Genomic DNA, 115,343 nt, shown 5'->3' on the forward strand with positions numbered 1-115,343 from the left:
GTCGCGCCTTCGTCGTCGATCCACATATCCAAATCAGGGCTCAGGCGCACCGCATCGAACCAGCGGCACCCGATCGCCGCCCGGACCGCCGCCCCGGTGCTCTCCCCCACCCCGAGGTCGATCACCTCCGGGCGTCCGTCCAACCCGACCCGCACCGCCTGCACAGTCATCGTGGTCTGAGTGAGTGCCGAAAGCGTCGTTCGGGGGGATTCGTTCGAGTTAGCGGCGCTCAGTCGCCTATCTGCTGTTCAGAAGATTGATCGTCTAGTTTTGGCGCCGGTGGGGCACAGGATCGACCTGTGCCCCTGCTCCGGCCGCGCCCCTACTTCTGGGTGATGACGGGGCGAACGCCAGCGGTGATCGCCTCGGCGAGGTCCTGCGCCGACGGCGGGGACACGAGCTTCTCGAGGCCTGCCCACAGTTCGTCGTAGAACGTGTTGGCGGGCTGCCCTTTGTGTTGCTCGAAGATCGCGTCAACGGCGGCGGCGACGCGGGCGATCTGGGTGCGGTCGTGGTGCTCTGCGAAACGGATCACACTCATTGTGCTGTAGTTCTTTCTCTTGAAGGATCAGGCGATCTTGCGGTAGCCGAGGTGGTCGACGGCGACGTAGGCGATGTGCGGGGCCATCATCCCGAGCGCCTGGTGATGCCCGGCGATCTTTCCGGCCAATTCCTGCGCCTCGGCACTCGGATCGGCCGAGGACCTCACGGTGCCGGGCTTCGCGGTTTCGGCCTGCCTGTAGCCGAAGTTGTCGACGATCAGGGTTCCGAGCTGCGGGCCGAACTGGCCGATGCCTGCCCACTGCGCCTTCAGGCCTTCGGCCAGTGCGAGCGCTTCCGGGGTGGCGTTGGAGCTGTCAATCACGATCACAGGAGTGACCTTTCATAAGGGGAACACTAGTAGTACTTTGTTAGGTCGGGAAGGTGTGGTGGCAGAGCGGGCAGGTACCGATCCAACGGGCAAGTGCGCGTTGGAGTTCGCGCACGATTCCGTACAGGGTCAGTCCTGCCCAGTCGCTTTTGGGTCGGCCAGCCGCAGGGTGGTGAGGAACAGATGCGCGGCGGTGACCAGGGTGGCGTGGTGATGCCAGCCCAGCCAGGAGCGGCCCTCGAAATGGTCGAGTCCGAGACCGGTTTTCAGCTCCCGGTAGTCGTGTTCGATGCGCCAGCGGATCTTGGCCAGACGCACCAGCTCGGCGATCGCCGTGTCCTCGGGCAGGGTGGCCAACCAGTAATCGGTGGGCTGGGCTGCGCCCGAGGGCCATTCGGCGAGCAGCCACGCTGGCGGCAGGGCACCGTTCTCGTCGCGGGCAATGGTGCGGTTCGCCGGACGCACCCGCAGCGCCACGAACCGCGAGCGCATGACCGCGGTCGGATTACCCGGACCGGTCTTGGTGCCGCGACGCCAGGTGATTTCGGTCAGCGCCTCGACTCCGGCCGCCAGCACGAGATCCCTGCAGGTCGCGGCAGCGGCGTAGCGGCGGGTCGGAGGCCGGCCGCGTCCGGAGTACGGGGCGGCGGCCGGGACCGCGTCGCCGGGGTGCGCGAGGGTAGCGCCCTTGACCGCCACGACATAGACCAGATCACGGTCGGTCAGGCCCTGGCGGAAGGTGGCCGAGTCGCCGTAGCCGGCGTCGGCGACGATCACCGGCGGGGTCCGGCCCCACGAGATCAACTCGTCGAGCATCTCGAGGGCCATCACCGATTTGGTGCGGTGACGCTCGTCGTCGGGAATCGCGCTGCGCCGCCGGCGGGCGGCGATCGAGGCGGCCGCCGCTGGATCGTCGGCGCACCGGTCGTCCCAGCTCTCGGGCAGGTACAGGCGCCAGTCCAGTGGCGCGGACGCCGCATCGGTGGCGGCGTGCACGCTGACCGCGACCTGACAGTTTCCGACCTTGCCGAGGGTGCCCGAGTACTGCCGGGCCACACCCGGCGAGGATCCACCGTCCTTGGCGAACCCGGTGTCGTCGATCACCCACGCGTCCGGTGTGATCAGATCACACGCCTTGCGGGACAGCATTTTCCGTACCGGTACCACGTCCCACGGCGAGGTCGTGACGAACTGTTGCAACCGTTGGTGATCGACCCCGAGTCGCTCGGCCATCGGCTGCATCGACTTGCGGCGACCGTCGAGCATCACCCCTCGTGCATACACCCCCGCAGTCGCCCGCTGATCCTTGCGTTTGAGCGATGAGAAGACCTCACCGACGAACGACTCCAATTGCTCGTCGAGGCGAGCAAGACCGACTGCATCCACACCTCCGATGCTCTCGAGAATGGAACCGGAACTCGAGCCGACACGCCGAGGTAACAAAGTCCTACTAGGCATGGTTCCCGTTATTGAAATGTTATCGGCGCGTACCGACAGCGTCACAGCCGTTTGGGCCGCACCATCCCCGACAGTGGGTCCCCGTGCTTGGCGATCGCGGCGGCCAGGAACTCATCCCCAGCGGTGTCGGTCGTCATCGAACCTCCCCAGGTCATCCATGTGGAATCAGGTGAGATTGACGCTAGAAGCAGGGATTGGAGGTGTTTCAGTCACGGCGAGGGCGGCGACCGTTGCCGATTGCACGTCGAACGAGAGTAGGTCCTCGGACACACCACTACTCGTTTCAGGGGCAGCGCGCCGACGATGGATCATGCGTTGTTACGCCTGCGACGCATTCGTCGCGGCCGAATCGACTTGTGAAACTGCTCGACAAGCTGATCGTGAGCGGTTTCGAGCGCGGGACGCTCGGCTAGCAGTTGTCCGGTATCGCTGTAGGGGTCTTCATTCGGGGAGTACTTGTGCTCCGCAGCCGAATGAAGTTCCCTGACGGCGTCAGCCTTGCGCGCCAAATACTCGTCCAGCAGGTGCAGTTGTTGCGCAACAATTGCCATCTGCCTCGTTAGCGCCCAAGGATCTGAGTCCTTAGGAGCCGCACGGCCCGTTCCTTCGAGGTGGCTTAGGTCCGCGCTCAGCTCGGACTGTCGTTGCCCGGACAATTCCAGCATCGAGCCGGTCAGACGAAGCATCTCGTCTCGACGCCACTTGTCCGTCTCTCGCTGATCTGTACGCCACTGAGTGAACAAGAAGTTGGCGACGGTAGCCGCAATTGCAACGATCGACAGTGCAGTAGCCCACATTCCGGACAGGCTACGACCACCAGTCGTGGACGACCACATCAAGTGTCGACTCGCGCGGCCGAACCCACGATCGCTAGGGAATGACGCACGATGTGGCGCCGATTCCGGCCCACTCCAATCCGATCATGCCCAGCTCCTCAAGGTCGGCCCAGGGCACCACGAGCCCGCCGTCGACGACGGATCGCACCGTCACGGCCATCACCGCATCGGGCGAGCAACGGCCCGCGCGCTCACGAGCCGTACCGACGATCGGCTCGAACACTGCCTGCACCACTCCTGCCGGCAGCAAGTCGTCCCGACGACGCGATGGCACCGTCACGCCGAATCTGACGACCGCCGCGAAGAATGCGTCGACATCGTCGGTGGCGGCGACCAGCAGGGCGCGGTGCGCAGTGATTCCCGCGGCACAGTGTGGTGAGCCGCCCTGTCGTGTCAGCCACGACAACCCACACCGGGAGTAGTTCTGATTGACGGACGGCATCGTTCATGGTGGGCACCGTACGAGGGTCCCAGCCCGACGAGACAGCCGGTCAGCACCGAGCCCCCCGGTATTCGTAACGGCGGCGAGCATGCGAATGACTTCCTCCCCACCTGCCGTTCTCCTATGGCACCACGTTCGCGGTCGCGGCGGATGCACTCGTCGACGGAGTCGGCACCTCGACCACGACGACGGGCACATCGCACGGGCGAGGAACTCCTTCCAGACAGCGAGGTTGCAGTGGGTCGAGCAGGGCGTCATCGCACACGACACGCCGGCCCTCCCGCAACGCTGCCGCGGCCCGGGCGCGCTGAGTGAGGGAGACGTCCTCGGTGAGGTCACATTTCTGCGGTGAACAGTCCGGCGCTGAGGTCGTCGCGGTTGATCCGAACCCGATGCTCCGGGTTTTGCTGTACCCACGGACGCGCGAGGGCCGCTTTTCGTGGCGACTGAGGCATCTGTGCTGGTGATAGGGGTGCAGTTCGGGAAAGTGGCACACTGAATCTGTGCAAGTCAGGTCGAACGCGGCAACCCCGCCGGCGCACCCCAACTGGCACCAGCCGTGGATCGGTCCGTACGCGCGCCGGCCGTCCACCATGCACGGTCACCGCCGACCGCGGCTATGGCGAGAAAGCCGTCGAAGACGACCTCCACGACCTCGGCGTGCGCCACGTCATCCTCCCCCGCAAGGGCACACCCTCAGCTGGCCAGCGAGCCGAGGAACACGGACCAGCATTCCGACGAACAATTAAGTGGCGCACCGGAGTCGAAGGCGGGATCAGCGCCCTCGAACGCGGATACGGCCGGGACCGCAACTGCATCGACAGTACCGAAGGCGCCAAGATCTGGGTCGGCCACGGGGTCCTGGCGCACAATCTGGTCACGCTCAGCAGCCTGGCAGCGTGAAAGACGCGATCGGAGAAGTCTGTGACCAACCCAACCCCGACCGGTCAAGAACGGCCGAATCATGCTCGCCGAGGCGCCTCGTTTTTCAGGTCGAAGTTACCAGCTGTAGTCGTTGTGTGCCACTTCTCTCCCGGCCTAGTGCGTTGACCATGAACGTTGGCCGGGGTGGGTGACACACCGCTGAGAATCCGGCGCTATGTCCGGGATGCTGCACTCTCAAGGGCGGTAGTAGCTGTCGAGAGCGTGGGGTGGTTTGTGGCGGAACCGGTTCGAGCGCGTCGGTTGACCGTGCGGAAGGCATGCGGCTGCAGCAGATTGTGCGCCGCGGCAAGGGGTCGGCGATCCGGGTGCGCCGGGCGATGATCATCATGGCATCGGCGTCCGGGACACCGGTGCCGGCAATCGCGCGGCTGGTGGCCGCCGACGAGGACACCGTTCGGGGTGTGATCCACGCGTTCAACGACAAAGGCTTGGCCGCGCTAGACCCTCGGTGGGCGGGAGGCCATCCCCGCCTGATCACCGATGACGACATCGCCTTCGTCGTCACGACGGCCACCACGCGCCCGGCCAAGCTCGGACAGCCGTTCACACACTGGAGCCTGCGCAAACTCGCCGCCTATCTGGCCGACAACCCCGTCCGGGCCGTTGGGGTCGGGCGCGAGCGGCTGCGACAGATCTTGTGTGAGCGTGGGATCACGTTCCAGCGCACCCGCACGTGGAAAGAGTCCACTGACCCGGACAAGGAGGCGAAACTGGACCGGATCGAGCAGGTCACCACCAAACACCTGGACTGGTGCTTCGCGTTCGACCAGTTCGGTCCGTTGTCGATCCGGCCCTGCCACGGATCGGCGTGAGCACCGCGGTCCGAGCCGCATCGGCTGCCCGCGACCTACCGCCGCACCCACGCCAGTCCGGTACTTCCACGGCTGCTACAGCCGCGTTGACGACCAGCTGTGGGGCGTGACCCGCCGCCGCAAGGGCGGCGATCACAGGCTGGCCGCGTTCAAGTCGATCAGGACCGCGCCCCGACGGCGAGCCGGTTTATGTGATCCTGGACAAACTTTCGGCGAACAAGCCACCCAAAATTCGTTCCTGGGTGGCGGAAAACAACGTAGAACTGTGTTTCACGCCGACCAACGCGTCCTGGGCGAACCCGATCGAGGCCCAGTTCGGGCCGTTGAGCACCTTCGTGATGGGCGATTCGAACCACGCCAACCACACCGTTCTGGCCCGGCGCCTGCAGGACTACCTGCGCTGGCGCAACGTCAACGCCCGCCACCCAGACGTCCTGGCAGCACAACGCCAAGAACCGCGCCCGCGTCCGCAGCGAACGCCAAAAACGCTGGGGCCGACTACGGGCCGGCGCAGCCGCGGCCTGACCGGTGAACGTTCATGGCCAACGCACTAACGCCTAGTTTTTCGTCTCTGGCCAGACGAGAAGTGGTGAGCTAACGGGATTGACCCTTCGCCCCATCGGCGGTCCTCCAACCTCAACCGTATAGCCACCCGGAGGGAGGCTTGGGACCTTGAGACACGCGAAACCACTCCTCGCTACTAGGTTGGCCTGTTCGACCTCGAAACCAAATTCATTCTTGACGGATACTACGAGTGGCTGAGGACCTTCTTCGCAGACCACCTCGACACGAAATGGATCACTGCTACCCACCAACTCGGGAACGTTCACTTGAACGTCGGAACTCGCTCTTGCTTTGAAGATCAATCGCGTCGCAGTAACGACGGATTCGATTTCATCCAACGCGGCGACGTTGCATTGGAGGCTGCCATGCTTGTCGGCGACTCGGCGAAGCGAGTTGTCACTTAGTCGAACGTTCTTCGGTAGCGACGGCGCAGGGACGGTGCCGTCGCCACCCAGATCTTCCCCCTTGTAGGTGGAGTGAATCTGCCAGGCCCCACTCGAAAGCGAGGCGGTTGTACCCGTGACCTGCTTCGTTCCCACGATTGCGTGACGTCTCGATGCGCTATCGGCATCTGACTCCTCAGCCGTCTCGATGTCTTTGTAGAACTGAAGAGCCTCGCGAACGCGGGCACCGGAAAGGTCCGGCATGCTCGTGTCAGTCAAGAAATCCACATCTCCCGATCTCTCCACGCATGCATACGTCGGAAGCAATTGATAGATCGAAGGTAAGGATCGCGCGAACTGATGAAAATCGATACCAATCCTCGCCAAGAGTTTCATGGGCCCATGCACCAACTTGTCGAGAGCGTCTATCGATCCGCGGTATGGTGTTCCCAAGGTGATGATCTTGTTGGTGATCTCAGCACCTCCCTCGAGGTACACGTATGAGCGCGCTATCAGTCCGCCCATCGAGTGGCACACAAACGTCACCTTTGCATCGCGGTTCTCAATGGCTGCGTCCCGCCACCGTTGCAACGCGACCTCGACCCGGCGTTTCAGCAATCTGGCAGTATAACGGTTGGATAGGCGCCAATCGTAAGGGAACAAAATGAGGTTCGGTGCACCGAGCCCCTCGCGAGAATCGGTGCTGAATCCCACACTATTCAACCGCTCTACGATTCTCTCGTATCCGTGCACAGGTGACCAAATTCCGGGTACATGGTGCAAGCATGGCATCAGTGCGCCTGCCGTAACTCCGTCGTCAGGCGACTCGTCGCCTATCCCATCGGGCAATTCGAGTGACTTAATCTCGCGGCCAAACGTTTTGATCGCCCCGAGCAGAGCGCCTGGACGGACCGACCACACTTCGGTCTCGTCGCGAATCAAGGTACTTCCCATTATCCCAGGGATAACCACGACAAGGTCATTGCTGTTCATTCTTCGCCTTCTACGCGGGAGGAATACAAGAGTGGAATTGCTTTGAGAAACTGAGCCTTTGAAGCGCCGAGCCGTGCCAGTATCTGGGTCCAGTCAGATACTCGATCAGGCGCGATCTCCGCTGCCATCGAGATCATCTGCCTCGCGGGTTCGGTGTCATCCGAGACTGTCATCGCAGCGGCGGCATAGAACGACGAAATGGCGACGAGATCGCCTGCTTGTGCAGCCGCCGCACGGTCGAACAGTAGAAGTGACGCATGCAGAAGGGGCTTTTCGTCGAAGTCCAACGCGATTTGCTCGAGTCGTGCTGATGCTACGTCGGCATCCTTGTCGGCAAGTGCGGTGATTTCGTGGTGAATATTGTACTTGGACAACGAGACTAGCCATGACGCCCGCAGCGCGTTGCTGTTCCCCGTATGTGCGAGCTGACGCAGGTGCTCCACCACTACATCGTCGCGTACCGCATCACCGCGTGTATCGACTAGTTCGAGCTGCTGCTCGAAGCTTGCGTCGACAAGCGCTTGCGCCAGCTCCTTCAGGATCAGTGCTCGATATGCCGCGTCGATTCCAATCTGCTGAACCGTTGACCGAATGTCTCGAAGCACTTGGACACGTTCGGGCGCCGCCACCAGGTATGCCTCTTCGAAGGCGACGTCGTACGTGTCCTCCAGCAGCTCCATGTTGTTGCGTAGGTAGTCGGCACCTTCGAGATGTGTCGGCTTCGTAACCCACTCCCCGGCGGCTTCCAGATCTTGAATGCTCAGTCGCAGCCACTCAGGCACCCCGGACCTGGAATTCTCTGCCCAGGCACGGTCGAACTCATAGGGATCGTGCGAGCGGCGTCGTCTCGCTAACTGATGGATGTTGAACGTCATCCGGGATGTTTCCGGGCCCTCCGCAAGTGCTTGGTGGAGCCATGCGGCGACCTGGGGATGTCCCAGATATGCCTCGCTCGCGCGCGCTGCCAGGAGAAATGCTCTCTGGCCTGCAGTGTCGACACCGTCAAGGGAGCGTTGCAGAGCCAGGTCAGCTGCCGGCAGGTCGCCTGTTTCGATTCCGCTGTATTCGATCGTTGCTAGTGCGCACGCGATGCCCTCGAGGTTGCGGTCCTCGATCGGTCGTGCTTCGAGATACTGGTCGAGCGCGGCGGTGGCTGCCTCCAGACTCAACTGGTACTCACCCTCCCCGTACGCGCTCCGGGCTTGGCAGTTGCGGGCCGCACCAAGTTCTGGTCGATACGATCCGTCACGCACGACGAGGGCTTCGAATACCGAAACTGCCAGGCTCGCCGACTCAACAGCCTGCCGAAACTCCTCTCGCTTGCCATGTACTGATCCAAGAACACGCAGCGCGTTTCCGTGGAGGTGTGTGCCCTCCCCGCCAGCCTCCACGTAGCCCGCAACGCCCTCCTGCGCATAGCGCAGTGCCATATCGGGGTCGATGTCGATAACTGTCTTCACCGATTCGATCTTGATATGAGCAAGAGCACTCGCACCTATCCGGCCCTCGGCAGCCAACGTGCGGCCGATTTCGACTGCGGCGACAGCAGCTGCTGCAGAGCCGATAGAGTTACCGAGCGAGTGAAGGTGCCTCGCGAGTTGCGACAGCGTTTGGGCAACATCCGGCAGGTAGCGGGGATTCTTCGCAGCGAGTAGCTGATAGCGACTGACAGCCTCTCGCGATGCGGCTACGGCTCGCTCCGCGTTGCCGACATTTGCCAATCTGTTTCCGTAGTTCGCGGTCACGCGGGCGACGTCCGCTTCGAGTCCTGGTTCGGACTCGAGCGCCGCCGTATAGATGCCAAGTGCTTCCTCGGTATGCTTCAGCGCGAGTGCATGATTTCCTAATTGCATGAGACAGTTCGCGTAGTTGTCGAGCTGCATGCCGAGGTCGGGCCGGCGAGCGGGCTCCCTGGAAGCCAGCTCTCGCGTGATCGCAACTGCCTCACGGGTGGCTGCTTCAGCCAGTTCGGGACGTCCCGAGGTGAGAAGTATCGCTCCGTGGTTCTGCAGCGAACCCGCGAGGTATTTACGTTCTGTGTCCGTTGGATTTTCTATTGCCCTGTATCCCTGCACGACCTCGGCGATACAGTCGAGTGCGGCAATTAGCTGATTGTTGTCGAGGTATCTGTTTGCTAGGTCGTTAAAGCACGCGATGCGTTGGGCCAGCCATAGGGAACCATCGTTAACCGTTTGGTCGAGAATCGACTTGGCCTCAAGTGCTGCTGCAAGCCCGTCCGAGAACTCGCCAACCGCCGCATAGTGACTGCCGAGGTTGCTCAGGGCTTGAACCAGGGTCAGTTTGTCCCGCGTTCGATCGCTCTCCTCCACAAGATCTTGTAGTACCGTTGCGGCGTCCTTGCTGGTTGCCAATGCTTCGTGGTGATCGCCGGAGGCGCTCTGCGCCAAAGCTAAGGTGTTCAGTGCTGTGCCGAGCCGGTGATGGTTCTCGCCGCCCCTCGCGAGGAATTCCCGTTCGAACGCAACCGCTTGCGCCGCGACTTCAACCGCTTTCTGGTTTGATCCGGATTCGATCAGCGCAATCGCGTAGTTGTGCGCGGCGGCGGCGAAATCGGGGATGTAGTCCGGCTGTTCGCCAGCCAGTCGGCGGTATTCCTTGAGCGCAGTCGCGTTCGTATCCAGGGCTGCACCGATTTGCCCGGCCTCCTGATAGCAATTCCCCAGATGCAGTAGGGATTGAGCACGTCCGTCTCGCGATGAGGTGCTCGCGATGTCGAGATCCGTCCAGCTAGCTACGGACTCCTGCGCGAGCGAGATTGCGAGGTCGGTGTTTCTAGCGCTCAGCGCCTCGATGGAAACTCCCATTAGGGCGTAGGCAAGGTGCTCGATCATCGTGCCGCCTGCATCTGCGTGCTGGCGCAAGAGCGCGAGGCCCTCGGCTCCGGCCCGCATCACGTATCGCCACAGATAGCGGTCGAGATGTCTATCTCCGCTGGTAACTCGGGTCGTTTGAGACAATCTGGCTGCTCGTTGAACTAGCGCCTGCGCCACGACAGCCTCGGGTTGTCCCCCGTCGAACTCTTCCGTCGCCTTTCTGCGGAAATGGTCCGTGATGAGTTCGTGCGCGAGCCGGTATACCGCTATTCCTTGCTCCGAGTCCTCAACTATGTAGCGCCCCAGCTGGCGCAGTACCCAGCTGATCTCCGCACTGGTGAACTCTGCAGGATTTCGGCGAACCTCGGAATTGGCGATCGCTAGCCAGTCCTCCTCCGGTAGCCCGGCCCCGAGCCCCCACTGAAGGGCTTCAAGTAGTTCCCCCGCAACAGCACCGCTGTGTTGGCCCGGTCGCGATGTTTCGGGTTGGTCGACGCGGTTCGTCGCCTGGTCGAGGGCGTCCCCGATCCCACTACTCACATGTTGTTCCCACCCTGCCTGCGTTGTGGAGACGGGTAGCTCTCGCAGTTGATCGGTGACGAGCCGCGCCAGGAGAAACGACGGAGTCGAATGGCTATCGAACAGACCCTTGAAATGCTCTAATACAGCATCAGGATCCATATCAACCGATACGCCCGTGAGCCGACTCCGCATGAACATCTCGATCGATTCCCAGCCGGACCTTCGATACTCGTCCTGATCTAGATCAAGGACGCGATCCGAGGCAATCGGTCGTTGTCCCTCTTCTGGGCCAGAGGTAAGCACGTCTTCGATGCGGACCTGGGCAGGCGGGGCTGTTTCGCTCATGAATGAAGCAACATTGTTGCGGCTGCTCGACGCGGGCTTCAGCGAGATTGGGCGGGTAGCTACCACAATCGTTGCAAAAGGCGCCAGAGGAAGAATCAAGCGCTCGACGATATCGAGCGCCTCATCGCGTGCCTCATCCAACCCGTCAACGACGATGACCGGGCGTCGACGACCACGCGGGGAATCTGCGCGGAAGTAGCGCTCCAATCCGCCGAGCAATTCGTTCGCGTTTCGCTGGAACTCAGCGGCCGGAAGATATCCACTCGCAACGAGCTCACGGTCGATAGCGGCGGCGGCGACGTTCCTATCAATACCGCGGGCACTGATCCGCACGACAGGGTGTTGTCGAGGTACGCAATTTTCCGAGGTGGCGTCCGACGTGATGACATGATCAATCAAAGCACTCTTCCCACAACCTGCGGCGCCAACCAGGACAAAAATCCCCGGCTCCGCAGCCTCGATCCAGGAGTTCAGTGTCGCCACTTCAGCGGTCCGGCCGCTGAACACGACCACACCGTTGGCACCGTCAAACAGATCTTGAACGATCACGGGTTGACTGTCTTCGGACCACAAAGGGTTCCGGATCATGGGACGAGAGTCGCCCACCTGTGAAAAGAGCGGCTTGGCGAGTTTAGTCGGATCCCATTCCTTCTGTACTGCGTCACCGAGGTCGTCACCACGGATCAAACGGTTGCGTGGCGACCAGCGGCGCCACAATTCGTCGGCATGCGCCGCATCAGGATCAGGCCCTGAGGTTAGCAGTTCCTTAAGGCGAGGTCCCAACGACTGTTGCCGAGCGCGCTCATTCGAAGCGCAGGATGTAAGTACGCCGATCCAATTCGCCTCTCCCATCGTGGGATAAGCCGCGAAGAGTTCGTGCACCAGGATCGATACATTTAGTGCCGCACCGGAATGGCACGTATCGATGATGAGAAGGATCTGGCTTGCCCCCGACAGCGAGCATGGCCCGGCGAGTTGCGCTGGACTGAAACCAGATATGGCATCAGCTTCGCTATCAGTTGCGAGCAGACGGACGCCGTCCGCCTTCGAGCCCTCAATACCGTGGCCCGACCACATCAGCACTAGACATCCAGCTGATGAGGAGAAATGGGATTTGATCTCCTTCAGTCGCGCGGTTACGTCCGCCTCGGTCGGATCCGCCAAGACCCTCCCCGTGAAGTGATCTCCGAGCAACGATGCGACCGCTGAGATTTCTGCGACAGAATGCTCAAGTTCAGGTAGTTCGTCAGCGCTGTAGGTATTGACGCCTACCCCAACGAACAGCCCGTCGACATCGGACGCCATGATTCGATCTCCTCATCTGCTGAAGTCAACCAGCTATTTGCACCACGCGATCGCACCCAGAAACGAGGATCCCTCCGCGCTTCGAACGAAATCATGCAGGCGCACGGTCTGCGGCTATGTGGCGGCGCTCCGCCGGACTCGCCGACATGTTGCGGATCGGAGCGATGCTGTATTTCGGCTGGCGACCGAGTAAGCGAAGAAGAGAGCTCCGGGCATCACTCATACCTCACCACCTCCGCGGCCAATGCGTCCCAGTCCTGAGCCACCGCGCGACCTCGTATCCGCCGATCGTGAGCAACCTCGACTGCCAGACATCCCATGCGGAGAAGCACCGGAACGTTCACGTGCCGCAACGCCATACCCTTCCGGTCATCGAGCACAATCATCCGCGCCAACGTCTTACCGGCGGACGCGAGCCCAACCAGTGAATGGGCCGCGAGGAGCAGCTCACCGCGGCGTGCCTGCTCCCGCTCGTCCAGGCGCGCACTGCCGGTGACCGCGTACGCACGGGAATGAACATGGGTGCGGAGAATGACCTCGGTGGTGATCACACTCAGCGAAGGGGTGAGGATCCCGGATCGCACGTTCAGCCCATTGCCCGCCGAGGAACCCAGGTACACCTCGTGCGCGAACTTACGGAGTGCCCGGTGGTCGAGCTCATTCAGCCAGGAGGCACCGGGCATCGGCAGGCTCATCGGGGTCACCAGGTCCGCCGCCAAGTGCTGGGCCCACAACACGAGTGCCTCCGGGAGGGAGTCGACCTCCCGAAACCGGCCCCCGACCGTGACGTCGTGCTTGTTGCCGTAATCCCAGCGGACGCCGCGGAACTCGCCCGCACGAATCTGCCGGAGCGCCTCGAACGGACGAGCCAGATCATGCCCAGGGGAGCGGACCCGATGGGCACGACCGCCGAACCCGGGACCGGTGTAGTCGATCGGCAACCTCTCGCCGGCCCGCTCCCGCGCCCGCATCCACCCGGTCTTCCTCGTCGCACCGAACCCCTGAGCAAAAGCCCCGTCGAGGGCGGAGTCGTACCAAACCGCCGCCACCCCCAGCACGGTCGCGAACCCGACCGCGAGCACGTCGTCGCGGTCCCACGGGATGCGCTGCCGGGCCCGCCACCGGTCAAAACCCACGCGCTGATCGGAGGTGAGTGCGGCATCGAGGTCAACGTCGGTCCAGCCGCGCTGGATATGGAGCCGGTCATTGGCGGCAGTCAGCTCCGCATACGAGGTGCGCTCGGCGGTGTCGTTCTCCGGCAGCCGGTCCGGGACCCCACCGGCCAGGGCGGTGTCGGTGGCCGATTCCAGCTCGGCGAGCCGTCGGCTGAGGGTGTCGAGGTTCCGGTCCACCGTATCGTCCATACTCATTGCGCGGCGGTTTCCGGGAGCCGGTCCAGGATGACCTCGAGTGCCCCCTCGGCACGCTTGGCGTCCGCGTGCTGCCTGCGCAGTTCCTCACGCAGTTCCTTGTTCTCCGCGGTCAGCCGTGCGTTCTCACGCGAGAGTTCCCGGATCCGGTCCAGGAGTCGTTCACCGTCGGCGACGACCTTCTCGAGCCGCTCCTGCAGGCTTTGGACGACGCGGCGTTGCTTCTCGTCCCGGTTCTCCGCCTCGATCAGCACACATCGTGCGATCAGATCCAGGCGCATCGCGTCCGCCACCACCTGACCGGTCGTCCACGGTGTCCAGCGGGCACCGGCCGCAGCTACGCTGGCTCCGGCGATGCCACCGATCCCGGTCACCAGGGCAGTGCCGCCAGCGATGCCGAAACCGCCGGCGGCGATCGCGCCGCCGCCGAGGGTGGCCAAACCGGCCGAGGTCGCTGCCGCCCCGGTCAATCCGGCGGCACTGCCGATCGCGGCGCCGATCACCGGTGCCGCCCAGCCGCCGGTGGCCACGCCTGCCGCCAGGCCGGCCGCACCGATGACGGCCACCTTCCCCCAGTGCACACTCTTACGCCTCAGCCGACGAAGCAGAAGGGTGTGCTCTTCCCGCATCCGGTCCAGATCCGCCCGGTCGAGGTGCGGGAACTCGTCCACCAACGCCTCGAGGGCGGTGCGGCGGGTGGCGGCGTGCCAGGAGGCTTTCGCCGGCCACGGATCGAACAAGATGAGGTCAACCAGCACCAGCAACGACCGCTCCCGCGAATCGAACAGCCGAGGAAGGCGCCGACCCTGGTCGGCAATGGCGCCCGCCGCAGCCGCCGTCTCCTGGGTGTCCATGTCCACCAGCAGTGGTGTCAGCCAGTCCGCGCGGTCCGGCCGATCCTCGGCCGCCACCCGGCGGAAGCCCGCGACGGCCTCGTCCAGCACCGCTTTTTTGGCGGCCACGGACTTATCGGAATTCGTGGCGTCGAGATCCGACTTCATCAACGACACCTGCATCGCCGCCAGCGCCACCGACTCCGACCACTCCAACGTCCCGATCGGACCAACATCATTCGTGGACATGACCGCCCCCCTTCGCACCGACACCGATGGCTTAGTATCACCGATCGATCCGACACCGCGGTTCAGACGCCCCGGAAACTACCGTGACGGGTTAGTCAGCCTGCACCTCAGTGTCATTCACGCGAACGACACTCGGCAGTGGACTGACACATGGCATCGACGGCCTCCGCCCGGTGCCGCATCCGGCAGAAGTCCGCGGCGCTGCCGCCTGGCCTGAACGCCGCAGCAGCCGTCGTCGTCGTCACGGATCCAACCTCTCCAGGCCTAATCACCCGCTGTTACCACCCGCATCGGCTACGCCCCCGCCGGACGAACCTCAGCCTGTTCGCGGTGCAGGCGGACACCTCATTTGCTAGTTGGGGCACCGATCGACGTCCCGGCCGTCGACATTCACCGTGGCCCGCCAATGCCACTCGCTACCGAGAGCGGCCACCACCGCGGAGGGAAGTACCGCCGTCACCTGACCGGGCACGCTGACATCCGGTGCACCCGAAAGATCTGCTGCTGCGCGCCCGCGAAGGTGAAGTAGGCGATCTGGACCCGGTCGACTATGCCCCTACCTCGAAGCGATGGGACACGGCATGCCCCCGCACGGCGGGTTCGCCATCGGCCTGCAGCGGTGGGTCTCGCGGCTCCTCGAAGCCGACAACATCCGATACGCCACCCTCTTCCCCCGGGACATCTATCGGATTCGCCCTGACAGGCTGTTGCACAAGAGAAATGGTGCGAGTCGATGCGCCCCACGTCGTCGACCCGCACCAAGCCAATTCTCGGTGCTCCTCGCTTGACAAGAGAGGTTTCCCACAATCGGATCCTTAGGCGGCGATCTGTCTGGGTGCGGACCTGCCTGAGCAACGATCCAGCTGACTCACCCCGAAATGGTCCGCCCTCGGATCTTTGCTCCGCAGACCTTGCGCAAAGAGGGCTACTGAGGGCTGATCGCGGCTCGTGCTCGAAGATAGGTGACCCAGCTGTAGCCGTCCCTCTGGATTCGCTCCGTCTCTACCCATCGCGTCGGATCGATGTCCGGAAACACCACGTCCCCGTCCAGATCGGCCTCGATCTCGGTGATCTCCAGGCAGTCCGCACTATCGAGCAGCTGAGCGTAGACCTCGCCCCCGCCGAAACCGATGACCTCTTCGTCCCCCGCGGCCGCGAGAGCCTCGGGAATCGAACCCACAACCGTCGCACCCGTCGGCGCCCAATCAGTGCGACGGGTCACCACGACCGTTCGCCGACCCGGGAGAGGCTTGCCAATGGAATCGAACGTGCGTCGCCCCATCACCAGCGTCCGCCCGAGCGTCAAACCCTTCACCCGTTGCAGATCATTCCGGTCCCGCCACGCCAGATCCCCATCCCGCCCGATGACGCCGTTCCGGGCAACCGAGGCAATCAATGTCACACGCACCCGACCATCATGCCCAACACCGAGTCACAACCTGGACACCTACCCCCGAACGGCCTCGTCGCCGACGGAAGAGTCGGAGCAACTGGCACCGAGGTACCTGGTCCTGACGCCGATCGTGTCGTTGTCGAGCTCAACGTACGCCAGCTGCGGAACGCTTGAACACAGTTCGCCATACGCCCACCGAGCCGCATTCTCGAACATCGGGCAAACGAGAAGGTCTTCGTCTACACCCCGCCCGTCAACTTCTGCACCCAACGATCCACAGCCTCGCCCAACGCATCCGTGTCCACGAACCACCCACGATCCCCGAGCTGGTCGTCGGCGAACGAAAGTCCCACCCGCATCGTCACCTCGAACCCCTCCGCCGGCAAGGCCCGGCTCCTCCTCACCGGGGACGGGAGTCCGTGCTTCGCAGTGAATGTCCGACGGCTCCCCACGCTGTACACGCCCGGACCGTATCAACCACACAGAACGACAGGGACAGCACCGCCGGCGCTTCATCGGCCCCGTTCCGAGGGTTCACCGAGTCCGATGGGGCCTTGCCATAATTCAAGGATGTCAGCGGGTTGATGTCCCCGTTGCCACCGCCACGACGTGGGTCTCAGCCGCGGGCCATAGCGTCCTCGTCGCCGAAAACCCTTCCCCACTTCGTGGTTCCGGTCAACTCGGCGGCCGCCGCGCGGTAGCGCTGCCGAAGCCCCGGGAACTCGTGGTCGAGTCGACGATGCAGAGCCAGGCAGTCACACAACAATGAGCGGGCGGTCGCGCTGGCGGTAAACAACGCCGCGGCCGTCTGCAGTGGTCACGGTGACACGATCGACACGACCAAGACGGAACCAGCACGCCTCGGTCGGTGCATAGTTCGCCTGCGGTACCTCATGGTGCCGGATCTTGGCTGGGCGGAGGTTGTTCGCCGCCGCGGCGGCCAGGGCGGCGATCTTCCCGAGCCTTGTCGGGGCCCGGTCTCCCGACCGGAGGTTGTCGCCGCTGGCACGGGGCAGTGCGGTCGCCGACTCGAGCACCGCCGCATCCGGATAGCCCTCCCACAGCGCGGCGACCTTCGGCAACGCCGACGGCAGCAGGGCGAACAGCTGCTCGGGCCCGGCCAGGAATCCCGAATCGCCTCGCACTGAGTCGCCATCGTGGAGCACTCCAGGCACAGCAGGTGTTTGACCACCGCCTTCAGACTCGACCGGATCATCGCCCGGTGCCCGTCCTTCTGGTGCAGGGCCGCAACGACCAGGCGATTGCGGAGATGAAAGTACGCCTGCCAATCGATCGCGTCGTCCTTATCGCTCCAGGCCATATGCCATACCGCCACCCCGGGCATGCTGACGGACGGGAAGCCGGCGGCTCGGGCATGGAGCCCGTATTCCACGTCGTCCCACTGGCACCAGCGATGACCCAACCGCAACTGGTCGACGGTCTCGACCGGGTCAGCCGCCAGCTCGGCGGTGTGACGAGGGCGTGGCGGTTCGATCGGATGGCCACCGTCTGCCACCCCGAGTCGGGCCGGGTGACCGCGAGCTTCGCCGGCAGCGCCGGGAACGCGTGAGTGTCGCGTTCAGTTACCGCGATGCAGACACTGCCGGTGAACCGGCCGCGGTAGACGATCCCGTCGAGATCGTCATGGGCTCGGTGAATGGTGCGGCCCCAGGCTGGGTTCGGCCGTGCGTCGTGGAGTCGAGGGCATGGTTGCCGCCCACCCGGGTCGCCCACGCCCCTCGCCGATGCCAGACACATCGAGCAGTTTCACCGGACGAGTAGATCGCAGGCCGGTCAGATACAGGTCGCCGCGGTGGCGGTCGATAGCATCCGTAGCGTCGCGCATCGGCGCGTCATGGATCACACGATTGCCGGGAACCTAGTTCCCAGGGCGGACCCTGGGAAGAGTCACGACTCCTCCCGAGCGTTGTGCAATGTGAACCAGCGGCGAAGGAAGGGTGGAGGCATGATGTAGTGCGACGCACAGGGGCGGCACGATGAGGCAACCCGGGCAGAAGAGATGCGACGGACGTGGTTGTTCCACCATCGTCATCGAGAATCTGCGCTGCGTCATTGCCGGCGGGGGGTTGTCGAATCGGCACGGCCGACGACGTCACAGAATGAGCGACACAGCTATACCGCCGTACAGGCGAAACTGAAATACCGTCGACGCTGCGGTGAACGGAAGTAGATTTTTGCACACTCAGAGGAGGATTGGGTGCAGGTATCGGATAGGGTAGGTGTCACCTCAGGTCGCGCGCTTGCGCTTCTCGTCACGGCAGCAGTGGCCCTGAGCGTCGGGTTTGTCGTTGCGCCGGCAGCATTGGCGGGAGGCGGGTACGGCACCTTCTACGACAACCGCCCCCTGGTGGACTCCCTCAAGGTGAACTTCGCCGAGTACTGGAGAGCAGGCACGGGCAATCAATCCCCAGGCTTGCAGGACATCGTCGACTACTGGGCGCGCTATCACGTCGCCAAAGCCCTACTAGCGGCCCTACTGCTGGGGGTCCTCATCGCACTGGGAATTCAACTGTGGCGAGGCTTCCTCAAAGCCCGCAATCCGACTCCGTTCGCCGCGGGCGGAGGCCTCGTCGCTGCGCTCTCGGCCTTCGCACTGATGCTGGTGATCGCGAACATTCAGGGTGCGCTTGCGCCTTTGTCATCGTTATTGCCGTTGTTGCCCACCGTCGAGTTCGAGCGGGTCGGACGCGCCCTCGCGAATCTGAATACGAGCAACCAGAACCTCGCCCTGGCAGCGATCGAAACAGAGTTCGTCCGCTACCACGCGATCCTGGCGGTGACCGCCACCCTCGTCGCGGTCTTGCTATCGACGGCAAGTGTGTTGTCCTGGCGGTCGTTTGCGAAAACTACCGACAGCCGAGTCAGGCGATCCGCAGCAGCAATCGGTATTTTCCTTACGGTTCTGGTCCTGGGTCTGCTCGTCGTAATTGCGGCGAACGTGAGCACAGCCGTGGCTCCAACGGAACCGCTACGAAACTTCTTCGGCGCCGGCTAGCAACCTAGCCGTCTGCTTCCTGGTCGGCGTCGAGGACCTGATGTCGGGTGGTGCGGGACCAGGTGTAGGCGCCGCGGTCACAGCCGACCAACGTTCCCGACAGGTTCAGCGATCGCAGATCACCGTCGAGCAGGGAGGCGACGGTGATGTCCCGGTTCAGGATCATCCGGGTGTGGGTTTTGCCGGCGAGCCGGCGAGCCGCCGTGCGGCGCACCATCCCCGACCATGGGATGGGAATGTTGCGGAGGATGCCTTCTGCTATCGCACCGACGAGGGACAACGCCACATACAGGTAGCCACCGCGAGAAGCGTCGATCGGCTCGAACCGGCGGCCCTGCAGTGGGTCACCGAGTACACGCATACCGCTGCTGTTGAATGAGCTCGGTGGATACGGGGATCCGGCACCCGCGATCCGCTGCGGCACCGATAGCGGACTTACCCGCAAAGAGTCGCCCAAAAACGATGTGGTCGCATCGATTCGACTTTTGGGCGGCAGTCGAGGGCAGCGAAACGCGGTGGCCGCCCCGGCTTGCCGATGACCGATACTGAACCCATGGTTTCGGCTCTCCTCACCGCTACAGCAGTACTCGCACTTCTCACCTTGGTCCCCGGGCCTGACATGGCCGTGGTGACTCAGGCCACCGTCTCCGGAACCCGCACCGCCGGCCTGAAAGTTGCGGTCGGCGTCGGTGCTGGACTCCTGGTATGGGGAGCGTTGACCGTTGCCGGGCTGTCCGCATTGCTCGCCGCATCAGCCGAGGCGTACACCGCCGTCAAACTCCTCGGCGCGGCATACCTGCTCTACCTGGGGCTCAGCGCGTTGCGGCGGAGCCGGAACCTCGTTCACTACGCCGCGGACGTGTCCACCGCCGCACACCGCGTACCGACCATGCGAACGGGAATAACCACCAACCTGCTCAACCCTAAGATCGCCGTCTTCTACACCGGCGTCCTCACACAACTCGTCCCTGCAGGCTGGCCTGTAGGCCCGGCGCTGGCGCTGCTCGTCGGCATCCACGCGGCCCTGACGATGGCGTGGCTGTCCACCTACGTCGCCCTCCTGGCCCGCCTGCGCACAACCTTCACTCGGCCCCGGGTACGGCGCGCACTGGACCGCGTCACCGGCACCGTACTCGTCGGTTTCGGCACCACCATCGCACTGCAGACCCGTCCCTAAACACTTCTAGGCCGATTACCGGCCGAGTCCGGCACACCGACGTTAGACAAGTTGGTTTCGTCGCTAGTCGAGTAATCCGAGAACCTCTGCCGAACCCTCCGGATCGACCGGCGGGCATCGCCCTGCATCGCGGCCACACACGCCGCCGCGGCTGCGTCGATGCGGTCGTTCTTGCGTCGGCCGCCGCGGGAGAGTTCCCACACCCGGGCGGTGGCGGTGGTCCGACGTCGAGGACGACCTCCCCGAGTGCCAGAAACCACTGCACGAGGCGATGTCCGAGACCGTAGGCGTTCTCGACCGCCAAGGTGCGCTGCGGCCAGGTCTTGGCCCAGGCGATCAGCGTCTTGTAGCCGGTGAGGATGGAATCGATGCGGATCGTGCCGAGATCAGTGTTGGTGGCCGGATCGACCGCGGGTGGCGGTGTGGGTGGACTTGTGCGGATCGATGACGATGACGATCGTGGAAGACGGTCCCCTTCCCTGCTCGGATTGGGTGGGAATCCGAGCAGGACAATCCGACTTCAAGTACCACTCACAGCAGATTGGGTTCACGACTCCTTTCAGTCACTCCGCGAACGCAGACCGGAGGGGTGGACACAGCCCACCAAGGTCAACCCAACGGGCGGAACAGGAATTGCGAGAGTCAGCCCTTCCGGCCTGCTACGGGATGTTACGGGCAGCTGACCCGATCAGAACCGCTGACACTCATACAAGGCGGAATCACGTCACCGTCGACAGCCGGTGCCCGGGAGATGCCAGAGCAGCCACAAGTCCTGGGTACAGACAGGTGGCTCCCCACTCCAACATTTCGAGATCCGTCGTCTCGACTGCCGCCCGCCTGAACAGGCGTCAATATTATCGGTGTGTGAGAAACGACCTCCGGCGCGCGCTGATTCTGATGGCTGAACACGACCAACAGGTCTTGACCGAACTGACCGCCGCCGGCGAACTCCCCTCACCCGACTACCACCCTCGGATGCGCTCGGTTCACGAAGCAAACGCTGCCGCACTCCGACAGATTATCGACGGCCACTGTTGGCGAGGAGAACACCTCGTCGGCGCACAGGCAGCCGAAGCCGCATGGTTGATAGCGCAACACACCGTTTCGGACTTGGCCTTCATGTCGTCGTGCGCGAAGAGACTCACAATCGCGGTGAACGCCGGGGATGCCCCCGGCTGGCAACTCGCCTTCCTCGAGGACCGAGTCCGGAGCTTCACCGGACTTAAGCAGCTCTACGGCACACAATTCGACGTCGGAGAAGACGGCACAGTAACCCCACTGCCGATCGAAAACCCAGACACTGTCGACGATCGGCGAGCCCAACTCGGCCTCAACACCGTGGCCGAACGAGCAGCAGAAATCCGCTCACGTCATTCCTGACTGGCCCCAGCCCTCCAAGACGTCAGAACACGCAACAGCCCCACGCTACAAGACAGCAGATTCCAGTTGTCATTCGTCGCCGAAACTGTGGCTATGCGGCATCAACCGAGGATGCTGCAGTTGATCCCAACCCATCCAGATCTGCAACGTTCCCGTTCGACCCACAATTGCTTCTCGCATAGAGATCCCAGGACGTGACACCATCGCGTGAATCATGAAGTGCTGTAGCTCCCCCGCTCGGGAGGCGGTTCCTTGGCTGTCCTCATTTCCGGCCTGTCGCCGGATGCGGTCACCCCTCACGGAGAGGTCTGAAGGTCGACGATCAGAGCGATCCTGCTACAGCACGTTGCGTCCCTCTGACGTGACACTCATGTTCAAGCGGGTTCAGCCACCCCGTTCCCGTCCGCCACGACAATGTCTCGAAGGTGCTGTTCCTCTCCCCTGCCGATGATGATGCTACCTAGATCGGTGCTGGCATCGATGACGATCACTCCACTGGTCGAGGCTGAGACCGCCGCGGCCATGCGGCCCACGTCGGCTCCGCAGGCGGTCAGCGCGGTGATGGCGCCGACGGCAAGAGCGGCAGCGGCAGCTGTCCGGCGGGGCAACCTGTAAGCCAGGGTCATCGGTTTTGTGGTTCCTTTCGGTCGACGGTTGCCATGCCGCCCGGTGGTCGAGTTACTTGAAGCGTCGACGAACCAGCGGCCGTCGATCCTCCGGGTGGTCACGATCTGAGTGCCGCGGTCCACCGGCTGTCCGGGCCTCATCAGGGAGAGGTCGACCAGGTAAACCTTTCGGACAGCTTGATCACTTTTCAGGGCGGACTTCACGCTGGATACACGATGGCCATGCCGCGACTCGCAGACAATTACCTGTTCAGGGGCCGCAAAGTACAGTTCTAGTACATGTCGAGTACGTATGTGCTACAGTTGAGGGGCGAAATACCTCGCAGACAGTAGAGGAGACATGGTTGCGGGGGTTGGCACCCTCGCCGTGACCGAAGGGTCCGCGGAACGCTTCCGAATCATTCCCGAAGGGGAAGTGCAACACATGACAAAGACACTGAAAGGTACGCAGTCCACCCATACGAGAACAGAAAGGATGAAGGCACGAAACCGCAGGCCGATGGGCCTTCGGACCCCGACCACAGCATCGGCGAAGGTCGATGTCCCAGTCGGCTCGGACATAACGGTGACTGTCACCGTCCGTGGTCCTGACTACAGGGCCGTCACCGAAGCAGTGAAGGAAACGGTCAAGTCTCTCGCGAGCCTGCGGACTCCTAAGGAGGGAGTGCACGAGTCGAGCGAACGCATTGACCGTAGGCCGAAGGCAAGCGACAAGGAGGTGGAATTTCGCAAGAAGATGATCAAGCGACTCGAGTGCCTCAAGTCGTCCGACGTGGGAAGAATCCTCTACCCCACGTCCAAAGAGGCGCGCAGCTCGGTCGCAAAGCGTAGGGAGAGCGGCGAGCTCATCGGACTGAAGACTAGCAGGGACTACAACTACCCGAAGTTTCAGTTCGATACGAGCATGAATCGGATCCACGATGTCGTGGCTTACGCCAACTCTGTGATGGGTGCCGATACGGACCCCTGGGGCGTAGCTGACTGGTGGGGAACTCCCAGTGCGGTTCTCGGAGAACAAACGCCACTCGAAGCGTTCGGCGCGGGTGCTCTGGACCGGGATGCCGTCGACAGGATTTGGAAGTACGAAATGGAGTGATTAGTGGAAGCATTTGCAAGCTACAACGGGGCCATCGCCCAGACCCAGCGCCTACAAGCCGGCGTCATCCTGTATCGGGTTGTCGATACGGAATCCCTCAACCACTGGCCGGCCCACTCGTTCAACAGCACGAACATCGCCGACCTCGAGGACACTCGGACGTTACCGCTGACTGGACCCGTGAAACCTGGTAGAGCACAAGGTCGTTTCGATCCGGTACACGACGAATGGATCTGCAAGAGCGGCTCGAGTCTAGGCGGGTACATCTACCTGGGCCTGACGCCAGGCGCCGCATTCGCCGAAGGAGTCTTCCGGAACAAGCGGATGCCCAAGAGCGGTCGCATCAGCAGGAACTGGCTTCGCGACAAGTCTGTCGCGAAGATCGAACTCAGGTCCGATACCGAGGTGATTCCTCTCGATGACACGGTCACATTACGCACACTGGGATTCGATTCCTCGTTCGTATCCGCTCCCTGGGAGCGGTACTACGAAACCCGGATCAGTGCTACGAACATGCTGGTAAAGAACGATTCAGCTTCCGGCGTCCGCTACCCCTGTCGACACGACGGCGATCACAAGGCGCTCATGCTGGTCGAGCGCGACATTCCGCCGATCCTGGAAACCCTCGATACGATTCCCCTCGACGAAGACGGATGGGGACTAGACCTGTTCGAACAGTATGTCTCCCGGTTCCCCTCCTGGTTCCTCGGACCCACATAGAATTGATTTGCTCGGATGCAACTCCGTCCGCGGTGCACGATGCTTCCAAATTTCTCGATATATAGAATCCCCAGGACTGAAGCGTCCTGGGGATTCTCTGCGTCAACGTCTCCTCGTAGGTGTCGTCACCTGGGTCCGCTCTGTCTCGTTGCGGGGGAAACCGGCGAAGCGGCTGCGAGGCTGGCGCGATCGCCGAACAGATCACCGGTGCTGTCGAGCTCCTCCGCGACCTAGCCGCAATCGACTCAAATCGACGCTGTGCCCAGGTCGCCGTGGACAAGGCACACGCTGATGCTGCCAGCAGGGTCGCGCAGCTTAGCGACCACTCGCGAAAGCGCTCGACGACCGCCGCACCAACGCCTACGCCCAGCACGCCGCCGAGGTCCTCGAGCGGTGGCGGCAACAGATGGAGACCGGCGACGCGGAACACCAGGATAAGGTGGCCGAACATCACCGAATCATCGAAGGGTTGCGCTACCGCGTCGCCGAACTCGGTTTCGGAAACAGCTCGGTTGGACGGGACGCCGAACGAGCAGGCGGCGCGGCCGTCGCGACGATCAGCCGACTCGAAGCAGCCGTGACCGATGCGCGAGCTGCGATCCAGGCCGAACGAACCCAGGCCGACAACTACCGGGACGAGTTTGCCAGCGCCCGAGCGGAACTCGCCGCCTCTCGAACTCAAACCGAAGCAGCCAGAGAACGCAGCGCCGAACTGCGTATCGACCTCGCCGCGACCCGGGAGAACGCCGCTAGAAAAACGAAATGTGGCACACAAGCCTGCGACCACGCTATCGGGGCAGAATCTAGCGAACGTCGCAACAGGCCTACACCGTCAGCAACAGGCGCAGCCAGCGCCGAATCGACGGTTCGGACGGCAGCAGAGACCACTTCCGGACCGATACCGTCCCCGTGCAGGACGCCGATACGGACGGGCGTGGCTTACCATGTGTGCCGCTTCCATCTCATGCTCGTGTGTTACGTACCAGCAGTCCGAGTTCGGCACTCGCGGTGCAGGCGCGAGATACGTCGACTACGCCGTCGCGGCGGAGCTTGGAGGTCATGCGCGTGAAGCGGCTGATCTCGGTCTCGGATCGTTCCTGCCACATGTGGACGGGATCGTCGTCCGGGCTGCAGTCCAGATCAAGGATGGCCCCGACGAGCGCGTGGTGCCGCGCGGAAAGGTCGTCACGTACCGTCACAGCAGCCATCGAGTCCCACCAGTTTGTCATCATGTGGTTCTCTAAATGCCCGCTCAACCACGTTATCCCCAGTATCGCATCTGTTCGCCGGTGGATCTCCGCGGCCATCTCTACCGGGCACCCACGGTTCTGCGCTGTTTCGATCAGTTCGAACGCCTCACCAAGGAAGCGCAAATGGTCAGCGGTGTCTGCGGACGTCGACGGTGTGGGGCGGCCGCGTAACAGAGCGTTGACACCGGGGCGGTAGCGGTCGATCTCGGCAAGAATGTTCACCGATGCCGGCCGCCGGCGCAGGATCCACGAAGCGGTGCGCTCGATGAAGTGCTGCACGGTGTGCAGCACTTCCCACCTTTCACTGATTCCCGCGTTGGCACGACGCCTGCCGTCATCCCATAGGTCATCGATGTTGAAAATGCCTCGTACGACTGCATACGCGGCTGCAACGGCCGGAGTCTTCACACCCAGCCGTTCTTCGAGCTGGTAAATCAATCCTGGACCGACGTGATTGATCAAGTCATCTGCAACCTTTGTGGCGATGATTTCACGTCTGAGGTAGTGCTCGGTGGTTTCTGCCGGAAGTTGATCACGGATCGGCTGGGGGAAGTATGCCGACAGCACGCCCGCGAAGGCGGCGTCTTCAGGAATTCGCGAGTCGAGGAGCTCATCTCTGACGATGTTCTTCGACTGTGCAAGGAGGACCGCGATCTCCGGACGGGTGAGCCCAAGACCTGCCCGAGTCCTGGTGACGAGTTCCTTTTCTGTCGGCAGGAACTCGGTTGCGCGCTTGATTCCACTGTGTTGTTCGAGATTGTCGATGAGCCGCTCATGCCGGTTCAACAGCAAGGGCGCCTGTGATGCGGCCAAGCTGATGGCCAGGACCTGACTTTCGCTGTTCCGAAGAACCGCATTTGCGACGTCGGCAGTCGCCTCGGCGAGCATCCTGTTGCGCCGCTGCTGATCGATGCTTCCGCGCTGTTCCGCCACGTCGAGTGCGATCTTGAGGTTGACCTCCAAGTCCGAGGTGGCCACCCCGGCGGCGTTGTCGATGAAATCCGCGTTGATACGGCCTCCGGCAGTCGCGTACTCGATTCGAGCACGCTGGGTCAGCCCCAAATTGCCGCCCTCTCCGACAACGGAGCACCGCAGTCGGTTTGCATCAACCCGAACCGAATCATTGACCGGATCAGCCGCATCCGCGTGGCTTTCCCCACTTGCCTTGACGTATGTGCCGATTCCGCCATTCCACATCAGATCCACACGCGCGGTGAGGATCGCTTTGATCAGGTCGTCGGGCGAGATCAGGCTGCGATCGATCCCCAGAGCGGACTGAGCTTGGGAAGACAGTGAGATCTTCTTAGCCGACCGCGCCCAAATTCCCGCGCCGTCGGACAGGATGTCCCGGTCGTAATCGTCCCAGCTCGATCCGGCCCGCTCGAACAGGCGTTTACGTTCAGCGTATGACCTCTCCGGGCAGGGATCCGGATCGATGAAGATGTGCCGGTGGTCAAAGGCGGCGACGATCTTGATCGAACGGGACAGCAACATTCCGTTCCCGAACACGTCACCGGACATATCGCCGATCCCCACCCCGGTGAATGTGTCGGTGTCGACATTGAGGCCGAGTTCGTCGAAATGTCGGCGCACCGATATCCACGCACCACGAGCGGTAATGCCCATCGCCTTGTGGTCGTACCCGCGCGAGCCGCCTGATGCGAACGCATCCCCGAGCCAATAGCCCACCTCTACGGCGATCGAGTTGGCGAGATCCGAGAAGGAGGCGGTGCCCTTGTCTGCGGCAACCACCAGATATGTGTCCGGACCGTCGTAGGTGAGGGTTCTGGCGGGGGGGACGGCTGCTCCAGCCACCAGATTGTCGGTCACATCGAGCAATCCCCTAATGAAGATCGCGTATGCCTCTGCCACAGTAATATCCGCGCTTTTACGCACGAACGCACCTTTCGCGCCGACCGGCACGATCGGCGAGTTCTTCACGGTCTGGGTCTTCATGAGACTGAGCACTTCGGTGCGGTAATCCTCGGGGCGGTCGGAGAACCTCAGCCCGCCCCGAGCAACCGCGCCGCTGCGGGCATGGATTCCCTCTATCGCGTTGGCATAGACGTAGATCTCGCGGTAGGGAACGACGGGCCCCGTCTGAACTAGTTTGCTCGAATCGAGCTTGAACGCGGCGTAGGGCTTCGTTTTACCGTGGTCGTCGAGTTGGTACCAGTTCGTTCGGATGCATGCAGTGACGAATGCTTCCAGCGATCGTAGGATCCGGTCCTCGTCCAAGGTTGAAGCGGCATCGAGGCGTTCTTTGACTGCCAGGAAGGCGCCGTCCACGTCGCGTCCCGGTAGATCTGGATCGAAGCGGCTCACGAAGTAGCGCACCAGAGCATCCGCGAATGCGGTATGGCGCAGCAGTGTATTGATGATGTAGCTCTCCGAGAGTCCCAGGCCCGCTTGTCGCACGAAGCGGCATACCGCGCGCACCAGGACTACCTCACGCCAGGACAATCCCGCCGCGACGATCAGCTTCGCGTAGTCGTCGATCTCGAATCCGTGCAGAGCGTGCGCTTCGAACCCCTCCGACACGAGCCCTAACGATTCGCTTTGCCAGACCCGTGGTGTTTGGAACGTGAACTTGTGGAGCGCGGCGCTGTCCGGAATATGCATCGGCAACGGCAGGTCTTCGCGATCGGCAACCCGCAATCCGAAATGTTCGAAAATGTTGGACACGTCCGCAAGGAGTGGCCGGCCTGACGGCCACAGCATGACGGCCTCCACCAGCTCGGGGGATCCATCACAGAGAAAGATCATTCGGGGGATCAGATCGCCCACGCGATCGGTGAGGAGCAGATGCGCGATAGCTTCGTCGGTATCCGCGGCCAACGGCGTGACCATATGGTCCAGTGGTGCCACCCGGGTGCTCATCCCTAGTCCTTCCAACAATTCGATGCCGTAAGTGTGCGCGATCACAGCATTGAATTGACCCATCCAGGACGGCGATGAGAAGGGGTTGGAATATACAACTGGGCGATATGGATTCGGTGATTGCCCTCATACAGTCTCGGTGAACCCGACTGGAGGACAGGACATGACTGCTGTGCACACACGCGTCGGCGGACCGCAGCTGGAGCAGGTTCGCCGCATCGTCACCGAGATACCCGGACCCCGATCCCAGGAACTCGCTGCCCGTCGATCCTCGGCTCTGCCAGCCGGGTTGACCAGCGGTGCGGACATCTACACCGCGGCCGCCGGCGGCGGAGTCCTCGTCGACGTCGACGGTAACTCGTTCATCGACTTCGGCAGTGGCATCGCCGTGACCACCGTCGGCAACGCCGCACCGCGGGTGGTCGAGCGCGCAACTCGGCAGCTGGCGAAGTACACGCACACCTGTTTCCTCGCCACCCCGTACGAGCCGTACATCGCGGTTGCCGAGGCGCTCAACCGGCTCACCCCCGGCGAGCACGAGAAGCGGACGGCGCTGTTCAACACCGGTAGCGAGGCAGTGGAGAACGCCGTCAAGTACGCGCGAGCGGCCACCGGCCGGCCCGCGGTAGTCACGTTCGATCACGCGTTCCACGGGCGCACCCTGATGACGATGACCATGACTGCGAAGAACCAGCCGTACAAGAGCACGTTCGGCCCGTTCGCCCCCGAGGTGTACCGCGCACCGATGGCCTACCCCTACCGGTGGCCGAGCGGCGCCGAGAACGCGGCCGACGAGGCGTTCACCCAGTTCGAGATGCTCGTCGATTCCCAGATCGGCGCCGACACCGTGGCCTGCGTCGTGGTCGAACCGATCCAGGGCGAGGGCGGATTCATCGTCCCCGCCGAGGGATTCCTGCGGCGGATCGCGGACTTCTGCCGGGACCGCGGGATCCTGTTCGTCGCGGACGAGGTGCAGGCCGGCATCGCCCGCACCGGGACGTGGTTCGCCTCCGAGCACGAGGGCATCGTGCCCGACCTGATCGTGACCGCGAAGGGCCTGGCCGGCGGAATGCCCCTTGCCGCGGTCACCGGTCGCGCCGACATCATGGACACCGCACACGCCGGCGGGATCGGCGGCACCTACAGCGGCAACCCCGCCGCCTGCGAAGCCGCCCTCGGCGTCTTCGAGACCATCGAGGAAGACCACCTGCTCGAACGGGCGCAGACCGTCGGCGACCTCATGTTCCGCGAACTGCGCGACATCGCCGCCACCACCGACATCATCGGAGACATCCGCGGCCGCGGCGGGATGGTGGCGATCGAACTGGTCCAGCCCGGCACCAAGACCCCCAATCGCGAGGCCGTCGCCGAGATCAACCGCTACTGCCTCGCCCACGGCCTGCTCACCCTGACCGCAGGCACCTTCGGCAATGTCCTGCGTTTCCTTCCCCCGCTGTCGATTTCGGACGAACTCCTCCTCGAAGGCTTTTCGGTTCTCCGCGATGCGTTCGCCGCTCTGTAGTACCCCGCACCCGAGGAAGGACGATTCCCTCATGACCACACCAGCGCAACTGCACCATCTCGTCGACGGACAGTGGCTCGCCGGCGAGGGCGACACCGTCGTCAGCACCAGTCCGGCCGATCCGGACGTCGTCGTCGCCGAGGGACGACTGGCAGACACTGCGGCACTCGACGGGGCCGTCGCGGCAGCCCAACGGGTCAAGCGAGCGTGGGCACGTACCCCCGCCCACGAGCGGGGCGCGATCCTCCTGCGCGCCGCAGGCATCGTCGAGAACGCAGCCCAGGAGTGGGGCACCGAACTCGCACGCGAAGAAGGCAAAACCAAACCCGAAGGCATCGGCGAGGTACTGCGCGCGGCCCAGATCCTGCGCTACTACGGCAACGACGCCGACCGCGACGCAGGCGAGGTGTTCTCCTCACCGCGCCGGGGTGAACGCATCCTGGTCACCCGCAAACCCGTCGGCGTGGTCGGTGTCATCACCCCCTTCAACTTCCCCATCGCCATCCCGACCTGGAAGATCGCCCCGGCACTGACCTACGGCAACACCGTGGTCTGGAAACCGGCCAGCACCGTGCCGCTCCTGGCGATGCGCCTGGCCCAAGCCCTCACCGACGCCGGCCTGCCCAGCGGTGTGCTGAACCTGGTGATCGGTGACCGGACCGTCGGCAACGCTCTCAACGCGCACCCCGGCATCGACGCGATCACCTTCACCGGCTCCACCGAAGTCGGCCGCAGGATCGCCGCGACCGGCGCCGCCCGCGGGGTTCCGGTGCAGGCAGAGATGGGCGGCAAGAACGCCGCCGTCGTCCTCGGTGACGCAGACCTCGAGCTGGCCGCCGAGCAGGTAATGTTCGGGGCCTTCCGCTCGACCGGGCAGAAATGCACCGCGACATCCCGGCTGATCGTCACCGACGACATCGCCGAAGACTTCCTCGCCGAACTCGGCAAACGCGCCGACGCCCTGAACGTCGGTAACCCTGTTCAGGACGGCACCGAGATGGGGCCAGTCGTCAGCGCCGCCGCCCGCACCTCGATCCAGGCCGGGATCGATCGTGCTATCTCACAGAAGGCGCTGCCGATCGCCGGCGGCCACGAATACTCCGAGGGCGCCTTGGTGACAGGCTATTTCGTCCCTCCGACGATACTCGAGCTGCCCTCGCAGACCCCCGATGTCTGGAGTGAGGAGCTGTTCGGCCCCGTCCTGGCAGTCCGGCGAGTACGCACCGCCGAGGACGCCTTCGCCCTGGCGAACGACAGCGAATTCGGGCTCTCTGCCGCCATCTTCACCCAGGACCTCACCCGCACCCTGGACGCCATCGACGACATCGACGTCGGCATTCTCCACATCAACTCCGAATCCGCCGGCGCCGACCCTCACGTCCCGTTCGGTGGCGCGAAGAAGAGCGGATACGGTCCGAAGGAACAGGGCCGCTCGGCCCGGGAGTTCTTCACCCACACCACCACGGTGTACCTGCGCGGCGGGCCGATTCGAGTCTGAGACGGTACCGCACCGCACCGCCGTCGACATTTCCCGGGCGTCAGGCTCACCGTTTCGGCGCGACAGACGTGCAGGGTGGGCCAAGCAATGCCTGTCTCCCATCGCTAGACGTGAGACCGAGGTATCGGTTAGTCGAGTTTTACATCTTCTAGTCGAGCACCCGAAGTAGTTCGAAGTAGTTCCCGTGCTTTCAGCGCGATCCAAAGCTCTGCTCGAACGTGTGCGGAATCCAGGTCGCGATCGGTGAGCTCGACAATCTTTCTAATTCGGTTACGCATAGTGTGCCGATGCACGCCGAGCGCCGCGGCTGCAACTTCCGTCTGCCCATTTTGCTCGAGAAAAGCCTCGAGGGTTCCTACCAATGTGCTGGCGGCAGAGGGATGCTGACAGTCGTAAGCATCGAGTGGCCCCAACATTGACTGCTCCAGCGCCTGAAGTTCGTCACTGCTGCGACTGCCCAACAGAAGTGAAAACGTCTCCAACTCACAGAAATCGATGAGTTGTTGCGACTGCAGTCGACTTACCCGGGCCGCGGTCCCTGCCTGCTTTACACTCCGTTCTGCACAGAAGATCGATGCGGGAGCTCCTCGGCCTGCCCCAATGACTCGTTGAAGCTGCGCGCCGAGTTGGTGGTGCAGTCGGACTGCGAACTCCGTCCGGTCAGCGGGCAGTATCACCACGATCGCGGTGTCCATCGATGCCATCAGGTAAGAAGCACCGTACGAGCCGAGCAAACTCGCTGCCTCTCGCTCGGCTGCAAGTAGCGGACCGACGTCAGAGAAAACGACTGCCACGATGGACGAGTCGGCGTCAAATCCAAAGTAGCGCAGCAAACCGACGTCGAGATCGGCGCTCAGACTCAGCAGCGCACGTGTGATTGCGGCCCGCAACCGGTGCTCAGTATCAACGATCTTCGCTGGCTTGCCAAGCTCGATCGAGATCAGTGAGACTGCGTGAGAAATCAAAACTCGACCAGACGGCGACAACGGTCCGGCCGAACGCACCGCCAAGAATCCACGTAATTCCTCCGCGGCCGAGATTCTCTGCAACGTGCAGTAGCCGTCACCGTCGGCCACGACCTTGCTGTTCTGCCTTCGCCGACCAGCTGCCGCGCGCGCTGACTCTGTTGTCGACCGGGCGAGGTCAGCTATCCGGGCGGAATCGACACCGTGTTCGGCGAGGACGCGGCCGTCGGTATCAATCACGGCGACCGTTGAGGACACCGCGCGGGCAAGAGCTGAGATCACGGCGGGTATGCCCCCGCTCAGGGTCTCCCTGGCAAGTTTCTCCTGCTGGTTGACGACGTCCTGGACCTCTCGAATTCGGTCCGCTGTCAACTCGTCGATCACCGCACGGGAGATTGCGATGAAGGGTGTGGAGGGCGGGACAGCCAGGATTGGAAGACCCAGGGCGTCGCCAGCCGCGCGTATGCCGTCGGGGACGCTGTCGAAGGTGGTGCCGGTATCGAAAGCGAGGGCGGCCGCGCAAGTTTGAACCAAGGCATGGACGTAGCCGAATTGCGACTCTGCGCTTCCGCCGATCTTCAGGCCCGTAGTCATGACTAGTTCACCACCGGATAGCCAGGGTGTTGGATCAGCGAGCTCGATGGGGTGTGCCCAATCGATGACCCTGTCTGCGCCCTCGATTCCGGCGACGAGTGAAAGGCCGAGCCCGTCATACGCTGCCAGCCGGCGTACTGTTATCGCCACATTCCTCCTCGTCGTACTTCTTGCTAACGGTCTTGTCTACGGTGCCACCCGGCCAGCTTGGCCATCGATCGCATACATAGGATCGATGGGCAGTGGGACGCGCTGTCCATGGGCGGCACTTACGCCCGAGTGAGTTCGACCCCTAGATACCCTATATGGTGCTTACTCACGGCTGTTCGAGTGAATTATCGCTTGTCTACCGGTTCTCGACGCCACAACATCGTATGGTCGCCTCTTCCCCTGCTCGCTCGCGCTCCGGCTAGGGAGCGTCCCTATGAGGCGCGACATGCTGAGGCCCATCCTTACCTTCCAGGGGCCTGCTCGCTGGTGTCAGGCGCTCAGGTCGGCGCCGCAGTAATCGCGTCGAAGGCGCGGATCGTGTTTCGCAGGAGGGCCGATTCTCCGCCCCCGGCCAGCTCGACAGATTGGCTGCCAAAATATCCGCGGGTTAATTCACAGAGACCGTCCGGCGGTCAATATCCAAGCACAACATCACGTTGGAACCCGGGACGGGGATCCGACATTGGGTGGGATACATCCGCCAGTCATGTCGGCGCTCGCCGGACTTGCCTGGAACTCCTCTCGTGAGTCGACCCCGCCGGCGAAAGTATCGTCAATCGATGCCGATGGCATCACCAAATACCCGTGCAGGCTCATTCGCTCGGACAGGTACCGGGTGCTGAATCTGGCAAGTTCGGATGAGCATGCATTAAAGGCGCCGCCGAACATGCCGGTGGCCGTCGAGGACGGCCACTACGACAATCGATTGATCAGTCAAACTGGCTGGAACGACGTGACTACCGCGTACCACCGCGAAGTAATCGCGGTGAACACTTCCACCGCAAACAGCTCGACGACCAAACCGACAAGCCCCGAGTATCCCGCGTTGTCTCCTCGCTGCGCATCGTGTTACCGAAAGACGCTCGCTACGGCGTCGACTCGGCGGGTGCGGGACGCAGGCGGTTCACCCTGCAGGTCTACAGGCAGGTTGACCAGTGGCGCCGTCAGGAGCCACCGATCACCAGGCCTTCAAGCCAGACCAACACAGTATGCCGCCCTCAATTGGCACCTCCCACGTCGTTCCTCCTCAGTGCGACGGTGCGGTACGAATCAACCTCGTTCCATCCTGGGTGACAGTCCAACCGGTGGAAGTCGTCGATCCTCACCGACACCGGACGACGCCTACTGGCTGCGCGACCGGCTTTTCGCCTGCCCCTGCCGACCTGCTACACATCGGGCTCGGGCGCCACGGCCTCGTCCGGGGCATTCTAATCGAGATAGAGCTGCAGAACTGCCGTGACACAACCGACTTCGGCCGCGACTACTACTCCGACGGGTCAGTTCTGCTCACCTGCATGCCTCGCCCCGATGTCGACTACACCGCGTACACCGACGCTCTGTGCGATGCGGGGGGTGAACCGTGCCGGAGCCCGGCCGACGATGTGGGTGTGGCGTGTTCGTCGTCATGCGGATCCCGTTCGGGAAACAATTCGAGGCTCCAAGTCGGTATGCACCTGATGATTGCACCTCGCCGATTCCCGTCACGACACGCCGCAGGCGCCGTCCTTCGGGCGCTCCGACCATCGCGGTTACCGTCTGGTACACCCCCGCACCATGGGCGAGAGCGAAGGAGCCCCACCAGCACGAAACACGACTGACGCTACTGGCGGGGCCCCGTTGCCAGCCCATAGTCAAGGGCAGCAAATATCAGGTTACCAAACAGGTGGGAGATCCGGTTACGTCCGGTTCTTCTAGTTTGATGGCGGCATGCCGCAAAAGATAATCGGCCGTACGCCATCGGTCATCGAAGCGGTACGCCTAGATGACGTCGAACTCGAGCCTAGCCCCACGCGCATTCCACCTCGAGAGAGATCTCCCGCATACTGCTTCCTTCCGCCAGTTTTCGAGTCACTGGTTCACTACTGGTTGTTGGAATCTGATGCCAGGGGCCGTTCCCCACCGACTGCTGCCCGACGACCAGATCGATACGACCAGCCTAGGCTGGAAACCAATGGAATTGCGTACAACGATCCTCAAAGGCTCTCATAACCAACCCAAATAACGATTCACCGCCGGTTGCTGCGCGGATGGACCAGTGTGTTTCTCAGCTGGGTGAACTCAGCAGGTCACGTGCCCGCAGGGCCAACCACAGCTCGGTGATATGCGCGGTCGCGGAGAGGTTGCGGCCGGTGATCTCCTCCACCCGGCGCATTCGGTAGACCACGGTTTGGCGGTGCACTCCCGTCGCGGCGGCGGCCTGCTGCCAGGAACGATCATGAGTGAGGAAGATGTCGAGAGTTCTCGTCAGATCACTTCCGTGTTCGGCATCGTAGCGCAACAGTGGGCCCAAGATGCGGTCCACCACCACCTGCGCTTCTTCAATATCTCGCAGGACCGACAACAAGGTGACGTCCGCATACCTGCTGAGCCGGTTGGGAACGTTCGCCGCATCGCGCACCGCCCAATTCGCTTCCCGAACCGCGGCCGCGGCCCGGGCCGGTGAACCGAGCGGGTCGCTGACGCCGACTGCCGTATCAGGGCCCAGGCGACGGTGCAGCACACTGATCGCGCCTCCGGAGGCGGGAACCAGAGCGTAGAGCAGGCTGGACCGTTTGAGCAGGAGGTGGGGGATCCTGCGTCGGTCGAGGCTGAGATGGACGTGCTGCTCCCCTGTCTCACTCCCGCCGCGGGCGGCGATGAGCACGCAATCGTCCGCGACGAGTGTGCGCTCGGAGAGCTGCCGGAGAGCGTCGTCGTCGTCGAGCCGGTTGTCGATCAGATGTGCCAATAGTTCCCCACCAATACGCCGCTCGTGTTCGCGGCGAATGCCTCGTTGGGCGAGCAGGACCGCCGCTGCTGTGGCGATGTGCTGGAGGAGCACAATATCGGGAGCGGTGGCGCGGTGCGCGTAGGTCAGTAAAATTGTGGGCTCTTCGTCGGGAACTTCCACCACCTGCGCTCTCGTTCCTGCGGCCTCAAGATGAACAACTCCGGGGAGGGCGCCGGCGCGTAGGCGGACTTCCGTCAACAGCGCCTCTCGGAGCCCGTCCGGTATCGCATCGGCGTCGTCTAGAACCGGGCGCCCGGTCTCTGCGTCGAGGACGGCGAGCTTGCACGCGAGATCGCGAGCGAGTTGCGTGAGTGCCCCATCCCGCGCCGGCTGGGTGACTGATCTGCGGATCATGGTGTATACCCGCTCGGTCACCGCCAATCGACGACCCTCGTCAGCGGTAGTGGCGTCGGCGACGGCCCGCCCGATCGCGGCAAATCCCACCGAATAAGGGGCGAAGATGACGGGGAGGGGCAGTGAGTCCGCTTCCGTGGCGGCCGTCGGGTCCAAGGGCGGTGTGGCGGGGTCGATTCCGAGTACGAGACCGCTGATTCCGTGTTCGACCAGACCATGGAGGAGGGCGATCTGGCCGACCGGGGTGGGTGGCAGGGTACGGCCATTCTTCATGAGCAATTCGCCGCCGGTCATCCATTCCCACGGCCTGTCCAGATCGGAAGTCTGCGCCCAAGTCACCCGGGTGCCGATACCCCCACGACCGGCCTGAAGCGCGAGGCGTAGGTGAGGCGTATCCAGCAGATCGCCGACGCTGAGGGCCATGAGGATTCTCCCACCAAGTTGGATCATCATCTAAATGAGATCATCAAATCTATACCTTGTGAGTATTCACCCCTGGATATTCCAGGACCATAGTTGGCCTCACCAGTTTTCTGCGGACTACCACCATGGATTTGGACGACCCGGAGGTCGACGTTGGGCACACCCGCTCCTCGCTACCAGAAAGGAACCGCGATGACCCGCATGGCAGTGGTCACCGGCTACCACGTCGTCGCCAAGGTCGCCGATTCCGAGATCGTCACGCAGGCGATCGGATCGGTCCAACGCGACGTCGGCTTGATCGACGCCGCCACCAACAGTGACTTCATCGTCCCCGTGTCGGACATCACCGGCGATGCCTGGAACAGGATGCTTCGGGTACACCTGGGCGGCCTGCGCAACACGGCCTATGCGACGTTGCCGCAGATGCTCGACCGCGGCCACGGACCGAACTTGGCGATCGGTGGTGGCGACGGCGATTCTCATTACGCCGAAGCCAGGGGCGCGGTCATCGGGTCCGCGCGGACCCTTGCCGCCGAAGTCGCACCGAACGGACTGCATATCAACTCGATAGCCTCCGGCCCCACCTCCACCCGGATGTGTAGCAGCCGATTTACCCTGGCGAGCACCGGAATATCTCGCCCTGCAGTCCCGGCGGTTGTGCAGGCCCGACGAAGTTGCCCGCAGCGTTCAGTTCCTCCTCGGCGAAATGGACTTCTGTACCGGAGAAGTGTTGTCCTCCCACAGCGGAGCGGTGATCTGATGGATACTCGGCAGCACCAAAAGGGGCGAATAGCGCTCGTCACCGGCGCCACCCCAGGGATCGGTCGCTCCATTACCCAACGCCTCGCTGCTGATGGAGCGCGAGTCGGTGTGAACGGCCGCAGCGGGAACGCGAGCCTGAAGGCCGTCGTCGAACGGATCAACGGATTGCCGGAGCCCGCCGATATTTTCCGACCCCGCCTCGATCCGGTCTGCGGTGGCCGCGTTAGAACGCAGCGAAGGGTCCGTCGACTTCCTGGTGTGCAAATGCCGCCTACATGTCCATGGGGTGCACTCGGCGAATACCCAAAAGAAGACTGGTGGAAGATCGTCGAAACGAATCTCACCGGTGAAACAGTTCGGGCAATATGGTCCGGCATGCGCCGGCGCGGCAGAGGCAACATCGTCATCGTCACCTTCGAATGGGATGTCACCGGATGGCCACGCGCCACCGCATACGCCGCGTCGATGTCCGGGCTGATCAACGTCACCAAATTCCTCGGATGGGAACTCGCCCCGAGAACATCACCGTCAACGCTGTCGCACCCGGTGTCATCGACACCCGTCAACTCGAAGTCAGCGCAGCCGACGCAAACTTGACCCTCACCGACATACACAACCAGTGCGCCCACGACATCCCCGTCGGCCGTATCGGCCGACCCGACAAAATCGCCTCTGCTGTCGCACTTCTGACACGCAAAGAGATCAGTGCCTACGTCGGCCAGTCAATTCAGATTAATGGAGGAACAACTCGATGCCGAGCGTGACCAATAACTCCGCCAACAGTCAGACCACGGCGCACGTCGGTCAGGTTGATGGACTCAGCGTCCCCCGCTACGCTGGCCATTCGACCTTCGCCCGGCTCCCCCGCATCGAGGACGTCGCCCGCTACGATGTCGCGGTCGTCGGTGTACCCTTCGACACCGGTGTGACATACCGGCCCGGTGCAAGGTTCGGCCCCGCACACATTCGCCAGTCCTCCCGACTGCTGCGCCCTTACAACCCTGCTCTGGACATCGAGCCGTTCGCACACCAGCAGGTCGTCGACGCCGGCGACATCGCGTTCAACCCCTTCGACATCGACACCGCCGTCGCCCAGATTGAAACCAGCGCCCACGAGCTCATTAAGGACGGTGCGACACTGGTGACCCTCGGCGGTGATCACACCATCGCGTATCCCCTGCTCAAGGCGATCAACCGGGTGCACGGCCCGGTCGCACTCGTCCACTTCGACGCGCACCTCGATACATGGGACACCTACTTCGAGACACCCCTGACCCATGGAACCCCGTTCCGTCGGGCAGCCGAGGACGGTTTGTTCGTCTACGGCCATAGCGCCCACGTCGGCATCCGCGGGTCCCTGTATTCACGGAACGATCTCGCTTCCGATGCAGAACTCGGCTTCCAGATCGTGCACTGCCGAGAATTCACTCGCCGGCCGATCGTCGATATCATCGACCAACTCCATCAGACCATCGGTGAGACGGCGCTGTACGTGTCGATCGACATCGACGTGCTCGACCCCGCGCACGCCCCAGCAACCGGAACCCCCGAGGCTGGCGGTATGACCAGCCGCGAACTGCTCGACATTGTCCGCGGCTTCGACGGACTCAACCTGGTCGGCGCCGACATCGTCGAGGTCTCCCCCGCCTACGACCACGCCGAGATCACCGGGGTTGTCGCAGCCAACCTTGCATACGAGTTCATCTCCCTTCGGGGGAAGAAGTCGTGAGCTCCAATGCGTCACCGGGAGCAAAGGATCGTTAAATCATGACGACACCCGCCGCACCAGTCCAGTGGCCTGACGGTAAGAAGGCCGCTGCCTGTTTTACCTTCGACGTGGACGCCGAATCAGCCCTGCTCGGCGTGTCCAGTCAGCACGCGGACCGCATGACCGCTATGTCACACCAGGCCTACGGACCCCTGGTTGGCGTACCCCGCATTCTCGACCTGCTCCACCGGAACGAGGTCACATCGACCTTCTTCGTCCCTGGGTACACAGCCCGCCGGTATCCGGATGTCATTCGTGCGATCATCGATGCCGGTCACGAGGTGGCCCACCACGGGTACCTGCACGAATCGATGGCCGGCCTCAATGAGATCGAGGAAGCGGCAATCCTCGATCGCGGGCTCGATGCCCTCGAGTCCGTCACAGGGCAACGCCCGGTCGGCTATCGGGCTCCCATGTGGGAGCTAAATTGGCATTCCCCCGGACTGCTCGCTGATCGTGGATTTCTCTACGACAGCAGCCTCATGGACGCCGAACACCCCTACGAGCTCGCGGTGGCCGGTAGCCGACGCCTCGTCGAGATTCCAGTCCAGTGGGCTCTCGACGACTGGGAACAGTACTGTTACATTCCGGGGTTCTCCGGTTCGGGCCTGATCGAAAGCCCCCGTAAGGCCGCCGAGATCTGGGGGCTCGAGTTCGAGGGAATCCGCGTCGCAGGAGGATGTTTCGTTCTCACCAGCCATCCGTTCTTGTCAGGTCGACCCTCGCGCGCAGCGGTGCTTGAGGAGCTTGTCCAATATGTAAAGTCCTGTGACGATGTCTGGACTACGACGCTGGGCGAGGTTGCAGACCACACGCGGAAACTGGAACTAGCGCCTCGATCGATCAGCCGACCCGATCCGGACGATCTCTAGATTCGCGCGCGACCGCCAGTACAGGGTTGGCCGGGCGGGCTTGATCGTTCAGGTCCCGCTCGGCTACCAGCAACATGGCTTCATTCCCACAGGGCATTCGGTCTCGTTGCCATTGTGGCCACGAGACCGTCCCGAAGTGCCCGGCCGGGTAAACCGCGACGGCGGTTCACCGACAACCTCGAACACGTCGACGCCCTCATCGTGCCCGGCAAAGGCATCGCACTCTTTCTCCTCACCCACCCACTCATCCGAGGCGAGAGTCGACAAACTCCATGAGCCGCCCGCATACGCACCGCAATTAGTGGTCAGACACGGAGGCACCCTCCGCGGAAGACTGCGACGGCAGCTCCCGCTCCGATCTACTCTAGGAGATGCACTCCATCATGGCGTCGTTCGTGCGGTTCAGGAGATCTTCGACCCCATCGACGTCATCAACCCCGGCGGCATCATCGGGGACCCACCGCCGGTCACCGACGACCTCGCGCTCGCCGGTGTCCCCGCCCCACCGTGGCGCACCGGCGAGCGCTCTATGAGGAATGACCCGCATCTCGAGGACGCAATGACCAGTGCCGGGTTCTACCGAACACCAATGGGCAACCTGGAGCATGGGTCCAATCGACACGGCATACCGACAGACTTGATGGTCCGTCCGCGCTGGCCAATCGGACCACCATATCCCAGGCCCCCGGCGCCTACCGTACGCCAAGAACGCAGATCGCAGCCAGCCTCAAGGGCTGCACAGACAACAAGGTCATGACCAACTCAGTTCTCGACAGCAGCCTTCACCGATTGCCTCCGATCTCTGTATCGCCGGGGCCGTCGGGCTCGTGGTCGCCACGATCTACGAGGTCCACGAATACCTCGGCACACCTGGACGTTCACATAACAAGGGCGTCGACTGCAGGATCGTAGCGTCATGCTCATCGCGTCCGAGCGGGCGACGTCGCCGACGGTTTCCGCCGCTTCTCACAGATCCGACTGGCACCAGTACCGAACACGCCCTCGCGTAGCTACCCGAGATGTTTGAAAAACGCACCTGCGACCACAGCCGACATTGCGGGAAAGTGGGGGTGCATCGGTAACCTCACTCAGGTTTCGATCTGCACCTCAATGCTGGCCACCGAGCTGATGGACACACTCCCCGTAGGGTGGGCCGACCCCTGGTCGTTGCGCAGCCACCGCGCAATCCGCGTGCGCCGATCGTGCCCCACGGCAGGCAGTACCGTACTCACCGTTCCGTCGGTGGTTCGATACTCAACTGAAGGCGGCCATTTGCACCAATGTACAGATTGACACTCATCTCTTAGACGAAGAGTCAATTCTCATTCTAGCTCCAGGGCGGCATTGTCTTTGACAAGAGGAAAGGATCACGCCTCGGCTTACGATGCAAGGAGTGGAGACAGCTGTGAACGAAGGCGACATGAGGCAAAGTCCCGAGCGATCCGGCGACTTTTCGATCGAGACAAGAGGGATCGATCCCGTTCCCGACGCAGAGCGCCACGGACCTGCGTGGCGGATCTTCACAGTGTGGTTCTCCGCGAATATGATTCCGCCGACCTTCTTCATCGGCACCCTTGCCGCAGCCGACTACATTCAGCTCGGCTTCATCTCAGGTCTCATGGCAGTCATTTTGGGCAACGTCATTGGCGCATCGTTTGTCGGGCTGACAGCCATGATGGGGCCGAAGACGGGTATGCCTCAACTGGCGTTAGGACGTCTCAGCTTCGGTAGATTGAACGTCGTGCCCGCAATCTTGAACTGGGCAGGTATGGTCGCGTGGACTGCTGTCGATACCGTTTTCGGCGCTGCAGCCCTCAGCATCTTGACCGGATTTCCGTTCTGGATCGGAGCCCTGGCCGTCATCGCAATCACGGCGCTCATAGTCATGATCGGTTACGAAGCCATCCTCACGTTCCAGAAGTACATGGCATTCATCCTGTCGATAGTTTTCGTGATCGTCGCATTCCGAATCGTGTCCGTCGGGCAGTTCGATCGGCCGGACGGTTTCAACGGAGCGGATCGAACGGGTTCCTTCATTCTCATGACGACCATTGTTGCGTCATTCGCCCTGTCCTGGTGCGTCTTTGGTTCCGACTACACAAGGTACCTCCCTCGCGAGACATCAGAAAGGAGAGTCTTTGCCTTGGCTAGTGGGGGTCTGTTGGTTGCCTGTGCTTGGCTCGAAATCTTGGGCCTTGCTGTTGCAGGCTTGGTCAGCGGGAGCGCTGTCGGCACTATCTACGCTGATGTTCTCGGGGGCGGCGTTCTGGGGACCGTGGCCATGGTCGCGATCTTCTTCGGGATTGTCTCTGTCAATGTCCTCAACACCTATACAGGGTCGCTGTCTCTATTGACGGTGGGATTCCGCATGCCACGTTCGGCATCGGCCCTCGTCGTAACGTCCTTCGCCTTCGTGCTCGCCGTATGGCTTAATTCGAGCAACTTCGCGGATACCTTTGCAAACTACCTCCTGCTGATCAGTTATTGGATTGCGCCTTTTGCCGCCGTGGTTCTGACCGACTGGTGGCTACGCGGACGGGTCGCGGACGTTTCGAAGCTGCTGGATATTCGTGAATTGCAGATTGGTTGGCCAGCCGTGGTGTCGTTCGCTCTCGGGATCTGTGCATCAATACCATTCATGAGCACCACCCTCTTCACCGGACCAGTGGCAGCCGGCGTGCTGCACTATGGCGATATTGCTTACTATGTAGGCTTCACAGTTGCTGCCGGGGTGTACGCGAGCTTTCGGGCGATGGGTTCCTTGAGTGGCCAACAGATGTCAGTTCGGCGGGCAAACACAAATGCGGAGGTCGATAAATGAGTACCAGCCCTTTGACACTCGTGCATGGCCGCTACGTCATCGCTTCAGCGAAGCCACCGTACGGCGAGGTTATTCGAGATGGCGCTGTAGCTGTGATTGGAGACCGAGTTGTGGAGGTGGGCGCCTACTGCGATCTCGATCGCCGCTATCCCGATGCACGCAGAATTGGCTCCGCCGGTCACATCGTCATGCCGGGCCTGATCAACAGCCATCACCACGGTTGGGGCTTGTCGGCCTTTGCGCTAGGGGCCTCGGATAACCGTCTTGAATCTTGGTTGATCGACCTTGCCGCACTGCCGCATGTCGATGTCTACTACGACACCCTCTTCGCGGCGACTAGGTTGGTTCGCTCAGGTGTTACGACGGTGCAGCACTCGGGGATATCTCGTGATTTCGGCCAGCTGAGGAATGAGACGGAATCCGCCTTACGCGCTTACGCGACAATCGGAATGCGGGTTGCCTACGCGCTACAGGCACGAGATCGCAACACGTTCGCGTACGAAGACGACGACACCTTCTTGTCTAGGCTTTCGCCCGGCCTCGCACAGGAGACCAAGTCGGCCCTCGCACAGATGGGGGAACCCTCTTTCGAAGAGTTCGAGTCACTGGCACGCGAGCTAGTGAGTCGCTATTCCGGGAGCGCCCTGATCAAAGTTCTGCTGAGTGCGGAAGGCCCTGAATGGTGTAGCGAGCCACTGCTAAACGGAATCCGTTCTCTCGCCGATGAACTGCACGTGGGGATTCACATGCACTGCCTGGAGACGCCCCACCAGCGCGAGTACTTTCGTAGTCGGTATGGCAAGTCCGTACTGTCCTACCTTGATGACCTGAACTTTCTCCGTTCGGACCTATCGCTGGCTCATGCAGTCTGGATGACGGAGGAAGACATTCGGCTGTGCGCCGAGCGTGGAGTTTCGGTATGCCACAACCCGAGCTCGAACTTGAGATTGCGTGTTGGAGTAGCGCCGCTTCCTGAAATGCTCGATCGTGGGATCAACGTGGCTCTAGGCCTGGACAGCAGCGGGATCAACGATGACGACGACATGCTCCAGGAGATGGGTCTGGCTGCGCGCCTTCATAGCATGCCACGTGGGCTCAACTCTAAATGGGCGCCCGGATCTGTTGACATCTTGAGGATGGCAACCATCGAAGGGGCCAAAGCCCTTGGAATGGGCGACGAGGCTGGCTCCCTCGAGGCAGGCATGCGGGCCGACCTCGTTCTGCTCGACTACGAGTCGATCTCGGGGCCGTATATGGCTGACTCCGTCAACCCGATCGACGCAGTCGTGTACCGAGCCAGAAACCGACACGTCGACATGGTCATGATCAACGGGGATCTCGTGCTCAAAGGCGGTGAATTCACTTCAATCGACGAGCCGAGTGTACGCGAACAGCTCGCGGCGTCCGCGCGTAACGCGCCGAGTCCACGTGTAACAGCATGGACCAACGCACTGAGAAAGATTCGTCCGGAGGTCGAAAAGTTCTACGCGGGATGGGCAGAGCCTTCGTATAAGCCTTCGTACTTCCCGAACTCGCTGCTCTAGCACGATATAGGGTAATCGTCGGCCTTGAGGGGTTACGGGCGGGCCCCTCTCACCGATGGCCGTGGGTTACCGATCCGGGATTTTCCTGCCCGGTCTTTCCGAAGTGGCGGGAGAGCCGGTGCTTACAGAGGTCAAGGTGGGGGCGGCGGAGGTCGAGGAGCTGACGTTGCGGGAGCAGTTGACAGGACCAGTCGAAGTCCTCCCATGCGGCGGCGAGATTGCATCCGCAGCGGTGGAAATGGCTAGTGGGGCCATCGCGACGTCGTTTGCTTCGCCAGCTAGCGCAAGAACCGCAGCAGCAGCGACCACGGTAAGCAGACCACACCTCCACCGGCGGCCGAACTCCATTCCGGGAGGAATCACCATACGTATCGCGGCACGTGCCGTGCCATCTCTCAGTTCAGAGCTGCTCTCCGAGGCCGCCGTTCTTGCCGGCATCTGCTGGCGACCGGACGTTCGGCTATTGCTGACACCCGGAGGACGACTGCGCTTGAATTGAACAAACCCTCTGACTCATTGACATGATCGACCAGCATGGGTACTTTCTCACATTATTGATCATGTGATCAACAGTCAGGAGTCGTTGGAAGTACGGCGAGGCTCAAATGAGCTCCTGAAAATTGCGACTCGTTGACCACACCTGTCAACACGGTCCAGCACACCCCCGGGCGTTGAAGCAGCATGCCTATTTGTAACGCGGCCTGGCGATCACAATGCTCACCGCCCGGTGAGGCTATATACGAGGAGTGGTCATGACGCTTTCCGCAGACCCGTCCAAAGACCGAGCCGGGCAAATCGAAGAAGCAGGGGTCGAGTTCATCCCCGAGGAGGCACGCGACTCGAGCCCGCTCAACGTCTTCGCCGTGTTCCTGGGTGCGAACCTAAGTTGGACAGTAGCGATTTACGGTTGGATAGCGGTCGGGCTCGGTCTCGACTTCTGGCCTGCCGTGTTGTCCAGCACGGTAGGCACCCTAATTGGCGCCCTCTTCATAATGCCCGTCACGCTCATGGGCCCGCGGACAGGGACGAACATGACCGTTTCGAGTGGCGCTCATTTCGGCATACGCGGGCGCATTGTGGGTTCGGGGCTGGCACTGGTGTTCGCGCTGATGTTCGCAGCGTTGACAGTCTGGACCAGTGGAGATGCGATCGTGGCGGCTTCACACCGCCTGTTCGGAACGCCGGAAGGCAATGGAGCACTGGCCGTGTCGTACGCGATCGTGACGATCCTCATGATCACCGCAGCGCTCTACGGACACGCCACGATCGTCGCTATGCAGAAGTTCTGCATCCCCATTGCCCTCGTCATCATCATCGCGGGATTCTTTGTCTACAAGGGGACCTTCCAGTTTCACCAGCCGCACGATGACGGCTTCGAGTACGCGCTCGGTAGCTTCTGGAAGACATGCATATTATCTGTGGTGATTTCCATTGCTGGACCGATCTCGTATGCACCTGCAGTCGGTGACTACACGCGGCGATTGTCGAGGCGCTACAGCGACGGTGCCGTGAGCGGGTCCGTGGGGCTGGGACTCTTTGTCGGCATCGTCTTGCCAGTGACATTCGGGTGCTTCACTGCGATGGCGTTCACCAATCCGACGAACTCATTTCTCGGTGACCTGGTAATGGAAGCACCGGGGTGGTATGTCCTACCGATCCTCGTCCTGGCTGTTCTCGGCGGTTTCGGACAGGGCGTCCTATGCATCTACAGCAGTGGGCTCGATCTCGAGAGCTTCTTCCCCCGCCTACGCCGCCTCCACACGACTGCTATTGCAGCGGCGTCCGCGGTCGTGCTCCTCTATCTAGGAGTGTTCGTGGTCGATGCCGTCCAGTCCATTACTGATGCGACGGTAATTCTCAATGCAGTTGCGACACCTTGGGTCGCCGTGCTCGTCATCGGCGTGCTCCGCCGCCGCCGCCATCTCCATAGCTACGACGCCAATGACCTTCAGGCCTTCGCCCAGGGACGTCGTGGTGGACGCTACTGGTTTGTCGGCGGATGGAACATTCCGGCCGTCGTGGCTTGGTGTGTGGGCTCGGTCTTCGGAGTCCTGTCGGTCCACACCTCGACCTTCCAGGGCCCGTTGTCCCATCTAGCCAATGGTGTCGATCTGAGCGTCGTGGGCTCCGGCGCTATCGCGGCGGCACTCTACCTCGGGGCCCTCGCCATCTGGCCGAAGTCCGTCGAGACACCGGAATTGGCCCACACCGGGCCATCCGATGCGGGGCTCTGCCCCGCGGCGCATATGTCGACAAGTGCCGAGTAGGCTCGCGCGGCCGCGGGGGCTGCTTACCGGTCGTACCTTTCGCCGAGGCGGCGGTTGCGTACGCCTTCCGATGCCGGAACACCGCTAAAGTGAGGGACCCATCGAAGGTGACTTGCTGCGTGGGCGCGACGTGTCATCGACGATCAGATCGCCGCGCGCTTGACCGCGAGTCACGCACCATCGTCAGCCTCTCCCGCCGAAATGCCATTTCCCGCTGTATCCCGGCTGAACTCCCCGCACTGGAGTGGGCGCCGGCAACCACCCGTGCTTCCACTCTGTCTTCTCAAGAACGGCCCCGCTCGGGCGGCGTACCAGCCAGCACCCAGTTGCCGTAGGCGGGTGGCATACCAGCCTGGGGGTGTTCGCTCTCTTCTAAAGAGTGTAGGTCAAGGACGGCCGGTGTCGAACGCGCCGGAATCCCGTCGCAATGACGATTCGCATCGCCGACGGCTACTATCCGCGCGACCAGTTGATCGTGGGCGGTAACGGACGATGAATCTCGGCTGGCGACGGCACTCACAGGGCGCAAGTTGACTCACTTGGGCCCCGATCTCGCTCCGGTCCGGCCGGCATCGGCTGTCCACCTGCCGGTTCATTTCGTATCCCACCGAGAGCACGGGTTTCCATCGGCCACCGTGCGAACCACGCTATCGAACTCATCGTCGTCGTCCGTAGCGGTGGCGGATCGAGGCATGAGTCCGGCTTGCGTCGGCCACCACCGGGCTGGACCTTATCGATATACCCCGCAGTTGACTGGTCGGCACGGAAACTGAAGCAATCGACGGCAATCCGGTGAAGCTGAAACACATGTGTCCAGATCCACCAAGGCTAGTGGTACATCCGGTCTCTGCGATACTGACACGCCAATCACCACATCCGGACCTGGCCACGATAGCGACGCTGCCGAGAGAACCGTGCCCACACCAAACCCGCGGGCACGGCCCGTACCCGCCGTTGCGTATTCAACTGCTAAGCCAATGTACCGGGTTCCAGCCCGAGTTCGTGTTCGGCCAGCGTCCGAACCATGTTGCCGAGGCTTACAGTTGCGCCGTAGTTCACCAGAGCGTGCGCATTGAGACCATCGATCATTCCCAGGAGCTGATAGGCGACGAGATCTGGATCTTCGGCCGTTAATTCTCCAGTTGCACAGCCTGTCCTGATGAGTTGGGCGAGGAGGTCGAACCACTCGTCCATCCGGGTTCGGACCTCGATTGCGAGCAGCTGGCTTCCGCGTCCGAGACTCCACGCGTCGGTCCAGATCACGGTCACGTCCTTGCGCTCGTCATCGAGCATCCAGTCCAGGAACACTGACAGCTTTTCGACCGCCGATTCACACACGCCGATCCGCTCGGATGCCTCGACTATCTCCGAGGCCACAATTTCACCGAACGTGCGTGCGACCAGAGACTCCATACTCGGTTCGTAGTGGCTTACCAACGCCGGAGTCACTCCGACGCGTTTGGCAATTGCCCGCAGACTTATCGCCCTCAATCCGTCCTCCAGGGCGATGTCGCGGGCAGCCGACTGGAGTTCCGCGGCGCGATCGATGGGCGACTTGCGCCGAATACGCGCCTGATCCATTGACATAGTCGACCAGTATAGGTAGCTTTTCACTACCCTTATTGATCGGGTGATCAACAGTGGAATTTGATGCACCACGGGCGCACGTCACTCCGCACCCCGTCACCCACGACTCATCGCACACCCCTGCCCACGGGGCACAGCAGGTGTTCGACACTCAGCACTAGGAAATGAAGACACCATGACATGGCATATGCCTTCGGAAACATCTGAGCACGAACGCATCTGGATGGCCTTTCCAGTAGCGGGTTACACCCTCGGCGACGATGCGACCTCGGCCGACGAGGCACGCAGCACCTGGGCCGCGGTTGCGCATGCCGTGGCCGAATTCGAACCGGTCACGATGGTCGTCGATCCGAACGAGCGTGATATCGCGGCACGCTACCTTTCATCCTCCATAGAGGTCGTCGACGCGCCCCTCGACGACTCCTGGATGCGCGACATGGGTCCAACGTACGTATACGGAAGCGACGGCGGGCTTGCTGCCGTCGATTGGACCTTTAACGCATGGGGTGCGCCCGAATGGGCGGTATGGGAGAAGGATCGCGAGATAGCGAAGTTCGTCGCCGGCCTGACCGATACGCCTCGCATCCTGTCGACACTCGTCAACGAGGGCGGCGGCATCCATGTCGACGGCGAAGGCACCGTCATCATCACCGAAACCGTGCAACTCGACCCCGGGCGTAACCCGTACACCGACAAGGAACGTGTCGAAGCGGAACTTGAACGAACCATCGGCGCCAGCAATGTGATTTGGCTGCCCAGAGGACTCACACGTGACTACGAAATCAAGGGAACCCGAGGTCACGTGGACATGATCGCATGTATCCCGTCACCAGGCACCATCCTGCTGCATGCCCAGAATGATCAGAGCCACCCCGATTACGATGTGAGCCGTCAACTCAAGACCTTCATCGAGGGCACACGCGACGCATCGGGCCGCGAGTGGAACATCATCGACCTTCCAGCACCGGATACGCTGAAGGACGACGAGGGCTTCGTGGACTACAACTACGTCAACCACCTCGTCGTCAACGGCGGAATTATCGCCTGTGGGTTCGGGGAGGCCGAGGCCGACGCCCGCGCGCGGAGCATCCTCGCCGACGCCTACCCCGGTCGGCGCGTTGTCACGGTCGACGCCCGCCCGCTGTTCGTTCGTGGCGGCGGCGTCCATTGCATCACGCAGCAACAGCCAGTCGCGGCAAAACCTTGAGCCTCAGCGCCCTCGTTGCAGCATCGATCTGCATCACGCAGCAACATCCGGTCACGGCAAGGCCTCAAGCTTCAACGCCCGCGTTGTTAGACGCGGGTCAGCGCCGCCCTCAGCGTGTACGGAGTCAGATATCGGCTGGATTGAACGCTTTCCTCCGGCATATGTCCCGTAGAGATCGGGACATCAACAGTTCGACTCGTTCGAATTATCGCTCAAGCACCCAATTACGACCCGCCCGACACCGAGTTCGGTGAGGTCGACAAGGCCATTCCAGCGGGTAACTCGGGTGACCACACAGATTGGCGAACAGACACCTCTCTGGCACAAGCGTAGGAGAAGCAACCACATGAACTCAATGAGAACCTTCAGGAACTTTATCGACGGCGCCCACGTCGACTCCGAATCAGGAGAATTCAGCGACCTCGTCGACCCTTCGACCGGGCACGTTTATGGGCGCGCCCCCATCTCGAACGGTACCGATGTGAACAGTGCGTATGCCTCCGCCGAGCGGGCGTATGCCGCGTGGCGCCTCACGACACCTGCTGATCGTCAGGACGCTCTGTTGAAGATCGCCGATGCGGTCGAGGCCCGAGCCGATGATCTCGTGGAGGCCGAGTCCCGGAACACCGGCAAGATCAAGGCCCTGCTCGTCAGCGAAGAGCTCCCGCCAATGATCGATCAGATTCGCTTCTTCGCCGGCGCTGCCCGGGTGCTGGAGGGCCGCGCCGCCTGTGAGTATTTGGCCGATCACACCTCCTGGATCCGCCGGGAGCCGCTGGGCGTCATCGGTCAGGTCGCACCGTGGAACTACCCCATGATGATGGCGGTGTGGAAGTTCGCCCCGGCCATCGCCGCCGGCAACACCGTTGTACTCAAGCCTAGTGACACCACCCCGGAATCGACCCTGCTCCTCGCGGAAATCGCCGCCGAGTTCCTTCCACCCGGCGTACTCAATGTCGTTTGCGGAGACCGCACCACCGGCAACCTCCTCGTCTCACACCCAACTCCCGCCATGGTGTCTATCACCGGATCCGTGCGTGCGGGCATCGACGTCGCCCGCACGGCAGCCGACGACGTGAAGAAAGTCCACCTCGAACTCGGAGGCAAGGCCCCCGTCATCGTCTTCGGCGATGCCGACATCGACGCCGCCGCCGAAGGCATCGCAATCGCCGGCTTCTTCAACGCTGGGCAGGACTGCACCGCGGCAACCCGCGTCCTGGTCGCCGCCGACATCCACGACGACTTCGTCGAAAGCCTCCGCAATCGGACCGCGGCAATCACCACCTCCTACGAGAAGGGACCCGATGACGAGGACGCGCTGGTGCCTCCGGTCAACAACGCCGCCCAGCTCGACCGAGTGCTCGGCTTCCTCGAACGAATCCCAGACCACGCAAACCTTGTCATCGGCGGTCACCGTCAGGGCGACCGAGGATTCTATGTGGAACCGACCGTAATTGACGGCCTACGCCAAGACGATGAACTCATCCAGACGGAGGTCTTCGGTCCGGTCATCACCGTTCAGACATTCGAGGAGGAAGATGAAGCGCTCGCCCACGCCAACGGTGTGGCCTATGCGCTTGCCTCATCGGTCTGGACCAAGGACTTCGGGCGAGCCATGCGGATGTCTCAGCGTCTGGACTTCGGCTGCGTCTGGATCAACACCCACATCCCGCTGGCCGCCGAGATGCCGCACGGCGGATTCAAACATTCCGGATACGGCAAGGACCTGTCGGTGTATGCGATCGAGGACTACACCCGCATCAAGCACGTCATGGCCAGTCTCTGCTCCTGACCCTCCGCACCCCGGCCCGGCCCGGCCCGGCGATCGGGACCTTATCGAAGAAACGGATTCTCACCATGCAAGAGATCGAAACGGACGTGGTTGTCATCGGCGCCGGCGCTTCCGGGCTCACCGCCGCCAATACCCTCATGGCCGAGGGACTGAGCGTGACGGTCCTTGAAGCCCGCGACCGCGTCGGAGGTAGGTTGTGGACCGACATCATCGACGGCGCAACCCTCGAACTCGGTGGTCAGTGGGTATCGCCGGATCAGACTGCGTTGCTCGCGATGATCGACGAACTCGGACTCGACACGTACTCCCGATACCGTGAGGGCGAGAGCATCTATGTGGCCGAGTCGGGCACCGTGAGCCGGTTCGACGGCGACTTCCCCGTCGAGGTCTCGACACAGAAAGAGGTGCAACGGCTCATCGACACCATGGACGAACTCGTCGCCGGGTTCGATGTGCAAGCGCCGTGGGCACACCCTAAGGCCAGCGAATTCGACTCCATCAGCTGGCGCGACTGGCTCGCCGAGCAGACCGACGACCGGGAAGCTCGAACACTGGTGTCGATCTTCATCGCCGACGGCATGCTCACCAAACCTGCCCATACGTTCTCTCTCCTGCAGGCATTGCTGATGGCGGCATCGGCGGGCAGTTTTAGTAATCTGGTCGACGAAGGCTTCCTACTCGACAAACGCGTGGTCGGGGGTTTGCAGCAGGTGCCGTTGCGCCTGGCAGCTCGACTCGGCGAACGCGTGCATCTGGGTCAGCCCGCGCAGAAGATCCGATGGGACGAAAACTCGGTCACAGTCGTCAGCGACGCACTCACGGTCCGCGCGCGTCACGCGATCGTCGCGGTCCCGCCGAACCTCTATGCGCGAATAAACTTCGAGCCCGCTCTCCCCGCCCTGCGGCAACAACTGCAACAGCATCTCTCGTTCGGTCTGGTCATCAAGGTGCACGCGGTTTACGAGACGCCATTCTGGCGAGAAACAGGTCTGAGCGGCACCGCCTTCGGCCCCCACATGACCCTTCACGAAGCCTACGACAACACCTCTCTCGGCAGCACGGGCGGAACACTCGTCGGGTTCGTTTCCGATGCCAAGGCCGACGCCATGCTCGCATTGAACCCGCAGGACCGGCGAGCCCATCTCTTGGAGTGTTTCGCCACCTATTTCGGGTCTCAGGCGCTCAACCCGATCGTGTACTTCGAGAGCGACTGGGCCAGCGAAGAATGGACGCGCGGCGCATACGCTGCGAGTTTCGATCTCGGTGGACTCAGCAGGTACGGTGCCGCTCTGCGAACACCGGTCGGGCCCATCCACTGGTCGACCAGCGATCTGGCAGCCGAAGGATTTCAACATGTCGATGGCGCCATCAGGGTCGGCAAGGAAACTGCGGCGGCAATCGCGGCACAGCAGAGAGGCGAGTGACCATGCGCACCGCCCTTGACTCATTTCAGCTTGTCGAGGCGAGCATCGCCGACTTCCGTCACGCCCTGGAAACGGGCACCGCTACGAGTGTCGACCTCGTCGCGGCCTGCCTGAACCGGATCGGTTTCTACGATCGTCACGGACTGTCGCTTAACTCCGTCCCGGTCCTGAACCCCAACGTCTTCGCCGAGGCCCGATCCGCCGACGAGCGTCGGCGAACCGGCACCACCCTGGGCCCACTCGACGGCATTCCCTACACAGCCAAGAACAGCTACAAGTTCGCGGGAATGACCGTAGCCAGCGGTTCACCCGCGTTCGAACACCTCGTCGCGAGCGACGACGCGTTCACCATCAGCCAGTTACGCAAGGCCGGTGCTGTCCTCATCGGCCTGACGAATATGCCTCCAATGGCCGCTGGCGGCATGCAGCGCGGAATCTACGGACGCGCCGAAAGCCCCTACAACCGGAATTTTCTGCCCTCGGCCTTCGGCTCCGGCTCGTCGAACGGCTCCGGCGTCTCCACAGCGGCGAGCTTCGCCGCGTTCGGGCTGGGTGAGGAAACCTGGTCGTCCGGCCGCGCACCGGCATCACACAACGGGCTTGTCGCGTACACACCCTCGCGCGGAGTCATTTCCATGCGCGGCAACTGGCCATTGTTCGCGACGATGGACGTCGTCGTCCCCCATACACGGTCCATGCAGGATATGGCGGCGCTTCTCAATATCATCGTCGCGGACGACGACGATTCACGCGGCGACTTCTGGCGAGCGCAGCCTCATATCACCCTTCCGAATTCCTCCGATATCCGTCCCGCCGACTACCTGAATCTCCTCGACTCCGGCGCGCTGCGAGGCAAACGGCTCGGTGTCCCGAGGATGTATATCAACAAGGACCCAAATGCCGCGGAACCGATCACGACTCGCGCCTCGATCATCGCGTTGTGGGAGAAGGCAGCCGAGGACCTGACCGCCCTGGGCGCGACCGTCACCGAAGTTGACTTCCCGGTCGTATCCAACTACGAACGAGACCGGCCCGGTGCACTCAGCATGGTCGACCGCGGCTTGGTGCCCGAAGAGTTCCTGCATTCGGAAATGTACGACCTGATCGTCCACACCTGGAACGATTTCCTCGCCGCCAACGCCGATCCACACCTTTCGTCCCTGGCAGATGTCGACGGTAACAAGATCTTTCCGCATCCGCCCGGCTCCGCTCCGGATCGATACGAGGACGACCCAGGGATGGCGGTCCTGGTCGAAATCGCACGGAAGGGCGCGATCACGCTCGAGGATATTCCGTGTTTGGCCGAGGGACTCAGGGGTCTGGAGCAGGCGCGGCGGCTCGATCTCGAAGTATGGCTCGACGAGCAGGGCCTCGACGCCGTCGTGTTCCCCACCAATGCGGATGTGGCACCGTACGACGCCGACTACAACCTCAGCTCCAACGACATCGCCTGGCGCAATGGCGTCCGGTACTCGAACGGCAACCTGGCGATTCGCCACCTCGGCATTCCGACCGTCACAGTCCCCATGGGGGTCATGAACGACACGGATATGCCCGTCGGGCTGACGTTCGCCGGAAAAGCCTACAGCGACAACGATCTATTGAGCTACGGCTACGCGTTCGAGTCCGCGCGTCAGAGACGCAAGAGACCGCCGTATACGCCGCCTCTGCCCACCGATCTGTTCCCTTACACACCATCACCCCTGCCGACTCGGCCGTCGTCGTCGATATCGGTGACCCTGAGTGCGCAGGTATCTCCCGTCGATCACGATGGTGACGTCCGGATCTCCATCACGGGTACCGCCCAGTCCGACCACACAGTCGTCCAGATTGATCTGTTCGTCGACGGACAACCGGTGGCCGTCCGCCGTGTTCGCGACGGATTCCACGGAACGTGCACGGTATCTTCACGGCTCCATTCCGAACCCCACAGCCCGTGGCGAGCGCCCTACGGTTCATTAGTGATGGCAGTCGCCCGCGACAGCGTCGGTGCGGTCTCGGGTTCATATACGATCGTCGCGGGATTGTGAACTAACTGGGGAATATCAGCATGGAAGGCGGGGCCGTCGAAGCCAGTCTCGCCCTGCTCGCACCAATCGTGGTCGTCGCCCGGTTGTCGGCTCCCCACGGAACACGCCTCTTCAGCGTCTGAAGCGGATCCCACGTCCCACTATTCGCTTGAACCGTTACATGACGCGGGCGCCGAACGCCTCGCGGCGGGGCTTTGTTTCCGACTCTGACTTGAGCCGGAACGGCCACGCTAGGGCCGTGTCACCGGCCCGGTGTCACCACCACCTACAACCATGGTCTCGGCCTGCATAGTCGACTGGCAGGAAGCATGCGCCATGGGTGCTTCATCCACGACAGCAGGTGCGTCACCGTCTGGTTCGGCATGCGAGTCCGTCGACCAGACCGCGACGAACTTATCCAGAGAGGCTGCGTGTGAGTGTGGGCACGATCAGTCGGAGCTGCTGGCGCGTGCAGGCATGTATCAGGCTGGTCGACTGTGCAATGAAACGTCAAACGAGCTCGATGATCAGACCACTCGCCCCGGCGATTGCCCGATCCGCGACGTACCCACGCAGTTCTTCTTCGGTGTCCGGAGGTCGATACCGGTGGTGAAAATCAGTTTCCCGCCCTGAGGCATCTACGCGATGCCGCCGAGCTGGATCACATGGACCCACCGCACCGTACGCGACGAATGTCGTCGTAGATGAACCTCGTCGAAGTATGGTTCGAGATCATCGAACCTTTGAAATCTACCGCGGAGTCCGCACTCACGATTAAGATCCGGTCCTTCGTCAATGAGCGGACTTCGTGAGCGCAGCCTTTCGTCTGGACGAAAACCGCTGGAGAACGCTGACAGTCGAAAACTTCCAGACAACACCGCACGAGTCAAAATTGTTTGATGAGACTCACGGAACGATCGACTATCGTAAACCCCAGAGATTCATACAATTTGAATGCACCAGTGGGGCTATCCGTGTCCACATCGAGAACCGCCCGCTCAAGTCCCGCCGTCCGATATGCATGAAGCGTGTGCGCGATGACGGCTGGAGCGAGGCCGCGACCACGCCAGTCCCGTACAACACCAACGGCGTTCAAGTATCCAAAGGAATAGCCGTGAGGTTTCCACTCCTCTTCGTTGACCGAACTGGTTACGAAAGCAACCACACGCTCATCGCCATCCTCGTTCGGAGCTAGAGCTACAAAAGAGAGATCTGCGCGGGAAGAACTCAACCGATCGTTGGACTCCCATTCCTTGCGATTGACCGGTTGAGTGCCCCAATGATCCTGAAAAGACTCGTTGAAAGCCATGCGAGTTGACTCTGACCACTCAACTCCGTACGGCACGATCCGAATCTTCGAATCTAGTGCCACAGGGGGCATCGGGTCAGCTAGATCGCGGTCAAGTTCTGCCCACCATCGCAGTGACTGGTATCCGCTCCGGTGAAACAAGTCAACGGTAGCGGTATCTTTCTCTTCCGCATCAGCACCCAACCAGCCGGGGAGCGCTTTGTCTGAACTGGCTAGATGCTGCAAACCTCGTTGTTCTTGCCAACGAAGTAGTTCAGTGCCGATCCCTTCCCTTCGACGGTCGGGATGAACTGCACAGTCCAGTGTGACCCATACGATTGATTCCTGGCCGTTCAGGAGCGTTGACGATGCGTAGGCGACAGCATCGCCCGCTTGGTCGATCGCGATAACCGAGTCCTTCGCGGGGTCAAAGTCGTCGCTGTCGAACTCTTCCTCTAGCTCATCGAGCATCACCACAGAGCGTGGACTGTCAATCACCGCAGATGCCCGCTTGAGCTGTAGTAAGGTTGGAACATCCGCTTTCGTCGACGGCCTCCAAATCAGATCGTCTCCGATAGTGGGGATTTCGACAATATCGGGCGCTTCGACCCGCACGTTCAGTGGAAGCTGGTCACGTCCGGGGGTGTTCGTTTCCATATAGCGACCCTATAGAATTCCACGTGCCGATTCCAACGATTTCGCAACAAAGTGATGTTGCTAACGTGACATTCCATTCTATTGCCAATGGGTCGGCAACTGTTCCTGCCCTTCGTATTTGACGACGGATTATGTTCGGCGTGGATGCGAGCGACGGGGTTGATCGAGTAGGCCACCGGGAACCGCGTCTCGCACCGTATGTCCTCAGCGCAACCCACGCGAGTCCGACGCGTGTGGCCCGAACATGTTCGTGAGTATGGCCAATTTGTTCTGCGGAATCCCGGCGCCCTTACGCGCTTTCTGCCACTGATGTGGCAGAGGTCGCGCGGCGCTCCGGCGGAGCTTGGACCCACGGAACACGTATTACATTCACAGGCAGCGTATCCGGTTGGTGATACACCATTCGAATGGCGGAAGACAGCACCGAACGCACAGATCGCCATAGAGTCCGCGACCGCCGACTACATCGACGACACTCCTTCATCTGCACCGTGGCGAGTCGTGACGGGAAAGCTCTGGTGGAAAACGTGACAGGCGAAGTCTTCGCTCGATACCGATCGACCGGACCGACGTTGGCTAGCACGCCGGTGGGGCCACCGACGCGTCGGTCCCTCCCCACAGAGGGCGTTGAAACCGGCTGCATTACTGCCTTTGCCATTGTGGGGCCACTCGCTGATCCAACGGGCTACAAAGCAGCACCGATACCCAACCAAGCATGCGGTCCCATCGCTGACAACGGTGACCTGCCGCGAGGCCCACGGTGGATGTCGTGGTCGGAGGAATCGACCTGTATGGCGCGACTGAACTTCGCGACGCAGGGGGCGTAGGCGACGGACAGGTCACGCCTGCTATCGGGCCACTCGATCGGCCACCTGCGTGGTGTCAGACGCCAGCGGGTGCGAGGGTGATATCGAAACGCACCCGCGCCCAGGTGCGGCCTCCGAGTTCGCGGCCGTCCGGGGTCGGTGTTCCGGGCGCCTGCTGTGCGAATTCCTTGATGAGGGAGTCCTTGACGCCGAAGACGGAGTCGCCGACCTCGATCTGCGGGTCACCGTCGACGAAGATGTGGGTGACGAGGGTGCGCAGGTTCTCAGCGGTGACCATGAAATGCAGGTGCGACGCACGGACCGGGGAACGCCCGGTAGCTTCGAGCATCTTCCCGACCGGTCCGTCGTGAGGGATCGGGTACGGCACCGGCGTCAGACCCCAGAACCGGTAGGCGCCGTCCTCGTCGCTGAACAGGTGCGCCCGGGCCGCCATCCGGTCGTCGTCGTACTGGACGTCGTAGAAGCCGTCCTCGTCGCACTCCCACACCTCGATGCGGGCGCCGGCCACCGGTTTGCCGTCGGTGTCGGTGACAATGCCCTCGACCCAGCACGGTTGACCGGATGCGCCGCCGGCGATGTCGCCGCCGAGCGGGATCTCAGGGGCGTTGTCGACGAAGAACGGGCCGAATACGGTGGCGTCGGTAGCGCCCTTGTGGGCTCGGTTGTTGACGGCGATGGTCTGCATCGAGGCGCCGAGCACGTCGGAAAGCAACACGAACTCCTGGCGGCGTTCGTCAGTGATGCGCCCGACTGCGGTCAGGAACTCGATGGCGGTGTTCCATTCCGCCTCCGTCAGCCGCACGTCGCGGATGAACGCGTGCAGGTGCCGGGTCAGCGACTGCATCACCTTCTTCAGTCGCGGATCGGTGGTGGCGTCGAACGACGCGACGACCGCGGCAACGAGGTCTTCCTCGAGCGCCTGCTGCTCCGGGCCGATCGGTTCGGCGGTGTGGGTAGTCATGGTTTGTGTTCCTTTCACAGGCTGGAGGTGTCGCCGGCGTGGGCGGCGCGCAGGAGTGTTTCCAGGTCGTTGGCGGTCACCGGGCGGGGATTCGAGTCGGGGACGATGGGCAGGATCAACTCCACGGCCTCGGGAATCTGCGTCTCGTCGAGGCCGTAATCCTTCAGGGCTCGCGGCGCGTCGAGGCTCGCCCGCAGCGCGTTCAGGCCGTCGACCGCGGTGCCGGCGCCGAAGGCCGCGGCGATGCGACGTTCCGCCTCCGGGGCAGCGGGCGCGTTAAAGGCAAGCACGTACGGCAGGACGGTGGCATGGGTGTGGGCGTGCGGCAGGTCGTAGGCGCCACCGAGGATGTGGCAAATCTTATGGTGCAGACCCGATCCGGCGGAGGCGAATGCGACCGCGGATAGGTACGCGCCGTACAGGGCCCGCTCCCTGCCGGCCAGCTCCTGCGGATCGTGCTGTACCGCGGGTAATCCGGTGGCGAGGGCCTGGATGCCCTCGGCGGCGAGGGCGCGGTTGATCGGGTCGGTGCGCGGCGCCCACATCGAGTCGATACAGTGCGCCATGCCGTTGAGACCGGATGCGACAGACAGCTCCACCGGCAACGACAGCGTCAGATGCGCGTCGTAGATCACGGTGACGGGCAGGACCCTGTCGTCCACGCCGGTTGTCTTGCGGGCGGCCTCGGTAAGCCCCCACACGTTGGTGGCCTCGGATCCGGCGTAGGTGGTGGGTACCGCGACGATCGGGAGTCCGGTAGTCAGGGCGACGGCTTTGGCCAGGCCGGTGGTCGATCCGCCACCGATGCACACGAGCAGGTCGATGGCGTTGTCCGTCGCGACCGCCCGGGCGGCGTCGGCGTTGGCGATCGGGACGTGCGGGGCGACGTCGTCGTGGAACAGCGTCACGTCGATGCGTTGTGTGACCTGCTCCGCGACCGCAGATTCGGATCGCGATGCGATGACCATGACCCGCCGCGCACCGTGCCGCACCACTTCCGCCGCGAGATGGTCGGCGGCACGGCCGGATTCGAACAGCACTCGCTGCCCGAGGGTGAGGTGATCGAAAGACAGATTCATGGGAATAGCTCTCTTCATCGGGTCGTGACCGGTGCACGATCGGACATGGTGAGGTGCAGACCGTCGAGAATCGTGTCAAGCGAGGCCCGCAATGCCGCCGGATTTGGGGCGGTGGCCGCGACGTAAAAGTCGGGGCGCAGGATCACGAAGTCGGCGCCGATCTCATCGAGCCACCTCGCGTAGGTGCCGTCCACATCGATCACGTCGCAGTCCTCACCTGCCGTCCCGATCCGGACACTGCGTCCGTCCAGGCCCTCCCACAGTCGGCTCTGCTCGTCGGTGAGCACGTCGGCTGGGGATGCACCGCGGCCGATCACGGTCCAGCCGCGGCCCGCGACGTCGTCGAATCGGCCCCGTCGACCATCCGCCTCCACGACGCCTTGGACGGACAGTTCCCCGGCATGCGCAGTGCCGGAATGCCACAGGCCCGGACCGAGCGAGGCGATGTCGGTGTCGACCGGGGTGCCGTCGGAGGCGGCGAGTTCGGCGATCATCTGCTCATCTCGGGCGGCCGCTTCGTCGGCGTCGGCTATACAAATGATCTTGCCCAGGCGCATCGAGAAGTCGATGTAGTGATGGACGTGCCCCTTGCGTTCGGTCCCGTACGATTCGAGTACGTCGTCGCCGGACTTGCCGGACAGCACGAGGTCCAAGCGCCATGCCAGAGCCACCGCATCCCGAAGGCCCGCGCACATGCCCTCTCCCGCGAACGGCGGCATCAGATGTGCGGCGTCGCCAGCGATCAGGCCGCGGCCGTTGCGCCAGTTCTCCGCCCACCGCGCCTGGAATCGGTAGACCGCCGAACGCTCGAGTTCGGCGTTTGCCGGGGTAACGCCCCACGGCTCGAGCAGGCGCCATGCGGACTGCTCGGAGGCGAGTTCCACGGGGTTCTCGCCGGGCAGCACCATGTACTCCCAGCGGCGACGGCCCGGGCCGCCCGGGACGATCGTGGTCGGCCGGGCCGGGTCGCACAGTTGCCAGTGCTTCGGCCCGAGGTCAAGGCGCGAAATGTCCGGCATGATCATGTCTAGGATCAGCCAGTCGAAGAAGAACCCGTGGTCGGCGAAGTCCAGGCCCAGCGCCGTCCGGACAAAGCTGTTGGCCCCGTCGGCGCCGACGACATACTTTGCACGGATCACCTCGGTGGCCGAGACGCCGTTCGCTCCGGTGACCTGCCCGGTCAGCACGATCTCGTCGTCGTTTTGCACGAGGTCGGTCGCCAGCCACCCGCGCCGGATCGTCACGCTCGGCAAGCTCGCGGCGACGGCGCGCAGCCGCTTTTCGAGTTCGGGTTGGGAGAACCAGTACCGCGTGCGCCACCCCGATGCCGCGATGGACTTCCAGTCGACCTCGAGGAGGTTTTCCCCTTTCGCGTTGCGCCAGTAGTAGAGATCGTCGTGGTACTCGATCGCCGGGTCGTTGTCCGAGTCGATGCCCAAAATCGCGAGGATTCGAGCGATTTCGTGATCGTAGGTGACTGCGCGGGGCTGTTCGTAGGGCGCCGGCCATTTGTCGACGACCGTGACACGGTGACCGCGCTGACCGAGCAGTACCGCCAGCAGCGTTCCGACGGGGCCGCATCCCACCACTGCCACATCGACGCTGTCCACGAGGTCGTACTGAGCCGCCTGAGTGTCCGTCATTGCACTTCCTCTTCACGAGTGAGCTGGGTCATAGAAATGGTCCAATAGTGACATAGCCTTCAATATTGAGCAATGCCTCATTATTGGCTGCACGCTCATCGATGAACCCGTCACGGTCCACGCTCGTGCGGCAATCGCGTAGCGTTTGCAACGTGCCTGCAACGACGAACAGCTCCGCAACGCCTGCTCAGGCGTCGCGCCACCAGCGCCGACGCGAGAAGACCCGCGCACGGCTCATCGACGCTGCCCGCAACCTGGTAGCCGAACGCGGCGTCGACGCGGTGGGCCTGTCGGACATCACCGAAGCCGCCGACCTGGGGGCCGGAACGTTCTACAACTACTTCCACTCCCGTGACGAGATCGTCGAGGCCGTGGCCGAGGAATCGATCGAATCACTGGGCGCCAGAATGGATTTAATGACCGCCGACATGCCCGACGCCGCGGAGGTATTTTCCTCGTCGCTGCGTCACCTCGTGCGCCACGCGATCAGCGATCCCCTGTGGGGATGGTTCGTGGTGCGACTCGGTGTTGCCCACCCCAAGCTCATCGACATTCTCGGCCCCCGAGCCGCCCGCGACCTACGCAAGGGTGTGGACAGCGGACGATTCACGATTCCCGACGTGGACATCGCCACGTCGTGTGTGTTCGGCGCCCTGCTGTCGACCCTTCATCACGTCGTATCAACGCGGACACAGGACGGTGCCGACGAAATCTTCGCCCAGGCAATGCTGTGCATGGTGGGCGTCATTCCCGACGAGTCCCGAGACGTTGCTTCCCGCCCACTACCAAGACTCCCCGACCTCTGACCGCTCCGTAACATTCCGTAGGATCTTCGTGCCCTGATAACCAGCAGACACCGACTGGGAAGCCTTGACCAGCGCGAACCGGATAGCACCGCCGCTAGGGCTCCCGTTGCCGTAGCGCCGTTTGGATCGGATCGACTGACAACAATCGACAGGTCTGACCCAGATTCATGGCCGGAAGCGCATTTGACTGTCGATTCGCCGGCAGCCTGCCATTCTCGGCGATCGAGGCATTCCGCTCCGCGAAGGGCGTGGTCAGCGGCGGATCCTAGAACCTCAGGCGGGTGGCCGAACTCTCCGCACTGTTAGGATGACCTTTCACGATTGCGCTGGTCGGCAATCCAGGCGGCGATCTGCGTTCGCGATGTGAATCCCAACTTGGACAGAATATGCTCCACATGACCTGATGCTGTTCGCTGAGATATGACAAGCCTCGCCGCAATGGCCCTGTTCGTAAGACCTTCCGCCACCAGCCCGGCGACCTGCAGCTCCCGTTTGGTCAGAGATGTGTCGTCACGCTTTGGCGCAGCCTTTGGGCGTACTCTGAGCGCATAGGCCACGGCACCCTCAATACCAAGACGCCGACCGTTCGAGTACGCCTCTTCAAAGGCCTTGTCACCGAGCACGCTGCGACATGATCTTTCGGATTCATGATGGTGGATAGTCAATTCCGGATATATGACCGATGAAGTGTCTACGGAGGATCCAAGGATATCGGCAGCACCCATGAGGACAGCGGACCTGGTGGCATCACCCTCGTGACTTGCAGTCCATGCCAGCGACTCTAGGGTCTCAGCGACAGCGACAAGATCATCAGCTCGACTGGCCAATACCAGAGCTTGTTCCAGTCTTTCACGTGCATCGCCATAGAGTCCTTGGCGAATTGCATCGATACCCGTCGCCCACAACGAGTAAGACCGATACACGGATTCACCTCGTGGTTCGGTTATCTCCAGAACACCTTTGTGGCAAGTAGCTGCCGCACCGTGGTCGCCCTCTATTGCGAGCGCCACCCCGAGCAGCATCAGCGCCGGGATACGTAGCATGAATTCTTCCCGAGTACCTAGTGTCGTCAGGGCATGCTCGAGTCTCGAGCGCGCCAGGTGATGGTCGCCTGACCACAGCGCTAGGCCCCCTTCTGCAACAGCGAGTCGCGCATCAACCACCTGATCGGACGAGCCCGCCACCAATGCAGCAGTTTCCTCGACCCGCGCGGCCCCGGCGACACTGTCGCCCTGGATACCAGCGAGGACTACGCTCGCGAAGAGCGCCTTCATCCGCTGCTCGGTTCCTTCGTTCGGTCGAAGTGACAGTGATCGGTCGAGCCAGCGACGACCTTCAGTGAGTTGGCCCTGCGCGAGCCAGAAAGGAAAGAGCGCGGCAGCCATCTCGAGTGCTGCATCTACATTCGCGACTCTGATGAAATAATTGATTGCTTCACGTAGATTCGACTGCTCGCATTTGAGGCGGGCTATCCACCGCAACTGTTCCGAGCTAATCCATTCCGCTTCCGCATCGAGCGCCAGGTTCTTGTACCAATGTCCGTGCTGGTCGGTGAGATTCTCGTACTCACCAGCATGCATTGCCCGCTCGCGCCCGTACTCACGAAGAGAATCGAGCATTCGGAACCGTACCTTCGAATCGACCTCTTCCCTGGTCAGAATCGACTTGTCGACTAGCGAAGTGAGCACGTCCGCCACGTACTCCGGTGCCGCGTCTCGTTCGCATAGACCTTCAGCAGCATCGATTTCGAAGCTTCCGGCAAAGACTGAGAGTTGCGCCCATGCCTTTCGCTCTTTTGGCGAGCAAAGATTGTAACTCCAATCGATGCACAGCCTAAGGGATTGCTGGCGTGTGGGCGCCGATCTATTCCCAAATCGGAGCAGCTTGTATCGGTTTCCCAGGTTCTGCCCAATTTGATCTGCGGACATCACACGCAGCCTCGACGCCGCCATCTCAATCGATAGCGGAAGTCCATCGAGATTCCGACAGATCCCAACGACTGCATGGATGTTTTCCTCGTCGATCTCAAAGTCCGAGACTATCGACCGCGCGCGCTCGATGAACAGTGTCACGGAATCATAGCTGCTAGCGCCCTCGACCGAGGGTGTAGGAGTCGCATCAGGAATCGCGAGCGGGTGAACGCGAACGGCCCTCTCCCCGCTTACTCCAAGAGACTCACGGCTGGTGGCTACGATCCGCACACCACCACATGATCGAAGAAGTACTTGAGCCAGATACGCGACAGCATCGACTACGTGCTCACAATTATCGAATACCAGCAGCATGTTTCGAGACCGCGCGAAATCAACGAGTGCCTCCTCCAGAGGGAGCTGAGACGATTCACGCAACCCTACCGCGTTCACCACGACGTTTACGAGAAGCGCCCCTTCCGCTAGCTCGGATAGGTCGACAAGCCACACACCGTCCGCAAATGAATTTCTCAGATCAGCAGCAAGCCGTAGGGCCAACCGCGTCTTACCCACACCTCCAACCCCCGTCAATGTCAGTAACCGAGCGGTCTTCAGCAGCTTCTTCGCTTCAGAAAGCTCAGTTCTACGATTCACGAGGCTCGTGAGTTCCAGCGGAAGCACCGGACGGTGCACTATGTACTCGGCGGGTCCGTTTGACGCGGACTCGTCACGAATATCTCTGGGGCGTACGCTGTTCCATGTGTCGCCGATACGAACGGCCCGCAGGGTTGAATCAATCGCAGCGGTATCAACTGAAGCGGTGGGGCGGGCTTCGAGCTGCTGCAAAGACCGACCCAGGTCTGCCGTGGTGGGTCGATCCCGCGGGTCGTAAGCCATCGCTCGCTCAATCACTAGCCGCAGCGGGATGGGTATGCCGACATCAGGTATTGGTTCCCTTGCAATCCGGATAAATTGCGCGACAACACCTTCATCGTTACGGCGCTCGAAAGCTGCATGTCCTGTGACCGCAGAGAACAACGTCGCACCGAGACCGTAAACGTCAGAGGCGATGCTTGGGGAATCACCGCGTAAGACTTCGGAGGCTGTGTAAACTGGCGAACCGGAAATAACGCCAGTTTCGGTCTCGAATCCTCCTGCAATATACGCAATCCCAAAATCTGCGAGTGCCGGCTCATCGCGGTCGGTGAACAAGATGTTAGAGGGCTTGACGTCGCGATGGAGAATGCGATTGCGATGGATCTCCCCCAGGGCGTCGGCAATTCGCACGCCAATCCGAATGGTCTCGCTGGCAGAAAGCGGTCCGTTTTGCCGAATTCGTGCATCGAGAGAACCCCTCGGGTAGTACTGCATCACGATGAAGGGACGGCCTCCGCTCGTGGTCCCAACATCGAATATGTTGACGATATTCGGTGCACCTGTTAGCGATCCCATTGCCTGCTGTTCGCGGAGGAATCGAGCCACATTCTCCTCGTCCATTCCGACCGTGAGTACTTTGACGGCCACCGCTCGCCCAAGGGATGGCTGGACACACCGGAAAACTGCCCCAAAACCGCCGGACCCGACAACCTGAGGATCATCGAATCCTGCCGCCGACAATTCCTGAGCGAGCCTCGCCGTCACGTCGGGCGCCGCTCGTCGGCCATCCTCCTCAGCCATCGGAGATCTCCCGTTTCGGACTCGTCACTCTCGAGCACAGACAGCTGGTGTGGGCAACACCGATGCGCGTACCCTATCGACCTGATGCCAGGCTACCGCTTGACGTAAATATGAGGGCACGATCGTGCTTCGTGATAGAGGTCGATCCGCGTGCGACAGGGGTGCGCTGTTATCGGGAATTCGGTAAATCCGGGCGCGGTGCGTGAATGCGGCACTGTTTGCCTGCGAAGCTGCGGATTCACTCGACGGCTGCGCCGGCGCGCCAGCATCTGATCGGCGTTATCGGTGCGGACCACTCTCCGTGGGCCGACGCTACAACAGCGATGTTCGGGCCGTATCGGCGCCGGAATTGCTACCCCCGGATTCTTCGGACAGGAAACTAACTGATCGATTCCTACGAGCCGGCGACGGCACTCGGTGAGCGTCGGCGGTCACGACGGCGGCGGATCGATCAAGGGATCTTGACTAATAGTCCGAAGATGATCACGATGCGAGTAGCGCGACTCTGCGCGGACGGACCACACCGAATTCCCGGATTGCGCGCTCCCTTCCTGAAACGGCATCGGTCAGCTCCCGAGGGCCGTCAAGACGAGAGGCAAAGATACAACCGCCACAAGCGTCTGCACGGCAGTAATCGAACTCATCAGTTGGGTATTTCCACCCATCCGTGCGGCGAGGATGTACGCCGACGGGGCGGTGGGTACCGCGCAGATGATGATCACGCTGTCGAGCGCGACGCCCCGGACGCCGAGCGCCGCCGCGATGCCGACCGCCGCGAGCGGGAGAACACCGAGCTTGAGGATTGACGCGAGTGCGATGTGAGGGACGTCTGTGCGTCGCAGACCAACCACCATGGATGCGCCGGCAACCAAGGTTCCACAGATCAATGCTGGTTCCGCCAGCATTGAGATCACCGACGCGGCGAAGACGGGAAGCCTTACATCCGACTGATTGACCAGCAAGCCGGCGATACATCCAAGAACCAGGGGGTTGGTGCACAACGCTCGTACGAGGTGGACGCCGGTCGTCTGGCCGCCCTGGGTGCCGAAAAACGATAGCGCGGTGATACTCACAATGTTGACCGCCGGCACCATCACCGCAGCGGCGAGCGCGAATGTCGCCACCCCGCCCTGGCCGTGAAGGGCGAAGGCCAGACTCAAACCGATATAGGTGTTGAGGCGCGTGCTTCCCTGGATCATCGACGTCAGCGCTGGGCCGTCGAGGCGTAGCAGGCGCCGACACGCAATAAGGATGCCGGCCATGACAACGACCGGAACGATCACCGCGGCTGCGGTCGGCAGAACCGGCATGTCGGCCAGGTCGACGTCAGCGAGAGAATGCACAAACAGTGCCGGCGTGAACACGAAGTAGGTCAGGGACTCGAGTCCGCGCCAGAACGTTGAGTCGGTCAACACATGACGCCGAAGGGCGAGACCGAGGACGAGAAGCAGGACAATCGGAACGATGGCGGTGCTGACTGCTGACACATCTGCACACCATGGTGCAATGGGTCAGTGCAGTTCAACCATGACAACATGACCGGGGTTCGGCTGGCCGCAGATCTGGTCAATCTTGACACCGGAGCGGGGTGGTCACGGGAAGAAGTCGAGGAGCTGCTGCATAAGCACGACATTCGGTGGCCCCAGGTGACCGATCGCGTGGTCGCCGAATTGCGTCGATGGGCGGAGCGGCTGGCCCCAGTGTTCATTGCAGACAGTGCGCAGGCACGATGTGATGCGATCAACGCGGTGCTCACGGAGGGAGCCGGACCGGCCTATCTGACGATGCACGACGGGCTCCGGCCCCACGTGCACTTCGCTGCCGATCAAGACACCGTCGCCAGCCGCGTCCGCGCGGTTACCGCGGGCAGTCTGGCCATCTTCACGATCGAATCCGAAGGCCGACGGCTAGGCCAATGCGCACTCGACAGATGCACGATGGTCTTCGTCGACACGAGCCGAAACGGCACACGGCGCTACTGCTCCACGAGATGCGGAAATCTCGACGCCGTTCGACGCCACCGCGCACAGTCGCGAACTTCGAAGCAGAAATCTTGACCGAAGTCGGCAACAACCTGACCGCCGCCATCAGAGCTGAGCTCTCAACCCGACACGTGACCGGTATCGCGATCAAAAGCGCCGACGCAGCAGACCACGGCCGCCGTCGGCTCCGAGCGGAGGCCGCGGTGAAGGAACGGTCCGGACTGCCGGCCCCAAATGCGCGTCGAGGTCGGCGGCGGGCGCTTTGCTCGTGTTGGTCAGTGCGAACGAGGACCATGCCGCAGCGCCGGACGAACAGGTCGGGTGCGTCATCAACCACCTCCGGGTGGGCATCACCAGAACAAAAGTCGCAATCGGAACTTGACTATGAATTCCTAGTAGAACTACGGTTTGCTTATGAGCATAGCCCCTCCTACTGACCGTCGACGGCGGCGCACTCATATGTCGGTTCTCAACTCCGCTGAGCGACTATTCACGCTTGATGGATACCGAGCCACTACAGTTGACGCGCTCGCCAAGGAGGCCGACGTCGCGCTCAGCTCGATCTATGCGAACTTTCCCGGCGGCAAGGCTGACGTATACGCAGCCCTTGCCTGCCGCACGGCGAACGACCATGTGTCAGTGATGCGCGCGGCCACCACAGCGCAATCTCCAAAATCGACGCTACTGAATGCGTTTGACGCCTACGTCGAATTCCACAGTGTCCGGCCATTGGCATTTCGACTGCTCGCGCTAACGGACGTCGACGACCAGGAAACTGAACTCATAATCCGGGCACGCGAACACATCGACTCTACGTTGCTCGAGCTTACCGACGAACTTGCCGCTGGAATCGAGGCACCTACTGAGGAAGCCAAGCTGCTGGTGCTATTAGCGTGGGCAACCATTAACGGCATCCTCAGTCTCCGCCACCGCGGTTCGATCACACAAGCGACCGCAGACACACTCATCGAACTCGCCCGCGCTGACAGCGCCCGCCGACTGGAGGATCTCGAAAATGCTTGAAGGCGAGCTTACTACTGCTGAGAGACGCCGGATCAGTCTTCACGCAGCCATCAATCAAGGTCGCCACTTTGCAACTCGGCGAAAGCCAGTACATAACCACAAGCCAGCGATGCCAATATTTAAGATCCCCGATACACCTCTAGCAGCCGCTGCCCTATCTGAAGCACGCGCCACGCTGAGCCCCACCATTCTCGCGCATAGCTTGCGCTGCTGGCAGTGGGCGAGCGCACTCTCGCACTATGACAAATTGACCCCCGACCCAGAAGCACTTTTCGCCGCTTGTGCACTGCATGACATTGCGCTCGGCGCGGCGCCCGATGATCACATTGGTTGCTTTGCACGATTGGGGGCCGTGACCGCAAGAAGCTTCTTACTCGATCACGCGATGGGATCAATCGCTGACATTGTGGCCGCAGCGATTGCACGCCATATGGATTCCCGAACCCCGAAGGCATTAGGGTCAGAGGCGACTGCACTCCACGCCGCAGCGCACTTGGATGTCGCTGGCTTGCGAATGAGCGACATTGATCCTTCATTCGTTCGCGATGTCCTTCAAGAATATCCCCGCGACCAATTCCCACGCGAGTTCGGCGCACTCATGAGGTATGAAAGTCGAGTGCGCCCCAGATCCGCCGCCGCAACGCTCTGGAAGATCGGCATGCGTATCCCGATCGCTCTCAACCCATTAGACCGACGAGAACCCCAATCTGAGCGGCCGAGGTGATGCCCGAGGTGGGCACCGTAACCGTTACGGCACCCACCGTGTCAACGGACACACCCGACGACTTCAAGTTGGGTCAACCGGGCACACTTACCCACTCAATCTTCTGACAGCGTCCGGTTGAACTGGCGAAAGCCGGTGACGAACACCGTCGGCAGCGGGATTTCACGATTTCCCCGAATCACCGACCGACACTTCCAACCTGTCCTCGCCCGCAGAGCCTGTCGACACCTCCAAGGTACTGGATACCCGTGTCCTCTTGAGGATTCCAACTCGCATTCACTGCGCTCTCAAGGGGCCGGTATGAAGTAACAATCTCCAATCGGTTGCAAGCGGCCCCTCTCCGAATGCGGTTAGTTGCCAGCATGAAACACGGGCGCATCGACTAACACGGCGAGAGAATCGACGCCCGCCGCTACTCGATCTCGGGATACGCACCCGCTCCCGAGCTGACTGCGTCACCGACGCCTTCAGAGCCATCGGCCCTCCGACCGCTCAACCAGGTGAAGAATCACGCTACAAGGTCGTGAACCGCCTCGTAAGTCTTGTCCGATCCATACGGAATCCGCACTGCGGACAGATGATTGCCAATACTCTAGATCAAGGCAACGGCGCAAGCGCCACGAGTACTTCTCTGGGTCGACGAGTGATTGTGCCACCGGTGTTGACCCACGTCGCTCGCGGGCTGAGCCGCATTCCAGGATATCGGTCCATCAGAGCCCCGATCGCGGCTATCGCCTCAATTCGTGCGAGGGGAGCGCCCAAACAGGCATGGACGCCGCGGCCGAACGCAACATGTCCCGGCGCATCCTCACGTTCGGGGTCGAATCGACCCGCGTTCGGGCCCCACGTAGCTTCGTCGAGGTTCGCAGACTGAAGACTAAGGTAGACTTTGTCTCCCTCGCTCACAGGACAGCCCTGAATGGTGCCATCAACTTTCCGAGTACGGACTAGGAACTGGGCTGGTGAGTCGACTCTCAGCGATTCCTCAATCGCATTCGGCAGCAACGTGCGGTCGGCGACGACCGTGTCCCATCGGGATGGGTCCTCCAGCAATCGCCATATACAATTGGCGATGAGACTCCGTGTGGTGTCTGTCCCCGCTACGACCAACTGGAATATATGGGTCACAATCTCGGCATCCGACATCGTCCGCTCCCCCGGTGCGGCGAAGCAGAGGTTATCGAGGACATCATCGGACCGTTCAGTCGGCCGCGCTCTCCGCTCGGCAACCAGGCCGCCGAGCAGACCGAGGAGCTGGCCAAATTCCGGCAACTCGCCTAACGGGGCGGGAACAGTCTCGACGACAATATCGCCCCAGTCCTGAGCTTTGGCCCAGGATTCTTCTGGGATGCCAATAAAAGTGTGCATCACCGAGGCAGGGATGACCCGCACGAACCGTTCGTACAATTCGATCTCGCCGTCGGCAGGCAGGCCGGCGATGGCCGATTCGACTATTCCTTCAACCCACGCACGAAGCGTCCGTAGATGCGCAGGTGCGAAGTTCTTTCGCAACCGATTGCGCAGCTCGGTGTGCACAGGTGCATCGGCGTTAGTGATCGTAGCGAAGGGCAAAGGGACATCTTCAGGCTCGATACTGAAATTGCCTTTGTTGGAATAGGTTACCGTGTCAGCGAGTACGCCTCGGATGTCCGAGTCGTGTGTCAAGACGTGCAGCCCCTCCCTCGGAGTGCTGACGGGGCAGCGTTCGCGCGCCGCGGCAAGGTGTGGGACAGGATCCGGGAAGTGATCGGGGTTGAGCGGATCGAAGATTTGCGGGCTTTCGATATGCGAAGACAACGTGTATTCCTTAGGTGGGTGGAAACTGTCACGATATTCTCGTCATCAAATCAACTCGTTCTTCATCGGCGACGCGGTTAAACTGCGATTTCATGTCCCGGCCAATGGTTCGGCGCCTTCCCTATTGGCACCGAGTCACTGGCATGGTCATCCTTTGGCTGGTCGACGAAGAAGTGGACCTTCAGGCGGCGACCACCTGGACGGGTAGTGATTCGAGCCCGCGAAGAACATTGTTGAAGTGACGCACTGGCTCACCCGATTCAATACTGCTTACCGTGTCGGCCAACGCGCCCAGAATCGCCGCTCCCTCCATACGTGCGAGCGCCTGCCCGGCGCAACCGTGCAATCCGTAGCCGAAGGCGAGATGTTCCATGTTGTCTCGTCCAATGTCGAAGCGATCGGGGTCGTTCCATCTGCGTTCGTCCCGGTTCGCTGATCCGTAAAGTACCGCAAGCCGCTCCCCTGCCGGCACTGTCACATCTCCGACCACCCAATCGGCGGTTACGGTTCGACCGAAAACTTGTATGGGAGACTCATAGCGCAAGACTTCTCGGAACGCCTGAGGTATGAGGGACCGGTTTTGCCTCAGCGACTCCCACTGTTCCGGGTGCTCGGACATCAGCCAAACGGCGTGCCCGAGGGCGTGCACTGTTGTGTCAATCCCTGCCGTCACATATGTCATCACCAGCCATGGTGCGGATTCCGTAGGAATCTGTCCCGCATCGGCAGCTTCGAAGACCGCACGACCCATGCTATTTTCCGTTAGTTTCTCGCGGGTGGCGGTAGTCATCACATACTCGATGAGTTCAGCCAGCTTCGGCGCCGACTCGCGGGTGCGTGCATTGTCGGGACCAAAACAGTTGAAGTTTGCGTCAAGCAGTTCCAGCAGCTGATCTCGCCCAGCTTCAGGCAGTCCGATCAGATCAGCGACGATCTCCAACGGGAATCGCCTTGCCAGCTCTGAGATCGCATCGAATGACTGCCGCGCGACGAGGGGCTCGACGATGTCTCGCGCGCGACGGTTGATATCGACCTCTAGTTTCCGCAAGGCGCGCGGGGCGAGCCGGGACGCTAGCACGTTGCGCAGTCGGTCATGGAGAGGTGGGGCCGCGCGCAGAATGCCATCGCCAACGTAGGCGTTGCACTGCTCGTTGAACGCGATGTCGGCTGATGAAAATTGCTCCCATGAGCCCAGCACATGACGGGCCTCTGCATAGCGCGGCACTGCCCAAACGTCGGAGGCATCCAGGAGAACTACGGCTCCGGCGTCTCTCAGTCCGCGGAAGGCCGGATAGGGGTCGGCCATGAACTCATCGGTGAAGATATCTAGATCGGATCGGGGAATGGTTTCGGTATCGGCCATTGCGGTTGTTCCTTCACTGCATCGGTGTCTGGTTGGCAATTCTGGCGAGCTTGGCGGCCGAGATCGGGAAATTTACTGCAACCGCAGTTCCGAGGTTTTCCGGACCTGTCGGCCACACCATTAGTCCACGGCGATCGGCGGCGGAGCCTTCCAGTACGGTTGGTGCACCGCTCGGCGGCAATTGTCCTGCGACTCTGATGCTTAGCCCGAAAACCTCGGTCCAGAAGAAGGGAACGTTGGAGTTCGGCGCGCTGGCAGCCTCTCGGCGCAAAAGTGTTGCAGACGCGATCTTTGCCTGCCGTAGGGCATTCCACCAATGCGGCCTGCGCGCCATTCGCCCCGCACTCGTAGGCATGGACACGACATCGCCTGCGGCGACAATGCCCGGAGCGACTTGACAACGATCGTCAACAACTACTCCGTTTTCGATTCGGACGCCACTTCCACTCAGCCACTCGGTATTCGGCACATCACCCGCCGCAGTAACTACCAAGTCGGCTTCGGCGATGACGGTGCGATCGAACGTAAGAACCTGGCGTGGCATCTCTTCGTCGAACCCTATCCGCACTCCCTCACTCACAACACGGACTTTCACACCATGGTCAACCGCTGCGGTGAGGCACATGTCTGCTAGCAAGGGGCCGAGGTGCGCAGACAGCGGTTTCGTCTGATCGACCACGGTGACGGCCTTACCCATCTTGACCGCAGAAGACGCGATCTCCATGCCCAAGAAGCCACCACCGACGACCGCGACGTCGCCGGCGCGAGCGAGTCCATCGCGGAGCGCCAGAGCATCGTCGAAGGTTCGCAATGTGACTTCACGTCGAGTGGGATCCGCCTCGATCCGTCGCGCTCGCGCACCGGTGGCGATGACAAGCCCGTCGTAGGGGAGCTGTTCTCCATCATCGAGGGTCACCAGGCGGTTCACACGGTCAAGACCGGCTGCGGACGCGCACGTGCGCAGGGTGATGTCGTTCTCAGAGCCGCCAAGAAAGACACTGTCATCCGACTCTGAGCCGACGAGTATGCCCTTCGACAACGGCGGTCTTGTGTATGGATGATGCCGCTCATCACCGAGCATGGTGATCTCGCCCTCGAAGCCATAACCACGAAGCGCAGTTGCGCAGGCCAAACCCGCTTGGGAGGCCCCCACCACGACGATACGACGGACGGAACTCATGTCGACGTGGGCGTGTTCGTCTGGATTCGCAGGGCGGCTACGGGGCAGGCGCGCACCGCCGCATCGGCGAGAGGGCGCGAATCTGGATCGATCTCGCCAATGTCAACCACGAGCTCATCCTCGTCATTCAGGTGGACGAGGTCCGGTGCAGCCTGTTCGCACAATCCATATCCTTCACATCGACCGCTGTCGACTATCAACCGGTCAACGTCTGGGCTACTCATCTGACTCCTATGCTTTTCGGCCGACTTGCGCGGGCCTGTGGAATCGTCGGGGATGAAGGTGTGATTCCCGCGACAACCGTATGTTCGCGGCATCTTGCAAGTCAAGATTCATGTCCCGAATTTCAGGACATTCCACACACCGTAATCCACACTACGGTTTGGAGTCCGGCGGTGCCAAATGCGTTGTAGTTAGCCCTTATCCACGAAGTCTGCCAAGGTTGTTTGTGCACATTCGTCGCCAGACCGCCACCTTTTTGTGCCCTCCCTCGGCAGGTGCGCTCCGATGCGCAAGTCGTTCGCCGAACGCCATGCGAGGTGGCGGTGCTGACCGTTCGCCCTGAGTTGTCACCACTGCTCGCTACAGCACCATCGATCGATGGCCTGCCATGCTAGGAACGACATTGCTTTGTCGCAACGATCTCGCCACCGTCTCGTCCAAAGGCGATACGACGGGTCGGCAACGTTGGCAACGCATCAAGCGTAGGGGCATCCGACCCGTAGCTACAGCATGCCGCCCAACAGATACCGGCCACGCCGACCAGGAAGATGGAAAAGGAGGCGCGGGTAGGCTTTGCGTTGTTGTAGGAAATTATGACGCGGCAATGAGGCATCAGTATCATGTCCTGCATGTCAGGACAACGCGCTCTCTCGGGTTATCGTGATCGCAACTCCACTGCCGATCGAGCGCTCGACGTACTCCTGCTGTTCAGAGACGACAAACTGGTTTGGACGGCCACGGAGATTGCCGACGGTATAGGTGTTGCTCGATCGACGGGTTACCGCTATCTCCAGAGCCTCGTCAACTCTGGCTTCATCGAAGAATCTGCCAATGGGTTTCGTTTAGGGCCCAGAATTTTCATGTTGGCGCAACTTGCACGAGCTAGTTCGAGCCTGTCAGATATCGCCCTCCCTGCCATGAAATCACTGGCAGAGAAGTTCGGTGAGACTGTCCTCTTGACGCGCCGCTCGGGTCGGTCCGTGGTGTGCATAGATCTTGTTGAATCGGCGCATGCGGTTCGACTGTCGTACGAACGCGGGCATGTGCTTCCTATTAATGCCGGCGCAGCAGCGGAAGCCCTCCTTGCCTGGGCTCCGCAGGGCGAGGTAACTGAGTTACTCGCGGCAGCACCTCTCGAGCGCTTCACTGCAAAAACGATCACCGACCCGACAGAGTTGCAGAAGCGCCTAGCGCAGATCCGCAAAGAAGGGGTCGCTGTCTCTCACGGCGAACTCGACGACGAGATCTTAGGAGTTGCAGCGCCTATATACGACGCAAAAGGGGCTGTCATCGCGGCATTGAGCATCGCTGCGGTCGCTTCGCGAATCCCCAGCCGAGAACTGAAGTCCGTCAAGACTGCCGTGAGGAGTGCTGCTGCAGGTGTGTCCGAGCAGCTGGCTGCCGTTGATTATTGACCCACAGGTGATCCTGTTCGGCCGTATCGAACAGTTCCACGGAAGCACTCTCGCAATCACCCCGGTCGAAACTGGAAAAGTGGCTGACCCATCAATCCACAAGTGTCGGGGGTTTCATGCAGTGACACTATTCCTTCGCCATATCAGCGTCTGATCTCGAACGCCTCCACCACCGGCATCAGACCGACTGACTAGGATCTAGACGCTTGGTAGTTGCCAGGCGTACGTCTCTCGGTTCGTGACGCGATCTGACAGCCGCTCGTAATGTATGCGAGGGTGCTTCTCCGAACTTTCGCTCGTAGTGACTGGCAAATCGACCGAGGTGGTTGAATCCCCAGTTGAGCGCCACTGAAGCGACTTGAGTGGTGTCATCACCTCGTTCGAGTTCGGCGCGCACACCGTCGAGGCGTATCTGCCGGATGTAGGTGGTCGGGGACATCCCGAACTGCTCCTGGAAGAGATTCTGCAATTGGCGTGCTCCGACGCCGGCGATGACTGCGAGATCACCGATCGTGTATTGAGAACCGGGGAAGCCCTCGATGTGGTCGATAACCTTCTGTACCGCTCGCGGATTACTTACCTCCGTCGGCGCGTAGAGCTGTGAGGTCATCGAATGTGGCTGCTGCACGAGCAGGCCCGAGATCAGTGCCCTCTCGAGATACGCAATCTGCGAAATCAACCCCGGGTTGGGGATGCCGGCCGGGTCGTCGAGCGTATCGAGGAGAATCCTCAGCGTCGAGAGCCACCGCGCTCCCGCCGGGCTGGTCAAATCCATCTCGAGCTCGAAGCGGATGTGCTTGTCGACCGGGCGGCCGAGCATGTGCGCCAATTCGCCCTCGAGGCCGGCTCGATCGATCTTGATGCAGATCTGGGTGGCGTCGGCCCGCCACAGCGGAAGGATGGTGTGTTCGTTCGGGGTGAAGACCGCCGCGCGCCGGGGTGTTGCGACCGTGTGTTGATCGCCGCACCAAGAGACCACCTCACCGGTAACCGGGACGTTGACGTGATAAGTGCCCAGATCACCGGGATCAACACTCGCCTCGTTGCCGAATCTGGCACGTCCGATGGTCAGGTGGTTCAGCCGCACCGCCGATAGTTCTGCGGTAGCTGTCTGCACGCGATTGCCGACCAGGTTGACCTCTGCCGGGTAGAAGACACTGTTCAGGTTGTCCCGGAACTCGTCGATGTCATCGGTGACACAGCGCAGGGCAGGGTTCGTGCGGGGTGGCATAGCGAACAGAGCGCTCGGTTTCTCCCCGCCACGGTCTGGCGCACTGTCTGTCATTGTCGGCCTCTTAGGTCAGTGTGCAGATTCTCGTCCGGCGTCCCGTTACCGGTAGCGGACATTCGATCGCGTAAACCGGATTTCACGGCTGGTCTGTCATTACTACCGTCTATTCCACAGTGGCACCGGTCACATATCAAGCAGTGTAGAGGAGACCCGATCATGACTCAGACGCTCGAACCCACCCCCCAGATCACCGACGCCGATGCGTCGCGGCCGAACTGGGACGTCGTCGCCAAGGCGACCGCGCTCATTCCGCTGATCCGCGAGTACGCCGAGCAGGGGTCCGTCGAGCGCCGCGCCGCCCCTGAGGTGATTACCGCACTCGAGGCCGAGGGCCTTTTCAAGCTGTTCGTCCCGCGCCGCTACGGCGGTTACGAGGTGAACCTGAGGACAGCAATGGAGACCGTCGCCGAGGTTGCGAAGGGTGATGGGTCCACTGCGTGGGCCGTCACCCTGCTGAATGTGTGCACCTGGTTCGGCACCACATTTTCCCAGCAGGCGCAGGACGAGGTGTTCGGGACCAATTCGGATGCCAAGTGCTGTGGCATTTTCACTCCTGGCAGCAAGGCCCAGCGCGTCGAGGGTGGCTACATTGTCAGCGGTCAGTGGCCGTATTCCTCTGGATCGTTTGCCGCGGACTGGGCCACCCTGGGTATTGCACTCGATGTCGAGGAGGGGGAAGATCCGCGCGCCCTGGCGCTCATCCCGAAAGATGCGTGGACGATCAAGCCGACCTGGTTCGTGGCCGGGATGAAGGGCTCGGGCAGCGACACCATCGTCGTGGAGGACCACTTCGTCCCGGACCACCGGATTCAGCGGTTTGCCGCGATGCGGGAGGCGGAGTTCGCCACCCCCCACAAGAGCACCGAGCGCAACTCGAACATGGCGTTCATCCCCGTCGCCGCGCTGATTCTGGTGGGCGCCCAGCTCGGATTGGCCCGGCACGCAATGGAGCTGACCTTGGAGAAGCTGCCGAACAAGATGGTCGCGTACACCAAATACAAGGCGGCGAAGAACTCACCGACGCATCAGCTGGGGGTGGCCGCGGCCGCGACGAAGTTCAACCTCGCCGAATTGCTGATGCAGCAGGCCACCGCCGATATCGACAGCGCCGCCGCTCGCGGCGAACTCCCCGACCTGATCACCCGCGGGAGGATTCGGAACAACACCGGAATCATCGCGGAACTGGTCAAAGAGGGAATCGACATTCTGATGACCACCAACGGGGCCGGTTCGTTCGCCGACGCCAATGTCCTCAACCGGATCTGGCGCGACGCCGAAATCGCCGGACGGCACGCCTACGTCACGCCCGAGGTCGGCAAAGAGGTCTACGGGCGCTTGCTCATCGGCGCCGACGACGCACTCACGATGGACGTGTAACCATGAATCAGCACGTCGCTCGAACCGACGCAACGGTTGATCCGACGACGTTTCGGCGCTCCATGCGACACGTACCCACCCCGGTCGCCATCGTGGCCACCACCGCCGAGGGCAAGCCAGTCGGTTTGACCGTCGGGTCGTTCACCTCGGTATCACTCGAGCCGGCGCTGGTCACCTTCTTCGTCGACAAGCAGTCGACCACATGGCCGCGGATGGAACACTCGGACACCTTCACCATCAACATTCTCGGTCACGACAAGGGCGAACGATGCCGATCCTTCTCGGGCAAGGGCGTCGACCGCTTCGCCGGTGTCGAATGGACTCCCTCCGACAAGGGCGACCCCGTTCTCGCCGAAGCATCGGTGGTCTTCGAATGCGCCAAACACTCCACCCGTGTGCTCGGTGACCATGTTCAGGTCGTCGGCGAGGTACGCAAGCTGCACGTCCTGCGCGAGGAACTACCGTTGGTCTACCACGGGGGCACCTTCCTCAACCTCGACCACCTCATCAGCGTCTGAGTGCCCCGCAGTTGTCAACCATGATCAATACGGAGCAGCCATGATCTACGAACACGCATACATCACCACCGATCCCGACAGGCGAGCCGAGTTCGAGGATGCCTTCGCCCGGGCCGAAAAGTACCTTCTCGAAGCCAATGGGGGTAAGACCGTCGAGCTCGTGCGCAGTGTGGACCACCCCGGCCTCTACCTGCTGCGTGTCGCCTGGGACTCCGTCGCCGACCACACCGAGGTGTTCGCATCGTCCACTAACGGAAAGCTCCTCGCGGAGGCGATCGGCCACTTCTTCACCGACACACCCCAAGTCATCCACTTCGAGGACACCGCAGTATGACATCGACCCAACCGACGACGTCGACATCCAATCAGGGAGTCGTTCCCCGGGCGGCCGGCTACGACCCGGTCCTGACCATCGACCTGCCGGCCTTGGTCTCGGTCACCAGAGGGATGAATGCGATCGCCCACGCCGTAGAAGGCCTGTACGCCGCCGACCGGTCGCCCATCGGGTCGATGATGGCATGCGAAGGAGCCCGGGGACTGCTCACCGCACTGCCACGCCTGGTCGACCGCCCCGACGGCCTCGAGGCCAGGGGGACACGGAGCCTGGCTCTGCGGAGCGGTACTGGGCGCTACCACCATGACATTGCACCACAAGCTCTGTCACGTGTTCGGCGGCAGCTTCGATCTCCCGCACTGCGATACCCACGCGATCGTGCTCCCCCACGTATTAGCCTTCAAAGGCCCCTGTCGCCCCGACATGGCCACCGCCCTGACCGATATCTTCGGTGACGGCGATCCCTGGACAGCCTTGTGGCACCTTCAGCAGTACTTGCCGATGCCTCTCTCCCTTGCCGATCTCGGATACGAGAAGAGTGACATCGCCGAAGTGACCGGCCAGGTGACTGCCAACCCGTACCACAACCGTCGCCCCATCGACGAAACCGACATCGACACCCTCCTCAAGCGGGCATGGATAGGCCGGGCGCCACATCCGTCGACGACTGCCACCACACCCGACCGGGACCTGAGTATGGAGCCCTCGTGACCGACTTCCCTCCCCCCACTGCCTCCACCGAGACGGTCCTCCACAGCGTGCACATCACCTGGAACGACGACGTGGACGGCGATCACGGCACCCACGTCGCCCAAGCGCTGAACAAGTACGCCACCACCGTTCCCGGACTGTTGTTCTACCGCGCCGGACCCGATCTCGCCCTGCAGGACCACACTGCCGACTTCGGGATCGTCGCACTCTTCGACACCAGCGCAAGCTACAAGGCCTACGCCATCGACGAGGGACACCACGCCATCATCTCCGAACTCATTGCACCTGTCGCACGTACCCGGACCTCCACCCAAATCGCATTCACATGCTGATCCTGCGCGGTGCCTGACCGCCCTTGTCTGCCTGTGTTGCCGACAGGCCCGGTTAGATGAATCCGTACCTCAGCGACCATTTGGATTCGGAAGCTAGCCACGACCTCATCCGAATGGGATGCAAGGAAGTGACAGCAGACGTCAGATCCAGACTACCGCCTGCTCGTTTTTATCGGTGCCTTATAACTGGTCGAAGGGAGCGGTCTGTCGCATAAATCACTGCTGCTCGGAAACTACTGGACGCCTCCAGCATTTGGCAGTACATGCGCGCGTGTCAGCGTTGCAGGGCGAACCCTTACCTCACATTCTACGTCGCCAAAAAACCTGTGTCGGCGTAGCTCCCAAGCAACCATGAGGCAGAGCATTGTTTGGCGATCCGCTCAAATCCTATGACCGCTCCTGAACCGCAGGACACACCCCTTGACTGATCGTCTTCACCGGATTATGTTGCGCTACAACAGTATATCCGAACCGCACCAAGTCCCGAAGATCGATGAGGTATCATGACCACTGGTAGTCGTACTATGCGTGCTGTTCGCCTCTTCGAGCACGGTGGCCCATCCGTGCTCCAGAATGTTGAGGTTCCAATCCCCACCGTCGGCCCTGGTGACGTGCTTATCAGAGTTCGTGCCACAGCACTTAATCGCTGGGATCTCAATTATCGAGCCGGAATACTCCCGAAGACGCTGCCAGGTCGGCCTTCCTGGCCCTTACCTTTCCAGCTTGGCCGGGACGCAGCTGGCGACATCGTTGAAGTCGGATCAGATGTCCAGAGTTGGGAAGCCGGCGATCGTGTCGTTCAGCTGACTCATCCAGCTTGCGGCCTCTGCCACATGTGTGTCCGTGGGAAAGACAATCTCTGCATCAACACCGCTTACCCAGGGCATCAGATTTTCGGTGGTTATGCTGAGTACATTGTTCGATCGCAACATGAGATTCTCCGAATCCCTGAGGGAGTCGATTACGCCGCCGCCGCAGCGACACTGTGGTCCTACACAACACCGCTGAACTGTGCTGCAAACCGCGCTCCGATCGGATTCGGGGAGACAGTGCTGATCACCGGCGCGAGTGGCGGACTCGCCATCGCTGCCGCGCAGGTCGCGCGCCTACACGGCGCAACTGTGATCGGTACAACGACGAAGCCTGACCGGTCGGACGAGCTGGAGGCGGCTGGATATGACCACATTCTCAATTCGCTGAATCCGTTTCTGCCTGAACAGGTTAAAGAACTCACGAACGGGCTGGGGGTTGACGCAGTGTGGGATTGTGTCGGCGGCAATGAATTCATGAGACTCGCCATCGAATCAGTACGGCTCGGGGGAACCATTGCGGTCATGGCAATAAACAGTCCGAAAGTCGACATCCCTTCGGAGTCCTTCATCGCCGGAGAAATCACCATCACCGGTGTTCGAGCAGCCAGCCGAAGGGACCAGGAGCTCTGCATGACAATGCTTGGGCAAGGAAGAATTCGCCCCGTCATCGACAAAGTATACCCATTGAAGGATGCAGTTCTTGCACATGAATATTTGGAGGGGCGGCATCAGATTGGCAAGGTACTCCTAGCTCCATGATGGGCACGACCACAACTGTGCACCATCCGGACAGGTCGCCGCCGCCGAATCCTCTCTAAGCTAACTGAGGAGTCGGCGAGATGCCCTCGACAGCTATATGATTGACGGCGCGGCTGCAACGCAAGCTTGACGCCGATCGCTAATAATGTTCAGCTCTACCGTCCACAGCTGGGCATGACGCGACTGGAATCAGTCAAATCGGTGATGAGTGCCGCACTCTTGGCGATCTTCCACGAACCGGCTAAGGAATGAGACCGACCTACACTCGCTCTGGCGCAGATCATTCCAAAAAGTCACGTAGAGATTGAGAGCGGGCGGGGTGGCGCAACTTCGACATTGTTTTGGACTCAATTTGCCGTATGCGCTCACGGGTGACCCCGAAGGCCTGCCCGATCTCGTCCAGGGTTCTTTGTTGGCCGTCGTTGAGGCCAAAACGCATTCGGATTTCCCCCGCTTCACGCTCGGTTAGCGTCTCAAGGATCACTCGCAGCTGATCGCGCAACATGGTGAATGACACAGCTTCAACGGCTATCACGGCCTCCGTGTCCTCAACGAAGTCGCCGAAATTGCTGACCCCCTCGTCGCCAATCATCTGGTCAAGAGACATGGGTTCACGCGCGTACTGCTGGACCTCAGATACCTTTTCCGATGTGATGTCGAGTTCCTTGGCGATCTCAACAGGCGTGGGATCACGGCCGAGTTCCTGCATCAAGTCACGCTGTATACGGCGGAGCTTGTTGATGACCTCCACCATGTGAACCGGGATACGGATAGTGCGGGCCTGGTCGGCCATTGCACGGCTGATGGCTTGCCGGATCCACCAGGTAGCATATGTCGAGAACTTGAATCCCTTGCTGTAGTCAAACTTCTCAACTGCTCGGACGAGTCCGAGGTTACCTTCCTGAATTATGTCGAGGAAGGACATTCCGCGACCGGTGTACCGCTTCGCCAGCGATACGACCAGACGGAGATTTGCTTCAAGCAAGTGGTCTCGGGCTCGTCTTCCGTCCTGAACGAGCCACGACAGATCCCGGCGCAGGGATCGGTGTAGTTTGACCTCATTGTTGGCAGCACCACGCAGCTTCTCAGAGGCATAGAGCCCCACATCGATCCGTATGGCGAGATCTACTTCCTGTTCCGCAGTAAGGAGGGGCACCCTCCCGATCTGCTTCAAATATGCACGGGTCGAGTCCGCGGAGATTGTATGCTCGGCGTCTTTGCGGGCCGGTTGCAACGTCTGGGACTCACCTTCGTCCCCGTCAGAGCTCGCAGTGGCTCTATGTTCGTCCGGGTCTTCTGCGTCTTCATCAGCATCTTCTGCCGCGTGAGCTGTCTGAACTACTGCCACCGGTTTTCCTTCGCCGGCTGTGCCTGCCCGCATCAGATTGTCCACTGCTCTTGCGGCTTCCCGCCCGACTTGGAGCTTCCCTTCGGAAATCCCAACTGCTGTGGATGTTAGTGCGTCGGGCGCTTGAAACCCGGCATCAAACTCAGCAACGATAGAAGCTTCTTTTGCGGTCATTATGTCCTTCGCGATGCTGTCAGGGCATCGCGAAGTGCACACGGTCTTCGCGGAGAGGCCTTCAGGTGTCGTTGGGCGCGGCATAGACGCAGTGATATTTTATCATTCACCCGCAGATGCAAGTGTCTCGATCCGAGCGTGGGGACTCACTCGATACCGTCAAATAGTCGCGTGCAACAGCGCCACCATGCCGATTAGCAGGGTGGATAGTGGGATTCTCAACCATGGACAGACTGCTGTTGACGAATGTCCGCGGGGATCCACGAGACCCTCTCCCCGATCGAGCTGCTCGGAGTGATCGGCAGACAGTATGGCGAAGCCGTTCGTAGCGCGGCGGGCTCCGCTTAGTAACCAGATTTCCGGATGAGGTACTGCCAGCCCGCATCGAGTTGCGCGGGGTTCCAAACTTGGTCGCGTTTGGACTGGGTCTCTGACTCGTCTGACCAGTGGTGTGGACCGCCTGCGGCCGCTGCCATAAGTTGTGTTCGACATGCTCTCTCGAGCAGTACCGCATGCATGACGGCGGAGGCGGCGTCAGGACCGACGGTGACCGCCCCGTGGTTGGGTATGAGCACCGCGTTGGCCTCGCCCAGCTGCCGTGCGAGGGATCGGCCTAGTTCGCGCGTGGCGATCAGGGCACCCGTTTCTGTGAATCGGGGTAGCTGGGGATGGGTGAAGGGAACCGCGTCATGGGAAATGGGGAGAAGTTCACAATTGAGCGAGGCGAAGGCCGCTAGCGCGGGTGCATGTGTGTGCACCACGCTCCCGACATCTTGACGATTGGCAATGATCTCAGTGTGAATCGGGTACTCAAGATGCCGCTTCCCACCTCCGGCCAATACCACGCCCGCAGCTGACACTTTTACGATCCTGGTCTCGTCGATCTCCTCGAATCCCCATCCGGATGCCTTCATCCAGACGCCGTCCCCTTCCACGTCACGGACGGAGGCGTGGCCCCACACCATGTCACCGAGTCCGGCCGCGGCCAGTGCGCGGCTCGCCTGAACCACTTCAAGCCTGGGATTATCCATGAACTTCCTGCCTAGGCCCAAGTGTATGGCTCGTCGCGTGGTCCAGCACGATGACCTCGGTCTTCTTCGGCGCAAGTTTCGTCAGCAATTGGTGGTGCATATTCTGATGGGCCGGTGCAAGGCCTGCCTGGTGGATTGGGATGGCGATGCGCGGGCTGACGGCGCGGAGGAAGTCGATTCCCTCACTCAGCTTCATCCACGGGCCGCCGGCTGGGAGCAACAGGGTGTCGACATCGAATGGTGGCGGTTCAAGGGAATCACCCGGGTGGAAGAGCGATCCGCCGACGAGGTAGCCATTGTTGTCACAGCCGGGCAGGTCTGGGTGAATACATGCGTGATCGCCACCGGTCACGGTGATCTCGACACCTCGCAATCTGAGGATGTCTCCCGGTTTGGCCACGCACCTCGACGGTGTCATGCTGGCAAGTGTGGCTTCGGCGCCCGCGCTGTGCACCAAATCCGTGTCCGGGTTGCGTTCGAGAAGCGCCCGGAGGCGATCGTTGTCGAGATGGTCGGGGTGGGAGTGGGTGATCAGTACGAGATCGATGTTGAGCAGATCCTCGAAGTCACGCGAATAAGTACCGGGATCGATCAAGACCTGCACGGTCTTGTCCCGAAGCGGAACTTTGACAAGTACACAAGCGTGCCCGAAGTGGGTGATCTTCATTCGGTGTTCCTAATCACTGGATAGGGATACTTACCGCGAACTCTTCGTCGCGATTGTCCGTCCTTGCGGGCAGCTGTCGGTGACGCCCGTTTTGTTGTCTGCATTGTGTCCTGCATTGGCAACTCAGGGACAGGCGCCGGCCGTCCGATCTGAGCGCACGTGCGCGGGCACCGTCGGTAGTTGGCGCCCCCGCTGGATCGCCGGGCACTTGAAACGCCATGCCCAACAGCGCCGTTCGAGTTACTCGGTCAACTCCACCGTTTCCTGTGAGCCCGCAAACGGCTACGTGAATCACATGTTCCCGCCTCCACTCACTCGGGCGGTTCGACCTCCAACTTCAGGGGACATCCATGACTGCGGGCGGTTAGGGGTTTACAACGGTCATCCACATGGGGTCACTACGGCGTTGCATTGCATCCACAGCTTTGACCGCGTCACCGAGCGCGAACCGCTGGGTGATGAGCTCATCAGCGATGAGCGCACCGGTACCGAGGAGTTTCAGTACTTCACTCGCATCCGTGCGCGTGCATGAGCGAGTACCGACGAACCGCCAGCAATTGGACATGATGGCGATCGCAGGCAGAGGCACCGAAGCGGTGTTACCACCCATGTGCACCAATGTCGCACCGGTTGCCAAGGCCGCCATGGCCTGGCCCGTCACCGGGCCGTCCGGGATGAAGTCAATCACCGCATCCGCTCCGTTGGGGACGAGTTCACGCAGGCGTCGAGTCAATCCTCCAGAAGATTGCCAGTCGTCGGCGAGATCGTCGAGGGCGACCAACTCGGTTGCCACAGGGCCGGCAAGGGCGCCGACGGCGTGCAGGCGTTCCGCTGTGCGGCTCACGAGGATGAGCCGGGAGACCCCGAAGTGCTCAGCGAGCTTCACCGTGGAGGTCCCCATGGTGCCCGTTGCCGCGGTTACCACGATGGTCGACCCGACCGGTAGGTCTGCGCATTTCAGCGCGCGAACCGCGTTCGCGAGATCATGAACCTTCGCGGCAACGTCGAAGCCAACGCTGTCGGGAAGCTGGTCGATGAGCCAGTACGGGACGCGAATGTATTCGGCCAGGCCCCCGTCATGGTATTCGTCGTAGAGTGGCATCGGGCCTTCCCCAAACGCCGCGAATCCGATCATCGCCTGCTGTGGGCACATCATGTCGCGGTCCGTGCGACAGTACGTACAATCGCGACAGTTGAGATTCGGGTGCACACGGACCCGATCTCCTACTGCGATCCGGTCAACCTCCGCACCAATCGCCGTGACTATTCCTGCGGCCTCGTGTCCGAGAGTGGTCGGAAGGTGTTTGAAGAGCCCGTTCTTCAAAAGGCGCATCAGTCCCGGCGCTAACCCCGCGGCGGCAACCTTGACTACAACGTCGCGCGGACCTGGCTCGGGAATCGGGATCTGTTCCAGAACAATAGAATCTGCTCCGCGGTGGGCACGGGCAGCAAGCATTGTGGTCATAGGGCTACCTTCGAGTGCGCGGCTTTGAGCCGCTCGGGTGAATACGGGTCCGCAGTCCGAGACGTTTCGGCGACCTGGGGCAGTTCCCGGTGAGACAGTAGCCTGACGTGCTCACTCGGATCGACGCTGACGCTTGCGTGGGCGATGCCTAGAGGAATTCTGACGAAATCGCCGGGATGTAGATCGACGATGCCGCGTTGCGTCAGTAGCGTGCGCCGGCCCCGTATTTGATACTGGATCTCATCCCCATCGAGGGTGCGGCGGTAGCGGCGCTCGCCACTCCCGTCTGCGACCGTAACTCCGAGTCGAAACTGCGGTGCCGCGTAGAGCCAGCTGGTGGCGGGTTCTGCGTCGGCGCGCAATACGTGCATTCGATCCGGCGTGGTGTAGACGTGATCGAGAATCTGACGCTCATCGACGGGAAAAACAACGATGTCGTGACCGGCGGCACCCATGCACTGGGTGATGGCTTCGTTAACGTTGCCAGCCTCCCAACCAGGAAAGGGCGGAGAAACGGGTTGTGACCTACTTACACTCGGGATGAGCTCCTTCACCGGCGCCGGTATATAGAACAGCAGGTGGCTTTCGCAGCGCCCATAATTGTCGTGAGCGACCCCTCGTGGGATACGGGAGAAGTCACCGGGCCGGTGTTCGATGACGCCGAGCTCCGTCATCAGCGTACGTTCACCATCGATCTGGTACGAGATCTCGTCAACATCGCAATTGCGGTGGTAGAACGGTTGACGGTTGTCCATAGTCTGCCACTCGATGCGAATCTGGTCGTTCTCATAGATGCCGCGGGGCGGAGCGAAGGGTTGGGCACGGTACTGCTGTGGATAGTGCACCACCGTCAGCAGTGGATGGTCCCGCCATAGCTTGATAGGGGTCTTGCCAGGGTGTGGCGCCGCGAGGAGGAGATGTTCGTCGCGTTCGACGCTGCGCAGCGGTTGTTCGGATGCCATCACCATGACGTCCTCGACGACGTTCATGGAGACCTCCTTGATTCGTGTGACGGCCTCGCGAGGCAGATGCAACGGTCAGCTTGTGGGAAGTGCGTGATAGTAGCGAGCCGCGCCGGGATGCAGCGGTATCGGGGCGCGGCCTATCGCGGACGGGTCCAATGGGTAGGTGATCGGGCTACCTTCCGGCGGCAAGTGGCGGTACTGCTCCTCGATTATGTGACGGGTCTCGCCGAGGATCCAGGCCACTGCGTACGCAACATCGTCTGCCAAGTCCGTCGTGGTGAGCATGAGAAAGTCTGAGAAGTCCAACGTGCGAAACGAACTTTGTCCGGGGAAGTAGCCGTCGCCAACCGTCGCAGCCGGCCAGCCGAAGTTCGTTTCGAGGGCGGACAGCACGTCCGGCTCCACCTCTAAGAAATTGAAGTCGGCACCGAACTGCTGCCACTGCGGCAGCATTACCGCCTCCTGTACGATCGCGTTTGCTTCGCCCGATAACACGTGCGCGAAGGCGTCCTGAGGCCTCTCGTCCTCGAGAAATTCTCCGCCCCAGCCGGGAATGTCTACGCCCGCTTCCCGGAGGAGAGCGCGGGCGGCCAGACCGACATGATTCACGTTGTCATCGAGAGCGGTTGCAGCCTTCAGCCGTGGAGACTGTTCACGCAGTTCCGCGAAAGTCGTGACACCCACGGAGCGGTGAATTGCCACGACCAGGCGATCGCGCTGCGGAACAACGCCCAGCGCCCTCAGCTGAGGGAAGTATTCGTCTCGATAGATTCCACGTCCGTCGAGCGCTGCTGAGGCGAATGCAGCGGGGGTGGTCATTGCAATGTCGACCTCGCCGCGACCTACCGCGCGTACCCCGTCGGCGAATCCTCGACCGTTCCAGATCGCAACTCGCGTTCCGTGGCCGCTCCGGTCGGTGAGCTCCTGGGAAATCCAGCCGCAGACCCGGTGCAGATTGGCCGCTCCCCAGTCGCCCTGCATATGCAAGGTCAGGGACCGCTGGATCTTCGGTTCCTCTGGTCGGTAGGTGATCAAAGTATCTCGTCTCCTTACTGCCACGTTTGGGTTTTCGGCTCTGCACGAACGAGGTTATTGACAGCACCCACGCCGTCGATCTCCACACTGATCTTGTCACCGTCGTTGAGGAAGACCTGCGGGTCGCGCCGGTAACCGACTCCTCCGGGTGTACCCGTGAAAATTAAATCGCCGGGTTTCAGCACGGTGAACGCCGAGATAGTGGCGATGAGCTTCGGGATCGAGAAGATCAGCATGGACAGGTCCGACTCCTGTACCGTCTCACCGTTAAGGGTTGTCCTGATACCGGCATTGTTTAGGTCGATCTCGTCCGGGGTGACGACATAAGGGCCGACTGGAGTGCTGGCATCCCAGGCTTTCCCCTGCATCCACTGGTGGGTCTTGTACTGGAAATCTCGCATGGTGGTGTCGTTGGCAACGGTGTACCCAAGAACATGGTCGAGGGCGTCGGATTCGACAATTCGGCGGCCTTGACGGCCGATCACCACAACCAACTCCCCCTCATAGTCGACCTGGGAAGATTCCGGCGGCAGCATGATGTCGTCGTGGGGACCGATGAGATTCGAGGCAAACTTCGGGAAGAGCACGGGGTAGGTCGGGAGGTCGCGCTTGGTCTCTTTGACATGCGCGCGGTAGTTGAGTCCGACGCAGAATATCTTTGAGGGGTTTGGTACTACGGGGAGTAACTGCGCCTCCTCGACGGGGATCTGATCGCGATCGTTGCGGGTGGCGTCGCCCAGCAGCGTCAGGGGGGTGCCGAGGCCGATTTCGGTGATTCCTTCTAGCGGAACCAGTGCAGCACCACGCACTTCGCCGACCCGGCGGACCCCGTTGTGCTCGAAGGTAGTGTAAGCCATGATGATTAATTCCCTTCACTGGTTCTGCGCCACGAAGCCAGCTGACCGCCCCACAGGTTCACGGTATTGGGTATGGGCCTCCACCGCCTTGGCACGTAAGTGACGCGGTCGTCGTGGAACTTCTCCATTTCGGCCGAGAGCTCGATGTGATTTCCGTCAATGTCATCGAAGAAGACAAAGAGATTATTGCCGGGACCATGCCTTCCCGGCCCCCAGGTGACATTGACATCCTCATCGGTGAGTCGGTCACACCAGGCCTTGAAATCTGCCCAGTCCGCAAGATCAAAGGAGAAGTGGTCGATGTCCCCACCCTGCCCGACATCGACCACCGCCAAGGTGTGATGGTCTCGGTCACTGCGCAACCACGCGAATCGTCCGTCGTCGAGCTGGTCGGAGATGCGGAAGCCGATCACATTGACGAAAAAGTCTGTAAGGGACTCGACGTTGTCGGTGGCTAGGGTGATGTGTTGGTACTTAATCGGCCTGCGACTCGTGTCCGCGGTGGACTCGCCGTGTCGCTGTACGGGGCTGTGAAAATGCACTGGGGTGCCGTGGGGGTCAGAGACGACAACGCCGACCCCTGTTCCGACCGCGGCGTCGATGTACTCGGCATCGAGGGAATTGATGTTGTGACCCGAATCTGCCAATCGCTTCGCAATGCCATCAATACCGTCGACATCGCGTACCTCGAATCCATAGTGTCGAAGACCTTTTTCCCCTTCGATCAGTTCGATGACGTGATGGCCGCCTCCCCACCCCAGCCGCAACCTGCCATCGGGCGACTCCTCGTGCACGACCAATCCGAGCACCCGCTCGTAGAAATACGCGGTGCGGAACGGATCTGGGACCGAGAATCCGATGTGGGAGACCGCGGTTCGGGTCAGTGTTCCGGCCGCATCGCCTTCCTGCAGCACCACACGCTGTGCCTTAGCCATTACTTAAAGTCCTCTCTCGTGGCGAGTTTATCTCGCCAGATACGGGTGTCCATGACAGAACGTGCGATGCGATGTCGGTGGTTTCGTTCGGGTACCATACCGCCGCGATCACACGGTCTGGACGGACCAGGACGAACCGCCCAGTGTAGGTCGCGAATTCGCGGACCAGGCTGCCGTCGACGTCGATGAGAACGCGACGTCCGGAGCGGGGCATCTGCTCCTGAACGGCGACCTGTACTTCACACGCGTCCACACTGTGCACGATCTGTCTGGTTGCCAACCAGTCAGTTTCGGCGGTCTCAACACCGAGTAGCACCCATCCATTGCCAATAGCGTTATCGAGTAGTTGTATTCGGTGGGTGTACGTGTCGAATACCAGGGGTTGCCCAATCTGCGCACCAACAGATCCAAGGGAGTCCGCGGCGATGATCATGCCCGCGCTATATCGCTGAGTCGGCCGGTAGCGCATCTCCTCCAGGTAGGCGCGGCCCTGCTCTGTCGAGAGCGCCTGCTTGACGGCGGTGTCGCGACGTTTCGCGATCCGCGAGGAGGTGGTCATCACTACCCGTCCCAGCCGCTCCGACAGTCGTACAGTTTCGAGTGCGTGCGGATACCTCTCGCTTTGATAGGTTGCCAGGATGGCGGGATCCAGCTTTCCGGCAAGCACGTCGGCCACCTTCCAAGTCAGGTTTGCTGCGTCCCGAATTCCGGAGTTCAGCCCCTGCCCGGCGAAGGGCGGCATCATATGTGCAGCGTCGCCCAAAAGGAATGAGCGTCCGATCATCCACTTGTCAGCGATAACCGCATTGAAGCGATAGTTGACTGCGCGCTCGACCTGGTCGCGGGTAATTCGGCGGTACTTTGAGACCAACCCTTCGATCAGTTCGAATGAGGGCTCCTTGTCAGGGGTTCCTTCACCGTCGAACAGTCGAAACTCGTACCTACAGCGCCCGTCGAGCCCCGGCACGATTACATGAGGGCGATGCGGGTCGCCGTGGTGCATCGCGAATCGTTCGGTGTGTGGATCGTCGAGGGTATCGACAACTAGCCACACGTCGTTGTAGCTGCGCCCCGTCATTTCGATTCCTTGCAGGAGCCGCGTCGCCGAGCGTCCACCATCGCAACCGAGTACATAGGCAGCACCGAGCGTCAATTCCCCCGTCTCGGTGGCTGCTCGTACTGCCACCCCGTCGGTGTGCTGTTCGAACCCGGTGACGCGAGCTCCGAAGACAAGTTCTACGTTCGGCGACGCAGTGAGCTCATTCGCCAAGACGCGTTCAAGATCGGGCTGCGCGAATGGGTTCTTGAATGGGTATCCGAGCCGGAAAGGCCTTGGCCCACGCGCATCGAAAAGCGCTGCACCATCGCTGCTGTAGTAGCGAGTGCCGGTACCAGGAACCACCACCTGCAACACGCGGTCAACTATGCCGGCCTGCTGAAATATGCGCAGTGCCTCGTCGTCGATGCTGATCGCCTTTGGCTCATCGCTCGTGGCATGGTGTTGCTCGAGAACGACCACTCGGACACCGCGCGCGGCGAGTAGTGCAGCCGCCGTCAGGCCCACTGGCCCCGCGCCACAGACAACTACGTCAACGTCGCGGTTCGGCGCGGTCAGCGCCATTGCGTCACCCACTTTCACCTGTACTAGTTGAATCACCTTAGAATCACGGTCCCGTTTTATGGAAGACCCGTCCTGCAAAGCAGGACAGATCAACGGGTAGTGGACTAGAGTGCCCACCATGGTCGAACGTGTCGAGACCGGCGGTGGCTACCGCGAACGCAACTCCACAGCTGATCGAGCACTGGGCATCCTTATGCTGTTCGACGCTGACAAACCAGTGTGGGGAAGCAATGAGATCGCAGCCCGTTTAGGGGTGTCTCGCTCGACCAGCTACCGGTATCTGCAAAGCCTGATCAGTACCGGTTTCATTGAGGAAGCGCCCGGAGGCTTCCGGCTGGGACCGAAGATTTTCGAGCTGGCGCGGATGGCGCGGATAGGTCTTGGGCTTTCGGAGATCGCTCTGCCCATCATGCGGAAGTTGGCCGCGCAAGCCAATGAAGCGGTTTTACTTACCCGTCGATCAGGACGTTCGGTTGTCTGTCTGGACCTCGTCGAAGCACACCACATTGTGCGCCTGTCCTATGAGCGGGGCCACGTACTTCCGATCAATGCCGGCGCCTCCGCAGAAGTTCTCCTAGCATGGGCGGATCCCGCTGAGGTCTCCGCAGTTCTGGCGCAGGCGCCGCTGGAACGATTCACCGCGAGGACACTCACTGATCCTCAAGCGCTCATCACGCGGCTCGCCTACATTCGCAAGCGAGGTATAGCGCTGTCGCAGGGCGAACTCGACGAGCACATTCTCGGCATCGCTGCACCAATACGCGACGCAACGGGTTCAGTCTGCGCCGCTATCAGCATCGCGGCGCTTGCCCGGCGTATGCCGCGCAGTGAACTGACGAGTGCAGAGGTCGCGGTCCGCACCGCCGCGGCCTCAATATCGCGGCAACTCGAGATTCGCGACGCGTGACGGAGCGTCCCGTCCTCATGTTCAGGCGAAAGCGGCTGGAGCGCGGTGCGAAGTTCATCGAGTCGAGCTGGCGCGAAGATGAATCTCGCTGCGTACTGTCACCGGCGCGACAACAGGATTCCCATCGATTCTGTCCATTAGCATGCGCACAGCAGCCTCGGCAAGCTCCCGCGGACGTGGATCAACGGCCGTGACGGGGGGATAGCTGAGCCGCGCCGTACTACCGTCCACTCCGCCGACGATCAGGACATCTTCGGGAACCCGAAGCCGCCGTTCGTGGCACGCTTGCAGCGCACCGGTGGAGTACCTTTCCGCGGAAGCAAATATCGCGTCCGGTGGTGAAGAACCGTCCAGAAGCTCGCCCGCGGCACGGTACGCCTCAGAACCTAACGCTTGGAGGGGAACCGGCGCGACTATAGCTTCCTGGTCATTACGGTCACACCATGTTTCGTATGCACGTCGGGTCTCGATGGCCCACGACCAAGTTGAGTCGGCCCATAACAGTGCAACTTTCGTAGCTCCGACGCCCTTGAGGTGGTCCAGCAGCGCGGTAGTGCTGTTAATCGTATCCGCGGTCACGAAATACGGGCGGTCCAACCGTCCGGTGTCGGGCTCAATTGTCACTACCGGAATCCCCATAGATTCGAGGATGTCGATGCGTTGATCCATTTTCGACGGGTCGCAGATCAGCACTCCGTCCGGGTTGATCACCGCCCACTGATCCGACGTTCCGAGAGGTGGAGGAAGTACGAGCGAATTTCCACGAGCGAACGCTTCGCTAGCCGAGGCAGATGCAATTGCGAGGTAATAGTCCAGGCCGATGAGTTCCGACTCCTCGGATGAGCCGCTCGTTCGTGGAAGCGCCAGCGCTATGGACCTAGGCGCCCCGCCGCGCATGGCTTGCGCGGCACGATGAGGCCGGTATCCCAGATCGGAGGCTATGGCACGGACTCGTTGACGGGTTTGTGCGTTGACTTCGCCCTTGTCGTTGAGGGCGTGGGAAACAGTCGAGATAGACACTCCCGCTGATGCAGCGACATCTTTGATGGTTACGCGCCTGGCTCGTCGAGATTCCACCGCCTCACCGTAATCCATCGGGTAACTGCGTCTGCCTCTTCCCAACCTAAAACGTTTTCGGTAGTGTCCTGGAGCGTGAACCCAACTTCCCTTCCCGATGGCGCGATCGTCAATGCCAACGTTCGAACGATGGACCCCGATCGTCCGACGGCCGAAGCGGTCGCGTGGCGCCAGGGGCGCATCGTGGCGGTCGGCACTGCAACGGATGTCCTCAGCCACGACATTGATGGTGAGATTCTCGACGCAGAGGGCGGGACGGTCACTCCGGGTTTGATCGATTCCCACACACACCCCACCTGGGGAGCAGAGCTTTCGCGAGGAGCCGATCTACAAGGAGTTCACAGCTTCGATCAGGTGCTGGAGGTGCTTCGACGCCAGGCCGATGTTGTTCGAACCCGTGGCGAACAGTGGGTTTTTGCCTGGAACCTAGACTATGCAGCGCTCGGGGACCGTCAAATTCGGGGCGAAGACCTGGCCGATTCGGTCTACGGGATGCCAGCGGTCGTCATGTTTCACGATGTACACACTGCCGTGGCGACGCCGGCGGCACTAGCACACGCGCGGATCAACGGCAGCGAGCAGTTCGTTGACAACTCCGCAGTTGTATGTGACGCGGCCGGCCGCCCAACCGGAGAATTGCGAGAGGCTAGCGCTTATAACCTCTTGTACGACGCCGCTCCCCCATTAACCCGAAATGACCATATCGCGCACGTCGATCGGGTCCTCAAGGAGTTTGCTTCTACAGGCATCACCGGCGGTGTCATTATGGATGGCACGCTCGCAACACTTGAGCTTCTGAACGAAATGGAGGCTGTCGGAACTCTGCCGGTTCGGCTTGATGTGGCTCTCTGGCATGCCCCTGACCGTGACGATGCAGGGGTTTCCTCGCTCATCGAGCAATTGGCCGCCGGCGGCCGTCGATGGAAAACAGGGTTAATCAAGCTATTTCTCGATGGAGTTATCGAAACAGGAACAGCATGGCTGTACGAGCCCGACACATGTGGTGATAGCGACCGATCCTATTGGCCTGACAGACAGCGCTTTGCCGAAGTCGTCGAAAGGTACGCGTCCGCAGGATTTCAGATTGCAACCCATGCTATAGGCGACCGAGCCGTCGGCGAAGTGCTGGACGTGTACGAATCCGTTGGTGTTTTGGCAAAGAACGGCGCACCGCATCGGATCGAACACATCGAAACTCTGACTGACGGAGATCTATCGCGATTTCAACAACTGGGAATCATCGCCTCCATGCAGCCGTTACAAATGCAGTGGCGCCATGAGGACTTGTCAGACCGTTGGTCTGCCCGTTTGGGGCCGACGCGAGCCTCCCGCGCGTATCGAACACGCGATCTGATCGACTCGGGCGTGCCGCTGGCGCTCGGCTCCGATTGGCCCGTAGTTCCTTTCGATCCGAGAATCGGCATGGCATGGGCCCGTCTGAGGAGACGTCCGGGGGACCTGAGCGCGCAACCGTTTGAACCCGCACAAGCCATCGACGCCCACGAAGCCCTACACGGCTACACAGCGGGCGCTGCACAAGCACTGGGGGATCACTCCCGCGGGATCATCTCCGAAGGCCGAAGAGCGGACTTAACCTGTTTCAGAGGCGATCCGATCACTGCGTCGGCGGACGAACTAGTTGAACTGCCCATCCTGGCGACCTACCTCGATGGAGAGTGCTCATATCGAGAGGAAGCGCGATGATAAATTCGCAGGACGACCACGACACAGGGCTTCGAAAAGACGCATTGGGGATGTGGGATCTTGTGTTCTTCGTCGTCGCCGCCGCCGCGCCGTTGGCAATCATGTCGGGCGTTGCGCCCCTGGCGATCCAGTTCGGAGGGATCGGCGCTCCAGGCGGGTATCTACTCGGCGGCGTGGTAATGCTCGTATTCGCCATCGGCTTCACCGCGATGACCAAGCACGTCCCCAACCCTGGGGCGTTCTACGCCTACATCTCAGAGGGCGTAGGTCGGAATGCGGGGGTCGGTGCGGCGTTCGTCGCGCTCGCTTCCTACATTCCCATCGCAGTCGGTTTCGTACCTGCAGTGGGAGTATTCGCACACGAAGCCGCGAAATCAGTTTTTGGAATCGATCTTTCGTGGGGATTCTGGGCCGCGATCGCAGCCATCGTGGTAGCAGTACTCGGCTATCTGAACGTCACGGTCAGCGCGAAGGTGCTCGGAACCATCCTAATTTTGGAGGTGCTGATCCTTCTCGTATTCGCAGCGCCCGTAATCGTGCAGGGCGGTGCAGACGGATTGAGCCTAGCAGGGTTCACACCTGGCGCGGTTTTCGCGCCTGGGGTGGGTGGGTTGCTAGTTCTTTCATTCGGTGCGTTCCTTGGTTTCGAGTCGACTGCTCTTTATCGGGGCGAAACCCGAGACGGCCAACGTGCTGTGCCGAGGGCGACATACATCGCCGTGGGATTTCTCGCCTTATTCTACTCCCTCATCGTTTGGGCAGTAATCATGGCGTTCGGCCCCTCAAAGGCGATAGACGTCGCCAATACGGACCCCGTCGAAATGTTCTTCATCGCAACCACCCAGTGGGTCGGTAAGCCCGCAAGTGAGGCCATGCATCTTCTCTTGGTTACGAGTGCACTCGCATCGGTACTCGCTGTGCACAACTCGTCGGCCCGATACCTCCAGACGCTCGCGCGTGATGGCGCTCTTCCGCGCGCCTTGGCGCGCATCAATCCGGCAACGAGATCCCCATCGAACGCGAGCCTATTCGTGACGTTTCTTACCGTGGTGCTTGTTGTGGGATTCGAGATCTTTGGCGCAGACCCATACCTACAAACTTTTCTCTGGCTTAATGGAATCGGTATTGTAGGAATCATCGGCTTGCAAGTGTTGTGCTCGATTTCGGTAGTAGTCTTCTTCGCTCGCGATCCCCGCGGTGTTGGCGTATTTCAACGCGCGGTCGCACCCTCACTCGCCACCCTGGCACTATCAGTCGCGCTCTATTTGATAGTTACAAACTTTTCGATCCTTACTGCAGCAGGAGCAGCGACCAACCTTATCCTCCTCCTAGTCATACCCCTTGCATTCGCAACAGGTGTCGTCGTGTCACTGGTGAAGTCGAGAAGAGACGCCAAGGTTGATTCGGCGACAGCCATATCTACAGCGGGTCACACAAGCTGAAGTCGCACGACGCCCGTCGTCGAGGCCCGCTCCGCCCTACGGCGTCGTTAGGGCTATGCGAATCGCAGCACGAAACCCCGGAAAGTCTGCGGGCCAGAGATGGTACAGGTTCGGTGGGCCGCAATGAAGAATGGGAACAAGCCATAGACGATGTCGGCGCTCTCGGCTAGGAGTATCGACTTAAAGCGCCTTGGCGTGCGAATCTCTCCGTCGACATCTCCGCGCTCTGCTATTGACACATCGGGGGCACCAATTCACCACGAGCGGCTCGGAGGAACTCTTAGCGCCAGTCATGAGCCAATACACGAGTACAGCGTTGGCGAACAGAATCACTGCGGTGACGAATGAAGCAACGTGCGCGCCGGCGATAACGCAACTCTCGCGGACTTTAGGAACATCGCCCCTGTCGTATCTGGCATGGATCTAGTGGGGCAACCGTGCCTCCGCAGACGTCGATCACCCACAGAAGTTGTGTACCGGTTGGTCCGAGGTCGGCACTGATCGCAGGGACCGCGAGGCCGAGGACCGTGGCGTCGACCGGTATCAAGAGCATAGCGAAGGCCAACACGGTCAGGCCGGCCCAATCGCGAGCGCTCGCCCGTTGCTCATTCGGCTGTAGAGATTCCCCCACGAGTTGATCGAAAGACTCAAAACCGAGCTGCACCGTCCAGCCGATTCAGTCGTTGGTCAGCGTGTCAACCGCCCGCCCAGCTGATCCAGGGTGCGACCCGCCCGAACGCAAGCAAGTCTTCCGGCGAAAGCGACTGGCTTGCGTGCTAGGAGGTACAGCTCACCAATGACTTTCAGCAGGATACCGGCCGATACGGATCTGTGAACGCGGTTGGCCGCCAAATGCGTCTCCGTGCGATAGAGGTGATCGTCGCGGAGTTTCCGCGGGCTGCGCCGGATGTCATCAGCGATACCCAGGAGCGCGCTTAGTACGGAGTTCATTCGTCGGAAGCCGCAGGCGTCGATCGCCCCCACCCTGTTTCACGTGTTATGTGTTCGATAAACGGCATCGCCCGATAGGGCAAGGGAGTCGTCAGGGCCAGGGTGGTTGTCGAATGGACCACTCCCCGCGTCGCAAGAATTTGCTGGATCAGGTCCTGTAACCCCGCCTGACTTGGTGCCGCGACTCGCACGAGTAGGTCCTCTCGCCCTGTGGTGGCGTGCACCTCAAGGACCTGAGGGTTCGCTGTCAAATGAGCAATAACGTCGCTGAGCATCGCCTGCTGAATCTCGAGGGCAAGGAAAGCCTGCACGGGTGCACCGACCTGCGCGAGATCGATCTCCACTCGATAGCCGGTTAAAATGCCGGCTTCCTCCAGCCTCCTCAGCCGGGACTGAACAGTATTACGTGAGACTCCCAACGTGACGGACAGATCGACTACACCTCTGCGCGCATCCTGCACAAGCATCCGGAGCAACGCAGTGTCTAGCCGGTCAATGCTGAGCAATCTTCCCACCTCATTCCATGACGCCGAACGCAAACTGAACGATCCGGTCAGTTGTTAGCCCGTCTCTTGACCCATCGGCGATCCTTGACCACTCTTGTATACACATCAAGAGCACATCGCCGCGAGCCCGCGGATTCCTGAACGGTGTTTATCCTTATGACTCAATTGACCGGCATTGCAGCGACAACCACCGACTTTGATCTCGGTAGCCGCTACCGTGTCTCGTCCGGTCCTGTGCTCATGACCGGCGTGCAGGCAATCGCTCGGATGTTAGTCGAGCAGCATGAACGCGATCACCGATCCGGAAATCGCGTGGCAACCTTCGTCTCTGGGTACCAAGGAAGCCCCCTGGCTGGACTCGACAGACTGTTGGCGAGCATCCCGGAACTGAGCACCGAGCACGAAGTGCATCTAGTTCCGGGGGTGAACGAAGAGTTAGCTGCGACCGCGGTGTGGGGCAGCCAGCTGGAATTACCCACGGGTCAGCGAACACACGATGGGGTCGTCGGTGTCTGGTATGGCAAGGGCCCAGGCTTGGACCGCGCCAGCGATGCGCTGCGACATGCAGCGATGTATGGCGCACATCCAGGAGGCGGCGTACTGGCGCTGGTCGGTGACGATCCCGCTGCTAAGTCGTCGTCCGTACCGGCTGCCAGTGAGCGGTCATTGGCCGCGTTGTCAATGCCAGTATTCTTCCCCCGGAACGCAGAAGAGATCGTCGAATACGGCCTTTATGCCATCGCCTTGTCTCGGGCATCCGGATGCTGGCCGGCGATGAAGCTCGTGGCGGACGTTGCAGACGGTCTATGGACCCTCGACCGCGATTTCACCAACTTTGACATTGCCATCCCGCAGATCGAATGGGAAGGGAAGACTTGGTCGTATCGGCAGCGGATTCTCGCTGCGCCGCCGGACAGTCTGTTGGCCGAGGCAGACCTCTACGGTCCGCGGTGGAAGATGGTTCAGGCATTCTCCGCAGTCAATGAGATTGATCGTCTTGAGGTCGATACGGCAGATGCCTGGCTCGGTATCGTCGCCGTTGGTACCGCCTACGATTCAGTCCGACAAGCGTTACAAGACCTTGGCCTGGGCGAGGAGGACTTAACTCGGAGCGGTATCCGGATACTTCGGGTCGGTATGCCATATCCTCTCAGCGCCGGGACAGTCCGGCGACTGTCTGACGGCGTAGAACGGGTCCTGGTCGTCGAGGAGAAGACCGCGTTTGTCGAGTCTCAAGTCAAGGAAATTCTCTACGGTCAGGAATCCGCTCCAGGAGTACTGGGAAAACGCGGCGACACCGGGGCCCCCCTCGTTCCCGCGGATGGCGAACTTACAGCTGCCCGTCTGATCGGCCCGTTACGCTACGTGCTTAAGGACCGGGTCGCCGTCGCAAGTCCGCTGCCCCAGCCATTGCAACTGACTGTTCTAGACACCAAACGAACTGCGTACTTCTGCTCCGGATGTCCACACAACCGCTCAACCGCGGTGCCCGACGGTTCTCTCGCGGGCGGCGGGATCGGTTGCCATTCGTTGGTCACGATGTCCTCGCGCACCGATTCCCAAGTTACCGGTCTGACCCAAATGGGTGGGGAGGGCGCTCAGTGGATAGGTCAGGCGATGTTCACCACGGTCGATCACATCTTCCAGAACGTCGGAGACGGCACCTACTTCCACTCTGGTCAGCTCGCGGTGCAAGCCAGCATTGCCGCAGGTGTGAACATCACCTATAAACTCCTCTACAACTCAGCGGTCGCGATGACCGGCGCCCAGGATGCCGAAGCTGCACTACCGATTCCAGAGCTCACCCATAAGCTCGCGGCCGAGGGCGTCACCAGGATCATCGTCTGCGCTGAAGACCCTGCACGTCACAAGGGTGCGTCTTTCGCCAAGATTGCCCAGGTGTGGGACCGTAGCCGCCTCGACGAAGCCCAACGACTCCTCCGGGACACGAAGGGCGTCACCGTGCTGATCTACGATCAGCAATGTGCTGCCGATGCACGACGCAAACGCAAACGCGGTTCCTTGCCGATGCGCAGAACTAGAGTCGTGATCAATGAAGCTGTCTGCGAGGGCTGTGGCGACTGCGGTATCAAGAGCAATTGCCTTTCAGTGCAGCCAGTCGATACCGAGTTTGGTCGTAAGACAAAGATTGATCAGACCAGTTGCAATACCGACTACACCTGCCTCGACGGTGAGTGCCCGTCATTCGTCACCGTCGAACTCCCTGAAACCGCCACCGTACCGCGCACACCGACGCCAACTCCACCGTCAGTTCCCGAACCGACAGCAAAGCAGACTCTCCATACTCATAACGTCTTCCTCGCGGGAATTGGCGGCACCGGCATTGTCACCGTCAACCAAGTTCTCGCAATGGCTGCCTTGCGAGCTGGCCTACATGTCGAAGGACTCGACCAGACTGGTCTAAGCCAAAAGGCTGGGCCAGTAACGTCCCACCTACGCATCAGTACGGAGTCAGGTGGTTCGTCCAATCGCATCAGTCCGGCAGCCGCTGACTGCATCCTGGCTTTCGACCTACTGACCGCAACAGATTCCAAGAACCTCACGTACGGTAATCCGCAGCGTACCATCACAATTGCCTCGACCAGCCAGACCCCGACCGGGGAAATGGTCTACGATGCATCGGTTGCCTACCCAGACAACGAAGTACTCATCGAACGCATCAACCGCGCATCCAAACATCTGGTCTCATTCGATGCGATTGAAGCGGCGAATATTCTGTTTGGCAACTCTGCCGCGGCGAACTTCCTTCTAGTTGGCGCCGCCTACCAGGCTGGAGGAATTCCCGTCCCGGCATCCTTCATCGAAGAGGCCATTGCCCTAAACGGCGTCGCGGTGAAAGCGAACCAGGCAGCGTTTCGCTGGGGTCGAGTTGCGACGCACGTACCCGAGGCCTTCGCGAAGGCGACAGCACCGATTTCTCGTGCTCACCGTAGTGACGATGCCGTACCAACGGACTTGATGCGCACTCTGTCTGTGACTGGCGAGACCCGTGAACTAATCGAACGACGGGCGGCGCAGCTCGTGTCCTATCAGAGCAAAGCACTCGCACGCCGATACCTAGACGTGGTCCAAATGGCGTGGGAGGCGGAACGCAAACTCGGTCCTCACGACGAGTTCACCACCGCGGTTGCGCGCGGACTGCACAAACTTATGGCATACAAGGACGAGTACGAGGTCGCCCGGATGCTTACAGATGCACAATTTGTTGCGGCGGTACAAGCGGAAGTGCCCGGTGCCGAGAACATGACATACAAGCTGCATCCTCCCACTCTGAAGGCCCTCGGTCGGAAGACAAAGATCGGCATTGGCCCTCGTGCACACATTTCACTCCGACTGCTTGCGAAGGGTAAGGGTTTGCGGAACACTCCGTTTGATCCTTTTGGATACTCCCATGTCCGGAGACTTGAGCGTCGCCTCGTCGCCCACTACGAGGCGATGGTGACCAACCTGGCCGGCAACCTCGACCTCAGCACCCACAGCAAAGCGGTAGCTGCTGCGGAGGCCGCCGAGATGGTCCGAGGATATGAGGACGTCAAACTTCGCAACGTCGAACTCTATGTATCTCAACTCAAGAATCTTGGCATAGACACCACGAGACTGTCTGGATGACGCGATCGCCAGGGCCAATGAGGCATCTTGGCCCTGGCCAACCAGCAAAGGGTGATATGTGAGTGACCGAACGTGCCCTGTTTTCCGGAAGACCGATTCCAACGTCCAGTCGCTGAGAGCAACGGGTTCGTCTGGCTCGATTCGAGCGCTGGCGTGCACCGCCCGATCCCCATGCATGCTGATGCACAAACCAACTCTTGTGAAGACTGCTGTCCACGTACAGGCGCTACTGGTTTTCAATGTCGAGTTCATCTCGGGACAGACGAGTTGACCTTCCCAGGACGATCATCATCTGCCCCGTCAATCAGTGCGCATGCTTCAGCTGCTCACGTCTTTTCGATCGAGTAGACCAGCGCAAGTTGATCGCGAACTGCCGGGCCACACCTCAGTTTCTCTACACTTTCCCAAAGCCTTTGAGTGAATCGATCCTTCTTCATGCCGAACCTTTGAAATATCTCGTCCGGCGGAGGGCCTCCGAAGGGAGCCCAGATCTCGGCAAAGCGCAGAATCTCTAATTCCTCGCTCGGTTGACTACGAACCCCTACTCGGCGCTCTTTGAGCCTGCGGTGGCGGGCCGCTCGATAGGAACGCACTGCATCGGCAATGTCCGGAAGGTGCTCCGTGGTGTCGTCACCAAAAACCATTCTCGTATTCACATTCTCGTGTGCAGTCTCACTTGTTGGAGGAAATATCCCGAGTACGTTCAGCACGCGACACGCCCCAGTAGAGGATTGCCATACATAGAAGCATGATCGAGAGAACTAGATCTACTCGAAATCCCCACAAAGATCCGTGCTGCTCAGCTAAGGTCCCCGCCGTTGGAGCCCCCAAGGCGTTGCCAGCGATCATCGCGCTGGAAAGAACTGTCATGTAGAGCGTTTCGCGACCCGCCGGTGTGCGTGTGGCTGCAATCTCATAGATCGTGACAATGATTGGACCGACACCGAGGCCCAATAGGGCCAGTGCGCAGCCGAGATGCAAACTATTATCCATCATCGGTATCGCAAAGCACACCAAAACGCTCCAAATCGCTGAGATGAGCCAGCTTTGGTAGACGTTCAGACGCATCCGCAGCGCGCTTATTCCAATCGAGGCAACGCCCGACCCGATGCCGAAACCTGCATAGATCAGGCCCGCATCGGCAACTGCCCCGCGTTCGCCGGCGAAAGCAACAACAGAGTTCATCAATGCCCCGAGCAAGGCACCTACAATAATCATGCTCACTACCAGCGCTGCTCGATCTGGACGGAAGAATCCTTTGAGTGATTCAGCGGCATGCGTGCGATCGACCGCAGCCGGCAGCTCTGTCACGGTGTGGTGACGGCCGAACATGAAGCCGAACACGAGTACGATTCCAACACAGGCAATCAGCGGGGTCTCGATGAAGACGCGCGCGAGCAGTCCGACGATGACCGGACCAAACACGAATGTCAGCTCGTCGGCGAGTGTTTCGTAGCCAAATGCTGCACTCTGCGCCTTAGAGCGTTCGGTCTGCGAAACACGATTGTTGACAATGGCCGTCCATCGAACTCTTGCGAATGGTCCGATAGGAACAATAGTGAGTCCACACATACCACTAGCTGCTAGAAGCACTGGGAGACTTCCTCCGGCCGCGGCAAGAGTCGCTGCGATCGATAAGGAGTTCGCGACAACCAACACTTTGATTACCCGACTTTGCCCAAAGCGGTCTGCACAGCTGCCCGCGATTGCACCGCCTACCGATGCTCCAAGCGCGTAGCTTCCCGCCGCTAGTCCTCCCTGTGAGTACGAGTCACGGACGACAGCAACGTAACTGCTGATGCCGAGTGTAAGCATCGCAAAGGGAAGGCGCGCCAGGATGCCGATCGGCAAGAACAACAATCCCGACTGACGGCAGAGCCAAAAAAAGGGGCTCCTGGTGGAGGGTTCAGCATTTCGAAGCGACACTGGCAACCTTTGCATGGATACGCCGAAGCGGTGTGCCGACGTCCCTCCACACCGTCGACACCCAGACCCAATGACTAGGGCTGGAGCCCCGACATAACTGCGTGCAGTGATCAAGGTAGGACAGCACGCAGCTACCGTCAAGCGGTGTTTGCATGGGCGGGAAATGCCGCAACGCCCGTTCAGGCCGTTCGAAAACTCCCTTGTAGCAACGCAACGCGCAACCGCCAACGAATCTGCCGGAACTTAGAACGACTGAGAAGTCGTTGTTCGTTGTTCACCTCAAGCGACACATGCCCCGAAATATCGGTCCTCCGCTGCCCATTGGTCTAGCGCCGTTGTATCGCGGCACGCTCGATTGACACCCTGTAACGAATGGGAGAGTGTTCTTTACACACTGACCTTCGACTGGAAGCTGTGCATGGTCCACCATCAAGTGTGTGTTCGTGCCGGAATGAGGGACCGACACGTACTACGACGAAGCGCGGGACGTCTGTCCACGAACCGATCCCACACCCGAGACCGTGGCAGCCAGGGTCTTCTTCAAGTCTTAATTGCTACTACTGCACGAGTTCGGTCGATGTCGCTCCCACTAGAAAGTTCGAAAAATGACGGCTTCTATCCCGCGAAACGACGGGCCCGGCGCTACCTCGCAGCAGAGTCAGCCACGCCCCGCTCTTAACGGTCGGCTCGGCGTGGCCGGCATTATGTTCATGGTTATAGCGGCAGCGGCACCGCTGACTGTCATCGGGGGTGATGGGCTGCTTGCCATCGCTGATGGACCTGGACCCGGTGCCCCCGTGGGCTTTCTAATCGCAGGGTTCCTTCTTCTTCTGTTCGCTGTCGGGTTCGTGACGATGACACCGTTCGTCCCCGAAGCAGGCGCCTTCTTCTCCTACATCAACGTCGGCTTGGGCCCGCGGTGGGGGCTCGGCGCCGCGTTCACCGCTCTAGTGACATACACGGCTATTCAGGTAGGTATGTACGGGTACATGGGCTGGGCGCTAAATGATCTCATAGTTTTCTACGGTGGACCCAGCCTCCCGTGGTGGTTTTGGGCGTTCTCGATCCTTCTACTTGTGGGCGTACTCGGTTATCGAAATATCGAGCTTAGCTCCAAAGTCTTGGGTTTAGCACTTATCCTGGAGATCGCTGTAGTTGTCATTCTGGACGCGGTCGTCTTCATCCAAGGAGGCGAAGAGGGAATATCCGGGACGTCATTCAGTCTTGACGCCGTCAGCTCTGGTCCGCTAGGGATTGCTGTTCTCTTCGCCTTCGCTGGGTTTATGGGATTCGAAGCTACAGCGGTGTTTCGAGACGAGGCCCGGACACCGGACCGTACTATTCCTCGAGCCACTTATCTTTCGGTGGCTGTCGTAGGCGTGTTCTACACAGTCTCTTGTTGGGCAATCGTAGAGGCCTGGGGCCCGTCGAACGTCAAGGAAGTCGTTTCTCAGTCGCTGGCCTCCGACGGAAACGCACTACTCGACACCGCAGAACTATATGTGGGATCCACATTTCGAGATTTCATGCAGATTCTTCTCGTTACCAGCCTTTTTGCGTGCATTCTTTCATTTCACAATGTGATTTCTCGCTATCAATTCAACCTTGCCGGGAACGGATTGCTTCCTAAGACTCTTGCGAGCGTCCACCAGACCGAGAATTCACCCCACATATCCTCGCTCGTGCAGTCCGCCACTGCTCTCATTCTTATTGTTGTATTGGCCGGCGCAGGCCTGGATCCGCTCGTTGGCGTATTCGCGTCGATGGCTGGGATCTCCACGGTAGGCATGATTCTGCTACTGATACTGACATCGATATCTGTTCTCAACTTCTTCCGACGTAACACGACTGCACGCGATGGAAGGGTAGTCACAACATATTTGGTTCCGGCTCTGTCCACTGCCGGGATGTGTGTGGCACTGTACTTGGTGCTGTCGAACTTCACTATGGTTACCGATAAGTCTCTGCTGGTAAGTGCGATGCTTGCGTCCGTGCCGGTCATTGCGTTGGTGGTCGGGCTATGTAGTCGAATGTCGTCGCGGTTGGTGGCAGCATCGAGCGCCGAGGATGGATCCCGGAATGGCTGACAGCTCGTGAAGAAGGAGAACCTGACGATGACAAAGCGGCTTGTCGAGGTGGCTGGCGGCGAAGGTGCAGCGATTCAAGTCAACGACGGTGAGTACATCAGGATCGTCAATACACACGGCACGCAAGTCGTAGATTTCTGGGCCCATCGTCAAAACGACCCCAAGGAGCATCTCGGATTGAGTCAGTGCCGTGAAGTACTACAAAAGATATACTTCACTGAGGGTGACACCCTGTTAACCAACAGGTACAAGCCATGCCTGACCATCGTGCGCGACGATTCAGGGATAAGTCACGATACGCTGATCGCTCCATGCAGTGACTCCATGTACAGGTTTGCTGGTGCGGCCGATGGACATCGGAGTTGTGCTGACAATTACAGGGCAGCGTATCCATCATTCCCAGCCGAAGACCCACCCCAACCCTGGAATTTATTCATGACTGCGTCGATTGGTCCAAAAGGCGAAATTTCGTATTCCCGGCCGCCATTGCGTCCCGGAATGACGATTGAACTACGCGCCGACATGGCCATGACGATTGTGGTCTCCTCCTGCCCTGACGACTTTTACCCGACGAACGGTGGAGACGGCAGTCCACAGCCAGTACATCTTGAGATCGACTCAAATCTCCAGATAATCCACTAGAAAACTATCGGGAGATTGAGCGGATCATGATTATCAAGATTTCTGGGCTCCGAACAGAAGGTGAAGCAGGAAACCCTCAAGAGAACTTAGCCGAACTCAATCGAGCGGCGGAAACTGCCGCCAGCCACGGGTCGAATCTACTTATCACCCCGGAGCTGTTCGTCACAGGCTACGACATCGGAACGATGCTACTGACACTAGCCGAGCGCGATTGGCTAACTCCGGTCAGAGACATCGCTGTCGCTCACGATATCGCGTTGCTGGTCGGTCTTCCTGAGAAGATCCCTGGGGTCGGCGTGTTCAATAGCGCGGTCTTCGTCGACTCTAACGGTGACGTACTAGGTGTTCATAGGAAGACACATCTGTTTGGCGACATCGACAAGACTTACTTCGAGGCTGGAAATGAACCTGTGACGGTTGTTGATTTTCGCGGCGTTCGAGTCGGAGTCATGATTTGCTATGACGTGGAGTTCCCGGAGAATACGCGCATGGCTGCGCTCGCCGGAGCCGAACTCCTAGCTGTGCCCACCGCGCAAATGGAACCGTTCGAATTTGTAGCGGAGAATGTCATTCGGACACGTGCGTGGGAAAATCAAGTCTATGTGGCCTACGTAAACCATACTGGAAGGGAGGGTGACACCTCGTACGTAGGACGCAGCAGCATCGTCGGTCCGGACGCCTCCGTGCTCGATCAGCTGCAGATGGAAACCGGGCTAATCCATGCCACCGTCGACACAACACGTGTGCAGCGAGCACAGAGGCAGAATCCATACCTATCTGACATTCGCCCTGGCCTCTACCACTCGCTCGTGCGAGGCAAGTTGGCTGAGTAGCAACCGCAATAGCCAGCGCCGTGATGCCAAACGTCCTGGACTGCAACGCAAACAGCGGAGGGTCTTCTGCTGCGCTCTTCGAACCGAAGTGTCGCGCGGCAGCGCGAGCGAAGACGGGGCACGCTCGGCGCTGCATCAACCAATTGGAAGGTACCACCCTACCGAAGTTTCCACGACGGCGATGTCGAGAGTGCCGACGCGCGTGTCGAGGCCCTGTGGCGGCGGGTGTCTGTTTCGGGAGCTGGTGCGGTCCGCGCAGCGTTCGACGCAACTGGTGCAACTGGCACTGTCGACCTCGGCCCCGTCAGCTCCGCGCTAAGGTGGCTAGCAGGCACGGCGAACACGCTGGCGTGGGTGAGCCGACAGGTCAGGACGTTCCGCAGGCCGCTGTGGGCAGTAGTCATCGAGTGCTCTTTCGTCGAGTCGAGTTGGTAGTTTTCTTGCAGAATCACGTGATCACTGCCCAACTTCCGCTCCGACAGCCGATGCAGTCCTCATCCGGCTCGCACACCAACTTGCTAGTACCCCCGATCGCAGTCAACGAGTTCCTCGCTCCGCATCGTCGGCGCTGCAGCGACTTCGCGCGTGACGCCGACTACGTGCGCGGTGTGCTGCGTGATGGGAACCGCCGTACTAACGAGGAGGCAACGCACACCCTCGACGATGTGCACGCTGCAATGGGAACGGTGTAGGGACGATGCCTGACCTGAGGTGCCCACACACCAATCCACGCTCACGCTGATGCCAGGTTGATGGACCGCCACAAATGCCCCGCTCACCCCGGCCGGAAGGCTACGGCTCGTTCAGCGGTGCGAGCATCACCGATCGGGCACGTCGCCGCAGAGGCCGGTATCTCTCGCCGGTGTCTGTCGAAGTGGGTGAACCGGTACCGCTCCGGCGGTGAAGCCGGGCTGCAAGACCGCGCCAGCGTCCTGCGCCACCAGCCGGCCACCGTCGACCCGGGACTTGGTCGCCAAGATCGAGATAATTCGTCGGCAGCGGAAATGGTCGGCCCGCCGCATCGCCGGCGAGCTTCAGGACGCGGGCCACACCGTCTCCCGTCGCCACGGTCGGCAGATGGCTTGTGCGCCAGGGCATCAACCGGCGCCGTTTCATCGACCCGAATGGAGCCTGTGAGCGCCACGCCGCCCGATATCCGGACCATTGGTGCACGACGAGGTGAAGAAGGTCGGCCGCATCCCCGACACGGGCGGATGGCGCATGCACGGGCGCGGCAGCACTCACGCCAAATCCGTCAACCGGACGTACAGGCGTGGCACCCCCACCGGATATGTGTGCCCGCACTCGGTCGTCGACGGGTTCTCTCACCTCTCCCACACCGAGGCGCTGCCAGACGAGGGCGCGTCACCGTAGTTGGTCTCATCAACAGGGCGGAACTGTTCTTCGCTGCCCACGGCATCGCCCTGTTTACCAGGGTTGTCACGGACAGCGGTGCCTGCTAGCGCTCGACGATGCTCGCGCACCATCCGCCCCTACACCCCACGTCACAAACGGCTAGGTCGAGCGCTACAACCGCCTTGCCGAGGCGTTCCTCCACGCCGGCGATTTGGACCAGCGACGACTAACGCGCTCGGTCGCTGAACGCCTTAAACATCCACTACCACTACCACTACCACTACCACTACCACTACCACTACCACTACCACTACCACTAGCATCGACCCACACTCCACCGGGAACCGCCACCAGCGACCCGGCTCCACACCGGTCACCAATGTCATGAGCACTAACAACGGGTGAGGGACGCGAGCCGCAGGCAAGGAAGCGTTGCGCTGCCTGAAGAGAAGCCTCTCGGACGATGCTCAACCTGCAGCTCTCTACGATTCATCACCAGAACCAGCGGCAGGCCCGGTGGGCACGTCTCACGTCCGGTGCGGCTGGCTACACCCCACACCGGCACCGCGGAGCAGTCACTCGACCCATCAAATCTCACACAACAACGAAGCCAAACATTGCGGCTTGACACGGAGAGGCGCCACCCTCATGGACATGACTGTGGCAACCACTCACATCTTTTGCGCTCCCTGTCAGGCGACGGGAATTCCCGAGATCAAACCCCCGTCAACGGCGAGCTCTGCTCCCGTAATGTAGCTCGACTCATCGGAGGCCAGGAAAAGAACAGCGTTCGAGACCTCGATGGGCGCCGCACTGCGGCCAAGGGGGATTCGGAGCGAGCTCGCAGAGAAGCCCTTCGTCATTGGTGTGTCGATATGGCCGGGGTGAACTGAGTTCACGCGAACGCCGCCCGCCGCTAACTGAAGCGCCCCTGATTGTGTGAGACCTCGTACTCCGAATTTGGTCGCGGAGTAGCCGATGGCCTGGTGACTTCCGCGGAGCCCTTCAACTGACGAAATGTTGACGATTGAGCCACTGCCGTGCTCAATCATCACGCTGGCGACTGCCCGCATTCCGTAGAATGTTCCTGAGAGGTTCACATCGATGATCGTCTTCCACTCGTCAATGGGATAATCAACGAGTGGGTGCCCCGATGCGACTCCTGCGTTGTTTACAAGAACATCCACTCTGCCGAACTCTTCGATAACGTACTCGACTGAGCGCTGCCAACATTCAGGGTCTCTGACGTCCAGATTCAGGTAGAGAGCGGCTGGTCCGATCGCGTCAGCAAGCGCCTCCCCCGGTCCGTCCAGGACGTCGGCTATGACAACTCTTGCCCCCTCAGCCGCGAGTGTGCGCGAGTGGCTTTCGCCCATCCCGCGGGCGCCTCCGGTCACAATCGCAACCTTGTCGGCGACGCGTCCGTTCGTGGTCTTCATACCGTTGCTGTCCTTAATCGGGCGCGCCGCCATCGACGCTATGCGAACGTGGATGATTTGTGAAAGTGTGATCTTTAAGGATTTGGCGAGGATGGTGTTCGATGCCATGGTTTATCAGCCATGTCGACTTGGTTCGGTGCGATTCTCCGGTTGCTTCGGCGACGCACTGTATCTTCACCTAGTCCCTAGCTGTGGTACGCGGGCACAAGGATTGCCGCCTTTCCAGCTGGTTGAGGTGAGCACCCGGCCGGTCTGGGCGTGGACGGAGCAGAATTTCAGCTACAGTCAGCGAGCAACGTCGATCCGTGTGAGCTGATTGTCCACTCGCCCTCATGGCAGATGAACTCGTCGTGAATCTCGGCAATTCGGCTCGGCACCATCGGGTTCGGACCACTAAGCACAAACAGAACTAGCGTTCCGGTCGATCGAACGGAACCGTCCCGTTCCGACCAAAGCCGTAGATTCGTTACAACATGGCGTGTTCGACGGTCGCGTTGCGCTTGTCGCTTCGCCAGCGCAGCTTGGATCTCTTCGGTTCCGCGATTAGTCCGCGTCGGCGTCTGGAAAACCGCATCGGCACTGAAGAGTCCAATTGCTTCCTCCGCGCGACCGCCGTCGACAAACTCATACATCCGGTGCAATAGTGCACGACATCGTGACTCAACTTCGCCTGGCAGCCGGAATGGCAACTCACCTGCGGTGTCCGCATCTATTTCTAATGACATGTGGTGTAACCCTCTCGCGAATCGCTTAGCAAATCGTCGTGCTCAATCACAAATCAGACCACCTGGTTCTCAATGGTCCCTACCCCTTCAACATCTACTCGCACGACAGATCCGCTCCGAAGGAATTTGCCCTGCTTGTGGCCGACTCCACCGGGAGTGCCCGTACTAATGACATCGCCGGGGAGCAAAGTGGTTCGATGCGAGAGGAAGCTGATCAAGTGAGGAATCGACCAGATCAGTTCAGATGTCCTCGCCTCCTGCCTGAGCTCGCCATCCACCCATGTTCGCAACAGGAGATCCTCAGGGTCATCGAACTCGTCAATTGAAACCAATGCCGGGCCCATAGGCATGAAGGAATCGAAGCTCTTTGCCATATTCACGTTGGCCGGTTGATTACCGATTTCCCCTCTTTGAATGTCACGCGCACTTACATCATTAACGACTGTGAAACCCGCAACATGTCCCCATGCAGCCTCCTCGCTGATTGCGGAGGCGCGACTTTCGATCACAACGGCAAGTTCACCTTCGTAATCCAACTTGTCGGGCGCAATCGATGGACGGTGGATGGGGTCGAAAGGCCCCGTTACCGCGCTTGGAGCAACGAGCGAGGCGAAAGGTTCTCGGGTTTCCTCTTGCCCTGTCTCGATGCGGTGAGCATGGTACGCCCACCCCATGATCCAGATCTTAGAGGGACTGAGTACGGGTGCCAGGAGATGCACGGCCGACATTGGAACCTGCGCCGTAGCGGTTTTTGTCGTCAACGAGGTGACGGTCTCACCTGCCGCAAAGGCCGCTCCGAGGTCCTTGTACGGTGTGTCAAGGAGCGAAATGTTGCTGCCAGTGAGAAGGCCGATGCCGTCCGTCGTGGTCACAAGTTGAGTCATCGTTCATGCCTTCGGATTGTGGGGGGACATAGGCGTGCAGCAGCATCAGCCTGGAATTGCGAGCAACCTGTCGAGCGGCTCGCCGGCGCGCAGTCGCCCTACAAAGTCGGCCGGATCGAGCTCCACGCCCGACGGATTGCGTCGGAACTTCTCCGAGCCGTAGTACTCGCTTTCATCCTCACGGGTGGCGAAGTTCGAGCACGTCAGCTCGATGATGTTCTGATCAGGATCTCGGTAGTAGAAACTCGTCAGCGGCCCATGATTGGCGGATCGGTGTGGCAGGAAGCCCTGGTCCGAGAGTTGCTCGAACTTGGTTGCCAAATCGTTGAGGGATGACATCATGAATTGGAAGTGATGCAAACCCGGCCCGGTCGAGTCGACCGCTAAATCGGGTACTTCGAACAGTGCGAGAATTTGGTTGTATGGGTGCTCGTCCTCGTGGACTTTGAAGAACGCGAGTCGAACATCCGAAGCGCGTTCCTGGCCGCCCACATCCGTCTTTCGCGTGTCCGGGGAGGGTTTCCGTTCCAGGAACGGACCGTGACCGAGTAGTAGCTCGTACCAATGCTGAAGCGGCTCAAGCGATCGCGTTTTCAGGACGAGTTCTGACATTCTCAACTGCACCTGGCCTCCGCCCTGGCCGGGCCCTTCGACGTTGGGGTGATTTGCGGCAGTCATAGTTCCACTCCTTCGCTATATGTTTCGTGAGTCATCTCATCGCTAAGATCCTGCGGTGTTGCGAATCCGCAGACGCGGTCCAACAACGGACCCGTCTCGTTTGGTAGAGCCGCTCCGCGCCAAGCGACATGTCCATCTGGCCGCACCAGCACCAGTGGGTATGCGTAAAGCGCGGCGGCTTCGCGTCCAGAATCTGTCAGCGGATCGATGTCAAGCACTGTGATGGGTACTCCCCTATCACGGGCGGCATCAGTCAGGTCGTCGACAGTAAGTTCCTTGACGAATCGAACTAGGGTGAATCCAATTCCGAAATGGTCCAGAATTGAGACGTTTTCGCTAATCCAGACGTGTGGGGCCCTAGATCCTGGTTCGGTCGATGGTACGTATATGTCGGGTCGGTCCTCTGTGTGTGGGCCATCGTCAGGCACGCAGATCGGGGAGTTGGTGTAGCGATATCCGAGTTGGACTCCGACCGTGGTGAACTCTCGTGTGCGCAATCGGACGATCTCTTCGCTCGCAAGGGCGCGCGCCCTCGATCCGTGGCTGCTGTCGTCGTCGAGTGCGACGCCGTGCGGGACCTGCTGGTCGAGATGCCAGTTTTCTGCGGCCCATCGGTTGTTACGTTTTGCGATTGGGCGTCGTTCTGTTTCGTAGCTTTCGAGTAGGCCCTCGCCGCCCCAGCCGTCGATGATCGCTGCGAGCTTCCATCCGATGTCGACCGCATCGCCGATACCTGTGTTAGCTCCGAATCCACCTTTTGGCCAACGTAAATGGGCCGCGTCACCGGCGATGAAGATCCGACCGTGCCGGTATCTCTGCGCAACGACCTCGTGCCCAGTCCAGCGTTGCGCTTGGAGGATCTCTACATCTACCTCCGTGCCAACGGTGTCCCGGACAAGCACCCTAGCGTCGGGGTCTCTACCCGAGTTCGGGACGTAGACGGAGCATCGCCACAGGCAATCGCCGTCGACGGTGGTCAGATACGGTCGCGACGCCGAAAGAACGGTGTGGATCTGTCCGACCTGTCCGAGTCCGACCTCGTCTAGCAGTTCTCGCAGGTTTCGAGACTTGAAGTAGATTGCGTAGTTGTGGCCCAGGGCGAAGGCGCCTTGGAGCTTGGTTCCGATCGACTCGCGAACGAAGCTCCGCGCGCCGTCACACCCAACGACGTACGCAGCACGGATGGGGACTGTGCTGTCGGTCTTCGAATCTATAAGGACTGCTGTGACCCCATCTGGTTCTTGTTTCAAGTCTGCCACCCGATGGCCGTAGCGCAGCGTCACAGATTCGCGTGCAGCGGCAGTCTCCGCAAGAAGTGGATCAAGCTTGAACTTTGCTTGCATCATGGGACGCTCAGGGGACGGGAACTCTCCCGCGACGGTGTTCGTGGCTGCACCGAATCTCGCCAGGACGTGGCCGACCACACTGGTCGCAAACACGACGTCAGTCCGATAGCCTACCGGAGGCCAACCTAAGCCCCGGGCCCTCTCTGCAATGCCCCACCGTCGCATGTGTTCAAGCGAGCGCGAGAAGATGTGCTCGCCTGCAGGAAAACGGATCTCACCGTTCCCGGCTTCGGCCAGGGTGCACGAGACCCCGCGCCAGCCGAGTTCATTCGCTAGGGAAAGTCCGACCGGACCACCTCCCACGATGAGTACCTGTGTGTCGACAGGCCTCTGGTCACTCACTTCTGCGCTCCTCGCAACAACTGTTCAGCGGTACCGGATACTTCGACGGGCCGTGACTGCGCTGCCTGTTACCTCGTATCGGCAGCTGAGAATCGCGTCGCGATGTCCGGTCCGATTTTGACGGCGGATTTCCCCGTGATCGAGAACGGTAGGCGCTTCTTGATTCCGCGTCAAGAAGAAATTTGTGGTCCGATGATCGCGGCCGGTCGCCCGGTCCCCGGAGACTGGGTGGTGGCGGACAGATTGCCACCGCCCAACGAGGGGACCCGATGGCGGGGAAGTGGGATCTGCGGGGTGGGGAGTACCAACGACAGCTGATCGACGGCTTGATCTATCTGGACTTTTCCGATAGAACTCTGCCCAGCGTGAAGTGATTCACGTCTCAACGACGCGTTGGTGCGGTGCTATGTGCCGCTCGTCGATCGCTTTGTCATCTTGACGAAACACCAAGACGCCCCTTCCCTCTGCCACCAAAGCGGGACACGGTCGACACCAGCCGCACATCGGCCTGCCACTTCCAGAAAATCGAAAGGCAAGAGATGAGCACACGCGAACAATCCGTACGATCGACACCACGAGAAGGACACGCGCCCGAAATTCGGCGGGTTGTGTTCTCAAGCTATCTCGGAAACACAATTGAGTATTACGATTTCATCCTCTACGGGTCGGCCAGTGCACTTCTATTCGGCCCCCTGTTCTTCTCCGACCTAAGCTCGAGCTGGGCTTTCGCTGCGTCGTTCGCCACCCTCGCGACCGGCTACATTGCCCGGCCCTTGGGCGGGGTGATCTTTGGATTCATCGGAGACCGAGTTGGTCGCAAACCAGTCCTGCTTGCGACCATGCTGCTGATGGGCGTGTCCAGCGGTCTAATCGGCGCACTCCCGACCTACGCCTCTGCTGGCGTAATTGCGCCGATTCTCTTGGTTACTCTCCGAGTGCTACAGGGATTTGCGGTGGGCGGCGAATGGGGAGGCGCGGCGTTGATGATTGCCGAACACGCACCACCCGAGAGCCGTGGCCGGTACGCCGCTATCGGACAGTCCGGCCTCGCCTCGGGCGGCCTGCTATCCACCGTGGCGCTGGCGTTGGTCACCCAACTGCCCGATAGCGCGTTGTACTCCTGGGGCTGGCGACTGCCGTTCTTGGCTAGCTTCGCGCTTGTGCTCGTTGGCCTATACGTTCGCCGTCGCGTGAGCGAGAGCCCGCTGTTTCGTGAGCTTGGGGAACGCGAGGATAACGTCAGGACCAAGTATCGGATTCGGATGATCCGACTACGTCCGCTTCTGCGAGGATTTGCGATCACTCTTCCACCACTTGTTGCATCTACCATCGTCGGCGCATTTGCCGTCTCGTACTCGGTCAAGGCGGGTTTCACACCATCGACAACTCTTGT

87 protein-coding genes and 7 pseudogenes (1 of these 94 running past the window's edge) are annotated in these 115,343 nt (G+C 61.1%); 44 read left to right on the plus strand and 50 right to left on the minus strand.

The features are described from left to right. Nucleotides 1-322 precede the first annotated feature (322 nt). From L1080_RS32425 to L1080_RS32445, 5 genes are all read right to left on the minus strand, one after another. Entirely contained in the window at nt 323-541 is a 219-nt protein-coding gene (locus L1080_RS32425) for a hypothetical protein (RefSeq protein WP_250776436.1), read from the minus strand. A gap of 27 nt (nt 542-568) precedes the next feature. Continuing rightward, entirely contained in the window at nt 569-871 is a 303-nt protein-coding gene (locus L1080_RS32430) for a hypothetical protein (protein ID WP_250776437.1), read from the minus strand. A 129-nt stretch (nt 872-1,000) separates the two neighbouring features. Beyond that, the gene (locus tag L1080_RS32435) at nt 1,001-2,257 is read right to left on the minus strand and encodes an IS701 family transposase (protein ID WP_250776438.1); all 1,257 of its coding nucleotides are present in this window, start codon (nt 2,255-2,257) and stop codon (nt 1,001-1,003) included. Nucleotides 2,258-2,637: 380 nt separating this feature from the next. After that, entirely contained in the window at nt 2,638-3,126 is a 489-nt protein-coding gene (locus tag L1080_RS32440; protein WP_250776439.1) for a hypothetical protein, read from the minus strand. 73 nt (nt 3,127-3,199) lie between these two features. Next, entirely contained in the window at nt 3,200-3,607 is a 408-nt protein-coding gene (locus L1080_RS32445) for a hypothetical protein (RefSeq protein ID WP_250776440.1), read from the minus strand. A gap of 514 nt (nt 3,608-4,121) precedes the next feature. On the opposite strand from L1080_RS32445, the pseudogene L1080_RS32450 reads away from it, so the two are divergent. From L1080_RS32450 to L1080_RS32460, 3 genes and pseudogenes are all read left to right on the plus strand, one after another. After that, a pseudogene (locus tag L1080_RS32450) lies at nt 4,122-4,510 on the plus strand (transposase); the annotation flags it as partial. A 299-nt stretch (nt 4,511-4,809) separates the two neighbouring features. Continuing rightward, a complete protein-coding gene (locus L1080_RS32455; protein WP_250776441.1) occupies nt 4,810-5,364 on the plus strand; it encodes a helix-turn-helix domain-containing protein in 555 nt (184 codons plus the stop codon). Nucleotides 5,365-5,495: 131 nt separating this feature from the next. Then, nucleotides 5,496-5,918, plus strand: coding sequence for a transposase (locus tag L1080_RS32460; RefSeq protein WP_308202203.1), 423 nt, complete (start codon nt 5,496-5,498; stop codon nt 5,916-5,918). A gap of 3 nt (nt 5,919-5,921) precedes the next feature. Here L1080_RS32460 and L1080_RS32465 read toward each other — a convergent pair whose 3' ends face one another. The 4 genes from L1080_RS32465 to L1080_RS32480 all read right to left on the minus strand — a co-directional run bounded on the left by L1080_RS32465 (nt 5,922) and on the right by L1080_RS32480 (nt 14,762). Beyond that, on the minus strand, nt 5,922-7,304 hold the full coding sequence (locus tag L1080_RS32465; RefSeq protein WP_250776443.1) for an esterase/lipase family protein: 1,383 nt from the start codon (nt 7,302-7,304) through the stop codon (nt 5,922-5,924). Further along, nucleotides 7,301-12,310 (minus strand): AAA family ATPase, encoded by a 5,010-nt coding sequence (locus tag L1080_RS32470; RefSeq protein WP_250776444.1) that lies wholly within the window; start codon nt 12,308-12,310, stop codon nt 7,301-7,303. Before L1080_RS32470 ends, L1080_RS32465 begins: the two co-directional genes overlap by 4 nt. 215 nt (nt 12,311-12,525) lie before the next feature. Further along, nucleotides 12,526-13,680, minus strand: coding sequence for a hypothetical protein (locus L1080_RS32475; protein ID WP_250776445.1), 1,155 nt, complete (start codon nt 13,678-13,680; stop codon nt 12,526-12,528). After that, nucleotides 13,677-14,762 carry a hypothetical protein gene (locus L1080_RS32480; RefSeq protein ID WP_250776446.1) on the minus strand — a complete coding sequence of 362 codons (1,086 nt, stop codon included), beginning with the start codon at nt 14,760-14,762 and terminating at the stop codon, nt 13,677-13,679. The genes L1080_RS32475 and L1080_RS32480 overlap by 4 nt, the downstream gene beginning before the upstream one ends. A gap of 569 nt (nt 14,763-15,331) precedes the next feature. Between L1080_RS32480 and L1080_RS32485 the strand changes: the two genes are divergently transcribed. Then, nucleotides 15,332-15,550, plus strand: coding sequence for an amino acid--tRNA ligase-related protein (locus L1080_RS32485; protein ID WP_374435485.1), 219 nt, complete (start codon nt 15,332-15,334; stop codon nt 15,548-15,550). Nucleotides 15,551-15,687: 137 nt separating this feature from the next. On the opposite strand, the gene L1080_RS32490 is transcribed toward L1080_RS32485, so the two are convergent. From L1080_RS32490 to L1080_RS32500, 3 genes and pseudogenes are all read right to left on the minus strand, one after another. Next, nucleotides 15,688-16,170, minus strand: a complete 483-nt coding sequence (locus L1080_RS32490; protein WP_250776448.1) for a dihydrofolate reductase — start codon at nt 16,168-16,170, stop codon at nt 15,688-15,690. A 224-nt stretch (nt 16,171-16,394) separates the two neighbouring features. After that, the gene (locus L1080_RS32495) at nt 16,395-16,541 is read right to left on the minus strand and encodes a hypothetical protein (RefSeq protein WP_250776449.1); all 147 of its coding nucleotides are present in this window, start codon (nt 16,539-16,541) and stop codon (nt 16,395-16,397) included. Between the two features lie 230 nt (nt 16,542-16,771). Then, nucleotides 16,772-17,500 (minus strand): annotated as a pseudogene (locus L1080_RS32500) (hypothetical protein). A gap of 57 nt (nt 17,501-17,557) precedes the next feature. Here L1080_RS32500 and L1080_RS32505 point away from each other — a divergent pair. After that, nucleotides 17,558-17,713 (plus strand): annotated as a pseudogene (locus L1080_RS32505) (IS21 family transposase); the annotation flags it as partial. 660 nt (nt 17,714-18,373) lie between these two features. Continuing rightward, nucleotides 18,374-19,171, plus strand: coding sequence for a hypothetical protein (locus L1080_RS32510; RefSeq protein ID WP_250776450.1), 798 nt, complete (start codon nt 18,374-18,376; stop codon nt 19,169-19,171). A 4-nt stretch (nt 19,172-19,175) separates the two neighbouring features. On the opposite strand, the gene L1080_RS32515 is transcribed toward L1080_RS32510, so the two are convergent. Further along, entirely contained in the window at nt 19,176-19,532 is a 357-nt protein-coding gene (locus L1080_RS32515; protein ID WP_250776451.1) for a hypothetical protein, read from the minus strand. Nucleotides 19,533-19,724: 192 nt separating this feature from the next. Between L1080_RS32515 and L1080_RS32520 the strand changes: the two genes are divergently transcribed. Next, nucleotides 19,725-20,348, plus strand: a complete 624-nt coding sequence (locus L1080_RS32520) for a LysE family translocator (RefSeq protein WP_250776452.1) — start codon at nt 19,725-19,727, stop codon at nt 20,346-20,348. Between the two features lie 66 nt (nt 20,349-20,414). Here the strand turns inward: L1080_RS32520 and L1080_RS32525 are convergent. Continuing rightward, a pseudogene (locus L1080_RS32525) lies at nt 20,415-20,806 on the minus strand (IS110 family transposase); the annotation flags it as partial. Nucleotides 20,807-21,212: 406 nt separating this feature from the next. Between L1080_RS32525 and L1080_RS32530 the strand changes: the two are divergent. Beyond that, nucleotides 21,213-21,728, plus strand: a complete 516-nt coding sequence (locus tag L1080_RS32530) for a DUF6624 domain-containing protein (RefSeq protein ID WP_250776453.1) — start codon at nt 21,213-21,215, stop codon at nt 21,726-21,728. Between the two features lie 374 nt (nt 21,729-22,102). Here the strand turns inward: L1080_RS32530 and L1080_RS32535 are convergent, their stop codons facing one another. After that, the gene (locus L1080_RS32535) at nt 22,103-22,354 is read right to left on the minus strand and encodes a hypothetical protein (protein WP_250776535.1); all 252 of its coding nucleotides are present in this window, start codon (nt 22,352-22,354) and stop codon (nt 22,103-22,105) included. A 424-nt stretch (nt 22,355-22,778) separates the two neighbouring features. Between L1080_RS32535 and L1080_RS32540 the strand changes: the two genes are divergently transcribed. Both L1080_RS32540 and L1080_RS32545 read left to right on the plus strand, forming a co-directional pair. Continuing rightward, the gene (locus tag L1080_RS32540; protein WP_250776454.1) at nt 22,779-23,450 is read left to right on the plus strand and encodes a hypothetical protein; all 672 of its coding nucleotides are present in this window, start codon (nt 22,779-22,781) and stop codon (nt 23,448-23,450) included. 3 nt (nt 23,451-23,453) lie between these two features. Next, on the plus strand, nt 23,454-24,170 hold the full coding sequence (locus L1080_RS32545; protein WP_250776455.1) for an RES domain-containing protein: 717 nt from the start codon (nt 23,454-23,456) through the stop codon (nt 24,168-24,170). Between the two features lie 962 nt (nt 24,171-25,132). On the opposite strand, the gene L1080_RS32550 is transcribed toward L1080_RS32545, so the two are convergent. After that, nucleotides 25,133-28,300, minus strand: a complete 3,168-nt coding sequence (locus tag L1080_RS32550) for an NAD-glutamate dehydrogenase domain-containing protein (RefSeq protein WP_250776456.1) — start codon at nt 28,298-28,300, stop codon at nt 25,133-25,135. A gap of 163 nt (nt 28,301-28,463) precedes the next feature. On the opposite strand from L1080_RS32550, the gene gabT reads away from it, so the two are divergent. Together gabT and L1080_RS32560 are read left to right on the plus strand one after the other, a co-directional pair. Continuing rightward, nucleotides 28,464-29,822, plus strand: coding sequence for a 4-aminobutyrate--2-oxoglutarate transaminase (gene gabT / locus L1080_RS32555; RefSeq protein WP_250776457.1), 1,359 nt, complete (start codon nt 28,464-28,466; stop codon nt 29,820-29,822). 31 nt (nt 29,823-29,853) lie between these two features. Then, the gene (locus L1080_RS32560) at nt 29,854-31,320 is read left to right on the plus strand and encodes an aldehyde dehydrogenase family protein (protein WP_250776458.1); all 1,467 of its coding nucleotides are present in this window, start codon (nt 29,854-29,856) and stop codon (nt 31,318-31,320) included. Nucleotides 31,321-31,448: 128 nt separating this feature from the next. Here the strand turns inward: L1080_RS32560 and L1080_RS32565 are convergent, their stop codons facing one another. Both L1080_RS32565 and L1080_RS32570 read right to left on the minus strand, forming a co-directional pair. Then, the gene (locus L1080_RS32565) at nt 31,449-33,029 is read right to left on the minus strand and encodes a PucR family transcriptional regulator (protein ID WP_250776459.1); all 1,581 of its coding nucleotides are present in this window, start codon (nt 33,027-33,029) and stop codon (nt 31,449-31,451) included. 2,104 nt (nt 33,030-35,133) lie between these two features. Further along, a complete protein-coding gene (locus L1080_RS32570) occupies nt 35,134-36,636 on the minus strand; it encodes a PucR family transcriptional regulator (RefSeq protein ID WP_250776460.1) in 1,503 nt (500 codons plus the stop codon). Nucleotides 36,637-36,828: 192 nt separating this feature from the next. Here L1080_RS32570 and L1080_RS32575 point away from each other — a divergent pair, with 192 nt between their 5' ends. From L1080_RS32575 to L1080_RS32590, 4 genes are read left to right on the plus strand one after another with little or no spacing between them, the layout of a single operon-like run. Beyond that, nucleotides 36,829-37,995, plus strand: a complete 1,167-nt coding sequence (locus L1080_RS32575) for an SDR family NAD(P)-dependent oxidoreductase (protein WP_284708796.1) — start codon at nt 36,829-36,831, stop codon at nt 37,993-37,995. After that, nucleotides 37,899-38,162 carry an SDR family oxidoreductase gene (locus L1080_RS32580; RefSeq protein WP_250776461.1) on the plus strand — a complete coding sequence of 88 codons (264 nt, stop codon included), beginning with the start codon at nt 37,899-37,901 and terminating at the stop codon, nt 38,160-38,162. The genes L1080_RS32575 and L1080_RS32580 overlap by 97 nt, the downstream gene beginning before the upstream one ends. Then, a complete protein-coding gene (gene speB, locus L1080_RS32585) occupies nt 38,150-39,127 on the plus strand; it encodes an agmatinase (RefSeq protein WP_250776462.1) in 978 nt (325 codons plus the stop codon). Before L1080_RS32580 ends, speB begins: the two co-directional genes overlap by 13 nt. Nucleotides 39,128-39,165: 38 nt before the next feature. Beyond that, on the plus strand, nt 39,166-40,038 hold the full coding sequence (locus L1080_RS32590) for a polysaccharide deacetylase family protein (protein WP_250776463.1): 873 nt from the start codon (nt 39,166-39,168) through the stop codon (nt 40,036-40,038). 364 nt (nt 40,039-40,402) lie between these two features. Here L1080_RS32590 and L1080_RS32595 read toward each other — a convergent pair whose 3' ends face one another. After that, a complete protein-coding gene (locus L1080_RS32595) occupies nt 40,403-40,585 on the minus strand; it encodes a hypothetical protein (RefSeq protein ID WP_459032359.1) in 183 nt (60 codons plus the stop codon). An 858-nt stretch (nt 40,586-41,443) separates the two neighbouring features. Between L1080_RS32595 and L1080_RS32600 the strand changes: the two genes are divergently transcribed. From L1080_RS32600 to L1080_RS32610, 3 genes are all read left to right on the plus strand, one after another. Continuing rightward, complete coding sequence (locus L1080_RS32600) at nt 41,444-42,859, plus strand: purine-cytosine permease family protein (protein WP_250776464.1); 1,416 nt, start codon at nt 41,444-41,446, stop codon at nt 42,857-42,859. Then, entirely contained in the window at nt 42,856-44,403 is a 1,548-nt protein-coding gene (locus L1080_RS32605) for an amidohydrolase family protein (protein ID WP_250776465.1), read from the plus strand. The genes L1080_RS32600 and L1080_RS32605 overlap by 4 nt, the downstream gene beginning before the upstream one ends. A 752-nt stretch (nt 44,404-45,155) precedes the next feature. Continuing rightward, nucleotides 45,156-46,670, plus strand: coding sequence for a purine-cytosine permease family protein (locus L1080_RS32610; protein WP_250776466.1), 1,515 nt, complete (start codon nt 45,156-45,158; stop codon nt 46,668-46,670). 969 nt (nt 46,671-47,639) lie between these two features. On the opposite strand, the gene L1080_RS32615 is transcribed toward L1080_RS32610, so the two are convergent. Beyond that, nucleotides 47,640-48,257 carry a TetR/AcrR family transcriptional regulator gene (locus tag L1080_RS32615; RefSeq protein ID WP_250776467.1) on the minus strand — a complete coding sequence of 206 codons (618 nt, stop codon included), beginning with the start codon at nt 48,255-48,257 and terminating at the stop codon, nt 47,640-47,642. A 175-nt stretch (nt 48,258-48,432) separates the two neighbouring features. Here L1080_RS32615 and L1080_RS32620 point away from each other — a divergent pair, with 175 nt between their 5' ends. The 4 genes from L1080_RS32620 to L1080_RS32635 all read left to right on the plus strand — a co-directional run bounded on the left by L1080_RS32620 (nt 48,433) and on the right by L1080_RS32635 (nt 54,710). Further along, on the plus strand, nt 48,433-49,464 hold the full coding sequence (locus L1080_RS32620) for an agmatine deiminase family protein (protein WP_250776468.1): 1,032 nt from the start codon (nt 48,433-48,435) through the stop codon (nt 49,462-49,464). Nucleotides 49,465-49,819: 355 nt separating this feature from the next. Continuing rightward, entirely contained in the window at nt 49,820-51,256 is a 1,437-nt protein-coding gene (locus tag L1080_RS32625) for a gamma-aminobutyraldehyde dehydrogenase (RefSeq protein ID WP_250776532.1), read from the plus strand. 65 nt (nt 51,257-51,321) lie between these two features. Next, nucleotides 51,322-52,680 (plus strand): flavin monoamine oxidase family protein, encoded by a 1,359-nt coding sequence (locus tag L1080_RS32630; protein WP_250776469.1) that lies wholly within the window; start codon nt 51,322-51,324, stop codon nt 52,678-52,680. Nucleotides 52,681-52,682: 2 nt separating this feature from the next. Continuing rightward, on the plus strand, nt 52,683-54,710 hold the full coding sequence (locus tag L1080_RS32635; protein ID WP_250776470.1) for an amidase: 2,028 nt from the start codon (nt 52,683-52,685) through the stop codon (nt 54,708-54,710). Between the two features lie 865 nt (nt 54,711-55,575). Here the strand turns inward: L1080_RS32635 and L1080_RS32640 are convergent. The 4 genes from L1080_RS32640 to mhpA form a co-directional block, all read right to left on the minus strand. Further along, nucleotides 55,576-56,634 (minus strand): GNAT family N-acetyltransferase, encoded by a 1,059-nt coding sequence (locus L1080_RS32640; RefSeq protein ID WP_250776471.1) that lies wholly within the window; start codon nt 56,632-56,634, stop codon nt 55,576-55,578. 882 nt (nt 56,635-57,516) lie between these two features. Further along, on the minus strand, nt 57,517-58,422 hold the full coding sequence (locus tag L1080_RS32645; RefSeq protein ID WP_250776472.1) for a dioxygenase family protein: 906 nt from the start codon (nt 58,420-58,422) through the stop codon (nt 57,517-57,519). A 14-nt stretch (nt 58,423-58,436) separates the two neighbouring features. Next, nucleotides 58,437-59,501 (minus strand): maleylacetate reductase, encoded by a 1,065-nt coding sequence (locus tag L1080_RS32650; RefSeq protein WP_250776473.1) that lies wholly within the window; start codon nt 59,499-59,501, stop codon nt 58,437-58,439. A 14-nt stretch (nt 59,502-59,515) separates the two neighbouring features. Next, nucleotides 59,516-61,144: a bifunctional 3-(3-hydroxy-phenyl)propionate/3-hydroxycinnamic acid hydroxylase MhpA gene (gene mhpA / locus L1080_RS32655; RefSeq protein ID WP_250776474.1), complete on the minus strand. Its 1,629-nt coding sequence runs from the start codon at nt 61,142-61,144 to the stop codon at nt 59,516-59,518. Nucleotides 61,145-61,296: 152 nt separating this feature from the next. Between mhpA and L1080_RS32660 the strand changes: the two genes are divergently transcribed. Further along, nucleotides 61,297-61,950 (plus strand): TetR/AcrR family transcriptional regulator, encoded by a 654-nt coding sequence (locus L1080_RS32660; RefSeq protein WP_250776475.1) that lies wholly within the window; start codon nt 61,297-61,299, stop codon nt 61,948-61,950. Nucleotides 61,951-62,252: 302 nt separating this feature from the next. Here L1080_RS32660 and L1080_RS32665 read toward each other — a convergent pair whose 3' ends face one another. Further along, nucleotides 62,253-65,537 carry a protein kinase domain-containing protein gene (locus L1080_RS32665; RefSeq protein ID WP_250776476.1) on the minus strand — a complete coding sequence of 1,095 codons (3,285 nt, stop codon included), beginning with the start codon at nt 65,535-65,537 and terminating at the stop codon, nt 62,253-62,255. Between the two features lie 566 nt (nt 65,538-66,103). Further along, nucleotides 66,104-67,024 carry an AEC family transporter gene (locus tag L1080_RS32670; protein ID WP_250776477.1) on the minus strand — a complete coding sequence of 307 codons (921 nt, stop codon included), beginning with the start codon at nt 67,022-67,024 and terminating at the stop codon, nt 66,104-66,106. 48 nt (nt 67,025-67,072) lie between these two features. On the opposite strand from L1080_RS32670, the gene L1080_RS32675 reads away from it, so the two are divergent. The 3 genes from L1080_RS32675 to L1080_RS32685 all read left to right on the plus strand — a co-directional run bounded on the left by L1080_RS32675 (nt 67,073) and on the right by L1080_RS32685 (nt 69,266). After that, on the plus strand, nt 67,073-67,594 hold the full coding sequence (locus L1080_RS32675) for a CGNR zinc finger domain-containing protein (protein ID WP_250776478.1): 522 nt from the start codon (nt 67,073-67,075) through the stop codon (nt 67,592-67,594). A gap of 384 nt (nt 67,595-67,978) precedes the next feature. Continuing rightward, the gene (locus tag L1080_RS32680; RefSeq protein ID WP_250776479.1) at nt 67,979-68,542 is read left to right on the plus strand and encodes a TetR/AcrR family transcriptional regulator; all 564 of its coding nucleotides are present in this window, start codon (nt 67,979-67,981) and stop codon (nt 68,540-68,542) included. 109 nt (nt 68,543-68,651) lie between these two features. Beyond that, entirely contained in the window at nt 68,652-69,266 is a 615-nt protein-coding gene (locus L1080_RS32685; protein WP_374435539.1) for an HD domain-containing protein, read from the plus strand. A 597-nt stretch (nt 69,267-69,863) separates the two neighbouring features. Here L1080_RS32685 and L1080_RS32690 read toward each other — a convergent pair. From L1080_RS32690 to L1080_RS32705, 4 genes are all read right to left on the minus strand, one after another. Continuing rightward, complete coding sequence (locus L1080_RS32690) at nt 69,864-71,063, minus strand: cytochrome P450 (protein ID WP_250776480.1); 1,200 nt, start codon at nt 71,061-71,063, stop codon at nt 69,864-69,866. A gap of 181 nt (nt 71,064-71,244) precedes the next feature. Further along, entirely contained in the window at nt 71,245-72,426 is a 1,182-nt protein-coding gene (locus tag L1080_RS32695) for a cytochrome P450 (RefSeq protein WP_250776481.1), read from the minus strand. Nucleotides 72,427-72,439: 13 nt separating this feature from the next. After that, a complete protein-coding gene (locus L1080_RS32700; protein ID WP_250776482.1) occupies nt 72,440-73,606 on the minus strand; it encodes an NAD(P)/FAD-dependent oxidoreductase in 1,167 nt (388 codons plus the stop codon). Beyond that, entirely contained in the window at nt 73,603-73,923 is a 321-nt protein-coding gene (locus L1080_RS32705; RefSeq protein WP_308202202.1) for a ferredoxin, read from the minus strand. Before L1080_RS32705 ends, L1080_RS32700 begins: the two co-directional genes overlap by 4 nt. 534 nt (nt 73,924-74,457) lie before the next feature. Here L1080_RS32705 and L1080_RS32710 point away from each other — a divergent pair. Further along, nucleotides 74,458-75,243 (plus strand): IclR family transcriptional regulator, encoded by a 786-nt coding sequence (locus tag L1080_RS32710; RefSeq protein WP_250776484.1) that lies wholly within the window; start codon nt 74,458-74,460, stop codon nt 75,241-75,243. 178 nt (nt 75,244-75,421) lie between these two features. Here the strand turns inward: L1080_RS32710 and L1080_RS32715 are convergent, their stop codons facing one another. After that, nucleotides 75,422-76,528, minus strand: a complete 1,107-nt coding sequence (locus L1080_RS32715) for an AraC family transcriptional regulator (RefSeq protein ID WP_459032366.1) — start codon at nt 76,526-76,528, stop codon at nt 75,422-75,424. A 162-nt stretch (nt 76,529-76,690) separates the two neighbouring features. Here L1080_RS32715 and L1080_RS32720 point away from each other — a divergent pair, with 162 nt between their 5' ends. The 6 genes and pseudogenes from L1080_RS32720 to L1080_RS32745 all read left to right on the plus strand — a co-directional run bounded on the left by L1080_RS32720 (nt 76,691) and on the right by L1080_RS32745 (nt 81,377). Beyond that, entirely contained in the window at nt 76,691-77,911 is a 1,221-nt protein-coding gene (locus L1080_RS32720) for an acyl-CoA dehydrogenase family protein (RefSeq protein ID WP_250776486.1), read from the plus strand. Between the two features lie 2 nt (nt 77,912-77,913). Next, nucleotides 77,914-78,429: a flavin reductase family protein gene (locus L1080_RS32725; protein ID WP_250776487.1), complete on the plus strand. Its 516-nt coding sequence runs from the start codon at nt 77,914-77,916 to the stop codon at nt 78,427-78,429. A 40-nt stretch (nt 78,430-78,469) separates the two neighbouring features. Continuing rightward, nucleotides 78,470-78,763: an antibiotic biosynthesis monooxygenase family protein gene (locus L1080_RS32730; protein ID WP_250776488.1), complete on the plus strand. Its 294-nt coding sequence runs from the start codon at nt 78,470-78,472 to the stop codon at nt 78,761-78,763. Between the two features lie 113 nt (nt 78,764-78,876). Beyond that, nucleotides 78,877-79,474, plus strand: a pseudogene (locus L1080_RS32735) (dehydroquinate synthase/iron-containing alcohol dehydrogenase family protein). Next, the gene (locus L1080_RS32740; RefSeq protein WP_250776490.1) at nt 79,471-79,806 is read left to right on the plus strand and encodes a Dabb family protein; all 336 of its coding nucleotides are present in this window, start codon (nt 79,471-79,473) and stop codon (nt 79,804-79,806) included. The pseudogene L1080_RS32735 and the gene L1080_RS32740 overlap by 4 nt, the downstream one beginning before the upstream one ends. A 503-nt stretch (nt 79,807-80,309) precedes the next feature. After that, nucleotides 80,310-81,377 carry a quinone oxidoreductase family protein gene (locus tag L1080_RS32745; protein ID WP_250776491.1) on the plus strand — a complete coding sequence of 356 codons (1,068 nt, stop codon included), beginning with the start codon at nt 80,310-80,312 and terminating at the stop codon, nt 81,375-81,377. A gap of 280 nt (nt 81,378-81,657) precedes the next feature. On the opposite strand, the gene L1080_RS32750 is transcribed toward L1080_RS32745, so the two are convergent. The 9 genes from L1080_RS32750 to L1080_RS32790 all read right to left on the minus strand — a co-directional run bounded on the left by L1080_RS32750 (nt 81,658) and on the right by L1080_RS32790 (nt 91,511). Next, the gene (locus L1080_RS32750; RefSeq protein ID WP_250776492.1) at nt 81,658-82,899 is read right to left on the minus strand and encodes an RNA polymerase sigma factor; all 1,242 of its coding nucleotides are present in this window, start codon (nt 82,897-82,899) and stop codon (nt 81,658-81,660) included. 344 nt (nt 82,900-83,243) lie between these two features. Then, nucleotides 83,244-83,930 carry a class II aldolase/adducin family protein gene (locus L1080_RS32755; protein WP_250776493.1) on the minus strand — a complete coding sequence of 229 codons (687 nt, stop codon included), beginning with the start codon at nt 83,928-83,930 and terminating at the stop codon, nt 83,244-83,246. After that, a complete protein-coding gene (locus tag L1080_RS32760) occupies nt 83,923-84,597 on the minus strand; it encodes an MBL fold metallo-hydrolase (RefSeq protein WP_250776494.1) in 675 nt (224 codons plus the stop codon). The genes L1080_RS32755 and L1080_RS32760 overlap by 8 nt, the downstream gene beginning before the upstream one ends. Nucleotides 84,598-84,961: 364 nt before the next feature. Continuing rightward, nucleotides 84,962-86,062 (minus strand): alcohol dehydrogenase catalytic domain-containing protein, encoded by a 1,101-nt coding sequence (locus L1080_RS32765; RefSeq protein WP_271208963.1) that lies wholly within the window; start codon nt 86,060-86,062, stop codon nt 84,962-84,964. Next, nucleotides 86,059-87,051 carry a hypothetical protein gene (locus tag L1080_RS32770; RefSeq protein ID WP_250776496.1) on the minus strand — a complete coding sequence of 331 codons (993 nt, stop codon included), beginning with the start codon at nt 87,049-87,051 and terminating at the stop codon, nt 86,059-86,061. Before L1080_RS32770 ends, L1080_RS32765 begins: the two co-directional genes overlap by 4 nt. Before the next feature lie 48 nt (nt 87,052-87,099). Then, the gene (locus L1080_RS32775) at nt 87,100-88,062 is read right to left on the minus strand and encodes a TAXI family TRAP transporter solute-binding subunit (protein WP_250776497.1); all 963 of its coding nucleotides are present in this window, start codon (nt 88,060-88,062) and stop codon (nt 87,100-87,102) included. 14 nt (nt 88,063-88,076) lie between these two features. Further along, nucleotides 88,077-88,919, minus strand: coding sequence for a fumarylacetoacetate hydrolase family protein (locus tag L1080_RS32780; protein ID WP_250776498.1), 843 nt, complete (start codon nt 88,917-88,919; stop codon nt 88,077-88,079). Between the two features lie 5 nt (nt 88,920-88,924). Beyond that, nucleotides 88,925-89,836: a VOC family protein gene (locus L1080_RS32785; RefSeq protein ID WP_250776499.1), complete on the minus strand. Its 912-nt coding sequence runs from the start codon at nt 89,834-89,836 to the stop codon at nt 88,925-88,927. Between the two features lie 10 nt (nt 89,837-89,846). Next, nucleotides 89,847-91,511 (minus strand): bifunctional 3-(3-hydroxy-phenyl)propionate/3-hydroxycinnamic acid hydroxylase, encoded by a 1,665-nt coding sequence (locus tag L1080_RS32790; protein ID WP_250776500.1) that lies wholly within the window; start codon nt 91,509-91,511, stop codon nt 89,847-89,849. 82 nt (nt 91,512-91,593) lie between these two features. Here L1080_RS32790 and L1080_RS32795 point away from each other — a divergent pair, with 82 nt between their 5' ends. After that, nucleotides 91,594-92,382 carry an IclR family transcriptional regulator gene (locus L1080_RS32795; RefSeq protein ID WP_250776501.1) on the plus strand — a complete coding sequence of 263 codons (789 nt, stop codon included), beginning with the start codon at nt 91,594-91,596 and terminating at the stop codon, nt 92,380-92,382. 54 nt (nt 92,383-92,436) lie between these two features. Here the strand turns inward: L1080_RS32795 and L1080_RS32800 are convergent, their stop codons facing one another. Then, the gene (locus L1080_RS32800; RefSeq protein ID WP_250776502.1) at nt 92,437-93,477 is read right to left on the minus strand and encodes a LacI family DNA-binding transcriptional regulator; all 1,041 of its coding nucleotides are present in this window, start codon (nt 93,475-93,477) and stop codon (nt 92,437-92,439) included. A gap of 57 nt (nt 93,478-93,534) precedes the next feature. Between L1080_RS32800 and L1080_RS32805 the strand changes: the two genes are divergently transcribed. Both L1080_RS32805 and L1080_RS32810 read left to right on the plus strand, forming a co-directional pair. Beyond that, nucleotides 93,535-95,163 (plus strand): amidohydrolase, encoded by a 1,629-nt coding sequence (locus tag L1080_RS32805; protein ID WP_250776503.1) that lies wholly within the window; start codon nt 93,535-93,537, stop codon nt 95,161-95,163. After that, complete coding sequence (locus L1080_RS32810; protein WP_250776504.1) at nt 95,160-96,605, plus strand: APC family permease; 1,446 nt, start codon at nt 95,160-95,162, stop codon at nt 96,603-96,605. The genes L1080_RS32805 and L1080_RS32810 overlap by 4 nt, the downstream gene beginning before the upstream one ends. 424 nt (nt 96,606-97,029) lie before the next feature. On the opposite strand, the pseudogene L1080_RS32815 reads toward L1080_RS32810, so the two are convergent. Further along, nucleotides 97,030-97,236, minus strand: a pseudogene (locus L1080_RS32815) (MFS transporter); the annotation flags it as partial. A gap of 316 nt (nt 97,237-97,552) precedes the next feature. After that, nucleotides 97,553-98,062, minus strand: coding sequence for an Lrp/AsnC family transcriptional regulator (locus L1080_RS32820; RefSeq protein WP_250776505.1), 510 nt, complete (start codon nt 98,060-98,062; stop codon nt 97,553-97,555). 156 nt (nt 98,063-98,218) lie between these two features. Between L1080_RS32820 and L1080_RS32825 the strand changes: the two genes are divergently transcribed. After that, nucleotides 98,219-101,692: an indolepyruvate ferredoxin oxidoreductase family protein gene (locus L1080_RS32825; RefSeq protein ID WP_250776506.1), complete on the plus strand. Its 3,474-nt coding sequence runs from the start codon at nt 98,219-98,221 to the stop codon at nt 101,690-101,692. Between the two features lie 326 nt (nt 101,693-102,018). Here the strand turns inward: L1080_RS32825 and L1080_RS32830 are convergent, their stop codons facing one another. After that, a complete protein-coding gene (locus L1080_RS32830; RefSeq protein ID WP_271208956.1) occupies nt 102,019-102,336 on the minus strand; it encodes a hypothetical protein in 318 nt (105 codons plus the stop codon). Nucleotides 102,337-102,364: 28 nt separating this feature from the next. Further along, a complete protein-coding gene (locus L1080_RS32835; protein ID WP_374435523.1) occupies nt 102,365-103,633 on the minus strand; it encodes an MFS transporter in 1,269 nt (422 codons plus the stop codon). Between the two features lie 590 nt (nt 103,634-104,223). On the opposite strand from L1080_RS32835, the gene L1080_RS32840 reads away from it, so the two are divergent. From L1080_RS32840 to L1080_RS32860, 5 genes and pseudogenes are all read left to right on the plus strand, one after another. After that, on the plus strand, nt 104,224-105,705 hold the full coding sequence (locus tag L1080_RS32840; protein ID WP_250776508.1) for an APC family permease: 1,482 nt from the start codon (nt 104,224-104,226) through the stop codon (nt 105,703-105,705). Nucleotides 105,706-105,732: 27 nt separating this feature from the next. Beyond that, on the plus strand, nt 105,733-106,347 hold the full coding sequence (locus tag L1080_RS32845; protein ID WP_250776509.1) for a DUF1989 domain-containing protein: 615 nt from the start codon (nt 105,733-105,735) through the stop codon (nt 106,345-106,347). Nucleotides 106,348-106,373: 26 nt separating this feature from the next. Next, nucleotides 106,374-107,180: a carbon-nitrogen hydrolase family protein gene (locus L1080_RS32850; protein ID WP_250776510.1), complete on the plus strand. Its 807-nt coding sequence runs from the start codon at nt 106,374-106,376 to the stop codon at nt 107,178-107,180. A 752-nt stretch (nt 107,181-107,932) separates the two neighbouring features. Further along, nucleotides 107,933-108,091: pseudogene (locus L1080_RS32855) on the plus strand (helix-turn-helix domain-containing protein); the annotation flags it as partial. Between the two features lie 256 nt (nt 108,092-108,347). Further along, the gene (locus L1080_RS32860) at nt 108,348-108,554 is read left to right on the plus strand and encodes a hypothetical protein (RefSeq protein WP_374435543.1); all 207 of its coding nucleotides are present in this window, start codon (nt 108,348-108,350) and stop codon (nt 108,552-108,554) included. 674 nt (nt 108,555-109,228) lie between these two features. Here L1080_RS32860 and L1080_RS32865 read toward each other — a convergent pair. The 5 genes from L1080_RS32865 to L1080_RS32885 all read right to left on the minus strand — a co-directional run bounded on the left by L1080_RS32865 (nt 109,229) and on the right by L1080_RS32885 (nt 113,950). Continuing rightward, entirely contained in the window at nt 109,229-109,975 is a 747-nt protein-coding gene (locus L1080_RS32865) for a glucose 1-dehydrogenase (protein WP_250776533.1), read from the minus strand. 275 nt (nt 109,976-110,250) lie between these two features. Then, nucleotides 110,251-110,700: a nuclear transport factor 2 family protein gene (locus tag L1080_RS32870; protein ID WP_374435526.1), complete on the minus strand. Its 450-nt coding sequence runs from the start codon at nt 110,698-110,700 to the stop codon at nt 110,251-110,253. A gap of 53 nt (nt 110,701-110,753) precedes the next feature. Then, complete coding sequence (locus L1080_RS32875) at nt 110,754-111,584, minus strand: fumarylacetoacetate hydrolase family protein (protein ID WP_250776511.1); 831 nt, start codon at nt 111,582-111,584, stop codon at nt 110,754-110,756. A 45-nt stretch (nt 111,585-111,629) separates the two neighbouring features. Then, complete coding sequence (locus L1080_RS32880) at nt 111,630-112,196, minus strand: VOC family protein (RefSeq protein ID WP_284708811.1); 567 nt, start codon at nt 112,194-112,196, stop codon at nt 111,630-111,632. 62 nt (nt 112,197-112,258) lie between these two features. After that, nucleotides 112,259-113,950, minus strand: coding sequence for an FAD-dependent monooxygenase (locus L1080_RS32885; protein ID WP_250776513.1), 1,692 nt, complete (start codon nt 113,948-113,950; stop codon nt 112,259-112,261). A gap of 539 nt (nt 113,951-114,489) precedes the next feature. Here L1080_RS32885 and L1080_RS32890 point away from each other — a divergent pair. Then, nucleotides 114,490-115,343, plus strand: partial view of an MFS transporter gene (locus L1080_RS32890; RefSeq protein ID WP_250776514.1) — the 5' portion only. Its footprint extends 490 nt past the window's final position; 854 of the gene's 1,344 nt are visible here — the first part of the coding sequence; its start codon is at nt 114,490-114,492; its stop codon lies beyond the right edge, outside the window.

The sequence above is a fragment of the Rhodococcus sp. MSC1_016 genome, from assembly GCF_023667485.2.
Lineage (GTDB): Bacteria > Actinomycetota > Actinomycetes > Mycobacteriales > Mycobacteriaceae > Rhodococcus_F > Rhodococcus_F oxybenzonivorans.

Bases quoted from the DNA above. Each gene is read 5' to 3' on its own strand.
- L1080_RS32595 (WP_459032359.1), bottom strand. From the start codon at position 40,585: ATGCGGGTCATTCCTCATAGAGCGCTCGCCGGTGCGCCACGGTGGGGC.
- L1080_RS32865 (WP_250776533.1), bottom strand. From the start codon at position 109,975: ATGAAGACCACGAACGGACGCGTCGCCGACAAGGTTGCGATTGTGACC.
- L1080_RS32770 (WP_250776496.1), bottom strand. From the start codon at position 87,051: ATGAACGTCGTCGAGGACGTCATGGTGATGGCATCCGAACAACCGCTG.
- L1080_RS32635 (WP_250776470.1), top strand. From the start codon at position 52,683: ATGCGCACCGCCCTTGACTCATTTCAGCTTGTCGAGGCGAGCATCGCC.
- L1080_RS32695 (WP_250776481.1), bottom strand. From the start codon at position 72,426: ATGGCCGATACCGAAACCATTCCCCGATCCGATCTAGATATCTTCACC.
- L1080_RS32620 (WP_250776468.1), top strand. From the start codon at position 48,433: ATGACATGGCATATGCCTTCGGAAACATCTGAGCACGAACGCATCTGG.
- L1080_RS32765 (WP_271208963.1), bottom strand. From the start codon at position 86,062: ATGACCACAATGCTTGCTGCCCGTGCCCACCGCGGAGCAGATTCTATT.
- L1080_RS32465 (WP_250776443.1), bottom strand. From the start codon at position 7,304: ATGAACAGCAATGACCTTGTCGTGGTTATCCCTGGGATAATGGGAAGT.
- L1080_RS32835 (WP_374435523.1), bottom strand. From the start codon at position 103,633: ATGCAAAGGTTGCCAGTGTCGCTTCGAAATGCTGAACCCTCCACCAGG.
- L1080_RS32870 (WP_374435526.1), bottom strand. From the start codon at position 110,700: ATGTCATTAGAAATAGATGCGGACACCGCAGGTGAGTTGCCATTCCGG.
- L1080_RS32700 (WP_250776482.1), bottom strand. From the start codon at position 73,606: ATGAGTTCCGTCCGTCGTATCGTCGTGGTGGGGGCCTCCCAAGCGGGT.
- L1080_RS32880 (WP_284708811.1), bottom strand. From the start codon at position 112,196: ATGTCAGAACTCGTCCTGAAAACGCGATCGCTTGAGCCGCTTCAGCAT.
- L1080_RS32705 (WP_308202202.1), bottom strand. From the start codon at position 73,923: ATGCCGCGAACATACGGTTGTCGCGGGAATCACACCTTCATCCCCGAC.
- L1080_RS32445 (WP_250776440.1), bottom strand. From the start codon at position 3,607: ATGCCGTCCGTCAATCAGAACTACTCCCGGTGTGGGTTGTCGTGGCTG.
- L1080_RS32425 (WP_250776436.1), bottom strand. From the start codon at position 541: ATGAGTGTGATCCGTTTCGCAGAGCACCACGACCGCACCCAGATCGCC.
- L1080_RS32575 (WP_284708796.1), top strand. From the start codon at position 36,829: ATGACCCGCATGGCAGTGGTCACCGGCTACCACGTCGTCGCCAAGGTC.
- L1080_RS32875 (WP_250776511.1), bottom strand. From the start codon at position 111,584: ATGACTCAACTTGTGACCACGACGGACGGCATCGGCCTTCTCACTGGC.
- L1080_RS32680 (WP_250776479.1), top strand. From the start codon at position 67,979: ATGTCGGTTCTCAACTCCGCTGAGCGACTATTCACGCTTGATGGATAC.
- L1080_RS32515 (WP_250776451.1), bottom strand. From the start codon at position 19,532: ATGCGTGTACTCGGTGACCCACTGCAGGGCCGCCGGTTCGAGCCGATC.
- L1080_RS32665 (WP_250776476.1), bottom strand. From the start codon at position 65,537: ATGGCTGAGGAGGATGGCCGACGAGCGGCGCCCGACGTGACGGCGAGG.
- L1080_RS32745 (WP_250776491.1), top strand. From the start codon at position 80,310: ATGACCACTGGTAGTCGTACTATGCGTGCTGTTCGCCTCTTCGAGCAC.
- L1080_RS32570 (WP_250776460.1), bottom strand. From the start codon at position 36,636: ATGGCCCTCAGCGTCGGCGATCTGCTGGATACGCCTCACCTACGCCTC.
- L1080_RS32850 (WP_250776510.1), top strand. From the start codon at position 106,374: ATGATTATCAAGATTTCTGGGCTCCGAACAGAAGGTGAAGCAGGAAAC.
- L1080_RS32830 (WP_271208956.1), bottom strand. From the start codon at position 102,336: ATGGTTTTTGGTGACGACACCACGGAGCACCTTCCGGACATTGCCGAT.
- L1080_RS32615 (WP_250776467.1), bottom strand. From the start codon at position 48,257: ATGTCAATGGATCAGGCGCGTATTCGGCGCAAGTCGCCCATCGATCGC.
- L1080_RS32780 (WP_250776498.1), bottom strand. From the start codon at position 88,919: ATGGCTTACACTACCTTCGAGCACAACGGGGTCCGCCGGGTCGGCGAA.
- L1080_RS32485 (WP_374435485.1), top strand. From the start codon at position 15,332: ATGGGACACGGCATGCCCCCGCACGGCGGGTTCGCCATCGGCCTGCAG.
- mhpA (WP_250776474.1), bottom strand. From the start codon at position 61,144: ATGACGGACACTCAGGCGGCTCAGTACGACCTCGTGGACAGCGTCGAT.
- L1080_RS32685 (WP_374435539.1), top strand. From the start codon at position 68,652: ATGCCAATATTTAAGATCCCCGATACACCTCTAGCAGCCGCTGCCCTA.
- L1080_RS32825 (WP_250776506.1), top strand. From the start codon at position 98,219: ATGACTCAATTGACCGGCATTGCAGCGACAACCACCGACTTTGATCTC.
- L1080_RS32455 (WP_250776441.1), top strand. From the start codon at position 4,810: ATGCGGCTGCAGCAGATTGTGCGCCGCGGCAAGGGGTCGGCGATCCGG.
- L1080_RS32675 (WP_250776478.1), top strand. From the start codon at position 67,073: ATGACCGGGGTTCGGCTGGCCGCAGATCTGGTCAATCTTGACACCGGA.
- L1080_RS32605 (WP_250776465.1), top strand. From the start codon at position 42,856: ATGAGTACCAGCCCTTTGACACTCGTGCATGGCCGCTACGTCATCGCT.
- L1080_RS32710 (WP_250776484.1), top strand. From the start codon at position 74,458: ATGTCAGGACAACGCGCTCTCTCGGGTTATCGTGATCGCAACTCCACT.
- L1080_RS32480 (WP_250776446.1), bottom strand. From the start codon at position 14,762: ATGTCCACGAATGATGTTGGTCCGATCGGGACGTTGGAGTGGTCGGAG.
- L1080_RS32535 (WP_250776535.1), bottom strand. From the start codon at position 22,354: ATGACCCTGGCTTACAGGTTGCCCCGCCGGACAGCTGCCGCTGCCGCT.
- L1080_RS32845 (WP_250776509.1), top strand. From the start codon at position 105,733: ATGACAAAGCGGCTTGTCGAGGTGGCTGGCGGCGAAGGTGCAGCGATT.
- L1080_RS32550 (WP_250776456.1), bottom strand. From the start codon at position 28,300: ATGAGCACCCGGGTGGCACCACTGGACCATATGGTCACGCCGTTGGCC.
- L1080_RS32650 (WP_250776473.1), bottom strand. From the start codon at position 59,501: ATGAATCTGTCTTTCGATCACCTCACCCTCGGGCAGCGAGTGCTGTTC.
- L1080_RS32720 (WP_250776486.1), top strand. From the start codon at position 76,691: ATGACTCAGACGCTCGAACCCACCCCCCAGATCACCGACGCCGATGCG.
- L1080_RS32590 (WP_250776463.1), top strand. From the start codon at position 39,166: ATGACGACACCCGCCGCACCAGTCCAGTGGCCTGACGGTAAGAAGGCC.
- L1080_RS32810 (WP_250776504.1), top strand. From the start codon at position 95,160: ATGATAAATTCGCAGGACGACCACGACACAGGGCTTCGAAAAGACGCA.
- L1080_RS32750 (WP_250776492.1), bottom strand. From the start codon at position 82,899: ATGACCGCAAAAGAAGCTTCTATCGTTGCTGAGTTTGATGCCGGGTTT.
- L1080_RS32560 (WP_250776458.1), top strand. From the start codon at position 29,854: ATGACCACACCAGCGCAACTGCACCATCTCGTCGACGGACAGTGGCTC.
- L1080_RS32440 (WP_250776439.1), bottom strand. From the start codon at position 3,126: ATGTGGGCTACTGCACTGTCGATCGTTGCAATTGCGGCTACCGTCGCC.
- L1080_RS32730 (WP_250776488.1), top strand. From the start codon at position 78,470: ATGATCTACGAACACGCATACATCACCACCGATCCCGACAGGCGAGCC.
- L1080_RS32840 (WP_250776508.1), top strand. From the start codon at position 104,224: ATGACGGCTTCTATCCCGCGAAACGACGGGCCCGGCGCTACCTCGCAG.
- gabT (WP_250776457.1), top strand. From the start codon at position 28,464: ATGACTGCTGTGCACACACGCGTCGGCGGACCGCAGCTGGAGCAGGTT.
- L1080_RS32645 (WP_250776472.1), bottom strand. From the start codon at position 58,422: ATGACTACCCACACCGCCGAACCGATCGGCCCGGAGCAGCAGGCGCTC.
- L1080_RS32625 (WP_250776532.1), top strand. From the start codon at position 49,820: ATGAGAACCTTCAGGAACTTTATCGACGGCGCCCACGTCGACTCCGAA.
- speB (WP_250776462.1), top strand. From the start codon at position 38,150: ATGCCGAGCGTGACCAATAACTCCGCCAACAGTCAGACCACGGCGCAC.
- L1080_RS32520 (WP_250776452.1), top strand. From the start codon at position 19,725: ATGGTTTCGGCTCTCCTCACCGCTACAGCAGTACTCGCACTTCTCACC.
- L1080_RS32795 (WP_250776501.1), top strand. From the start codon at position 91,594: ATGGTCGAACGTGTCGAGACCGGCGGTGGCTACCGCGAACGCAACTCC.
- L1080_RS32630 (WP_250776469.1), top strand. From the start codon at position 51,322: ATGCAAGAGATCGAAACGGACGTGGTTGTCATCGGCGCCGGCGCTTCC.
- L1080_RS32800 (WP_250776502.1), bottom strand. From the start codon at position 93,477: ATGGATTACGGTGAGGCGGTGGAATCTCGACGAGCCAGGCGCGTAACC.
- L1080_RS32610 (WP_250776466.1), top strand. From the start codon at position 45,156: ATGACGCTTTCCGCAGACCCGTCCAAAGACCGAGCCGGGCAAATCGAA.
- L1080_RS32725 (WP_250776487.1), top strand. From the start codon at position 77,914: ATGAATCAGCACGTCGCTCGAACCGACGCAACGGTTGATCCGACGACG.
- L1080_RS32640 (WP_250776471.1), bottom strand. From the start codon at position 56,634: ATGGAAACGAACACCCCCGGACGTGACCAGCTTCCACTGAACGTGCGG.
- L1080_RS32760 (WP_250776494.1), bottom strand. From the start codon at position 84,597: ATGAAGATCACCCACTTCGGGCACGCTTGTGTACTTGTCAAAGTTCCG.
- L1080_RS32755 (WP_250776493.1), bottom strand. From the start codon at position 83,930: ATGGATAATCCCAGGCTTGAAGTGGTTCAGGCGAGCCGCGCACTGGCC.
- L1080_RS32540 (WP_250776454.1), top strand. From the start codon at position 22,779: ATGACAAAGACACTGAAAGGTACGCAGTCCACCCATACGAGAACAGAA.
- L1080_RS32715 (WP_459032366.1), bottom strand. From the start codon at position 76,528: ATGACAGACAGTGCGCCAGACCGTGGCGGGGAGAAACCGAGCGCTCTG.
- L1080_RS32580 (WP_250776461.1), top strand. From the start codon at position 37,899: ATGGGAACTCGCCCCGAGAACATCACCGTCAACGCTGTCGCACCCGGT.
- L1080_RS32470 (WP_250776444.1), bottom strand. From the start codon at position 12,310: ATGGCGTCCGATGTCGACGGGCTGTTCGTTGGGGTAGGCGTCAATACC.
- L1080_RS32475 (WP_250776445.1), bottom strand. From the start codon at position 13,680: ATGAGTATGGACGATACGGTGGACCGGAACCTCGACACCCTCAGCCGA.